The organism is Sphingomonas sp. LR60 (assembly GCF_036855935.1).
Taxonomy (GTDB): Bacteria; Pseudomonadota; Alphaproteobacteria; order Sphingomonadales; family Sphingomonadaceae; genus Sphingomonas.
The window spans coordinates 1,211,280-1,326,622 of sequence record NZ_JASPFK010000001.1; the positions used below are offsets into that span (position 1 = coordinate 1,211,280).

A 115,343-nucleotide genomic window follows, 5' to 3' on the forward strand; every position below is an offset into this window, starting at 1 on the left:
CCAACATCCGTTTCAACGGCGTAAAACTGTCCGCGCAGGGCACCCACATCAAGGACTCGCCCGCATTCAACGTCCAGGCGATGTTCGGGATCGGCGACGACCGGTTCCACAGCGTGACTTCCGCCGAATATCGCTATCAGGACAATCTGCAGAACGCCGAGCGCGCGATCACCAACTTCTTCAACCCGTCGTCCGGCGCGGGCGCCAATCCAGGCAGTTACATCCTCTACTCCCGCCCGCGCACCGCGAACGGCGGCGACGTCGTCATCGGCGGCAACAATTATTCGCAGCTTTACGACCGGTTCCGCAACACCGCCGGCACTGTCAGCGTGGTGGATCCCGATTGCGGTTCGGCGGCGTCGCAGAGCCGCTACGTCCCCGCGGCGAACAGTCCGGGGTTTGGGCTTGGTGCGTGCCAGTTCAGCTTTCAGGCGCAAAATCCCATCCGCCCGGAGGCCAAGAGCTACCTGATCCACAACGATACGACCTATGAACTGGCCCCCGGTCACACGTTGTTCGCGGAAATCGGAATCTATCATCAGGACTCGAACCGCTTCAGCGTGCCGTCCTATGCGCAGAACCGCATCGGCGCGCGGCCGCCGATCGTGCCCGCCGCCAATCCCTATAATCCATTCGGCGTCGACGTCGCCTTCGTCGGCCGCGCGATCGGCTCGGCCGGCTTCCCCGATTATCAATATCGGCTGATTCAGGACAAGGTCGACCAGCGCCAGTTCGTGCTGGGCGCGCGGGGCCGGATCGGCGGCGGCTGGCGCTACACCGCCAATGCCACCTATTCGCGCGCCGACGTGCAATCGACCGACCGCGACACCGACCTGACGCTGTTCCAGGCGGCGCTGAACGGCTTTGGCGGACCCAATTGCAATTACCGCTACAGCGGGCCGGGAGCGGGCGCGGTCGCGGGGCAGGGCAATTGCCTGTACTATTCGCCGTTCGCGAAGGACACCGCGGGCCTCGATCCGTCGCTGATCTTCAACCTTCAGAGCAACGTCGTGAGCAACGCCAAGATCGAATATGCGATCGGCGAGGCGGTGGTGAACGGACCGCTGGCAACGATCAACGGTCGCTCGATCGATGTCGCGGTGGGCGTGCAATATCGCAAGGAAAAGCTGTCGAACAGCTATTCGGACCTGCTGACGAGCGGCTTTGCCGGCTTCCTGGGCCCCAACCGCAACACCGCGTTCCAGCGTGACGTGAAGAGCGTGTTCGCCGAAGCCAATTACGAGGTGATCGACGGGCTGAACATCAACGCCGCCGCGCGTTATGAGGATTACGGCAACTTCAATACCGTCGCGCCGAAGATCGCGGCGAACTGGCGCATCATTCCGCAGATCGCGATCCGCGTCTCGGCGAGCAAGGCATTCCAGGCGCCCTCGATCCAGAATTCGGCGGCGGTGCTGATCAACACCAACGTCGTCAACATCATCGATCCGCTCGACCGGTCGACGACGTTCCGGTCGGTCCAGACGTATGGCAATCCCGACCTGCAACCGCAAAAGGCCGACGTCTTCAACATCGGCACCACATTGCTGCCGTTCGAGGGGCTGCGGATTTCGGTCGATTACTGGAAGTACAAGTACAAGAACCAGATCCAGCTTCAGAACGGGCAGGCGGTGATCAACGCCGCGCCGAACGGACCCAATGTGCTGCGCGACCAGACCACCGGAGCGGCGCAGACGATCATCGTCCAGTCCTACAACGCGCCGAGCGGTACCGGCACCTCGGGCATCGACGTCGCGGGATCATACAGCTTCGATATCGGCGCGGCGCGCCTGTCGATCCGCGACAACCTAAGCTATCTGGCGACCTATGACGTCGATACTGGGACGGTCGTCTATGACGGCGTCGGCTATCGCAACAACTTCCAGACCTCGCCGCTCACCTCGGCAGCCGCGCCCGCTGGCGCAATCTGGCGAGCCTCGATGCGTCGATCGAACAGATCTTCGTCTCTGGCACCTGGCGCTACGTTTCGGGAGTGCGCGACGATTATCAGGCGGTGGTCGGCGCGAACGTCACCGATCGGATCGGCGCATGGTCGGTGTTCGATTTCCAGGCCGGGCTGCAATTCGGCGCCGATCGGCAATTCGAGCTGACCGCCGGAATGATCAACGCCTTCAACAAGACGCCGCCGGCCGCGAAATACACCGGCTATCTCTCGACGCTCGGCGATCCATACGGACGTCAAACCTATGTCCGGGTCGGCGCGAAGTTCTGACCCGAGACGGCGGCCGCTGGCTGGTCAGCGCGCCGCCGCGTGCGCAAGGAAGTGTCGGCGGAACGCCTCCGCCGCAGGAGGGAGAGTGCGACCGAGAGGATAGGCCAGCCCGATCGTCCGCTCTACGCTGGGATTGGTCAGCGGGCGTTCGGCGATCGTGCCCCGGTGCAACATGCCCAGCGTCGAGCGCGGCAGCGCGGTGATGCCGAGCCCCGCCTCGATCAGTGCACCGACGGTGGCCAGTTGCGTGCAGTCGTACAGCCCGCGCACCGCGACATCGGCCTTGATCATCGCCGCGTCGGTGAGTTCGCGGACGCTGCTGCGCGGCGCCATCGCGATGAACGGATGCTCGGCGAAGATCGACCAGCGTGCCGGCTTGCCGGTGTCGAGCGGGCTTCCGGCCGCGACGACCAGCACCATCGCGTCCTGCATCAAAGCGTCGAAGTGAAACTCGCCTTCGTCGGGCGGGGTGGTGACGGCAAGGTCGATCTGCCGCTCCTGCATCTGCTGGTACAAGGCGCCGGACAGATAATCGCGCAGCACGACGTCGACCTGCGGATGGCTGACACGGAACGACGCGATCGCCGCCGGAAGCGATCCCGCCGCGACCGACGGCAGTGCGCCGATCACCACCCGGCCGCGCTCGCCGGTCAGGCTCTGCGCAAGTTCCGAGAAGGCGTGATCGAAGTCGGCGGTCAGGCGCTCGACGATCGGCAGCAACGCCTCTCCGGCTGCCGTCAGGCGCACGTTGCGGCTGTCGCGATCGAACAGGCGCGCGCCGAGTTGCTCTTCCAGCATCCGGATCGTGCGGCTGAGCGCCGGTTGCGAGACGTTGGCGACACGGCCGGTTTCGCTGAAGCTGCGATGATAGGCGACCATCATGAACAACCGCAGGCTCGTCATGCTGGGATTGCGTCGCATGCAACGGGACATGCGTGGCGGCTGGCGTCACGTCAACGAGAGATCAACGGCGGCGCACCTGCTGAAGCCCAACTCCGTGCGGCAGCTCGCGTCGATGTCGTTCCCCTGCCAGCGTCCAGGCATCGGCAGGCTGCGCCGGTTTCAGATACGGCCTTTTCAGTGTTCGGCCTTGGTCCCTTCAGTCAGGTTCCAGCGGCTGAGCAGCAGCGGCATCGTCAATCCGTGCGCAGAGATCGAGAATGCCACCACACCGAAGGTGATCACGGTGATCTCGCCGCGTTCGGTGACACCTTAGCCAGAGGTCGTAGTCTCCGGCAGGTAATTCAGCCGCGACACAATGCATTAACGTTTAACGGACAGTCAACCAGCCACGTTGTGAGATCAAGTGGGTGAGCTAATGAAAGCGGTTCATTGTGCCGAGCATCGGCGAATGCGTGAGCTCGCTTCTACCATCCTTGCCGTTGCATCAGGGCGAAGGCCATCCGAGTCTGGCGAGCTGGCTCAGCTCCGCCTGAGCTTCGCTCGGTTGGTGAATGCGCATTGCAACGAAGAAGGCAGGACGATCCGAGAGGCCATCCGTGCCGGGCTTGTGTGTGCGACTACGGCCGCGACCTTTCAACGTGAGCTGCAACGTTGGCGCGCCGCGCTGGCGTCTTTGAACAGCGATTGGCCAGGCTCGCGCGCAGACCGCGACCCACGCGGCTTCGCATCAGCCTTCAAAAGCCTGGCTGACGACCTTGGTCGCTACATCGAATTGGAGGAAAGCCAGATCCTGGACAAGATCCCGGACGTTAGCTGAACGTCTTCGTCTGCACTTCCGAACAAGAACTGCAAGGGCGGCCTCGAACCGAAACAGCTATACCAACACCGCCAGCGGTGCTCCGCCGCGTCATCGATCGGATGGCAACGTTGACAGAGGGCAGTGCGATTGGAGCGCGCCCCGTTCAAGCGTCGATCGGCCGCGGGTTATGCGGGCGGGCGTCGAGCACGGCATCGACATGAACGAGCGGTGGAAATGGGGAGCAACCAGGATGCTCTGAACGACCGATTGTGGGTCTCGGGAGGCGCAGTGCCGACGGTCGTTCCGGCTAGCCTACCGTCACGCCCTTCCAAAATGCTATGCGACCGCGGATCTCTTCGGCCGCTGCTTTGGGCTCGGGATAGTACCACGCAGCGTCAGGGTTCTCGGCACCGCCCACGTGCAGGTTGTAATAGTGGGCCGTCCCCTTCCAAGGGCAGATGGTTGTCGTGCTGCTTGGCTGGAGGACTGCCGCGTCAACGCTGTCGGCGGGAAAGTAGTGGTTGCCTTCCACGATCACGGTATCGTCGCTCCGTGCGATCACTGACTCGTTCCATCGAGCTTCGACCACGTCCATTCTCCTAACATTGATGCGATAGGTCGGACTGCGCCTGTCTTTCGTCAAGCGGCAACAACCCTTTGATTGAACGTCGGGTTCTAGGAAGCGCGCTGGTTGCCGCAAACGGTCGCTTGTGGGCCATCTTGGCTTGGCCGCATCCAATCCGTCCGGTGGTTCGGAAAATCGAGACCAGGCGTCAGCTCATAACAAGCCCCGTGATCGGTCGGTCGCGCGTTGCCTGCGCGAATAGCTTCTGCCCGACGCGCGTCGGATCCAACGCCAGCCCCTCGGCAGCGGCACCCGCGATCAGCGCATCGAGCGCGGTTGTCGGGCGGAGGTCGCGGGCCTCGTAAAGCTTGGAGGCGGCAAGGCCGGGCCAATCCGTGATGATACGCCCACCCTGGACTGCGCCGCCGAGCAGCATAGCGACTGATCCGGTACCGTGATCGGTCCCACCGGTGCCGTTGACCGCGGCGGTGCGCCCGAACTCGGTCGCGACCAGTACGGTCGTCGTCGCCCAGGCTGGTCCAAGCCCGTCGCGCAACGCCGCGAGCATCGCGTCGAGGTTTCTGAGTTGGTTGGCCAGCCGCCCGCTCTGCGCATTGTGCGTGTCCCAACCCAAGGTTTCGAGCATCGCGATCCGTGGACCGGCGGGCTTGGTCAGGAAACCCGCGGTGAGCCGGCCGAGGCTCGCGGGGTCCTGCTTGGCGCCGACGCCTGTCGCGAGCCCCTTCGTCTCGAGCGCCGCCGCCCAGATGGGATCGAGCTGCGGGTCGGCGTCGTAGAGCGCGGTGACGCGCGTCATCAGGTCGTCCGCAGCATTCGGCAACGCGGAAGGGGCATAGGAGGCGACCGGGACCGGTCCGCGCAACGCCGCGGGCACCGTAGGCGCGATCGCGATCGCCTCGTCCTGCGTGTGCGGCTGCATCGCAACCAGCCGGTTGAGCCAGCCATCGCGCACCACATAGGGCTGTGTGCCACCGGTCTCGAGCACGTTCTGGCCATCGAAATGGGATCGGTCACGATAGGGCGAGGCGACCGCGTGCACGAACAGCGCCTGGTGCGCGGCGTACATCCTGGCGACCTCGACCAGCGCAGGATGCAGGCTGAACATCGCATCAAGCTTCGTCCCGGGAGCTTCGCCGATCAGCCCGCTGCGGAGCGCTGCGAAGGCGGGGTCACCCAGCGGGCGAAGGATGTCCAGACCATCGGCGGCGCCACGCTGGATGATGAAGACGAAGCGGCGCTCGGTCGCGACGGTCGCAAGCGCCAGGCCGGGGGCGACGAACAGCGCGCCGGAGCCGAGCGCGGCGGCGCAGAGGAACTGACGGCGGGCGATCATCGGATTATCTCCTGAGGAAATCGGGCGCGACGAGCATCAGCGCGAGCGCGCCGGCGGGGCTCTCCGCGCGGGCGATCTGTTCGGCGGTCGCGGTGTCGAGTGATGCCGGCATCAGTTTGGGCGCCAGGGTCCGCGCATCCACGCGCCCGGCGAACGGGGCCGCCAGCCGCTGAGCGGCCTCAACACGGCGCAGCAGTGCGTCCGGGCCTGCCCAACTGACGGCGATATCGTCCCACCCGGCTGGTGCGCCGGGCTTCCACACGCTTTGGCCGAGTTGGGTCTGGAGCGCGGCGATCTGTAGCTGGCCCGCCTCGGGATAACCCAGTCCACGGAGCGCCGAAACCGTCCATTCCCACGGTGTCTTGAACTTGGTTGGCGCTGTGATCCAGCATTCGGGCGAGGCGACCAATGTGGCATAGACGGTCGGCAGGTCACCGTCGCTCCGCGTGAAGCTGTCGGCAAGCCGGGCGACCAGCGCCGGCGGCGGTGTGTCACCGGCAAAGTGTCGGGCCAGCTTGGTCGCGATATGCGTTGCGGTCGCGGCGGCGAAGTCGAGCAGTGCCGCGCGACCCTGCGCCTCGCCGTCCTGTGCATAGGTCTTGCCGAGAATAGTCCGCGTGCCGGGCTCGTGCTGGCGGGGACGGAATGCGAACGTGTTGGGATCGCCCTGCGATCGCCCCGCCCCAAGCCCGTCGACGCTCCAGCCGGTCAGGGCGCGCGCAAATTCGGTGACGTCGGCTTGGGTATAGCCCGATCGCACGCCAAGGGTATGCAATTCCATGATCTCGCGCGCGAGGTTCTCGTTCAGCCCGCGCTTGCGATCGGGATTGCGTACCGCAGCGGGGCTGTCGGGTCCGATCGACTGGACCTGGTTGAGATAGAACAGCATCGCCGGGTGCCGCTCCGCCGCCAGCGCCATGTCGGCGAACCGACCGAGCACATGCGGGCGGATCGCGTCGCGTTCGAATGCCGCCGCGAAGGCGGTCACCGGCGGGTTGTCGGCCGAGATGCAGAAATGGTTTGACCAGAAGTGGACAAGCCGCTCGACGAACGGGGCGGGCGTGGTGAGCGCGCTGTCGATGCGTGCCTGGACACCGGCGCGGTACAGCGCCTGCACGTCCTCGCGGAAATCCTTGCGGGCGGCTTTCAGATCGGGCGAGGCCGGCGTCGCTGCGGAGGCCTCCGTGGTCGCGGGTGCCGGGATGGTCTGGCGCGCCATTTGACGGATGGCCTGCTGGCCTTCGCGATAGCGCTGAACCACTTCGCCTGCGTCGGCGAGCGCGGCGAAGTTTGGGGGACGCACCTCGAAGCGCGCGAACTGGTCGGTCAGCCAGCGGCCGGGCACCGCCGGCACGGGATCGTCGGCGCGCGCACCGAGGCCGAAGCGGTTGAGCGCGATCGCGGCGGCGGAAAGAACGGGGGATTGCGCCACAAATCTGTGCCTCGATCGGTGTTCACTGCTCCCTTCAACGCGGGCGGGCGCGCTTTCCGTCGGCGCGGCTCTCCATCGCGTCGGCCAGCCTCGCGCGGTCGGCGGCGGACAATGTCACGGCAAAGGCGACCGCGCGGCGCTCGACCGCGGTACGAACCGCCATATCCGCTGCACGCGCGCGATCGAGCGCGGCGTCGACCGCAGGGCCATCGACCGTGGGTGCGCGCAACAGCCGCGCCGCGTCGACCTTTGCGACGCGCGCTGCGACGATCGTGGGACGCATCGCGCGTCGCGTCTGGCGTAGCGCGGCGCGGAACGGCTGGCGGACCGATACCGGAAGCTCGGCGCCTGCGATGCGGATCACACCCGCATTGATCATCCGGCTGCCGCCACGCAGCGACACCAGACCGGCGATCAGCGCGCCGGCGAGAAACAGATTGAGGACGATCGAGGCGGCTAACGCAAGACGGAGCTTTCCCATTCCTCAACCCTCCTGCGCGGTAAGATCGCCGAACGAGGTCGCGGCGTCGGCGCCCCGGTCGATCGGGGCGAACAGGCTTACCGCCGTGGTGCCCGCCGTCGCGCCCGCAAGCGCCGCGGCGATCCCGACCCCGACCACCAGAACCGTGCGCGCCGGGTGGCGGGCATTGGCGCGACCACCGCCAAGGACGTACGCAGGCGATCGGATGGGGCTGGTACGCGCCAAGCGTCGAGCACCTCGTCGAGGGCCGATGCCTGCGACAGAATGGCGACGGCGGATGGCGTATTCGCCATCGCGGCCGCGGCGTCGCGTTCGTTGACGGGCCAGCGCTTGACCACGCCGCCATAGGCTTGCGCAAGCTTTGCAAAGCGTTCGGGCGTCATCGGCTCCGTCATCTCTCACCTTCCTGCGACAACAGCCGGGCGCGCAAGTTGCGCCTGCCTCTGGCCAACAACGATTCGAGCGCCTCGACGCTGATGCCGAGCGCTTCGGCAGCGGCGGCGCCCGACAGATCTTGGTAATGGACCAGCAGGACCGCCTCGCGCTGGCGCTCGGGCAACGCAGCGATCGCGTCCGCGACGGCCTTGCCGCGCTGCGTGTCGATCAACATGGCTTCGGCATCGGGCGAGGGATCGGCAAGGTCGGGCAAGGTTTCGCCCCGCGCTGCGCGGCGGTGGCGCAGCCGGTCGCGGCACAGATTGAGGACGACGGTGTGGAGCCAAGTGTCGAAGCGTGCACGACCTGGCCGCCACGCCGCGGCGTGGCGCCAGGTTCGCGCGAAGGCCTCCTGCGCCACGTCCTCCGCCTCGGGCGTGTCGCGCAGCATGCGGGTGGCGAGGCTCAAGATACGGGGCAGCTTCGCTGCGACGAGCGCGCGCATCGCCGCTGGCTCGCCACGCCCGACCCGCTCGATCAATCGCGTATCGGGATCGTCTGCGCTCAATCGCGTCGGTTCCTGCGGTCATCGGTCGTGCCCTTCAGGGCGATGTAGGGGCGCTGGTATAGGGCGCCCCGTCATTGTTGGCTCAGCGATAGCGCCAACCGCCGTGCCAGCGATAGCGGTGTGCCCAATAACGATGACCGTCCCAATAGCCGCGGCCGGGATGATAGACCCCGATCCGCGAGGGGCGAACGACAACGGCTCGTCCGCGATTGGGTCGGCAATAGCCGTTCGGCGCGCGATGGGCTCCGACGCCGCATCCCTGCCGCGCTTCGGCGGGTATGGCGACAGTGAGCGCGGCGCCGGTGGCGATGGCGGCAAGCAGCAGCATACGCATGATACTCTCCTCGTTCTTCACTCTCCGAAGGCACTTCCGCACCTGCCGAATACCGCTTTAACGAAGGTGGTTCGCATTTCCGTCGCTCAGCCGCTTCACTTTGGCGGTCGCGCGAGCAGATTGGCAAACTCGGCTTCAGTTGAGCAACGAGACGAACAGCTGTCCGACCTCGGCTGACTGGCTGTCCTCGTTAGATGACCGTATCTGGGTCAACACGCCCCGAAGTCGTCGCCCGAGATCAGCCTTTGCGCGCATCCAGCAGCACCCGCAGCCGCTCGGCATCGTCAGGTGTGGCGGGGTTGTAGATGATCATCCCGAGTTCCGGTCTCCCTTCGACGGCAAACGAGGAGAACTCCATCGCCAGCAGCCCCGCGTCGGGGTGATGAATTCGCTTCAGCCCCTCGCCATGAGCGACCACGTCGTTATCTTTCCACAGCGCCTCAAACTCGGGACTGAGCCGGGACAGCTCCATGACGAGCTTCGTCACTTCGATGCTGGTGCTGGCCCCGGCGCGTGCCACGTCAGCACGAAATGCGCCGACGACGAAGCGGGCGATGCTGTCGAAATCCGCATTGCGGGAGCGGACATGGTCGCTCCCGAACATCAAGCGCAGGATGTTGCGCCCTTCTCGCGGCAGCTTGCCATAATCGGTCAGCAGCACCGCCGCTGCGCGGTTCCAGCCGACGACGTCCCACATCGCCGTCTTGATGATCGTTGGGCTCAGCACCAATCCGTCGATTACTCGTTGCAGGCGGGGCGTGATGCCGTCGACCGATTGATACCGCGCCTCCGGCAGCCGCCCGAGTCCCAGCATGTAGATGTGCTCGCGCTCCGGCTCGGTCAGCATCAGGCCCTTGGCGATGCGGTCAAGGACATCCGCAGACGGCGCGCCGCCGCGGCCCTGCTCGATCCAGGTGTACCAGGTCGGGCTTATGTTCGCGCGGCTCGCCACCTCCTCGCGGCGCAGGCCGGGCGTGCGCCGTCGTTCGCTTGTAAATCCGAAGGCCGCCGGGTCCAGGCGTGTGCGACGATCGCGCAGGTACGTACCGAGAGGATTGGGAGCATCACCGGCCATGATCAATCCTGTTGCAGGTTATACCACGATAAGGTCACTGCTTTAACAGGTTCAGCCGTGCGCGGATACGCCTCCGGTCAAGGAGGAGATTTCCCATGCGCGTGTTCCTGACCGGTGCGACCGGCTTTATCGGCTCCCATGTCCTTCCCGAGCTGCTCCACCGCGGCCATGAGGTGCTCGGGCTCACCCGCTCCGACGCGGGCGCACAACAGCTCGAGGCGGCCGGCGCCGCGGTTCATCGCGGCGACTTGGAACGGCCCGAGACGCTTGCCAGCGGTGTCGCGATCGCCGACGCGGTCATTCACTGCGCGTTCGACCACGACTTCCGGAACTTTGTCGAAAATACCCGGAAGGACGAACGCAACATCGCCGCGATGGGAGACGCGCTGGAAGGGACGAACAAGCCGATCCTGATAACGTCCGGCATCGGTATCGGTACGCCGCGGGGCGGCGGTCTCGCAACCGAGGATGTCCTGAACCCGCTCCATGCAAATCCGCGCATACGAACGGAACTGGCAGCCGCAGCGTTGATCGCTCACCGCATCGATGTGCGAACTATTCGCCTGCCGCAAGTGCATGATACGATCAGGGCCGGTCTGATCACGCCGCTGATTGCCGAGGCGCGCCGTGCCGGCGCGATCGCGTATGTTGGTGAGGGCAGGACGCGCTGGGCAGCGGCACATATCAGCGATGTCGCCAGGCTCTACGTGCTGGCGCTCGAGCGTGGCGAACCCGGCGCGCGATACCATGCATCGATCGAAGAGGGCGTCGACGCGCGCACGATCGCAGAGGCCATCGGGGAGGGAACTGGATTGCCCGTACGTTCGATCGCAGCCGAAGACATCGAGCGTTACTTCGGCTGGATGGCTCCCTTTGCCGCTCTCGATATGACCGCTTCGAGCGCCTGGACGCAGGCGCGCCTGGATTGGAAACCCACAGGCCCCGATCTTCTCAGCGACCTCGCCGCGATGGATCATTCTGAATTGCTTATCGGGTGACAGACTGCCTTCGCACGCCGGCTTCAACAGGTACAAGCCGGCGTGCAGCGGCCTGACCTTGCCCTCTACGGTCTCAGCATGGCTTTGGTCGGTTACGCGAACGATCGGCCGACTTTGGCATATCGCTTTAGAGTCTGATTCATCCGACGAGAATCGCGGGGGAATTCCCAGTCATGCTTCAATACGATTCAATCTGCTGGCCGGGAGGAGGTCGGCAGATGTGGGTCGAGGCTATTCGAATGATTTGCGTGAGCGTGTCGCGCCCTCGGTTGCGGGAGGGCGGCCGTGCCGGGCGACGGTGGCGCTGTTCGGGGTAAGCGTTGGAGGCCCAAGCATCCCAACCTGCTCTTTGAGCCGCTGCGCCGCGCTGTCCGCGACTCCAGGCAAACTGATTGGCGCGCAGAGCTTCAAAGGGCTCTGATCTCGGCACTTGATCGCGGTCGAAATGATGTGCCGAGCATCATCGGCTTCGACATCGCAATCGTTTGTCGAAAGCACCATACCAGCGGCATAAGTTAAGGCTGACACTCGTCACTGATTTGTCAGGCCAGTGCAAGCGCATCAAGCTTGACCGTGCCTGCATCCTGTCATACAAACCAGTTGATAGCGCTAACGGCGCGGTAAGCCTGTCGGTATGAAGCAGGCATCAACATGTTGGAGGAGAGGCATCGTGCTCGTAAGCCGTCGTCACATCGTTCGTCTTTCTTTGCGCGCTGCTGTTGCAGCGACCGCTCTCATTGCCGCTGACGCGCAGGCGCAGAATGCCGCTTCTGGACCGGGAGGCCAGCAGCCTTCTCCGGCGACGCAGGTCGACACCGCCGCCAATCCAGACGCGCAGGTGCCGCAGGGTTCGGTGCAGAGCGTCGAGCAGGCAACCGGTACCGGCCAGCCAAGCGACGACATCGTTGTCACCGGCATCCGCGCCTCATTGCAAAGCGCAACCAACGCGAAACGAAATTCGGTCGGCTTCGGCGACTCGATCTTCGCTGAGGACATCGGCAAGCTGCCGGCCACCAACCTCGCCGAGACGCTGAATCGCATTCCCGGCGTACGGCTGAACCGCGACATCAGCGGCGAGGGCACGCAGGTGTCGATCCGCGGGCTAGGACCCAGCTTCTCCAAGGTGTTGCTCAACGGCACGCAATTCGCGGTCGCATCTGACGGTGGCACCAACGGCGGGCAGGGCGACAACCGTCAGGTCGATCTCGACTTCTTCCCCTCCGAACTGTTCACGCGGCTTGATGTCGCCAAGTCCGCGACCGCCTCGACGCTGGAGGGCGGGATTGCCGGTACCGTCAATCTGCGCAACGCGCGACCGTTCGACAAGCCGGGTACGCACGTGACGGTCGTCGCGCAGGGCGCCTATACCGACAGCAACGACAAGGTCGGGCCGCGCGGCGCGCTGGTCGCCAGTCACACGTTCGGCGACACGTTTGGTATCCTCGTCGGGGTGGCGGGCGTGCGGCAGAAGACGCGCATCGATGGCTATGACACCGTCGGCTTTACCGACGCCAACCTGGCGTGCGGCACCGGATGCAACGTCTCGCCGCCGGAGAGCAACGGCTTCAGCTTCGCCAGTACGACCCCGGCCAATGTCGGACGCGGGCTGGTGACCGGCGCGCCGGTCGACCTCGCTGCCACCTCGGGGCTGACGCTGTCGCAGCTGTCCAAGGCGATCCTGCCGCGGCTCGGCCGTCCGACGCTGACCGAGGGAACGCGCTCGCGGATTTCGGCGATCGCGTCGATGGAATGGCGCCCGTCCGACGCGTTCCACTTCGCGCTCGACGGCATCTACGCCAAGTCTAAGCGCGATTACGTGCGGTCGAACATGAACTGGCAGGTTCGCAATTCCGGTCCGGGAACGTCGCCGCAATCCACCGGCGGCATGGTGCCGTTCGACGTCACCGTCGATCAGAACAACGTCGTCACCTCGGGTGTCTTCGCCAATTCGTCGTTCTTCTCCGAGAATAGCCTGTTCAACCAGCGCACCGAATTTTGGAACGTCACGCCCAGCGCATCATGGCGCCCGACCGAGCGCGTCAAGATCGACCTGTCGGCCAATTGGGGCAAGAGCAACTTCTTCCGCGAGCAGCCGACGTTTGCGTTCCAGACCGCACCGAACTCCGGTGTGGAGGTCACCTACGACAACACGACCGGCAGCCCGCAGCCGATCATTTCCGCCAATCGCGACCTCGGCGATCCCAACCTCGGCTGGCAATGGTATCGCGTCAACGTCCAGAACATCCGCCGCGAGACCGAGACCAAGGGCGCGCACTTGGACGTATACGTCGGCGACGACCAGCTGAACTTCAAGGCGGGCGCCGCCTATGACGAGGCGCAGCGCAGCATCCGCGCCTTCGACAACACCAACGCCTATCAATTGTCGGTGTGCGGCAGCCCGTGCACCGGCAACACCGGGACCGTGCCGACCAGCGCGCTGTCCCAATATCTGATGCGCACGCCGGTCACGAATTTCGGCCATCTGTCGAACGGCAAGTTCGGCGTCACCAGTTTCATCATGCCCGACTTCGACGCGTTGAAGAGCGTCACCAACTATGCGTCGTTCCGTGACAATGCGCCCGAGGCGCGCGGTTCGGTGACCGGCGGCGCGACCGGCGACATCTACGAGACCGTGTGGGGCGGCTATGCCGAGATGAACGGCGTATCCGAGATCTTCGGGCGCGAACTCCACGCCAACGCCGGCGTGCGCTACACCTACACCCGCCAGAAGGTGGTCGGGCCCAGCCAGATCGGCACCGCGATCGTCGACATCACCGCGCGCTCCAACTACGTGCAGGTGCTGCCTTCGGCCAACTTCGCCTACGATGTCTTCGACAACCTCAAGCTGCGCTTCGCTGTGTCGAAGTCGATGACGCGCCCTGACGCCAATCTCGTGCTGCCCGGTGTAACCTTCTCGGACCCGAGCGCGCAGATCGCAAGCGCGGGCAACCCGGCGCTCGAACCATACACCTCGGACAACATCGACGTCGGCGGCGAATTCTACACCGGCGGTGCTGGCTATGTGGGCGTCTCGTTCTTCCGCAAGAACATCAAGGGCTTCACCGCGACGATCCAGCAGCAGAGCCCGTTCGGCGACCTCAACATCCCGCTAGACGCGCTGCAATCGACGCAGCGGCAGGCGCTGCTCGACCGCGCCGCGGCGGCCGGTGTTGCCCCCGCGCAGGTCGCGATTACCGTCAACCGCCCGGTCAACCTCAACAATCTCATCATTCAGGGCGTCGAGGGGACGTGGAACCAGCCGCTCGACTTCCTGTTCAAGGGCCTGGGCTTCCAGGCGAATGGCACCCATATCACGCAGGATTCGGACAGCGGGCTGGTCGCACCCGGGGTGCCCAAGTGGGGCTATAACGTTCAGGGCTATTACGAGAATTACGGCCTGTCGCTCAGCCTGAACTACGTATGGCAGGGCGCCGTGATCGCCGCCAACCCGCCGCAGAACAATCTGCCGCTCGGCCTGCTGGCCGATGCGCGCGGGCAACTCGACCTGTCAGCCGGCTATCAATTGCCGTTCCTGAACAAGGCGATGCGGCTGACGCTGGACGTGCTGAACATCACCAACGCGCCGATCCGCACCACCTTCGGCTACGATAATGCGGCGTACAGCGTCTATTATCCGGGACGGCAGGTGCTCTTCGGCCTGCGCGCCAGCTTCTGATCGGATGCGGCACGTCGGCCTCCCGACCGAGGCCGACGCTTTTCCGAAAACGCGACTTGCTTGGGGAGCTGCGATGTTCAGCCTGTTGTCTGCCTTCCGAACGATCCTCTCCGGGCTCGCCTTGCTCGCAGGCACGGCGGCACACGCGCAGTCGGCGGGCACGCCGCACCTCGAGCGGCGCGGGAAGGCGACGCAGCTGATCGTCGACGGTAAGCCCTTCCTCGTGCTGGGCGGCGAACTGCACAATTCGAGCAGCAGCGATCTCGCTTACATGGCGCCGATCTGGCCGCGCATGAAGGCGATGAACCTCAATACCGTGCTTGCGCCCGTCGCCTGGGAGACGATCGAGCCACGGGAAGGCCAGTTCGATTTCAGCAATGTCGATGGCTTGCTGAAGGGGGCACGTGCCCAGAATCTGCGCCTCGTGCTTCTGTGGTTCGGGGCGTGGAAGAACACCTACTCAAGCTACGTGCCGGGATGGGTGAAGCGCGATCAGGCGCGTTTCGCCCGCGCGCAAACCAGTGACGGCCGCGGTACCGAGCGACTGTCACCCTTCTCGATCAACACACGCGACGCCGATGCGCGAGCTTTTGCCAAACTGATGCGCCACCTGCGCGATGTCGACGGGGCGCAGCACACCGTGTTGATGGTGCAGGTCGAGAATGAGGTCGGCGTGATCCCGGAATCCCGCGACCATTCGGCTGCGGCCGAGGCTGCACTCGCCGCGCCTGTACCGGAATCGATCGTGCGCTACCTCGCCGCGCATCGCACCACTTTGCACCCATCGCTGCGCACCGCGTGGGAGAACGCCGGAGCCCGCACTGCAGGAACGTGGCGCGAAGTGTTTGGCGAGGCGGGCATGACGGACTCGCTGTTCATGTCCTGGGCGTACGCCACCTTCATCGAAAAGGTGACGGCGGCGGGAAAAGCGGAATATCAGCTGCCGATGTTCACCAATGCCGCGTTGATCCGGCCCAATTACGAACCCGGCCAGTATAATTCGGGCGGTCCGCTGCCGTTTGCGATCGACATCTACAAGGCTGGTGCGCCGTCGCTCGACTTTCTGGCGCCGGACATTTATTTCGAGGATTACGGCAATTGGGCGTCGCAATATGCCCGTGGCGACAATCCGTTGTTCGTGCCGGAGGCGCGCGGCGGGGCCGTCGGCGCTGCAAACGCCCTCTATAGTTTCGGTTCGCTTGCTGCGATCGGCTTTTCGCCCTTCGGGATCGATGGCGAGGGAGTCGTGCTGCAGGGCGACGCGAGTATCGGTCTGAGCGCCGCGGGCGAAGGCGATCCGGCGATGACGGCGCTCTACGGGCAGCTCGCTTCGATCGCGCCGCTCATCCTTGAAAAGCAGGCGCAGGGGGCAGTGACGACCGTGCTGATGGAAGGCGGAGCGCAGCGGGCGGGGCGCGGGCGGATCGGCGACTATATCGTCAATATGGTGCGCGCCAGCGGCGCCAAGGGCGATGTGGATCAAAGCAGCCGCATCGCTGCGATGTTCCTGCAGAACGGTGCCGACGAGTTTCTTGTGATCGGCAGCGGCGACGCACAACTCAGCTTTACTACCGATCGGCCCGGTGCTCCGATCGTCGGCGTGGAAAGCATCGACGAGCAGTTCTTCCGCAACAATCAGGCGGTTACCGGGCGGCGATTGAACGGTGACGAGACCGGGCAGGGGCAATCGCTGCGCTTGTTCTCGAAGGATGCCGCTGACAACAAGGCGTATCGGGTTCGACTTTATCGCTATCGCTAGTCTTCGCTGATCGCATGAGCCATCGGGCACCGCTCGATTGAGGAGCATGCGGGCCGGCGATACGATCACTTGAATGCGTTCTAACGTGATGGAAGCGCTCGCTTACCTTCACGATCGATCCAAGTGGGCGCTCTTCCGGACAGGTATCAACGAGGTTGCCAGCGTCGCGCTTCACTTACCCGGCGGGTTCGGACACGCCGGCACGCCGCGCGAAAACATGGCGGCGTTCGTCCATCTTCAGCCGCGTGCGCTCCCGAGCGTCGTGCTCGGTCGCCAGATAGAGGCTTTCTGTGACACGCTTCAGGTGATTTTGCATCGCTTGGCGGGCACCGGCGCTGTCCCGCGCACGTAAGGCATCGAGAATACGTCGATGATCCTCCACTGGGGGCTGAATTCCGAGCTGTCGCGCGAGCGAGAAGAGGTAGCTGCACAGCGGAGAACTATATCGTTTGTCCCAAAGCGTCCGAACGACGCTCACGATGGCTTCGTTGCGCGTCGAGGCAGCCAGGGTTAGATGAAAAGCGCGGTCTGCACGTTCCCGGATGGTTTGATCCAAGTCGCTGGCTGCCATTTGCGATAGCAGGCTTTCCAGTTCGGCCAATTCTTTCTGGTCAATCGTGGCGGCCGCCAAAGCCGCAGCTTCACCTTCAAACAGGCGACGTGCCTCGGTAACTTCAAAAGGGCCGACGTTATCGGTCAAGTACGAGGCCTCGGCTTCGGCCTCTGTGGCGATCACGCGGGCTCCCGCTTTATGCCGCATTTCAACAAGACCGCGCAGCTCGAGTACGATCGTTGCCTCACGAACTGTCGGCCGGCTGACTCCAAAAATCTCTGCGATTTCACGCTCGGACGGTAATCGGCTGTTTACGGGGTAGTGCCCCAATTTGATCGATTGTTGAAGACGCCTTGCGACATGCATGTACAGCCGCTCAGGCTCGTCCTTGGACTGATCAAGCATCAGCGTCGTATCATCCTGCCTAGTCGGGAGCAGCTGCCTGACAATCAGAACGCCCCTCGCATGATTATTGCCCCCGCTTGCCTTACCATGTCTACCAACATTCTCACAGGTGATCGTTCGCGCGCCGCAGCTGCATCGGCGAACCAAGCGTGGTGCATGAGCGGTGGCTGACCGCGGAATACAGCGAGCGTTCACGGCGTTGTCGCTATCTAGCGGATGAAAGGTGAGGATATGCCCAACGTGAACCCACCAGCCTCGACATCCTCGGCGGCCCGTTCGTCCGATATGGCCAGCGAGGTGGCAGACGACATGGCCGCCATTTTTGGCGAGGGCCAGCGTGCGGGCGACGAAGCCTTGCGCCGGGCGGACCCTCACGCCGGGGCGCTGCAGGGGAAGCGACTGCGTTCGCGCCCGTTGATCGTCACGCTACTTAGTGTCGCCGGGTTTGCGGCGATGATCGGGACCGGTGTGGTGGTCGGAAACTCGGTAGGCGCCGCCAATGTCGATCCTTCAGCACGTCTGACTACGGTCGCTGCCCGGCCTGCGCCCACACCCGCATCGCGCTCCGAGAGCAGGACGGCAACACCGATGGCGTTGCCGCCCGAGGTCATGCCGGAAGCCATGGTGGCGTCGGCTGCGCCCGTGGACGTGCCCGCGAGTGCAACAGTGGTCGCCAAGCTGCCGAAGCAGGCGATGACCGCGTCTGTCCCGCCGCGTCTCGCGTTCCGGGAAACGCCCGGCGATGGCGAGCGGCCTGACGTGTCGTTCCGTCGCAGCCCGCGCGTGATCCAGGACCAACCGACAAACCCGCCCGTTGCCATCGCCGCTGGGCCGCGAACGGATTGCTACGGCGATGCCGACTGCACGAACGTCCGGCTCTATGCCGCCGACGGCGACGTGGCACGCGCCTATGCAGACGCGACATCGTCGGGGGTGCGGGTGCGTGATCTCCGCGGCTATCGCAGCGAGTGGATCCGCGCCCGGAATGTCGCAGCGGATCGTCCGCGCGAGGCACTGCGGATCTACGCCATGGTCGCGGCGGACCTGCGCATGCTGGCCGACGATGCTGCCGCCGATGATCGGACGCCGTGGCAATGATCACGTTTCGGCGCGAGACCCATGGTCCGCGGCGCGGCGCGCGCAGCGGGGGCGCCCGCTCTACGCGGTGGGTGACGTCCACGGTTGCTATGACCTGTTGCGCGCGCTGCTGGCCGAGATCGGCCGCGACGCCGCAGAGCGCTATCTCGGCGTAACGCCGATGCTGGTGATGTGCGGCGACTATGTCGATCGTGGCCCAGATTCGGCCAAGGTGCTGACGGCGCTGAACTGGCTGTCGCGTTCCCGTGCGGTGGACGTGACACTGCTGGAGGGCAATCACGAGGCGATGCTGCGCATGTTCATCGATCAACCGGCCGCGCATTCGCGCTGGCTGTCGGTCGGCGGCGCGGAAACGCTGGCGTCCTACGGCTTGAACGTGCCCGATGGCGATTTGGACAAGGCAACCTTGACGATGCTGCGGGATCGCCTGCTGGATGCGATGCCGACCTCGCACTATCGTTTGCTTGATCGCTTGGAGCCGATGGTAATCGCCGGTGACTATGCCTTCGTCCATGCCGGCGTAAAACCGGGCGTGGCGTTGGAAGGGCAGCACCGCGAGGACTTGCTGTGGATACGCGGCGAGTTCCTCGACCATCTCGATCCGTCAGCCGCGGTGATCGTGCACGGGCATACTTGGGAAGACGATCGCGCGACGGTGCTGCCTCACCGGATCGGAATCGACACGGGAGCATATGAGACCGGAGTGCTTACCGCCCTACGGATCGAAGACGAAGCGATCGACGTGATCCAGGCGGTCGACGAAAGCATAAGGTAGTGACGTCAGTACCTTGACCGGCGGATGAGCCACTCGCCTTGGCGTATCGGTTGCATCGCAAGGGGCGAAGACGGGCGGGTGGCCGAATGCCGGCTGGTCGCGTTTGACGAAGGCTGCCGTTGGGCATTTCGCATGACGTGTTGCAAGGTGATTAGACCGGCATGACGTGGAGCCGACCCACGTTCGTCATTGCTCCGCTACGCTCGCAATGACGGCTCGGGTTCGACGTTGTGTCATCGCACTCTAGTTATTCGATGAAGCGGCGGTGGCTGGACGAGTTGTCTGCGAGTACGGGCGGCTCGAGACCGACCGACCCCAGCGGGTGTCGGGCTTGTCCGTCATGGTGAACGTCAACGCGCCGCCAGCCCGGATTTCAGAATCTCTGAGGTAAGTGCGGTTGAGCGGCCGGCCGTTCAGCGTGAGCGAACCGATGTACCGATTGGCGTCGGAAAGATTGCGGACTGTTACGGCGAAGGTGCGACCATTCGCCAAGTGCAGCTTCGCTCCGGCAACGAACGGCCGTCCAATCACATATTCGTTGCTTCCGGGCGCAACCGGATAGAAGCCGAGGGCGGTGAAGACGAGCCAGGCCGACATCTGCCCCAGATCGTCGTTGCCGCTGAGCCCTTCCGGCGTCGCCTTGTACTGGCTGGCCACGATCTGCGCGAGCCGCTCCTGCGTCCGCCACGGCGCGCCGGCATAATTGTAGAGATAGGCGACGTGGTGGCTGGGTTCGTTGCCATGAATATACTGGCCGATCAGCCCGGCAATATCCTCGGCATGGCTATAGTCGAGTTTGGAATTGTCGTAATCGAACATCGCGTCGAGCTTCTTGATCGCGCGCGCGTCGCCGCCGAGCAGTCGGAAAAGTCCTGCCTGATCCTGCGGCATGAACCAGCTATATTGCCAGGCATTGCCCTCGGTATAATCAGAGCCGTAGTTGATCGCAGTCGGATCGAACGGCGTGCGGAACGCGCCGTCGCTGCGGCGCGCACGTAGCCAGCCGGTCTTCACGTCGAAGCTGTTACGCCAGAAGGTCGCCCGGCGGTCGAACCGTGCCGCCACGTCGGTGCGCCCCAGCGCCCGCGCCATCTGCGCGATCGTCCAGTCGTCATAGGCATATTCGACGGTCTTCGATGCCGCTTCCGGCTCGCGGTCGATCGGAACATAACCGCGGGTCATGTACTCGCCGAGGCCGCCGTAAGGAGCATAGCTGGCGCTGGCGACCATCGCGTCGAGCGCGGCATGGGCGTCGAAGCCGCGGATGCCTTTCATGTACGCGTCGGCGATCACCGGGACGGCATGATAGCCGATCATCGTCCAGGTCTCGCGTCCGGCAAACTGCCACACGGGCAAGATGCCGTGCGGGCTGAAGCGCTGGCTCGCGAGCAGCGAGTTGACAATATCGCTGGTCGTGCGCTCCGGCTGCACCAACGTCAGCAGCGGGTGTTCGGCACGGAACGTGTCCCACAGCGAAAACGTCGATCGCTGCGTGTAGCCTTCGGCGCGATGAACCTGATCGTCGGGCCCGCGCCAGCGACCATCGGCATCGCTCCACACGCTGGGCGCGATCAGGCTGTGATAAAGCGCGGTGGCGACGATCGTCTTCATCGGCGACGGCGCATCGATCTCGATCGCGCCAAGTGCGTCGCGCCACGCTGCTTGCGTTCGTGTGCGGACGGCGTCGAAGTCGCCCGGTTCGGCGTCCAGATTGGCGACCGCACCGGCCTCGTCTACCCCCGACAAAGCGACCTTCACCTCGAGCGGGCGATCGAGCGCGCCGAAATCGAGCCGTGCTTCCAGTGCCCGGCCGAGCTTCTCGGCGAGCTGGTCGGTGCCCAGTCCCGGCGGCGCAAACCCCTTGTACGTGACATCCTTTTCGCGATCGAGCAGCGCGTGGCCAGTTAACGGCGCGGAGAAGCGCATCGCGAAGAACAACTTGCGCCCCGGTGCCCAGCCGCGCGTCTCGCGAAAGCCGGTCAGCGTGCCGTCGGCGCGCAGGTGCAGCCCCGACCACAGGATCTTGCCGGGATAGTTATAGAGGGAGCTGCGCAGGTCGACGATCAGATGCGCGGCCTGTCCGGCAGGGAATGCATAGCGGTGGACCCCGACGCGCGTGCCCGCGGTCAGCTCGGCGCGCACCTTCGGACTGTCCAGCGTCACCGCATAATAGCCAGGCGTCGCCTGTTCGCTGGCATGCGAGAAGCGTGATCGATAGCCCGGCGCCGCGACGGTGCCCGGATCCATCGCGACCGTCTCGCCGGACGCCGGCATCACCAGAATGTCGCCGAGGTCGGAGTGGCCGGCGCCCGAGAAGTGCGTGTGGCTGAAGCCTTCGATCGTCGGATCATCGTGCCGATAACCCGCTGCATGCGCATAGCATTCACGGATGACGCAGCGGGTGTCGGTGTCGGGCGACAGCTGCACCATGCCGAAGGGGGCGACCGCGCCGGGGAAGGTGTGTCCTTCGCCGCCTGTCCCGATAAGGGGGTCGACTGCGGCGATGGTGTCGGCCACCTGCGCGGCGACTGGCGCCGCGGTGATCACGGCCAACGCCATCGCCGCGGCGCAGGAGGCGAGCGCAATGGCCGTGCTGCGTCGTTGGTCGTTGCCCACATGTCTCTCCCGGCCCGGCACTTGCTCACCTGTCCGTTGCAGGTACCTCAAATACAAGCGGCAATAGCGGTCCTCCACCCCGAAGTCTTTGACGAGCGACGGCGTCGCACCGCCGCCATGCGGCAGCGCAATCGTTAGTCAAACCTGTGTTAAGTGGATCATTTCAAAATGTTTCTCGCGAATTCTATTTGACAAACCATTTTCTTTATTGCGAAACGAGGCGCGTCGCAGGGACGAGACAGGCACGGCTATTCAGTCGTGAACCGACGCCAGCTCACGAGCGTGCAGGTGCCCTCGACAGCACAGGGAGCCGGTTGCGGGCAGATGCCCAGCCGGGACAAGGGAGCGGTCGAATGTCTGATCATCGTGATCGGCCGGGAATGCCCGGGCGGCGTTTGATGGCGTTGCTGTTGGCAAGTGCCGGCTGCAGTATCGCCGCCGCAGCCCATGCGCAGGATACCACGCCGGCTACCGCACCCGCCGTCGCGCCGGACGCTGCCACGCAGGACAGCTCGGTCCCGGACAGCAATGTTGGCACCGCGCAGGATACTGGAGCTGCGCCGGCCGGAGACACAGCGGCAGGCGACATCGTCGTGACGGGCTATCGCCGGTCGATCGAGGAAAGCCTTAGCCGCAAGCGCGAGGCGAATGCCTTCGTCGATGTCATCACTGCCGAGGACATCGGCAAATTCCCCGACAAGAACGTGGCGGATTCGCTCCAGCGCGTGCCGGGTATCATTATCGACCGCGATGGCGGCGAGGGCTCGCGCGTCAGTATTCGCGGTCTGCAATCCGACCTTACGCTGACGCAGCTCAACGGCAATTTCATCGCCTCGGCGGACGACAACGAACCATCGCGCTCGTTCAACTATCTGCTGCTGCCGTCGAACATGATCGGCAGCGTCGACGTGTTCAAATCGCCCGAGGCGCGGCTGGACGAAGGCGGAGTCGGCGGTACGATCATCCTCCACACGCGCCGCCCGCTCGATTTGAAGTCACTCAGCGGCTTCGTTTCGGTCGAGGGTACCTACGCCGACGTGACCGAGAAGGTGCAGCCGCAGATCGGCGGGCAATTGTCGTGGAAGAACCAGGACGAAACGCTCGGCTTCCTCGTCGGTGCGACCTATCAGGAGCGGACGGTACGCGATCACCGCGCCGCGGCGTCGAGCTGGAATTGGTGGACCTACGACCGCGCGAACGAGCCGGCGACCGACGTCAACGGCAATCCCTATGCCAATGACGATGCGATCTCCTATTGGCCGGAGGACAGCGGCGCGACCACGCAGTCGGGGCAGCGTTTCTCGGGCTATTGGGCGCCGCAACAGGTCAGCCAGACCGTCACCGAGCAGAACCGCAAGCGGCTGGGTATCCAGGCAACCGCGCAGATGAAGCCGTTCGACGACTTCACCGTCACGGCCAATTACTTCCGCTTCCAGGTCGACGACAACTATATCAGCAACGGCATCCAGATCCCGGAATGGGGTTATGGCAATTTCTTCTCCGGGGCGACGCTCGACAAGAGCGGCACGATCTTCCAGTCCGCGCAATTCCAGGTGCCCCCCGACGGTACCGGGTGCCGCGTGCAGATCGGCAATCAGCCGCCCTGCACGATGGAAACGCCGCAGATCTACGGCACCTACAGCCGTGAGAAGGCGGTCTCGAACACCTTCGACGTCGAGGGCGCGTTCAAGCGCGATCGCTTCGAGGCGGTGTTCAAGCTCGGCAAGACGCGCGCGACCGGCGGTCCTTCGGCGCGGTTCAGCGTGGCGGCCAAGCCGCGCGTCGTGAACGGCATCGTTGGGATCAACGGCAATCAGTACAGCGCCTGGAATTTCACCGACCAGTCGGCGAACTTCGAATTTTCGCCTGAGCTACAGAACAACATCAACAACGGCCTGACGCAGATCGATCTGGGTTCGACCAATTCATCGTTCAATCGAAGCTCGATCGCGCAACGCTATGCGCAGCTCGATCTCACGCGGCAGTTCGAAACGTTCCTCGACTCAGTGCAGGTCGGCGCGAAGTGGCGCGACGGGCAGGTCAATCGCGCCACCGGTCGGAACGAATGGTATGCCGATCCGGCCACTCAGTTGCGCTACCAGGATACGCCCGGTGCCGCGACCACCCGGCCAGGCTTCTTCTTCGACAAGCCGCTCGGCAATATTGCCGGCGGGTTCAGCGGCAATGCCTTTCCGGCGATCGATTTCCGCAACTACCTGAACTACCTGACCGACACCTATGGCGAGGCGGTGCGCGTCGACGAAACCGGCTTCGTCTATGGCATTGGCGAGCGGATCTGGGCCGGCTACGTCCAGGCCAATTTCAAGGCCGAGCGGTTTCGCGGCAACCTGGGCCTGCGATACGTCAACACGCGGCAGACCGGCGTCACGTCAGACCGGTTGCAGATCCTGAACGATTATTGCGTTAACGCAGAGGGCGGCCCGTTCGTGACGCCGCCGGTCGGCGCCGACGGCAATTGCATCACGCTGCCGCTCGCGCAGCGGGAGACGATCGTGAACACGCAACTCGATCAGACGCGAACGTACAGCGACTGGCTGCCGAGCCTGAACGCATCGTACGACATCACCGACAACCTGCTGCTGCGTGGTGCGGTGGCGCGGGTGATCGCACGGCCGGCGTTCACCAACCTGGGGTCGCAGCGCAACCTGACCTATCGCTCGCCGGAATATGCGTTCGATCGGCGGCAGTTCGGCGAGCGCGAGGGCTGGTCGGGATCGGGTGGCAATGGCGCGCTCAATCCCTTCAAGGCGTGGCAATATGACATCGGCATCGAATGGTATTTCAAGCGCGGGTCGGTGCTGGGCGCGACCGCGTTCCGCAAGGACGTGTCGGACTTCATCGTGCCGCTGGTGCTCGACGTCACGCAGACCGTGAACGGCCAGCCGGAGTTGATCCAGCCGTACAGCACGGTGGCCAACGGTTCGAACGCGCGGTCGCAGGGTGTCGAGCTTTATGCGCAACATACGCTGCCGTTCGGGCTCGGTGCGCAGGTGAACTTCACCTATAACGACACGTCGGTGGCGCAGATCACGCTCGAGGGGCAGAACGTCGGCAGCTCGCCCCTGGTCGGCAGCGCGAAGACGCAGCTCAACGGATCGCTGTTCTACGAAAACGACCGCATGTTGCTGCGCGCCTCGTACAACCGGCGCGGCGAGGTGGTGCGCGGGCTGCAATCCGGGCTGAACGTCTATGACGATCCCTATGAGCAGATCGATCTGAACGCCTCGTACAATCTGTTCGAGAATTTCGTCCTGAGCGCCTCGGTGATCAACCTGACGAAGTCCGAACAGCGCCAGCATCTCGGCAACGACACCGATGCGCGGTTCATCTCGAACGTCTATTCCGGCCGGCGTGCCTATGTCGGCGTCTCGTACAAGTTCTGACACCGGTTATCCTTCCCCCTGGGTGGTCGCGGTGCGGCCACCCACTTTTTCGACAAGGGGCGCTTCATGAAAAGACGTGCGGTAAACCGCCTGGTGAAGGCGGCGTTGGTCACGGGAGCGACGCTGCTGTCGGCAGGTGCGCTTTGGGCCGCCAACCCGATCGTCCCCGGCTGGTATGCCGATCCGGAAATTCGCATCTTCGCCGGCAAATACTGGATCTACCCGACCTATTCGGATGACCCCGCCACCCCGGCCACGCCATCGCGCTTCTCCGCGCAGCAGCGCGAGGATCGCAAGCGCCGGATGGTGCGGCCATCCTATGCCAAGCAGACGTTCTTCGACGCGTTTTCGTCCCCCGATCTGGTGCACTGGACCAAGCACCGGCGCGTGTTCGATGTCGAGAATATCGCCTGGGCATCCTATGCGGTCTGGGCGCCGTCCGCGATCGAGGTGAACGGGCGCTACTATCTGTTCTTCAGCGCCAACGACATCCAGAGCGACAACGAGGCGGGCGGGATCGGCGTCGCGGTCAGCGACACGCCCGGCGGCCCGTTTCGCGATGCGCTCGGCAAGCCGTTGATCGGTGCGTTCCACAATGGTGCGCAGCCGATCGACCCGTTCGTGTTTCGCGACGACGATGGACAGGTCTATCTCTTTTACGGCGGCTGGAAGCATTGCAACGTCGTGCGGCTGTCCGCCGATCTGAAGTCGGTCGAAAGGCACGCCGATGGGACGACGTTCAAGGAGATCACGCCGCCGGGCTATGTCGAGGGATCGTTCGTCATCAAGCGCAAGGGCGTCTATTACCTGATGTGGTCGGAGGGCGGCTGGACCGGGCCGGATTACCGCGTCGCCTACGCGACCGGCGCCTCGCCGATCGGACCGTTCACGAAGCGCGGCACGATCGTCGCGCAGGACATGAAGGTCGCGCGCGGGGCAGGGCATCATTCGGTGGTCAGCGTACCGGGTAGCGATGACTGGTACATCGTCTATCACCGGCGTCCGCTAAACGACGAGAAGGGCGAGCATCGCCAGATCGCGATCGAGCCGATGCGCTTCGCCGCGGATGGATCGATCGTGCCGGTCAAGCTGACAAACTCCGGCGTCACCGCGCCGCGTCCGCTACGCTGAGAGGAAGACCGTTGAGCAGGAAGCTGATGCGCAAGGGGATCGCGGCGCTGTGCGCGGGAACGATGATCGCCACCCCGGCGATGACCTTCGCGCAGGACGTACCGGTGGCGGCGATCGATCTGGTCAATCCGCTGATGGGCACCGACTCCAGCTACGAGCTGTCGTATGGCAACACCTATCCGGCGATCGCGCTGCCGTTCGGGATGAACGCATGGACGCCGGTGACGGGCAAGATGGGCGATGGCTGGGGCTATACCTATAGCGCGCATCGCATGAACGGCATCAAGCAGACCCATCAGCCGAGCCCGTGGATGAACGATTATGCTGCCTTCGCGCTGCTGCCGATGACCGGCGCGCTGAAGGTGAAGGAAGCCGATCGCGCGTCATGGTTCAGCCACAAGGCGGAGGTCAGCACCGCCTATGGCTACAAGGTCTATCTCGCCGACTATGACGTGACTGCCGAAGTAGCCCCGACCGAGCGCGCCGCGCAGTTCCGCTTCACCTTCCCGAAGACCGATCAGGCGCACGTGCTGCTGGACGGATATGCGGGCGGGTCGATGGTGTCGATCGACCCGAAGCGTCGGCGGATCACCGGCTATGTCCGCAACAATCACGGCGGCGTGCCCACCAACTTCCGCAACTGGTTCGTCGCGGAATTCGATCGTGACTTCACGGTGACGCGGACCTTCGACGGCGCGGGCACAGTGACGAACGGCCGCAGCGCCGAGGGCGATCATGTCGGCGCGGTGGTCAGCTTCGCGACGCGCGCGGGCGAGCAGGTGGCGGTGCGCGTCGCATCGTCGTTCATCAGCGCGGAGCAGGCGCAGCGCAACCTCGACCGCGAGATCGGGCGCGACACGTTCGGTGCGACACAGGCCAAGGCGAAGGCGGCATGGACGCGCGAGCTGGACCGGATCCAGATCGACGATCCCGACATCGACAATCGCCGCACCTTCTATTCGGCCCTCTGGCGGATGTTGCAGTTCCCGCGACAATTCCACGAGATTGATGCGCGCGGGCAGCAGGTCCATTACAGCCCGTACGACGGGAAGGTGCACGCCGGGCCGCTCTATACCGACAACGGCTTCTGGGACACGTGGCGCGCGGTCTTCCCCTTCTTCGCGCTGATGTGTCCCGAGCGTGACGGCGAGATCATGCAGGGGCTGGTCAACACCTACAAGGAATCGGGTTGGCTGCCGGAATGGGCGAGCCCCGGGCATCGCAGCGTCATGATCGGATCGAACTCGGCCAATCTGATCGCCGACGCATATCTAAACGGTGTGCGCGGCTTCGACGTCAACAAGCTCTACGAAGCGATGGTCAAGAACGCGACCACGTCGCAGGGCCGCCCGCGCGATGCCAAGGGCAAGGTATTGACCGCGGTCGGGCGCGAGGGCGTCGAGCTGTACAACCAGCTCGGCTACGTTCCCTATGACGTCGGCATCAACGAAAATGCGGCGCGGACGCTCGAATATGCCACCGCCGATTTCTCACTGTCGCGGCTCGCCGCGGCGCTCGGCAAGAGTGATGACGCACGCAAATATGCCGCGCAGGCGCAGAATTACCGCAAGCTGTTCGACGCGCAGAGCGGCTGGATGCGCGGGCGCAACCGCGACGGATCGTGGTCGACGCCGTTCAACCCGTACAAATGGGGCGATGCGTTTACCGAGGGCAATTCGGTTCATTACAGCTGGTCGGTGATGCAGGATGTCGCGGGCCTGATCGACCTGATGGGCGGACGCGACGAGTTCGTCGCCCGGCTGGACTCGGTCTTTTCGACCCAGCCAATCTTCGACGACAGCTACTATGGACAGGTCATCCACGAGATCCGCGAGATGCAGATCGTCGACATGGGGCAATATGCGCACGGCAACCAGCCGATCCAGCACATGATCTATCTGTACGACTGGGCCGGTGCGCCGTGGAGGGCGCAATTCCACGCGCGCGAGGTGATGCGCAAGCTCTACTCCTCGGCGCCCGACGGCTATCCCGGCGACGAGGACAATGGCCAGACTTCGGCCTGGTACGTTTTCTCGGCCTTGGGCTTCTATCCGGTGACGCCGACCGTCGGGCAATATGCGATCGGTAGCCCGCTGTTCCGACGTGCGCGCGTGACGATGCCGGGCGGCAAATTGCTCACGATCGAGGCGCAGAACAACAATCGCGATAACGTCTATATTCAGTCGGTAACGCTGAACGGCTTGGCGCATGACCGGCCGTGGCTGTCGCGCGAGGCGTTGCAGGCCGGTGGCACGCTTCGCTTCGTCATGGGGCCGACCCCGAACAAGGCGTGGGGCGCGCAGCCCGACGCGGCCCCGTTTTCGATGAGTATAGCGAAGCGGGCTCAATGATTTACCATCCGCTGCCGGCCGCGACCGTCAATTCCCGAAAAGCCAGCCGCGGGTGCTCGTTGATTTAGATTAGCGATGAACCAATGTAGGACCCAACCAATAGGCCTGAACTGGCGCGACGCATAATCTCGTGGACGCGTCGCATTGTTGCTGCGTTGCGACTAAACCGTACCGCACGACATATTCACCGCAAAATGGTTGATTAATCCTATCAAAGCCGCTTCGCTTCCAAGCACAGGGAGAGTGGCGCAACGACGTCGCCAGAAATGGTCGACGCTTCTTTCCCGCGTGAGTCTGAGAAAACGCTCGGGAGAGAAATATGAGGTCGTGGTTGATGATGGCGGCGCTTGGCGCCGGATGCTCGCTGCCGACGATGGCGCTGGCACAGGCAGCGGGGTCGACGCCTTACGCGCAGACTCTACCAACGGATCAGGCGCCTGCCGCTGATACCACGTCACCGAGCGCCGAGCCCGCCGACGCGCCGCAAACGCCCTCAACAGTTGCCGGGGAACCCGCGGTGGGCGGCGACATCGTCGTCACCGGCATTCGCGCCAGCCTCAGTTCGTCCGCGCAAGTGAAGCGCGACGCCAACCAGATCGTGGATTCGATCACCGCGGTCGACGTCGGCAAATTCCCCGACGCGAACATCGCTGAGTCGCTTCAACGCATTACCGGCGTCGCGATCGATCGCTCGGGCGGCGAGGGGCAGTTCATCACCGTCCGTGGGCTGGGGCCGGAGTTCAACACCGTGCTGGTCAACGGCCGCGTCATGGCCACCGACAATGCCGGTCGCGAATTTTCCTTCGATGTCCTGTCGTCGAACATGATCCAGCGCACCGACGTCTTCAAGTCGCCGGTGCCCGAGTTGCAGGAAGGCGGGATCGGCGCGACGGTCAACATCGTCACCGCCCGTCCGCTGGAGGGCCGCACCGGCCTCCACGCCGCGGCGCAGATCGGCGGCATCTACGACCGCTCTCGCGAGAAGGTCACGCCCGACCTCGCGGGGACAGTGTCCTATGCCAACCCGGACAAGACGTTCGGCGTGCTGCTCGCCGGCTCCTATACCAAGCGCAAGAGCCAAACCGATCAGATCGCGATCGACGGCTGGATCAACGGCCGCCCCGACATCGTCCAGACGATCGGCGGCGTCCCGACGCTCATTACCGGCAGCGATTCCCGTTATCCGGTGACCGGCAACGCCAACCTGCCGCAAAGCGTCTACTACCAGCGCGCGCAAGAGGAGCGCGAGCGGATCAACGTGTCCGGCGCGCTGCAGTTCAGGCCGACCGACACGTTGGAGATCACCGTCGACGGCATCTACTCGCGCTTCAACATCTCGGGCGTGACGCGCCGGCTCGATAACTTCATGGCCGCGCCGTACTTTGAACCGACATTCGACGGCAACAACACCGCGACCAGCCTGACGATGCTGGGCCGCGACTTCATCGCCGCGAACCCCGGCTTCCTAGCCGCCAACCCCGGGCTGACCAACAACGGCGTCAACGCCAAGGTCGACCACGTCTACAACACGACCAACCGCAAGTCGGACAGCTATCAGGTCGGCGGCAACATCAAGTGGAACCCGACGGATAATGTCGAGCTGCGCTTCGATGCCTCGACGACCGGTGCCAACCGCAATTCGCCCAACGCGTATCTCGTCTATGGCGCGCTGCTGCCCTACAGCTACCAATTCTCGCTCGACGGCGGGAAGGGCGTTCCGGCGATCTCCTACGAGAACAACATCATCAACAACGCCGATCTGATGCGGCTGCACTATATGGGTATCGACGCGAATCGCACGCGCGACCGCGGCTCTGAATATCATTTCGACACCAAATGGACCGTCGACGACTCGATCCTGCGCAACGTCACCTTGGGTGGTTCGTATACGCAGCGGCGCAAGATCAATCGCCAGTTCAACAACAGCGATTCGAACTGCACCTATTGCGGCTATCAGGTGCCGATCGCGTCGGGGCTGCTCAAGCCATATGAATGGGGTGACCTGCTGGGCGGCGGGCAGAACATCCCGCCGTCGCTGTTCGAGGTCGATCCGCAAGCGTTCCTCGCCTATCTCAACGATCCCGCGACGCTTAGCATCCCGTCGAACGGACGGACGCCCGCGCAACAGGCGGCGTTCGCGGCGCAGGTACAGGCACTGCCCGGTGGTCCCTTCGGCGTCCGCGAGCAGTTGCGCGGTACCGTCAACGTGCAGGAGCGGCTGATCGCGGGCTATATCAGCATGCAGTTCGGGGGCGAACGCTGGACCGGTAACGCCGGCGTGCGCGTGATCCGTACGCAGGTGCTGTCGTCCGGGTTCGACACGCCGGTCACCGGCATCGCCAACACGCCGGGTGACGATACGCTGCAATATACCTATGGCCCCGCGACGGCGATCGCGGTGCGCAGCAGCTACGTCAACGCCTTGCCCTCGGCCAATTTGAAGTACAACCTGACCGAGAAGCTAATCGCGCGCGGCGCCTTCTCGCAGACGATCACGCGGCCGACGCTGACCGATCTGGGCGTGAACAACGATTATGGCGGACGCATCGCGGTGCCACTGTCGTCGGGCGGCAATCCGAGCCTGCTGCCGTTCCGCTCCACCAATTACGACCTGTCGCTGGAATGGTATCTGTCGCGTGTCAGCTACATCAGCGTCGGTGGCTTCTACAAGGATCTGTCGGACTTCCTCGAGCTGCAGACGCTGCCGGTCGAACGCTTCGGGCGGATCTATCAGGACACCCGCACGCGCAATGGGCAAAGCGGTAAAATCAAGGGCGTCGAGGTCGGTGGGCAATATTCGTTCGATGCGCTCGGCGGCTTCGTCGGTGGCTTCGGCGTGACCGGCAACTACACCTATGTCGCCAGCAGCGCCGAACGCGATCAGACGCTCCCCGATTTCCAATGCGGCTACAACGGCCTGTCGCCGCACTCGGCGAACGGCAGCGTCTTCTACGAACAATATGGCCTGTCGGCGCGTGTATCCTACAACTGGCGCTCGGATTATCTGCGCAACTGCCGCGACAGCCAGTCTCGCCCCCGCAACCGCTCGTCCTACGGGCAGCTCGACTTCAACGTCTCCTACGATTTCACCCCCAATTTCCAGGTCTATGTTCAGGGCGTGAATGTCACGAACCAGTTCATCGACGAATGGTCGGTGATCAAGGATCGTTATTTGTTGCAGCAGGAAACCGGGGCACGCTACAACTTTGGTGTTCGCGCCAAATTCTAGTGGGCCGACCCCAGCGGCTGGTGTCCACATTTGACGGGAGCGATGATCCGGTCAAGCTAGGCACACCAGACGATGGGCGTGGCGGCGCGGTTTTTCGCGGATCGCGCCGTCCACGAGCTTTTCGTTCAGGCCATCTTCGCGCACGTGATCGTTGAAGCCCTACAACCTCACCCGGCTGGTCGTCGCAGGGTGCCGATGCTCACTAGGCACTCACTTGCAGGATCATCGCAGGCACCCCAGTTATGCTGCAACGCACAATGATCGCGTGCGCGGCAGTCGCATCTCCGGTCTGTTGCTCGATACTGCCCGTAAGGAGCATCGCCATGCGCTCGATTTCCGACACCATCGCTCGGCTAAAGAAAATGTCACCGTCCATCCTGCATGCCGGTGAACCGAACAACAAACTCGCGCCGACGGAAGGTTGCGGCAGCAATCCGGGAGACTTGCGCGCGCTGTTGCACGTGCCACCCGGCCTTGCTGCCAATGCCCCGCTGGTCGTGGTGCTCCATGGGTGCACGCAGACCGCCGCGGCTTACGACCACGGTTCGGGCTGGTCCGAGCTTGCCGATCGGTTCGGCTTCGCCGTGCTGTTCCCCGAACAACAGCGGGCGAATAATCCCAATCTCTGCTTCAACTGGTTTTCGCCCGAGGACGTGCGGCGCGGTAGCGGCGAGGTAGAGTCGATCCGCGAGATGATCGTCGCCACGGTCGAGCGCCACGGGCTCGACCCGGCACGGGTTTTCGTGACCGGCCTATCAGCGGGCGGGGCGATGACTTCGGCGATGTTGGCCTGCTATCCCGAGCTGTTCGCCGGCGGTGCGATCATCGCCGGGCTGCCGTTCGGTGTCGCGCGCGGAGTGCCCGAGGCGCTGGAGCGAATGCGCGGCCGTGGCCATGATCGCGCAACCCTCGGTGAGCGGGTACGGGCCGCGTCGCCGCATCGGGGACCATGGCCCACCGTGTCGGTCTGGCACGGCAGCAGCGACGCCACGGTCGACGCGGTCAACGCCGCGATGATCGTCGACCAATGGCGCGGGCTCCACGGCGTCACCGATCCCGACACGACCGAGCGGGTCGCGGGGCACGTCCACCGAAGCTGGCGCGACGCTGCCGGCCGCGCGGTGATCGAGGAATATGTGGTCGCGGGGATGGGGCACGGCACACCGTTGGCGACCCGTGGCGACGAAGCCTGCGGATCGCCCGGGCCGCACATGCTCGACGCCGGCATATCTTCCACCTACCGCATCGCGGCCGCGTGGGGCATCGTTCCCGCGCTTGCGCCACTCCGAGCGGTAGAGACGCCCATCGCCCCGTTCCCGTCGTCCACGCGCTTCGATCCGGCGGCGACGATCAACGAGGCACTGCGCGGCGCCGGGCTGATCAGGCCCTGAGGCTGAGCATCCGGCATCGCGCCGTTTGCAGCATCAGTGCCGTCCGCCGCCCGAGCCTGGTCGATGATGCTGCCCGCGGTCTCGAAGAGCGACGACCGTTGACTTGACTTGACTTGGCGACGGGCGTGCGGGCCAAGCGGCGAAGGGGAAGGCGCGTAGCCGGCCTGGATGGTGGAACTGGCTTGCCATCCAGTGGGCTTGATCACGATCACCTCAGCACTTCAGTCAGTGCGTCGGCAAGTTCGCTGCTCCGGAATGGCTTCGTGATGCGGGGCACGGCCGGATCGATGCCTTCCGCTTCAGCATAACCCGAGACGATCAATGCCGGCAGATCAGGTCGAATTTCTTTCAGGGCCTTGATCAATTGGGCGCCGGTCATCCCCGGCATGAGGTGATCTGTGACAAGGAGTTCCGGGGCTAGGCCGTCGCGCACCATCTGCAGAGCCGTTTCCCCTAACGCTGCCTCGACCACGTCGTAGCCGAGGTCTGAGAGCATGTGCGCCGTGCTCATGCGCACGAGGTCTTCGTCATCGACCAGCAGGATCAACCCCTTCGCATCGGCGCCCCGTTCAGCGGCGTGGGCGGATCGCTGCTCGGCCTCGGGGAGATCATGACCGACGCGCAACCAGAGCGCGACCGTGGTTCCCACGCCGAGCGCGCTGTCGATCGTCAGCGCGCCTCCCAGTTGCGCCGCGAGCCCGTGGACCATCGACAGGCCTAGCCCCGTGCCCCTGCCGATCCCCTTGGTCGAGAAAAACGGCTCGATCGCGCGTGCGCGCGTCTGCTCGTCCATGCCGGTCCCGGTGTCTCTTACGCTGATCCGTACATAATGGCCACGCGACAGTCCGGGCCGCGCGTCCCTGACCGACTCGCGCGACACCTCGATCGTCAGGTTCCCACCATCGGGCATGGCGTCGCGCGCGTTCACCGCCAGGTTCAGGAGCGCCATCTCCAGCTGGTTGGCATCGGCCTTTGCCACCGGCAGTTCGGAAGCCGCCTGAAATCGTACCGCGATCGTCGGCCCCAGCGTCGACCCGATCAGGTCGAGCATCCCCTCAACGAGTTGCCGCACGTCGACGGCCATTGGCTGAAGCGGCTGGCGGCGGGCGAATGCCAGCAGACGTTGAACGAGCGTCCGGGCCCGCTCGGCCGACTGCAACGCGCCGTCGATCAGCCGTCGCTCCCGCTCCGAGCCGAGACCCTTGCGGTTCAGCAGATCGAGCGATCCGACGATCGGGGTCAGCAGATTGTTGAAATCATGCGCGACCCCGCCGGTCAGGCTGCCCATCGCCTCCATCTTCTGGCTCTGTCGCAAGGCTTCCTGCGCCGCCTGGAGTTCCGCTTCGCGCGTCTTGGCGAGGGTAAGGTCACGGCCGACCGCGATGAAATTGGCGCCATTGGCTTCCGGCGCGACCATCCATTCGATCCATTTCCAATCGCCGTCACGCGTGGCGATCCTGTTCTCGAACCGCGTCGGCTGTCCCGTTTGCGCCATGGCCTCGATTGCGGCGAGCGTGGGCGGCTTGTCGTCGGGGTGCATGAAGGTGGCATACCCGCGCGACAGCAGTTCGTCGCTGCGCCAACCCAGCACCCAGGTCCATGCCGGACTGACCGCCGACATCATCCCTGTGTAATCCGCGCGCGCCAGCATGTCCTGCGACAGGTTCCAAAGGCGGTCCCGCTCGGCCGAGCGGACGGCGACCTGCACCTCGAGCGTCTGGTTCAGTTCCTGAAGGCGCAATTCGGCATTCCGGCGCGCCGTGATGTCGTTGAACAGCACCGCTACACGATGGCTGGCGGGATCGCCGATGCGAAAGGCATGCACGTCCCACCACCGCTTCAACGTGGCAGAGCCTTCCTCCACCCGGCCGGGGACGCCCGTTTTGGCGATCTGCCCGTAGAAGTCGAACCAATGCTGTTCATGGTTGGGCACGATCTCGCGCACCCGGCGACCGGCCGGCTGGAATCCGGCCTGCTGTTCGAACGCGGGGTTCGCTTCGTTGAAGCGATAGTCGACCGGGTGACCCGCGTCGTCGAAGATCATGTCGATGATGCAGAAACCGACCTCGATATTTTCGAACAAGGTGCGGTAGCGCGCCTCGCTGTCCTGCAACGCCACCAGCCGCGCACGCGCGTCATATTGACGGCGTCGTGCCCGCACCGCGGAACGGACGATGCTGATCAGCGTCGTCGGATGGAAGGGGCGCTCGAGGAACGTGACGTTGCCCAATACCTCCAGATGGCGTGCCGCGGCGGGATTACGCTCCAGCCCGCCACCGCGGCTGGTGAGGAGGATGAACGGTAGATCGGACCATTCCTCCTGACCGCCTAGCCATGACGACAGCGCGGACAGGTCGGCAGTCGCGATCGCTTCCTCCGTCACGATGACAAGGGCGGCGCCCTTGTCGAGCTCGGCGACCAGATGAGCCAGGGAGGTGCAGGCAGCGGTCTCGAGATTTGCTTCGGCCAGCATCGCGCCTGCCAGGGACGCGTCGCGACCGCGCGGTGCGAGGACGAGGGCACGTTCCGAAACGGTAGATCGCTTCACGCCTCGTCACCGTCCAGAAGATCGTTCACGCCGTGCAGGGTAGGCACGCCACGCAAGACGCCCTGGAACTGCGTCAGCGGGTTGCCGAGCGTGATACCGTTGCTGCCGATCTGATACTCGCGGATGGTGTTCTCGTGAGGGCCGGTGCGCTTCTTCACGATCGAGATGGCGCGGCGAACCCGGCCCAGCGCTTCGAAATAGCGGAGCAGAATGACCGTGTCGGCCAGATAAGTCACGTCGACGGGGGTCTTCATATCGCCCACCAGCCCATGCTGAGCCACCGTCAGGAAGGTCGTCGCGCCCTGTCGATTGAGATATTGCAGCAGTTCGTGCAGGTGAAGGATCAGCGCCTGCTCGCCCGGCATCGCCGCCTGATAGCCGTTGAGGCTGTCGACGATCACGGTCTTGGCCCCATATTCCTCGACAGACTGACGCACGCGCGCCGAGAATTCGCCCGGCGACAGCTCGGCGGCATCGACCTGCTGCAGCAACAGCTTGCCGCCATCGACCATGGCCTGAAGATCGAAGCCGAGTCCCAATGCGCGTTGGATCAGCAGCCCGACTTCCTCGTCAAAGACGAACATCGCCGCACTTTCGCCGCGGTCGACCGCCGTCTGGATGAACGTCAGCGCGATCGAGCTTTTGCCCGTTCCTGCCGGACCCAGCATCAGAACGCTCGACCCGCGCTCGATCCCGCCGCCGAGCAACTGGTTGAGTTCGTCCGACTGCGTGGTCAGCACGTCGCGGGAAAAGCTGGTCCGGTGCTCGGACGATACGAGGCGTGGATAAATCCGGAGGCCGCCCGTCTCGATCGTCGCGTCGTGGTAGCCACCGCGAAAATGTCGACCCCGATATTTGATGACGCGCAGGCGTCGACGCTCCGATCCATATTCGGGGGCAAGTTCCTCCAGCCGGATGACCCCATGCGCCACCGAGTGCACCGTCTTGTCGTTGGCATCGGTGGTCAGATCATCGAGCATCAGCACCGTCGCCAGGCTCTTGGCGAAATAATGCTTCAGCGCGAGGATCTGTCGCCGATAACGTAGCGAACTCTGCGCGAGCAGGCGGATCTCGGACAGGCTGTCGATGACGACGCGCTGCGGCTTCACCCGCTCGAACGCCTCGAAGATGCGCTTCGTGGTCTCGCCAAGCTCCAAGTCGGAGGAATAGAGCAGGCTTTGCTGCTGGTCCTCATCAAGCAGGTTCTCCGGCGGGATCAGTTCATACAGCTCGACCCCGGCGAGATCCCAGCCGTGTGCCTGCGCAGAGGCACGCAGTTCATCCTCGGTTTCCGATAGCGTCACATACAGGCAGCGTTCCCCCGCCACTGCCCCGGTCATCAAGAACTGAAGCGCAATCGTCGTCTTGCCGGTTCCCGGGCTGCCTTCGAGAAGGAACGTACGTGCCCGTTCCAGCCCGCCTTTGAGAACATCGTCCAGGCCACGCGTGCCGGTCAGGGCATCGTCTGTCGCAAGAGAAGGCAACCGAATTCTCCCCACATGGCACCGCTTTGCAGGCCCTTGAAGATTGCGGGTTACACCCGCAATCGTCGCTTGTCCCTATCAGCGATCTAAGCGGGAGCCATGTTCCGGCAACAGAGCAATTGAGCAGCGGGTCAGCGGATCAGGCGCTTGCTATTCTCGGCGACCTTCCGCGGTAGTGCCGGGTCGTACCCTGCACGATCGTCAGCGGCCTTAGGCCGAGCGCACCCGCACCAGCCGGGTCTGGCGCTCGACCGCGGCACGGAGCTTCTCTCGGAAGGCGGCGCGCGACATGGGGGCGGCGCTCACGATGGTGCTGACGGTCGTTCTATGACAGCAACGCAGGCGGTAGAACGGCCAGGCAGCACATCGCCGTATAAACAAAGAAGTGTTTCCAGCCACAGGCAGGCCGGAGCAAAAGCTTGCGATACGATCTTCTCATCGTCGGGCCTGCAATCCTAAGCGGTTTCGTACGGGCGAGCATGATCGCACGCTGCCACTAGGTCAGGCGCGCCGCTGGACCGCACGGCCTCGCCGATCAGGAGCAACGTCGGGTCGTCGTCGCTGATCGTCCGAACCAAGAAGGCGAGCGCCGACAATTGCCCGCGAATGCATCGCTCGGTCGGGAGTGAGGCGTTGACGACGATCAGCACGGGGGTCGAAGGAGCCCGCCCCGCTGCCATCAGCCGCGTCGCGACCTCGCCCGCGGCGGCGCGGCCCATGTAGACGGCCAGCGTGCTCTCCGCGCGCGCCAGCGCCGGCCAGTTCAGATCGATCGGCTCGCCGTCGCGGGCATGGGCCGTGACGAAGGTCAATGATCGCGCGAGGCCGCGCAGCGTCAACGAAACGCCGCTCGACGCGGCAGCGGCGCTGGCGGCGGTAATTCCGGGACAGATGTGCACAGGGATGCCATGCGCCGAAAGGTGCGCGGCTTCTTCGGCGGAGCGGCCGAAGATCGACGGATCGCCGCCTTTCAGTCGCACCACGCGCCGTCCCGCTTGTGCGGCAGCGAGGATCAGGTCGTTGATCGTCTCCTGCACCTTGGAATGGCGTCCCGATCTCTTGCCGACTGACAGGCATTCGGTGGTCGGGGAGGCGAGTGCGAGCACGGCAGGGCCGACCAATGCATCGTAGAAGATGATGTCGGCGGCGCGGATCAGGCGTTCGGCTTTGCGGGTCAGCAACTCCGGGTCGCCGGGTCCAGCGCCGACCAGCCAGACCGTGCCGGGGGCGATCTCATTGGATGGCAGCATCGGCGATCTCCTGATGGTCGGTGACGAGGCGCGCGAGCGCCGGGCGGCACGAGCCGCAGTTGGTGCCAGCGCCGAGCGCCTTGCCGATCGCGGCGACATCGGTCAGCCGCTGTTCCGCGATGGCGGCGACGATGGTCTTCATGCCGACATCGAAGCAGGCGCAGACGATCGGGCCGCGATCGACGACCCCGCCGGGTGCGCGCCCGGCGAGCACGGCCGGTCCGGCTGCCGCGCCGAGTTGCTGGATGAGCCAGTCGCGCGGTGGCAGCGATCCGTCGCGTGCGAGGAACAGGCACGCCGCGAGGCGATCCTGTTCCAGCACGGCGACGCGCCATGTGCCGCGAGCCCGATCCTGCGCCTCGACCTGCTGGCCGGACGGCAGCAACGCCTGCAAGGCTGCGGGATCGCCGTTTCCGGCCAGTTCGATCATCCATCCCGCCGGCACCGCGACGCGCGTCGCCCAGACGACGTCGGGCAATGGCGGCGGTGCGCTGGTGCGCAGGATGGCGAAGGCGCGCCACTCCGTAGTGACGGCGGTGATCGAGGCAGGCGTGGCTTTGAAGCCGGGTTGGCCCGAATGCGGGTCGACGAGCGGTCGCGACAACAAACCGGTACGGCCGCCGTTCGCGACCTGGTCCGTCCAGTGGATCGGCACGAACAGCTCACCCACGCGCTGGCCCTCGCTGAGCGCGACGCGGTAGAGGCTGGTGCCTTGTGGGGTCGCAACGCGAGCGAGGCCGCCGTCGAGGAGGCCCAGCGCAGCGGCGTCGGACGGGTGGACCTCGACCAACGGCTCTTCGCGGTGGCGCGCCAGCTTGGGGCTCAGCCCGGTGCGGGTCATCGTGTGCCACTGGTCGCGATACCGGCCGGTGTTGAGCGTCATCGGCCATTGCTTCAGCGGGGCGGCAACCGAAGGCGACTGCGGGGCGACGAGGCGTGCGCGGCCCGATGGGGTGGGGAAGCGACCGTCGGCAAATGGCATTCCACCCCAGCGGAACGGTGCCATCGCGTCATAGGCGGCGTTGCTGATCCCGGCTTGACCCGGCAGCGCGAACAGCCGCTCGCCGCCATTCTGATAAAGCGACAGCCGGGCATGTTCGCGCCAGATGTCGGCGGGGCGATCGTAAGCGAAGTGCGACGCCCATCCCATCCGGCTCGCGACCTGACTGACGATCCACCAATCGGGTTTTGCGTCGCCGGGTAGCGGCAGCACCGCACGCTGGCGGCTGATCGTGCGGTCGGAGTTGGTGACGGTGCCGTCCTTCTCTCCCCAGCCGGCGGCGGGAAGACGGACATGTGCGTGCTCGCTGGTGTCGGTCCGCGCGACGACGTCGGAGACCACGACGAACGGGCACGCCGCCAGTGCCTCGCGGACGCGCGTCGCGTCGGGCATCGAGACGGCGGGGTTGGTTGCCATGATCCACAGCGCCTTGATCCGCCCTTCGTCGACCGCGCGAAAAAGGTCGACCGCCTTCAGCCCCGGCCTGGTCGCCATGTGCGGTGCGGCCCAGAAGCGGGCGATGCACGCGACATGATCGGGGGTGAAATCCATATGCGCGGCGAGCGTCGTCGCAAGGCCCCCGACTTCGCGGCCGCCCATCGCATTGGGCTGCCCGGTGATCGAGAACGGCGCGGCGCCCGGCTTGCCGATGCGCCCGGTCGCGAGATGGACGTTGATGATCGCGTTGACCTGATCGGTGCCGCGCACCGACTGGTTGATCCCCTGGCTGAACAACGTCACGGTGCGCGGCGTCGCAGCGAACAGCTCGAAAAAGCGGTTGAGATCGGCAGGAGGCACGTCGCAGGCGCGGGCCGTTGACCACAGATCGGCGTCGCGCGTGATCGTGTCCCAGAAGCCATCGGGCACGTCGAGTTGCGCATCGTCGGTCATGCCCGTGTGGCGGCAATGCGCGAGCAGGCCGTTCATCAGCGCCACGTCGCTGCCGGGTCGAATGGCGAGGTGGAGGTCGGCGCCCTCCGCCGTTTCGGTACGGCGCGGATCGATCACGACCAGCCGCGTGCCACGTGCCTCGCGCGCGGCCATGATCCGCTGATAGACGATCGGGTGGCACCAGGCGGTATTGGAGCCGACCAGCACGATCAAATCGGCTGCGTCGAGGTCGTCATAGCTGGCGGGGACGACGTCCTCACCGAAGGCGCGGACGTGTCCGGCGACCGCGCTCGACATGCACAGCCGCGAATTGGTGTCGATGTTGGCCGATCCGATGAAGCCCTTCATCAGCTTGTTGGCGACGTAATAGTCCTCGGTCAGCAATTGGCCCGAGACGTAAAAGGCGACGCTGTTCGGTCCGTAGCGCGCGATCGTCTCACGGAAGCGGCGCGCGACGAGGTCGAGCGCCTTGTCCCAGCTCGCCGCCTTGTCGCCGATCATCGGGGTCAGCAGCCGCCCTTCCAGCCCGACCGTTTCGCCCAGATGCGTGCCCTTGGAACAGAGCCGGCCGTGATTGGCGGGGTGATCGGGATCGCCTTGGATCGCGACCGATCGCTCGCCGGTCCGCGTCGCGAGGATGCCGCAGCCGACACCGCAATAGGCGCAGGTGGTGCGGACCGCCGCCGTCATCTCAGGCCGCGTCCGCAAGCGGGAGAGGGCGAGCGAGCAGGATGCGCTCGCCCTCCCGCCGCACCGCCAGCGTCGGGGTGCAGCCATGGTCGGCACCCTGCGCCTGGCCGCTTGCCAGCGCGATCCGCCAATTGTGGAGCGGGCAGGCCACCGCATGGCCGTGGACGATGCCCTGGCTGAGCGGGCCGCCCTTGTGCGGGCACCGGTCAACCAGCGCGAAGACGTGATCGTCCACGGTGCGGAAGATGGCGATCGGTGTGCCGTCCAGCGTCAGCGTGCGTGCGCCCTGCGTGGGAATATCGGCCAGCGTGCCGACGTCGAGCCAGTCCTGCATGATCGTCTCCGTCATTGTGCCGTGACCAGCAGCGGCTGATGCAGATGCGCATCCTCGCCCGTGACGCGCTTCTGCCACGGGTCGTCCTGCATGAAGCGCTGCGAGAAGCGGAAGCGTGCGGCGAGGGCGGGGATGGCCTCGGGATCGTCGAGCAGGCTGGACTTGATATGGTCCATCCCGACGCGCTCGATCCACGGCGCGGTGCGCTCCAGGTAGCGCGCTTCTTCGCGATATAGCTGGATGAAGGCGGCGCAGACTTCAATCGCTTCCGCTTCGGTCGCGACCTTGCAGAGCAGATCGGTGGCGCGGACCTTGATCCCACCGTTGCCACCGACGTGAAGCTCGTAACCAGAGTCGACGCAGACGATCCCGAAGTCCTTGATCGTCGCCTCTGCGCAATTGCGTGGGCAGCCGGACACCGCGATCTTGAATTTGTGGGGCATCCACGATCCCCACGTCATCTGCTCGATCTTGACGCCCAGACCGGTCGAATCCTGCGTGCCGAAGCGGCACCATTCCGATCCGACGCAAGTCTTCACCGTACGCAGCGACTTGCCATAGGCGTGGCCCGACACCATCCCCGCGGCGTTCAGGTCGGCCCAGACCGCGGGCAGATCCTCCTTCTTGATCCCGAAGATATCGAGCCGCTGGCCGCCGGTCACCTTCACCATCGGCGCGTCGAACTTCTCGACCACGTCGGCGATCGCGCGCAGCTCCCGCGGGTTGGTCAGGCCGCCCCACATGCGTGGCACGACCGAATAGGTGCCGTCCTTCTGAATATTGGCATGCATCCGCTCGTTGACGAAGCGGCTCTGCTGGTCGTCCTTATACTCGCCGGGTAGCGCGCAGAGCAGGTAGTAATTGAGCGCCGGGCGGCAGGAGGAACAGCCGTCGGGGGTCGACCAATGCAGCTTGTGCATCACCTCCGGGATCGAGCGCATGCCTTGCGCGACGATCTCGCGACGGACGTCGTCATGGCCGAAGCTGGTGCACTTGCACATCGTCTTCACGGTGCGCTCGCCGCCGTAATCCGCGCCGAGCGTGATCGACAGCAATTGTTCGACCAGCCCGGTGCAGGACCCGCAGGATGCCGAGGCTTTGCAGGTCGATCGTACCGCGTCGAGGCTGATCGCGCCGTCGACGATCGTCTGGCAGACCTTGCCCTTGGTCACGCCGCTGCAGCCGCAGATCTCGGCATCGTCCGAGAGCGCCGCAACGGCCGCCTTAGGGTCCGCATGCCCACCTCCGGAGGCGAAGGCTTGGCCGAAGATCAGCACGTCGCGGATGGCGGAGACGTCCTCGCCCCTCTTCAGCAGATCGAAATACCAGCTGCCGTCCGCGGTATCGCCGTACAGGACCGCGCCGACGATCCGGTCGCCGCGCACCACGACGCGCTTGTAGATGCCGCGGCTGGCATCGCGCAGCACGATGTCCTCTGCGCCATCGCCGCCGGCGAAATCACCCGCCGAGAAGACGTCGATCCCCGACACCTTCAGCTTGGTGGAGGTGACCGAGCCGCGATAGCCGCTGTGCCGGTCGACCAGGCCGTCGGCGAGGCTTCGGCACATGTCCCACAACGGCGCGACCAGTCCGTAGATCTGACCGTCATGTTCGACGCATTCGCCGACCGCGAGCACGTCGGGGTCGGACGTGACCATATGATCGTCGACCTTGATGCCGCGCCCCACCTCAAGTCCGGCGGTGCGGGCGAGTGCGGTGGCGGGGCGGATGCCAACCGCCATGACGACAAGGCTGGCGGGAACCAGCGTGCCATCGGCCAGCCGAACGCCCTCCACCTGCCCATCGCCGACGATCGCGGCGGTGTTCGCCTCGGTCAGGATCACCTGACCGCGCGCCTCAAGCGCGGTCTTGAGCAACCAGCCCGCCGCTTCGTCGAGTTGCCGCTCCATCAGCGTCTTGGCGAGGTGGATCACCGTCACCTTCATGCCGCGTAGCGACAGGCCGTGCGCAGCCTCCAGCCCGAGCAGCCCGCCGCCGATCACCACCGCATCGCCACCTCTATCGGCTGCGGCCAGCATGTGATCGACGTCGTTCATGTCGCGGAAGGTGATGACGCCGGGGAGGTCCTTGCCCGGCACCGGAATGATGAACGGATCGGACCCGGTGGCGAGGAGCAGCTTGTCGTAGCCCACGCTGCGCCCCGATCGCGCGGTCACCACTTTCGCCACGCGGTCGATCGTCTCGATCGGATCGCCCGCGATCAGCTCGATCCCGTGGTCGGCGTACCAGTCGTGGCCGTTGATGACGATGTCGTCGAAGGTCTTCTCACCCGCCAACACCGGGGAGAGCATGATGCGATTGTAGTTCACATGTGGTTCGGCGCCGAAGATCGTGACGCGGTAGCGTCCGGCATCGCGCGCGAGCAATTCCTCGATCGCGCGGCAGCCCGCCATGCCGTTGCCGACGACCACCAGATGCTGGCGATCGGGGCGGGAGGAGCGATCGTCGAGCGCGGAGGGCTCTAGCGCCTCCTCGAAATCGACCTTTGCAAAGCCTTCGAAGTCCATGGGTCAATGCTCCGGAAACGAAAAAGGCCGCCATGCGGACGCTGGTGAACCCAGCGCCTGCATGGCGGCCTTGCCATCATCGTGAGCGGTAGCGGACGAGCCGCTGACCGAGCGATGCGCCGTCCGCATCCAGCATTGGAGCGGCCAGCCTGTGATCGACGGGCATCGTCGCCCGATCGAAAGAGAAGATGCCGTGATTCGCCGCGACCTGCAAGAGCCTTCTCGCAGGCGCAGCATCGTCACAGCGTCCAGTCGGCCTGCAACCACAATTTCCGCGTGTCGGTGGCGAAGCGATCCGCCTGGTAATCGGCATAGCGGACCGATAGCGCGGTCCGCCCGACCTTGGCGGAGGCGAGCAGGTCGAGTTCGTCGCCGTAGTGGCGGACCAGCCGGTCGCTGTCGAACCGGTGGTAGCTGGCCTGCAGTGCGATCGTCCCCAGTCGTGATCCCGTCTTCAGGCCATAGCCGACATTGCTGTACAGGTCGCGGACGCCATCGGGCGGGGTGGTCAGGAATTTGTCCGCCCATCCCTGAAACTTGAAGGCGGTGGCGAGCGGCGTCTGGAACGAGGTCAACGCAGCGCCGCGATTGGCGCCTAGCACCTCAAATCCGCCGCCGACTTTCAGTGCGGACAGTGCGAGCGCGGCGTCGGCCAGATAGTAATAGGCCCGGTAGCGGTTGGGATTGCGGTGCCAATCCTGCTGACGCGCGTAGCTGAGCTGATAGCTGAGCTTCGCAGTCTGCGAGAGGGTGATGCCGCCGCCGAAACGCCCGCCATAGGTCTGGCTCGACAGGCGAAATGCCTGCACCGCGGCCTCGTCCTGATCGACGAGATAGGCAAAGGCGGTGAGCGTGCCGAGCCGGGTCTGGTAGCCGAGATTGACGAACACGTTGTCGCCGGACACCGACGGTTGCCGTGCCCCGCGTCCGTCGATCCCCCAGATCGTCCGCTGCGCCCAGGCGTAGGTGAGGTCTGCCTTCACATGCGGCGCGGGCGCGATCTCCGCGCGGACGGCGTCGAACGTTTGGCCGTTGTCGCGAAACGCGATCGCGCCGACGAACCGTTCGTCATCCAGCGCGATCCGCTGTCGCCCGGCGGTGAGCGCATATCCCTTTCCGGCGTAGCGGACTTGCGCCCGATATAGCGCGACATTCTGCGGATCGGCCACCAGCGGTCGGGTCTGCGCGCCGTGGAGTCCGTCGTAGTAACGGTCGACCACCGCCAGCGTGCCCTGTGCCTCGACCAACGCCGACAGGCCGCTTGCCTTCGCCTCGACGCCGGTGCGGAGCCGGAGGGTGAGTGCGTCGGCGTCGTCGGCGATGCCGTCCTGCGTGGCATATTCGTAGCGGGTGCGGGCGTCGACCAACGGTGTGAGCGTGACGGTCTGCGCGCACGCCGGCCCAGCGACGACCAGTGCGGCCGCCGTTGCGATCAGTTTCTCCATGGTTTCCCCCGAAGGAATGTCCGGGCGGCGTCGGTGCGCGCGGCCCGCCCCGATGCGATCAGATCCGCACGCCCGCGGCCGCGCCCCACGTCCGCCGCCAGGTCGCCTTGACCAGCGTCAGCCCGCCCAGCGCGACCAGCGCCAGTGCGGCGAAGATCAGAAAACCGGGCGCGAAGCTGCCGGTCCATTGCTTGGCGAGGCCGAGCGACGAGGCGAGATAGAAGCCGCCGATTCCGCCGGCCATGCCGACCAGTCCGGTCATCACGCCGATCTCCGCGGCGAACCGCTGCGGCACGAGCTGGAAGATCGATCCATTTCCAACGCCCAGCGCCAGCATGGCGACGACGAAGAACAACAGTGCGACCGTCAGCGTCGGCGCGATGCTGACCCCCGCCAGTGCCAGCGCCGCCACGATGAACACGCCGGTCAACGCCTTGACGCCACCGATCGCATCGGCAAGCGCGCCACCCATCGGGCGGACCAGCGATCCGGCGAAAACGCAGCCGGCGGTGCAATAGCCGGCGGTGACGGTCGTCAGGCCGAAGCGTTCGGTGAAATAGATCGGCAGGCTCGCCGCCAGCCCGACGAAGCCGCCGAACGTGACGGCGTAGAAGCCCATCAACCACCAGGAATCGGCCTGCCGCAGCGGCTGGAGATATTCGCCCACGCTCTTGGGCGCCGGCCGTCCCGGCGCGTCCTTCGCCATCGCGAGATACGCGATCAGGACGAGCACGAGCGGCACGCACGCCAGTCCGAGCACCGCATTCCAGCCGAACATCTTTGCGAGCGTCGGCGCGAACAATGCGGCGAGCACGGTGCCCGAATTGCCCATTCCGGCGAGACCCATGGCCTTGCCCTGATGCTCGGGCGGATACCAACGGCTGGCGAGCGGCAGCGCGATGGCGAAGCTGGCGCCGGCAAACCCCAGGATCACGCCGAGTGCTACCGTTCCGCCGAAGCTGTTCACTCCCAGCATCCAGGCGGAAAGTAGCCCGGCGATGACGATGATCTGGCTGATCGCACCGGCGCGCTTCGGCCCGATCTGGTCGACCAGCAAGCCGTTGACGACGCGCAGCACCGCGCCCGCGAGCGTCGGCGTGGCGACCATGAACCCCTTCTGCGCGGGAGTGAGCGCCAGCGTCTTGGCGATGTCAGGCGCCAGCGGCCCGAGCAGCACCCACACCATGAAGGCGAGATCGAAATACAGGAAGGCGGCGATCAGCGTCGGGGTGTGCCCGCTCGACCAGAAGCCGGTAGCGGACTTGGCGGGATCTTCCTCCCAATATGCGGTGGCCATCGGAAAACTCCGTCAAAAAGGGTTTGTCCTTGCACGGCAAACGCCACTGGCCGCCTCTCCCGATCGGGAAGGCGGTCAGCGGCTTTGCTGGCGAAATCGATGGGGCTGCCCACCCGCGCTGGCGCGGCATCCCGGCTGAACCCGCTGCGTCGCGGATCAGGACCGAAAGCTGACCGAAGTCGCGTTTCTTCGCAAGTGCAAAATATCAGATGTGGTCAGTGCCGATGCGATAGGTGCGCAAATAGCCGGCAACATCCGCGGGATCGAACACGGCGCCGTCGAAGAACCGATCCGGCCCCAGCGTCAGTGCGCCCCGATACGCACCCACGGGCATCGGCTGCGTCACCGCGCCTTCCAGCTTCAGGCTCGCGCCCGGCATCGGTTCACCCATGTCGACCAGCGCACGGCGATAGATGTCGGAGCGGAAAACCTCGGCCGCCTGCCGTTCGTTATCCGGGCTGGCGGTGATCATCCTCCATCGGACCAGCTGCGAATAGATCCACAGCGCTTGGCTGCGCCACGGGAACCCAGCGGCCTCGCGATGGAACAGCAACGCGTCGGGCACATCGACGGTGCTTTGATCGGCACTCAAGGTCAGCCGACCCGAAAGCGCAGGCAGCAACGCCGAAGCCGGTTGCCCGACATATTCGTCGCGGGCGAGCAGCTCAGCCAGCTCTTCACGGTTGGCGGGATCGTCGCACCAGGCGGCCGCCGCGGTGAGCGCCTGAAGCAGGCGGTCGACGACGTCGGCGTTCGCCTCCATCCAGTCGCGGCGCATCGCCAGCACTTTTTCGACGCCACGCTGCCAAATGCACGGACCGAGCGCCACGGCCTCCGCCAGACCTTCGCCGATCGCGATGCTGCCATAGGGCTCGCCCGCGATGAAGCCGTCGATCTCGCCGGTGCGTAGCGCTTCCGCCATCAGCGACGGGGGCAGGACGCGCAGCGTCACGTCGCGATCGGCGTCGATCCCGGCATAGCCGAGCCAATATCGCAGCATCAGCGCGTGGCTGGAGAAGCGGTGGACCACGCCGATGATCGGCTTGCGATGGTACAAGCCGATCGCGGCGGCGAAGTCGTGCGCGCTGCCGACCGGATCGGCGGTGCGCCGGATCACGTCGGGGTCGAGGGCGGCGGCGAAACCGCCCGCCATCACCAGCATGTTGCCGTTGATGTTGAGCTTAAACGGCGCGGCGATCGCCGCGGGATGCTGGCTGAGCCCCAGCGTTACCGCGATCGCGAGTGGCGCCAGCATGTGCGCGGCCTGAACCTGACCGAACACCAGGCGGTCGCGCACCGTCGCCCAAGATGTGGTGCGCACCAAGGTGAGATCGATGTCGCGCTCGGCGGCGAAGCCCTTTTCGCGCGCGCTGACCAGCACCGCGCTGTCGGTCAGCGGCAGGAAGGCGATCGCCAGCGGCGTCACGCGCCACCTCCCAGCAGCCCGGCCGCGGTGATCAGCGCCTCCGCGACGTCGACGATGCGCCGGTTCTGATTCATCGCGGTCGAGCGCAACAGCGCATAAGCGTCGGGTTCCGACAGGTTGCGGCTGGTCATCAGGATGCTCTTCGCCTTGTCGATCGTCTTGCGGTCCGCAAGCGCGGTGGTCGCCTCGTCGAGCGCCGCCTGCATACGGGCGAAGGCGTTGAAGCGGCGGATGGCGAGGTCGATGATCGGTTTGACGCGCTCCTTGCGCAGCCCGTCAACGACATAGGCCGATACGCCCGCATCGATCGCGGCGCCGATCATCGTATCGTCCGACCGGTCGACGAACATCGCGATCGGCCGGGCCAGCGCGCGGCTGACCACGAGCATCTCTTCCAGCGTATCGCGGCTGGGATCGCCAAGGTCCATCAGCACCACGTCGGGCGCCATCCGCTCCAGTCGCGCGACGAAGGCGCCACGCGGCGGCACGACATGGATGTCGTCATAGCCCGCCTCCCGCAATCCCTCTTCGAGAACGGTCGCGCGAAGGCCGGTATCGTCGATGATCACGATGCGCAGGATGTTCCCGAAGCCTCCTTGCGCCGTTCTGATTGCTGCGCCTGCGAACGTCAATTCGTGATTTCGACAGGGCTCGTTTCTGAGTGACCCGCATCGGAAACTTGCGCGACCGCGCTATTCCGATGGACGCAATGTGAGCAGCGTAATCTCGGACGGCACCCCAAGCCGAAGCGCGAAGCCCGGCCACAGGCCGGTGCCGTTGCTGACGTACAGCGTCATCCCGCCGACCGCGTATCGTCCCGACACATAGCCGGCATTGCCGCGCGCGACGAGCCGGTCGAGACCGACGATCATGCCGCCATGGGTATGCCCGGAGAGCTGAAGCGCTACGCCGCGCGCAGCCGCATTGCGTGCATCGCGAGGCTGATGGTCGAGCAGGATGATCGGGGCGCGGACGGGGGCTCCCTGGAGTGCAAGCGCGAGATCGGGCTTGGCCTCACCGACGCTTGGCGCCGACAGGTCCGTGACCCCGGCGACGATCAGCCGCTCACCCCCACGTTCGATCACGGCATGTTTGTTCGTCAACATGCGAAAATTCATGGACGACAGGTGCCGCATCCATGCGCCGTAATCGAAGAAATATTCGTGGTTGCCCGGGATCGCATAGACTCCGTCCGGTGCACGGAGCTGCTGCAATGGCGCTACGTCCTCGCGACGCATCTCGACCGAGCCGTCGATGAAATCGCCTGTCACGACGATCAGGTCAGCACCGGCTCCATTGGCACGATCCACCACTGCCTTCGTCCATCCGGGGGTAAAAAGCCGGCTGATATGAAGGTCGGTAAGCTGAACGATCCTGTAGCCGTCGAAGGATCGCGGCAGGTCACGGATCGCCACCGTCACGTTCTTTACCGGCGGAACACGGAGCGCGTTGGCCACTCCGACCCCGGCCAGTACCGCCGCCAGTCCCCCAACGGCGTAGCGTAGTGCGGCCGGTTCCCAGATCATCTCACGACGAACGAGCATCGTCAGCAGCGCCCCCAGGTCGAGCAGCAACTGGAACACGGCAAGGAGGACGAGGGCGCCAAACGCCCAGTTGAAAAGGATCACGATCAGCCGCGGGAACTCGGGCGCGAACACCGAGCCCGACGAGAAGCGGCTCCACAGGTGGAACTGCGACGCCGCCAGCATCAGGAGCCCCGCAGGTATCTTTGCCCAGAGCGGCAGCGGCAGGGGTGACAGCCAGCGTGCCAGGACGATCAGCGCTGGTATTGCGAAGACGACGTTGAAGATGGGACGCACTCCGGATTCTACATGCGATGCGACCCGTAAACGACGCGTACGCAGTGTGTGTCCGCCGATGCTACCGACGCGCGTTGTAATTCAGGATCTTGGCCGGCGATCAGTGCCGAGCCAGTCTCACGGAAGCTAGGCGGCGGGCGGAGTCAGGCGCTCGCAATGGCACGCATCCGGAGTCACGCCGTCGCTTACAAAGGGCCCGTCCGGCAGTCCGGAACGGGGGGCAATGAGGCAGGTCGCGCTTACTTGGCGATGGGCGTGGCCGTTGATGTTGCAACGGAAGGCTTGGGCTTGACGTAACGGTCGAGCCAGTCCGTCATCTGCCACAAGGTTTCCCCGGTTGATTCCAGCGCGCGATACCCATGCGGCTCATTGGGCAGGACGACGTAGCGGACGGTCGCGCCATTGCCCTTGAGCGCAGCGTACATGCGCTCGGACTGGATCGGGAAGGTGCCGCTGTTGTCGTCGGCCGCGCCATGGATGAGGAGGATCGGCGCCTTGATCCGGTCGGCATAGGTGAACGGACTCATTTCGGTGTAGGTCGGGGTCGCCTGCCAATAGGTTCGCTGCTCGGCCTGGAAGCCGAACGGGGTTAGCGTGCGGTTGTACGCGCCCGAGCGTGCAATGCCGGCGCGGAACAGGTCGGTGTGGGCGAGCAGATTGGCGGTCATGAAGGCACCGTAGCTGTGCCCACCGACCGCCATGCGTGTCCGGTCGCCGACGCCGAGTTTCACCACCGCATCGACCGCGGCCTGCGCGTCGTCGCGCAATTGCTTGACATAGGTGTCGTTGGCCTCGGCGTCGCCCTCGCCGATGATCGGCATCGCCGGATCGTCGAGGATCGCATAGCCCTGGGTCAGCAGGAACAGGTGGCTGATCCCGCGCGGACGCGTGAAGCGGTTGCCCTGATCGACCGTTTGCCCGGCGACCTTCGCGTCGGTAAATTCGGAAGGGTAGGCCCAGAGGAGCGTCGGCAGCGGACCGTCGCGCTTGGCGTCGTAACCGGCGGGCAGATAGAGCGTGCCCGACAAGGGAACGCCGTCTGCGCGCTTATAGGTGATCGTCCGCTGGGTGACGCCAGCGAATACCGGATTTGGGTCCGGGAACGAGGTGACGGCCTTTGCGCGATCGCCCTTAGTGTTGCGGATCATGTAGTTCGGGGCTTGCGTCGCACTTTCACGCCGCGTCAGGATGCGCCCGCGGTCATCCAGCATCGCCACCACCGGCTCATAATAGGGGGCTTGGCGTTCCAGATCCGGGTTTGCTTGCCGCCGGCAAGCGGCAGGGTGGCAAGGAACGGGAATGCCCCTTCCTTGGTGGCGCCCTCGCCGGTGACATAGATGGCGTCGTGCGCAGGCGTGAAGCGCATCACCGGCTTGCCGGCGCTGTTCTCGTCGATCAGCGGCTCGCCCGGATCACCGTACTGATCCTGATAATTGAACGTCAGCAGCGTGCGGCCTTGACCGGGGCGTGACGGAGCAACTGCCAGCCGGTGCTCGGTTCGCGTGCGCCAATCGCGCGCCACGATCATCGCAAAACCGTTGTCCCCCCACATCGTCTCGGCATAGCGCGAGGGCGTCTGCGCAAGCTCGACGGGCGCCGCGTCGAACGGCGCGGCCTGCATCACGATCTTGTCGTGGAAGGCGACCTTCGTGCGCGGATTGCCCCCGTCTAGCGCTTCCGCCCAGACCAGCGTCGCCGGCGCATCGGAACGCCACGTCGCTTCGCGTGGCCCTTTCACGGTGGCGTCGAAGTCGACGGGCAGGTCGTCGGCGAGCGGCCGGTCGACCAGCGTCCTGACCGGGTTTCCCTCGATCGTCGATACGGCGATCTCGGTCGCGAAGAAGCGGGCGGGCAGCAGATAGGAGTAAGGACGCTTCAGCTGCTCGGTCAGAAGGTAGCGACCATCGGGCGAAACGCTGAAATCGGTCACGAGCCCCGCTTTACCGATCGGCTTCGCAACGCCATCGAGCCCGATGCGGACGAGCTGCCCGGTAAAATAATGGTCGAACAGCGCCTCGTCATAGGTGTTGTGAAGCAAGTCCTCGTACGTGCGCGCAGCTGACGTGCGGCCGCTGCTTTCCTGCACGACGGGGCCGGTCGGGGTCGTCGCAGCGACAGGAGGGGCGCCCCGTCCAGCGGGTATCGTATAGGCAATCAGCGCGGTTCCGTCGGGCATCCAGACATAGGGAGAGCCGAAGGTGCCGTTCAAACCTTTGGCGATCGGACGAGCGCTGCCGTCGCGATCGGCGATCCATAGCGACAGGCCGTCGGGCTCCTGGGCATAGAAGGCCAGGCGACTGCCATTGGGAGACCAGCGCGGTGCAGCGAAGCGCAAGCCGGCCGGAAGTTTGACGTCGATGGTGCGGCCGCCGTCGATGTCCTTGAAGCTCAGGCGATTGAGCCATTGGACGCGCACCTCGGCCTGGCCGTTGGTGGCGGGATCGATGCGGTAGCCACCGAGCCGCAGGATGGGTTTGGAGAGATTGGCGATCGTCGGCAGGTTCTCCCGGCCGAGGATTGCGAGCGTGCGATGGTCGGGACTGATCGCAACCGCCGGTGTGGGCGGCATCTCGAGTGCTTTGGCGATCGGATCAGGCGCGCGATGGTAAGTGGTGCCAGGCGTCTGCGCGGTTGCAGCCGAGGCAAAGAGGATGGCGATCAGGCAGGCACGCGCGCGCATTCGTAACACCTTGTCGTTAAGGACCGTCGATGTGCCACGGCCGGGTCAGACCGGCCAGCGACTTTCGCGAGGGTCGGCGCACAAGGCGGTTGGTCTGCCGGGAGCAAGCGGATAGGGATACGGCTGCTTGGCGCCCGGCGCTGGTATGCAGATGATGGCACAACGTCGATCCTCCCGTAACGCGAAACGACGCAAGGCACAGCGAGACGCCGCTGCGGAGCGCTGGTTGCTGCTGCTGTTCGTCGTGGCCGCTGTGGCCATCGCGGCGGGACTTCTGGATTCCGGCTCCTTCAAGGCGAGACCAAAGCGTCCGCAGGCAATGACGATGGCGGAGGCTCGCACGTCGAACGCCGGTGTTCCGATCGTCGCGCGCGCGCGTGTCAGCGCAGCGCCGTATCGTTTTCGCGGCGGACCGGCCGAACGCGCGCAGGCGGTCGACTGCCTCGCCACGGCCGCGCTTTACGAAGTGGGTGACGATCCACGCGGGCAACGCGCCGTCATCCAGGTCATCCTCAACCGTTCGCGGACGGCCGGTTTTCCCCGCACGATCTGCGGCGTCGTCTATCAGGGTTTCGAGCGGACGACCGGTTGCCAATTCTCCTTCACCTGTGACGGCTCGATCAGACGGCGCACCCGGCATTACGGCTGGTCGGCGGCGCGGCGCGTGGCGAAGAGCGCGCTGGCAGGGCGGGTCTTTGCCGATGTGGGGCGCGCGACACATTATCATGCTGACTGGATGGTGCCGTACTGGCGCGACACGATGACCAAGGTGGCGAAGGTCGACACCCACCTCTTCTACGTGCGCCGGCGAGGGTTGCCGGAGAGCGCCCGAGGAACGCCGTATGTGCGGAACGTCGTGCAGCGTCGGTCGCTGTAACTATCCGGACGCTCAGGTCCGAGGAGATTTCCGATGGCAGACGCCGGAACTGCGACGCTCTACCGCATGGTTTTGCCCGAACACACTTGTCCGTTCGGCGTTCGCGCCAAGCAGATGCTCGAAGCGGCGGGGTATGACGTGGACGATCGCATCCTGCTGTCGCGCGAGGAAGTCGACGCGTTCAAGGCTGAACAGGGCGTCGCGACCACCCCGCAGATCTTCATCGACGGCGAGCGGATCGGCGGGAGCGATGAACTCGAGCGCTATCTCGCTCAGGGCTAACCGGATGGCGGGCAACGATCCACATCTCCCGCGCGGCCTGTCGCGCCTTGCGGCGTTTGCCGTGGTCGGCGCGGTGCTCGGCGCGAGCGCGATCGTCGGCAGACGCAACGCACCCGACCCGTCGCATCCAGGCATTCGCCGCTGGTATCGACGGCTCGAAAAACCCGGCTTCACACCGCCCGATGCGGCCTTCGGCGCGGTTTGGCCGGTGCTGGAAACCGGTCTCGCAGTCGGTGGCTATCGTTTGCTGCGGCACCCCGGCGGGCTCGAGCGCAACGCCGCTGTCGGCCTGTGGCTGGCCAATACCGCGATGGTTGGCGGCTGGACGCAGCTGTTCTTTCGCGAGCGGCAGCTTGGTGCCAGCGCAGCGGCGTCGGCGGCGATGGTCGTGACTGGCGCCGGCTATGTTCTTACCGCCGCAAAGGTGGATCGCCCCGCCTCAGCCTTGGGGGTGCCGTTCGTAGGATGGCTCGCTTTCGCCACGATCCTCTCAGGGCGCATCTGGCGCGACAATGCCGCGGTCGCGCGGTGAGGCGGGTTACGGTCTGGCATGATGGCGACTGCCCCCTTTGCCGGCGTGAGATTGCGACGATGCGCCGTCTCGATCGGCGTGGCGCGATCGACTTCGTCGACGTGACGGGGGCGGGGACGTGTCCGCTGGATCGGGCCGAAATGCTGGCACGCTTCCATGCGCGCGAGGAGGGTGGTCCGTTGTTGTCAGGCGCAGCCGCTTTCGCCGCGATGTGGCGTGCGATTCCGGTGTTGCGACCGTTGGGCGAAGTAGCGCGGAACCGCCTTGCTCTGGCGCTACTCGAGCGCCTCTACGGCCGCTTCCTTCGTGTACGACCGCGGCTGCAGCGATGGCTGGCGTCGCGCGAGGCGCGGGCATGAGGCTGTCGCTCCGGGGCGGGTAAGTGTTTGGTATCGGGGCGTACTAATCGCCTAGGCGCGGCGTGCTGTTGGCCGCAGCCCCATCAGTCGCAACGCGCGGAGCACCGTTCCGTGCGTGATCGGTCCTCCGCGCGGCGCAAGCAGTTGGAAGGCTTGGCAGGCCGCGACCAGCGTGCGCGTATCGGGAAAGCTGTCGAGCCGCCCGGTTTCGGCGCGATGCCGGCGGATCGTTGCCTCCAGGCAGCGGATGATCGGTTCGGCGCGGGCATAAGCGTCCGCGCGCCGCGCGCCGTGCCGAAGCTCCAGATCACCGATACCGTCCATCATCGCGGCGGCTCTTAGCAGCTTGATTAACAAGCACCATCCGACGAGCGCCGAGCTGATTGCAGATCGCGATCAGCGTGCGCAGTGGCGCCGTCAGCGCCTGCTCGACATGCCGGGCATCGGGTGATCGGGGACGAGCAGGGCCGCCAGTCCTAGAACTTCGCGCCGGCGCGGATGCCGATCGTTCGGGGGGCGATCGGAACGATATAAGGGCGCTGATCGCATGCGCCGCATTGCTGGAAGCGGGAAATCTGGCCGCGCTCGTCCCAGAGATTTCGTGCAAATATCTCAAAGGTATAGTTCGCGAGTTCGGCGCCGATCGACAGGTTTGCGCTGGTATAGGGTTGCAGCCGGCCAAGCGCCGCGGCCTTGGCGAGGCGCAGGTCCGAGGCGGCGGAGCTTTGGTGTGCGACGAGGCCCTGTATATAGGCGCGGGCCGTGCCGATCGGGACCGAGTAACGTGCTGTTCCGCTGACCTTAAAACGCGGCGTGATCGGCAGGCGGGTGCCGCTGGGCGCGAGGACTTTCGCGCCTTCCGCGCTGCAATCGACGGAATCGCACAGGTCCGTGCGCGTCCGGGCATTGGTGTACGAGCCGGCTGCGGTCAGCGAAAGTGCGCCCAGGGTGACGTTGGTATCCATTTCGATGCCGCGAATTCGCGCGTCGGGGCCGTTCTGGATTACGGTGAAGCTGTTTTCACCAAGGAACGAGAACTGAAATTGATCCCAATTCTGCTGATATACCGCCCCGTTAAAGCGGACGGTGCCGCCCGGTAGCGTGGTTTTCCAACCGATCTCGTAATTGGTCAAAAAGTCGGCGGCGTAATCGCCGACGTCGCCGCGGCGATTGATCCCGCCGGGACGGAAGCCGCGCGAGGCGGTCGCATAGAGGAGGACCTCGTCGGTCGGCTTCCACGTCGCGTTGAAGCGATAGGTGACGCCCTGTCCGTCGGCCCGCTTGGGCACCACGCGGTTGCCGTCGGGAACGCCGAGGTTGACGCACGGGATCGCGCCGACGTCGGGCGTGGTGAGGAAAGCGGTGGTGTCGCCGCCATTCAGATAGGCGTCGCGCAACGTGCCGCCGCCGGCCATGTAGCAACTCGCCACGCCGGTGCGCGAGCTGCCGGCGGCGTTGAACGGGCTGGCCGTGTAGGGGCGCCCATCCGCGGCATCGACGCCGGGATTGCGACCGAAGCCGAAGAAGCCGACCAGCGAATTGTCATAGATGAAGACACGTCCGCCCGCGGTGAGCGTCAGCTTCGAGGTCAGGTCGTAGCTTGCCTCGCCGAAGACCGCATAATCCTTGTCGACACGGTGCTGTCGGGTCAGCCACAACGTACCGGGGTAGCCGTTGACGGATACCTGCTGGCCGAGGTTCGGGATCTGATAGTCCTGGAAGATCAGGTTGCTCTGCCGCTGGTAGAAGGCACCCGCGACCAACCGGAACGGCTGGTCAACCGGTGAAGCGATGCGCAATTCCTGGCTGAGCTTCTTGAAGTGATCGCGGCCGATCACCCGCTGACGCGGGTCGATCGTGTTGCCGGCATTGTCCTGATAATAGAAATAGCCGGCAAGCCCGCCGACCGCCGAATAGAGCGAGTCATAGGCTTCGGAATAATCGGTATAGTCGCTCGACTGGACCGCGCGGCGATCGAGCAATGCACCGGCATAGGTGACGTCCCAATTGCCGAGCTGGCCCTCGATCGTCAGCGCCGCCTGCGCAAAGCGGTCGCGACGATATTCGGGGTAGAAGCGCTGCACCTCAAGGTCGCCGACCTTCGGATCGTAGCCATAGCTGCCGTGGCTGTTCTGTTCCTGATAGAGCAAGGTGGGCGTCGCGGTCCAATTGTCGTCGAGATCGATCTTGAGCGCGGCGCGGCCACCGTAGGTTTCGGTGTCGTTATAGTCCTTCTTGACGAAGGCGGCATTGTCGACGCTGATCCCGCCCGGCTGCGGCAGGAAGCGGCGCGTGCCGGGGACGTTGTCGATGAAGCCGGCGTCCTTCTGGTAGAAGCCGACCATGCGCAGCGCGACGCGCTCGCCGAACGGGATGTTGAGCATCCCTTCGCTGACGTAGCCGATGCCGCCGGAGCGCAGCATGTTCACCTCGCCATCGACACGTCCGTAGAAGCCGGCGGTGTCGGGCTTGTTGGTGATGATGCGGATCGTCCCCGCCTCGCTCGACGCGCCGTACAGCGTGCCCTGCGGGCCGGCGAGGCTTTCGATGCGGGCGATATCGTAGACATGGACGTCGAGCGTGCCGCCGATCGTCGTGACCGGTTGTTCGTCGAGATAGACGCCGACCGAGGGCAGGGAGCCCGAGTGATTGCCGTCACCGCCCGACGCGACGCCACGCATGTAGACGGTGGTGACACCCGGTTGCGACGACTGGAACGCGACCGACGGGAGCAATTGCGTGTAATCGTTGAAGTTGGAGACGTTGAGCTGGTCGAGGCGGCGCGTGCCGATCGCCTGGATGCTGATCGGGACGTTCTGAATGCTTTCGTCACGCTTCTGCGCGGTGACGATGATGTCGCCATCACTGGTGGTGGCGGTCGGTTGCTGAGACGGGGTGTCCGCGCTGGTGGTCTGGCCGGAGCCGGTTTGCGCTCCAGCGGGAGCGGCAAACGCCGCCGACACCAGCAACGGAACGAGCACGCGACGACGGAAGCTGACCACCACAACAATCCCCTTTGTTGCGACTATTTGATGACATGCTGCAGCGCGGCAGCAGTGCGGTCAATCCGGGAGAGAAACATTTTATCTTAAATGTCCGGCGTGACGAAATTGTCACGCCGACGGCGCTGTTCCCGGCGCAAGAGGATAACAGTCGATGACGTCGCCGAGCGCCTGCTCCAGCGGTTGGAGGTGCGCGGCAAATGGTCGCCATGCGCGGTCACCGCCGCGAAAGATCGGCTGTCGTACCTGCTCGGAAGAGGCCGTGCGCACCGCTCGCTCGGTGCGGTGCGATGACAGACAGGCGGGGTCGAAGGGGAGGCGGCACGCGTCGAGCAGCGCACGGATATGCGGTTCCGGCGCATCGACCAGTTGCTCGTGGATCACCCGATGGACATGGCTGGGCTGCACCGCGTCGATGTGCGCCATCATCCGCACGTAATCGCGGTAGTAATGCCCCATGTCGTCGAGCGCGTAGCTGAAGCCCTGACCGCGCGCGAAATGCTGCTTGAAGTTCGAGAAGCAACAGGCACGTGGGTCGCGCCGCGCGTCGATGATCGTGGCATTGGGCAGGATCAGCCGGATCAGGGCGACGTGCGCCCAGTTGTTCGGCAATTTGTCGACGAAGAAGGGGCGGTCGCTGCGGCGCTGGACCGCGGCGCGGCGGAGATATTCCTCGCCCAGCGTGCGGGCCTGCGCCGCAGTAATGGTCGCGAGCCCCGCGGGATAGTCGGCGATGCGGCGGGCGAGCGCGGGCAGGTCGGGCAATTCGGTCGTGCCCTCGACCAAGGGGTGACTGGCGAGGATCTGTTCGACCAGCGTCGATCCGGCGCGCGGCATTCCGAGAACGAAGATCGGGTCGTGTGCAGGGCAGCCCCAGCCGGCGCGTTCGGCAAAGAAGTCGGCGGTGGCGGTCGCGACGATCGTGTCGACGAACTGTGTCGTCTCGCTGGCGTCATAGGCGATCTGCGTCCGGCGCAGCGCATTGCCGGCGGCATAATGCGCAAAGGCGCGATCGGCGTCGCCGCGTTCCTCCCATGCCTTGCCGAGCGCGAAGTCGAGATGGAAGCGATCTTCGATCGTGATCGCCGGATCGGCAAGCGCGGTGGCCATCGCCGCGACATCCGCATCGTCGAACCGCACGGTCTTGAGGTTCGCGAGGCTCCACCATGCCTCGCCCAGCGCCGGGCGCAAGGCAATCGCGCCGCGATAGGCGGCGACGCCGTCCGCCTGTCGCCCGACCGTCTTGAGCATATGACCGTAGCTCATCCACACCTTCGGCTGCGAGGGGGCGGCGGCGAGCACGCGTTCGTAGAGCGTGATCGCTTCCTCGAACCCGCCAAGCCGGCCGAGTGCCGCGGCCTTGAGATTGGCGTGTCCGAGATGCTCTGGCTCGGCGGCGAGCAACGTGTCGAGTTCGGCGAGCGCGTCGACGGCGCGGTTCTGGCGGTAGAGTACGATCGCAAGATTGGCGCGCGCCGCGGTGAAGCCGGGTGCGAGTTCGAGCGCGCGGCGCAACAGTGTCTCGGCATCGCGATTGCGCCCGATCCGTCCGGCCAGTTCGGCGAGCATCCGGATCGCGCGGGCATCGAACGGGTCGCGCTTCAGGTAAGTGCGCAGCAACGGCTCGGCGACGTCGAGCTGATTGTCGTGGAGCGCCAGCGCGGCGTCGACTAGCAAGGCAGGGAAACGGGCAGGGTTGGGCATGGACGAACGAGCAGACCACGGCGAGGCGACCGGATCAAGCGCCAGGTCCATGGAAGGAAAAGGCGCGCTCGGCTTCTGGGGCGCGCTGGCGCTGGTGATGGGCAATCTGATCGGGTCGGGCATCTACCTGCTGCCCGCGACGCTGGCGCCGTTCGGGGCGAATGCGACCTTCGGCTGGGTGGTGACGATCGCCGGGGCGATGGCGCTGGCGTTCGTCTTCGCGCGGCTGGCGGCGGCGGTGCCGCAGGCGGGCGGACCGTATGCCTATGCCGATGCGGCGTTCGGGCCGGCGGTCGGCTTCGCGACGGCGTGGAGCTATTGGACATTGATCTGGGCGGGCAACGGTGCGGTGGCGGTCGCGGCGGTCAGCGCGCTGAGCGTCGCCATCCCGGCGCTCGCGCCCCATGCGGCGATCGCGGCGGTGGCAATGGTTTGGGTCTTCGTCGGCGTGAACGTCCGCGGCGTTGCGGCGGCGGCGCGGGTGCAGGTGGTGACGATGGTGCTCAAGCTGATGCCGCTCGCCGCGGTGGCGCTGCTCGCCGGCTGGCTGCTGCTGACCAAGGGCGGCGCGGCGGTGGTGCAGGATGCGCCGGTGCCGCTCGCCGCGGGCACGATCGCGGGCGCGGCGGCACTGACCTTCTGGGGCTTCCTGGGTGTCGAGTCCGCGACGGTGCCGGCCGACCGGATGCGGGACCCGGCACGTACCGTGCCGCGCGCGACGCTGATCGGGACTGCGGCGGTGGGCGTGATCTATCTGATCGTCTCGGGGGCGATCACCGCCTTGATGCCGCGTGCGGCGGTCACCGCGTCGCCGGCGCCAATCGCCGACTTTCTGGGAAGCGCGCTGGGTGGGGCGACCGCGCAGATCGTGGCGCTGTTCGCGACGGTGAGCGCGTTGGGCACGCTGAACGGCTTCGTCCTGCTGCAAGGCGAGGTGCCGCGGGCGATGGCGCGTGGCGGGGTGTTCCCGCGTTGGTTCGGGCATGAGAACGCGGCGGGGGTGCCGGTACGCGCGCACGTCCTGGCGGGCATGATGGTGACGGCGGTGACGCTGGCCAATTATACGCGCGGTATGGGCGACCTGTTCGCGTTCGTCGCTGCGGTGTCGCTGGCGGCGGGGATGCTCGCCTATTTCGTCAGTGCGCTGGCCGGTGTGGCGTTGCTGCGCGGCGATACGGTCGGGCGCATCGCGGGACTCGCGTCCGCGCTGTTCATCGCGTGGCTGTCCTATGGGCTCGGGCCGGAGGCGAACGCCTGGGCGTTGGTGCTGCTGCTTGCGGGCGTGCCCGTCTATTGGTGGGTCAGGCGCGTCGTCGCCAGCGGCCGATGAGGCTGCGGTCGGCAAGGATCGCCTGCGCCGCATTGTGGCCCGGCGCCCCGGTCACCCCGCCGCCCGGATGCGTGCCCGATCCGCACATGTAGAGGCCGTGGATCGGCGCGCGATAGTCGCCATGCCCGAGCACCGGCCGCGCCGACCATAATTGGTCGAGGCTCATGCGGCCGTGGAAGATGTCGCCGTCGATCAGCCCGAACTTGCGCTCCAGATCGAGTGGCGAGTGGATCTGGCGCGCGATCACCGATTTCTTGAAGTTGGGGGCGTGGCGGTCGACCGTGTCGATGATGAGGTCGGCGACTTCCTCGCGCGCGTCGTCCCAACTGCGGCCGTCCGGTAGCTGCGGCGCGAATTGCTGGCAGAACAGGCTGGCGATGTGCATTCCCGGCGGGGCGAGGCTGTCGTCGACGGTGGTGGGGAGCTTCATCTCGACGATCGGTTCTCGCGACCAGCCGTGGACCTTCGCATCGTCGAAGGCGCGGTCCATGTAGTCGAGGCCGGGGGCGATGATGATCCCGGCGGTGTGGTGCTCGGCGCGCTCCTTGCCGGGCAATACGGTGAAGTCGGGCAGTTCGCTGAGCGCGACGTTCATGCGGAACGTGCCCGAGCCGGTCTTGAACCCGGCGACGCGGCGGCGGAAATCCTCCGGCATGTCGCTGGCATCCACCATCTGTCGGTAGAGCATCGCCGGGCCGACGTTGGCGGCGACGATCGGCGCGGCGATCTCCTCGCCGCTTTCCAGCACCACGCCGGCCGCCTTGCCGCCGTCGACCAGCACGCGCGCGACCGGCGCGTCGAGGCTGATCTCGACCCCGGCATCGAGGCACGCCGCCTGCATCGCCTGCGTGATCGCGCCCATCCCGCCGACCGAATGGCCCCATGCGCCGAACTTGCCGTTCACCTCGCCGAAGACGTGGTGGAGCAGGACATAGGCCGAGCCAGGGGTCGACACGCCCGCGAAATTACCGACCACGGCGTCGAAGGCGAACGCCGATTTGACGTGGTCGTCCTCGAACCAGCCATCGAGGAAGTCGCGTGCCGATTTGGTGAAGACGTCGAGCAGGTCGCGCTGCGCGGCGATGTCGAGCTTGGCGAGCGGCCAGCCCTGTCGGGCGGCGGACACCACCTCCGCCAGACCGCCGCCGGCGTTGGGCGGGGCTTTAAGCGCGAGGTCGCGGAGCACCTGCGCGACGCGTTCCAGCGCGGCGTCATAGCGCGGATAGGCGTCGGCATCGCGACGGCTGAAGCGCGCGAACTGCTCCTGCGTGCGCTGCATTCCGCCGCCAAGCGTGAGGTAGGTGTCGGGAAAGGGGAAGAAGTTGCTGATCGTCCGCTCGATGATGCGGTAGCCGCGATCGTGCAGCTTCATGTCCGCGATCACCTTCGGTCGCAGCAGGCTGACCGTGTAGCTGGCGGTGGAGTTGCGGAAGCCGGGGTGGAATTCCTCGGTCACCGCCGCGCCGCCGACGACGTGACGGCGTTCGAGCACGCGGACCTTCAGCCCGGCACGCGCGAGATAGAAGGCGCAGACCAGCCCGTTGTGTCCGCCGCCGATGATGAGTGCGTCGTACTTTTCCGTCATCTTGCCCCCGTCGCCCCTGCGCAGGCAGGGGCCTATGTCTGTTCGTTCCGCCACGTCTTTTCGACGAGGAATGCCGTGCCTGTGTCTAACCTTGCCCAGTCACTCGACAGTCATGGGCCCCTGCCTGCGCAGGGGCGACGGGGAGTTATGTGACCAGCCCGGCGGCGGTGCGCGGTGGAGGCGGGCCTCCGGTATCCGCGCGCGGATCTTGGCGGCGAAGCTGCGCAGACACACCTCGCTCGCGCCGATCGGGCCGGCGGTGTAGCTGGACGAGGCCATGCCCTGTTGCACGAGCTCGATCAGCCAGGTGTCCTCGGCGTTGACGGTGCGGTTGATCCGCCAATTGGCGTAACGGGCGAGCTTCATCTCGCGACGCGCGTCGGGCAGCGCGAAGGTCATCTCGCGCAGCATGCACGTCGTCGGCGTCAGCGGCAGCCATTGCATGAAGTCGACCTGATCGGCGTAGATATCGAACGCCATGTTCGGCCAGAGCTTGTAATAGAGCCACAGGCGCTGGTTGGTTTCGGGCAGGTGATCGACGCGCGGCAGGTGCGTCTGATAGAAACGCTCCCACACGTTGTCGGAAGGTCGATCGACGAGCTGCCCCGACATCTTGTCGACCCAGCCCGCCGCCTCGATCGCGTAGCTCTTGCCGAACAGCCGGCTGAGCCCGTCATGGGCGACGGGGATGTGGAGGTTGTCGGAATAATTATCGCCGACATTCTTCCAGTTCACGGCCCGCGTGCGATGGCGCACGTCGCCGATCCGGCGCAGGTCGGCGAAGCGATAGGGCGCGATCTCGTGATCGTAGGGCGCCATCATTTCCGCGACGCGCGGTCCGCCGTCATCCTCGAGCCGCACGAACACGAACCCGCGCCAGCGGTCGATGTCGACCGGAACGAGCCCGCTATCCGCCATGTCGAGCGCGGGATAGTCGCGACGCATCGGCACGCCGCTCAATCGCCCGTCCAGCTCATAGGCCCAGGCATGATACGGGCACACCAATTTGCGCGCGCACCCGGCGTCACCCTCGACCAACCGCATCGCGCGGTGACGACAGACGTTGTGGAAGGCCCGGATTTCGCCGTTGCCGCCGCGCACGACCACAACATTTTCGTTCAGATACGACAGCGTTCGCCATGCGCCGGGCTGGTCGAGATCGCTCTCGTGGCACACGATCTGCCACGAGGGGCGGATGACGCGCGCGCATTCGAGCGCGAAAAACTCCGGATCGGTGTACAGCCAACCGGGCAGGCTCCAGTCGGCATCGGGATCACGATCATGCAGCTCGGCCGGACGGAGCATAGGAGGTTCTCGCGTGCTTGTTGCACGAACGTATAACAAGGTGCAGCGTTGAGCAAGCGCGCAAGTCCCGACGATCGTCGCCGCGACCTGATCGAGGCGACGGTGCGCGTGCTCGCGGAACGCGGCGCGGCGGGCGCGTCGGTGCGGACGATCGCCGCGGCGGCGAACGTGTCGCCGGGATTGGTGACGCATCATTTCGGCGGAGTCGATCGACTGGTGGCCGCCTCTTACGATCATGTCGCGGCGCAGGTCGCGACGGCGCTGGAGGCGGCGGTCGAGGCAGAGGAAGCGCGCCACGCGCGCGATTGGCGGCCTATGTCGCGGCCAACTTCGCTGCGCCGATCGCCGATCCGGCGCTGCTCGCGACGTGGCTGGCGCTATGGAGCCTGGCGCGGGGTGACGTGGCGATGCTGGCGCGGCATGAACATCATTATGCGGATTTTCGGGCGCGGTTGGAGGACTTGCTTGCCGAGTGTGGCGTGGCGCCCGCGCGGGTGCGGCTGGCGGCGATCGGGGTTACCGCATTGGTCGATGGCTTGTGGCTGGAGTTGTGCCTGTCGCCCGACAGCTTCTCCGCCGAAGAGGCGCGGCAGATCGCGGCGGCATATCTGGCGGGGTTGTGAAGTGAGATCATCAAGGACGTTGGTCAAACATCCTGATCGTCATTACGAGCGTAGCGACGTAAGCTAGGGCGTCCTGATCCGGCTCTGGATTGCTTCGCTACGCTCGCAATGACGAACCCGTCACTTCGACAGATCGGTGAACAGTGAGTCGTAATAAGCGATGCCGAGCGCGATATTGTCGATCGGGGTACGCTCGTTGAGGCCGTGGCTGAAATCGTCCGATTCCTTGATGAAGGTCGGGCTCGCGCCATAGCTGGGGACGTGGTGATAGCGGAACCACATGCTGTCGCTCGCGCCCGCCGACATGCTGGGAAATACCGGCACGCCCGGCCGGGTCTTGGCGATCGCCTTGGTCACTGCGGCAACGAAATCGGGGCGCATCGGCGAGGCGTCGTTGGGGACCGAGCCCTCGCTGACGTCGCGGATCGTGAGCTTCGGCTCGGCGGCGACCTGCTTGAGCGTCACCATCACGTCGGCCGGTTTCACGCCGGGGAAGATGCGGCAATTGATGTTCGCGGTCGCGCGCTGCGGCAGCGCGTTCAGCGCATGGCCGCCATTGATCATCGTCGCGACGCAGGTGGTGCCGATCTGGCCGACATAGGCGGGGTCGGCGGCGAGCGTGGCGATCGCTTTCTCGTCCTTCGGATTGGCAGCAAAGGCGCGCATCGCTGCGGCGAGCGCGCCGCTTTTCTGCTTCGCCGCTTCCTGGAAGAACTTCTTGGTAAGGTCGGACAGTTGTGGCGTGAAGCGGTAGTTGCCGATCCGCACCAGCGCCGCCGACAGTTGATTGATCGCGTTTTCGGGGCGCGGGGCCGAACTGTGTCCACCGGGGTTGGTGACGGTCAGTTCGAAATCGGCATAGGTCTTTTCCGCGCCGTTCCAGGTGAAGAACTGCGCGCGGCCATCTTCGCCAAGCCGTCCGCCGCCGCCATCGATGTTGATGACCAGCTCGGCGTTCTTCAACTGCTCCGCGATGAGCGCGCTGGTCTTCATGCGCGTTTCCTCATCGCCGGAGAATTCGAGCACGATGTCGCGACGCGGACGATAGCCGGCGCGCTTCATCTGCAACAAGGCCGCGATCGTCACCGCGGCGTCGAGCTTCATGTCGGTCGCGCCGCGGCCGTAGAGATAGCCGTTCTCGATCACCGGAGTGAACGGATCGCGCTGCCAGTCGGCGGGCTTCGCCTCGACGACGTCGATATGGCCGGAGATCACCAAAGGCTTGGCGGCGCGGTCGCTGCCCGGCCACCGTGCGATGAGGTAGGCGGTGTCGTCGACGGGGGTGACGGTGACGTCGGTGATTCCGCCCGCGACCAGCACCGACTTCAGATAGGCGGCGAGCTGCGGGGTCTGGTTGCCCGGGCCGGCGACGCTGCGGAAGGCGATCGCCCGCTTGGCGATGTCGAGCGCCTGGGTTTCCGCGGCCGATTTTGCATGGAGCGCGGAGGTGGGCGCGACACTGAGCAACGTGGCGCCAAACGCAAGACGAACCCAATTACGCTTCATAATGTTTTCCCCGCCATGCTTTCGCGGACGCTAGGCCGCTCAAGCGAAAAGGCAACCTGCTTGCCGCCGTTGTCTGCGTCACCCGCCGATCGGCATCCCCGGCGGGATTGCCGGGACCGACCGTTTGGTGGGCGCAAGGGCGCGCTCGAGGGCAGTCGTGTCGCCGAGCAGGCGCGCTACGCCTTGAGCCCATGGATCGCGCTTGTCGCGCCCGAACCGCTCGCGCAGCCCTTCGAGCGCTCCGTCGAGCCGCAGCGCCACGTCCGGCGTGGTGGCGGGCGCGCGCGCGGCGGAGGCGATCGCGAGTATGGTGCGCAGGGCGATCCGCTGTGTCACCGCATCGTCATGGCGCATGATGATGTCGCGGGTGAGGCGGTCGAGCAACGTGTTCACACCGGGCAGCGCTTCGTCGGCTGCGTGCTGGAGGTGGAGGCGGGTGAGGCGTGTCGGGGCGAGCAGGGTTTCCAGCGTCACCTGCGCCGCGACGTCGGTTGCCACGAGCGGATCGAACACCGCGCCACCGGCGGTGTCGAGCACCTCGCTGTCGTATTGCGGATCGGCGTTGCCGTTGACGCCGGACGATAATGTCAGGGCGAGCGCGGGCGGCACCGTCAGTGCTGCGGGTGACAGCGTCGCGAGCAGCGCGTCGAGCGCCTCGGCTTGTTCCGCTGCGCTTCCGCGGGTCGGCGCGGGGGCGCTGTCGCCGGCCGTCGCGTAGCTATAATGTACCCCGCCCAAGGTTTTGCCAATCGCGGCAACGGCGTAGCGGTGGAACAGCCACACCGGAACGAAGCTGCGGCGCAGGTCGGAAAGCGGCGCACCGGCGTGGAGCACGCCGGGGCCGAAGCGCGCGAGGGCAACGCGGCGCACTGCCATGACGTGCGCAAGGTCGGCCGGTCCGTCGTCGCCTTCGGTCCACATGCTGTCGCCGGGGACGGCGAGGCTTGCGTCGCGGCCATCGATATCAGTGAGATAGCGCATCCCGGCACGTTGCGCGGCGTCGGCCTTCGCCGCGGCGGCGGCGTCCGGATCGGTGCCGGCGGCGGGCTGGCCATAGAGCCAGTCGACCGTGAACTTGTCCCACTTGCCGATCCCGGTTGCGTAAGCATCGGAAAGGTCGATCAGAATCACCGTTCAGCGCGACCTTGGCGAAGGGATAGTCCATGACCGATGCGCGCCCTTGCGTGCTGGCCGCGAAGTTGTGGGAGAAGCCTAGCGCGTGTCCGACCTCGTGCGCACCCAGCTGACGAATCCGGGCCAAGGCGACGCGGACCGGGTCGTTGGCGGTGCCCTTGTTTTCCTCCGCGGTGCCTACCAATGCCTCGAAAATAACGATGTCCTGGCGAAGACGGAGGCCCTCCAGGACGACATTGCCCTTGATGATCTCGCCCGTGCGCGGATCGGTGACACCGCCGCCGTACGACCAGCTTCGCGTCTGGCGCTCGTTCCAGTTGACGACATTGTAGCGCACGTCCTGCGGGTCGGCGTCGGGCGGGAGCACGCGCGCCGCGAAGGCGTCGATATAGCCGGCGGCGTCGAACGCCTGGTTCCACCACGCGACGCCCTCGATCAGTGCGGTGCGGATCGGCTCGGGCGCCTTGTTGTCGATGTAGAAGACGATCGGCTTGCGCACGCGCGAGCGCGCCGCGCCGGGATCAAGCTTCTCGATGCGGAAGTGGTTGGCATATTGCTGCAAGACGGGGGCGCCGAGCGGCGTGTTAAATTCGTAGACCGGGGTGGCGAAGGTGCCCGACCGAATATCGAAGCGGCGCGGGACGAAGCCGGGGGCGGGCAATCGGATCAGCGAGTGGTGGACGGTGAAGCTCACCTGACGCCCGTCGGGCGCGATCGTGTCGACCTCCTTGCCGGGCGTCTCCGACGCGTAGGTCTGCACCGCCTCCATTTCGATGTTGTCAGGGAACGCCTTGACCGAGCCAGGGTCGACCGCGCTGAGCGCGTCGATCAACTTGAACCCCTTCGCCTCGGCCTTGAGGCGGTCGGCGAGCCGCATCGTGTCGCGGAGCAGGAACGGCGCAAGATCGACCGTCACCGTGCCGTCGGGGGCGGATGACGCGACATCGAGCATCGCGATCGTGCTGAACGGGAAATCGGCGCTGGCGCCGCGCCGTTCGAGCGCGTCACCTGAGGACCGGTAGCGCGGGTTCTCGAACACGACGGCGACCTTTTTGCCGAGCCGCCGGAAGGCCAGCAACTGCGTGTCGCCGACCATGCCGTGATCGATGCGGATCGGCGCGGAGCCGAGCCCGGTCTTGAGCGCGGTGGCGTAGAGGAAGCGGCCCGACATGCCGTCGGCGTCAGGGCGGGGGAGCGTGACCAGCACCTTGCCGCTATCCCGCTCGACCGTCACCGGCAGCAGCGTGGGTGTGGCCGCGACGGTGGCGCGCTGCTGCGCGGTGGCCTGCACGGCTGCCGCGCTGGCAGCGATGAGGAGCGACACGCGCAGCGCGCGGCGGAGACGGTCAAAATGAGTCATGCGGCCCCTTTGTTTTGCAGTCGCGAAGAACGCTAACACAGATGTCATTGCGCATCCCGCCTCTTTCGATCACTCTGCCGGCGCAAATTGATGCTTTCGAACAATCCAAAGGGGGTTTGGCGATGGATTTCATCTCGACTGACCTGGATCAGACCGACTGCCGGCTGCTTGGCGAACTCTCGATCGACGGACGGATGTCCGATGTCGCGCTCGGCGAGCGCGTGAATCTGTCGAGCACCGCGACGGCGCGGCGGCGCAAGATCCTGGAAGAGCGTGGATTGATCGCAGGCTATACCGCCAGCCTCGATCTCGATCGGCTCGGCTATGGGATCATGGTGCTGGTGTCGATCGAGCTGAACTCGCAGGCGGAGCAGGCGCTGATCGAATTCGAAGAGGCGGTGATGCAATGCCCGTCGATGAGCTTTTGCAGCTTCGTTTCCGGCGACACCGATTTCGTGATGATGGTGCATGTGCGTTCGTTCAACGATTACGATCGCGTCTATCGCAGCGAACTGTCGCGGCTGCCGTATGTCGCCAAGATCCGCAGCAGTTTCATCATGCGGCAGGTCGCCCGGCGTGGCGTGCCGCCAGTGGTGTTCGAGCGGTAGTGGCTCAGTAGTCTGGATCGCTAAGGGTTTAGCGAGCCCGTGGGGCTCGCGCGCTCGCGGTGCGAGCGCACACCCTCACCCTGCTCCGACTAAGTCTTCGCTGCGCGAAGCCCAAGTCTGCGCAACCCTCTCCCCTCGGGGAGGAGAGAGGGCAGGGAAGCACCATTAAACAGCACCGAAACGGACCCTTTGCTTGATTTGTAATTGATCGAGGCTGTTCGCGATGAAAATCATCACGTCTCAGCCAAAGTGGCGTGAATTTTCCGAGGATCGCCCACCCCCTTACGTGCAAGCTTATAACCATCGAAGCGGTTGCTGGCGCATTAATGTTGCGCAAGGCGCTGCCGAGGGACGGTTGCACTCGCTAAACGCGGGGCAGGTCCGGTCGCATGTATGGCGCCGTGAAGGCGCACCGGCCGTGACGATTGAGACCGGGGAGAGCGATGCCAGCGAGGCTGGTCGATTCTTCTCGGGGGTGTGCGGACATGCAGATATCATCAGCGACGGCGCAGCGACGGCGTTACACGATCCGGCTCGCCAGAATGCTGCTGCTCGGAACGACGGCGACGGCGTGGGGCGGCGTCGCGGCGGCGCAAGTGCCCGTATCTTACGCAGCGCCGCAGCCGGCCGACGTTGCAACCGACACCGCTCCGGCCGACCCGATGGCGGTGCAGGATACCGGGGCCGACCCCGCCCCCGACGACATCGTGATCACCGGCAGTCGCATCGTCCGCGACGGATATAGCGCGCCGACCCCCGTTACCGTGCTGGGCGCAGCCGAACTGGCCGCGCAGCGCCCCGCCAACGTCTCCGACTTCGTCAACCAACTGCCGTCGATCGCGCAGGGCAGCACCGCGGCGAACAGCTCGGGCTCGCTGTCGAACGGCCTTGCCGGGATCAACTCGGTCAACCTTCGCGGGCTTGGCGCGGGACGGACGCTGGTGCTGCTCAACGGGCAACGATCGGTCGCCTCCGCGGTCAACGGCGTGGTCGACGTGAACACCTTCCCGCAGGACCTGATCGAGCGCGTCGAGGTGGTGACCGGCGGCGCGTCGGCGCAATATGGCTCTGACGCGGTCGGCGGTGTCGTTAACTTCGTCCTCGACGAGAAGTATCGCGGGATAAAGGTCGCTGCCGACACCGGCATCACGGAGCGCGGCGACGGCCACAATTACCGGTTCTCCGCGACGGTCGGCAAGTCGCTGGCGGATGACAGGCTGCACTTGCTCGCCAGCGCCGAATATTATCATCAGGACGGCGTCGCCACGATCGCGCGCGACTGGAACGATCGCGGTTATTTCCAGATCAACAATCCGGCCTACACCTCCACCAACGGCCTGCCGCAGCGGCTGGTCGGCGAGGGCTTCGGCCCGGCGACCTATACCGCGGGCGGGCTCGTTACGTCGGGGCCGTTGCGCGGCACCTATTTCCTTACGCCCGGCACCACCGGGCAGCTCAATTACGGTATTACCAACGCGACGTCCTCCCCGTGGATGATCGGCGGCGACTGGCGCACCACGCTCGCCGGACACGTCGGCACCAATTCATTGTTGCCGAACGAGAAGCGCATCAGCCTCTTCTCGCGGGTCGGCTTCGACCTGGCCCCCGACGTGCAGATTTACGGCCAGGTATCGTTCAACCGATATGAAGGGCAGAGCTTCTACCAGCAGACGCCGAGCACCGGCGTCACGATCCGCGCCGACAACGCCTACCTGCTCACGCAATTTCCCGATGTCGCCGCGCGCATGGCGGCGGCGGGTGTCTCGACGCTGTCGATCGGCACCTCCAACGCCGGCTTTCCCGTACCCGGCAGCGACAATCGTCGCGACGTTTATCGCTATGTCGGCGGGGCGAAGGGCAAGTTGAGCGTGTTCGACCGCAGTTGGTCGTGGGACGTCTATTACCAGCACGGCCTCACCAAGTCGCACGAGGAACTGACCAACACCTGGAACAACGCGCGCATGGCGCTGGCGCAGGACGCGGTGCTGTCGGGTGGCCAGATCGTCTGCCGCTCGACGCTGACCAGTCCGGGCAATGGCTGCGTGCCGATCGACCGGCTGGGGATCGATGGCCCGTCCGCTGCGGCGCTTGGCTACATCTACGGGACGGCGCAGCCGCAGCGCGACCAGTCGATCCAGCAGGATGTGGCGTCGGCGAGCATGAGCGGCACGCTGTTCGACCTGCCCGGCGGCGCGGCGGCGATCGCGTTCGGCGGGGAATGGCGCAAGGAACAGATCGACGGCCGCGTCGATCCGCAATTCAGCTCGGGCTGGCTGTACGGCAATTACCTGGTCAACCGCGGCGACTATAACGTGAAGGAGGGCTTCGTCGAAGTCGACCTGCCGCTGTGGAAGGGGCTGACGGTCAACGCCGCCGGGCGCTACACCGATTATTCCACGTCGGGTTCGGTGTTCACCTGGAAGGCCGGCGCGACGTTCGAGCCGATCCCGGACATCAAGTTCCGCGGCACCTATAGCCGCGACATCCGCGCGCCAAATCTGCAGGAATTGTTCGCCGCGGGGACGGCGCGTACCAACACCGTGATCCTCCCGGCCAACGCGCCCGTCATGGGATCGCAGCAGTTCCTCGAGAATACGATCGGCAACCGCGCGCTCGATCCCGAGAAGGCGAAGAGCTGGACGGTCGGTGCGGTGACGACGCCGCGCTTCCTGCCCGGCTTCACCGCTTCGTTCGACTATTACGATATCCGCATCAGCGATGCCATCGGGACGATCACGGCGCAGAACACGGTCGATTTTTGTTATTCCGGCACGACGCGCTATTGCGACAACATCGTCTACACCGGCGGTGCGCTCAGTTCGATCATCATCCAGCCGTTCAACTTTGCCAGCCAGGTCGAGAAGGGCTTCGACATTGCGGTGAGCTATCGCCGCGACCTTGCCGAGATTTCCTCCTCGCTACCCGGCCGTCTGACGATCAATGGCGCGGTGACGCATTATATCGAGAACGTCATCGACAACGGGATCTTCCCGATCGATTACGCCGGGGTCAATGGCGGCAGCCTGTCGGGGACCTATTCGTCGCCGAGCTGGCGCTACCGCGTCAGCGCCTTCTACGAGGTCGATCCGTTTACGCTCAACCTCGTCGGTCGCGGGTTCGGCGCCGGCGTGTACGGCAACGATTATATCGAGTGCACCAGCGGCTGCCCGACGTCGACGACGCGATATCGCACGATCAACGACAACGATATCGGCGGCGCCTTCTACCTCGACGCCTCGCTGGGCGTGAAGCTGCGCGCGGGCGACCGCGAGGGATCGCTGACGTTCATCGTCACCAACCTGCTCGACAAGCAGCCGCTGCTCGTCGGCAATGGCCCCGACGGCAACAACACGCCCGCTTATCCGCAAACGTCGCGCAGCCTCTACGACGTGCTCGGGCGCAGCTTCCGCGTCGCCTTCACCATGAACTTCTGACCGCCGAAACCAACGGGAGATACGATATGACGAGGTTCCGCAACGCCGTGACCGCGCTGCTGCTCGGTACGCTGATCGCACCGCAGGCGGCGCTGGCGCAGGCCGGCAAGGCGCTGAAGCGCGAGGCCGAGGAGAAGGTCGATGCGCAGGCCAAGGACATCCAGGTGATGGTCGACCAGGTGTTCAGCTATGCCGAGCCCGGTTTCCAGGAGGTGCGCACGTCCGCCTATCTCGAAGATGTGCTGGAGAAGGCGGGCTTTACCGTGACGCGCGGCGTCGCGGGCATCCCGACCGCGTTCACCGCGACCTGGGGCGAGGGTGGGCCGCTGATCGCGTTGGGCAGCGATATCGACGGGCTGCTGGGCGTGTCGCAATATCCGGGTATGGCCGAGGCCAAGGCGATGGTCGAGGGCGGTCCCGGTCACGGCGAGGGTCACAATGCCGGGCTGCCGCTGGTGATCGCGGCGGCGATCGCGACCAAGTCGGTGATGGAGAAGCACCACATTCCCGGGCGGCTGATGATCTGGCCGGGCGTTGCCGAGGAGCTGCTCGCGACCAAGGCCTATTACGTTCGCGACGGGCTGTTCAAGGGCGTCGACGCCTGCATCTTCACGCACGTCAGCAGCGAGTTCGGCACCGCTTACGGCGACTTCGGGATGAACGGCATGGTGTCGGTCGAGTATCAGTTCAAAGGCAAGACCGCGCATTCGGCGGGGATGCCGTGGGAGGGGCGCTCGGCGCTCGACGCGGTCGAGTTGATGGACACCGCGTGGAACTTCCGGCGCGAGCATCTGCCCGTCACGCAGCGTTCGCACTATGTCATCACCGATGGCGGCGGGCAGCCGAACATCGTGCCGGCGACGGCGGCGGTCTGGTATTATTTCCGCGACCGCAGCTTCAGCGCGATTAAGTCGATGTTCGAGACGGGCAACGAGATTTCGGAGGCCGCCGCCAAGTCGACCGGTACCACCGTCACTCACCGCGTGCTCGGTTATGCTGCGCCCAATTTCGGCAACAAGCCGATGGCCGAGGCGGCCTATGCCAATATCGCCGCAGTCGGGATGCCGCGCTGGTCGGCCGACGACCAGATCTTCGCCAAGGCGGTGCAGCAGGCCAACCAGCGCAAGGTCGAACCGCTCAAGGCCAAGGTGAGCGACCTGTCGACCCCCGAAAACCGCCCGCAGTCGATCGGCGGCGGGTCGGACGACATCGGCGATATCATGTGGGCGGTGCCGACGATCACGATCCGCTTCCCCTCCAATGTGCCGAACATGATCGGCCACCATCTCACCTCGGCGATGGCGATGGCGACCCCGATCGCGCACAAGGGCGCGGTGGCCGGCGCGAAGGCGGTGGCGATGACGGTGCTCGACCTGATGACCTCGCCCAAGTTGCTGGTGCAGGCCAAGAGCTATTTCAACGACGTGCAGTTGAAGACCGACACTTACGCGCCGCTGATCACGGCGCAGGACAAGCCGGCGATCTGGCTGAACGAGAAGATCATGCGCGAGATGCGGCCGCAGCTCGAGAAATTCTATTACGATCCGGCGAAATATCCCAGCTATCTCCAGCAGCTCGGGATCACCTATCCGAATGTTGCAGCGCCGGTTGCGTCGGCGGCACAATAAAGGCGCACGGCACGCCACCCTCATTGCGCGGGCGTGGCGTGCCGACGTTCTTTTCCGGGATATCTCTGGCGCTTGCCGTCGTTACATCGTGTACTCTGCGCACGGCGGAGCGCGAGGTGCGGGAATGAGCGAGAAGATCACGAGGCGTGCGAGCCTGGCCGGGGCGGTTGCCCTTCCTTTCGCGCTATCCGGCAATGCCCCGGCAGCCGAGGTCGGGCTCGATGCGGTGGCGCGGGGACGGGGGATGCGGTTCGGATCGGCCTTGTCGGCGCGGGCGCAGGGGGCGTCGATGGACAACCCGGCCTATGCCGCGCTGCTGCGCGCCGATTGCGGGCTGCTCGTCGCCGAAAACGAGATGAAGTGGCAGCACCTCAGGCCGGCGCCGGGCAAGTTCGACTTCGCCGCGTTCGACCGCATCATGGCGTGGGGGACGGCGAACCACATGGCGGTGCGGGGCCACAACCTGCTGTGGCAGCGCCGTAAGTGGATGCCGGTCTGGCTGGAGAAATACGACTTCGGCGCGCGCCCGGCCCGCGCTGCAGCCGACATTCTCGTCGAACATATCACGACGGTGACAAAGCGGTACGGCAAGCGGATCGAGAGTTACGACGTGGTCAACGAAGCGGTGACACCGGAAACCGGCGCGCTGGAGGAAACTGCGCTGAGCCAGGCGATGGGCGGTACGGAGGCGACGCTCGACCTCGCTTTCCGTACCGCGCACGCGCAGGCGCCGCATGCCGAGCTGGTCTATAACGATTACATGAGCTGGGAGCCGGGCAATGCCGCGCACCGGGCCGGGGTGTTGCGGTTGCTGGAAGGGTTCCGGCGACGCGGGGTGCCGGTCCATGCGCTGGGCGTGCAGTCGCATATCGTGACCGCCGGTCCCGATACGAGCGGCAGTGCCCGCGGCTATGAGCGCAACTGGCGGCAGTTCCTGGATGCGGTGACGGGCATGGGATACCGGCTGCTGATTACCGAGCTGGACGTGCGCGACAACGGCTTGCCGGCAGATCCGGCGGTGCGCGACCGCGGGGTTGCGGATTACGCGCGACGCTATCTCGACGTCATGTTCTCCTATCCGCAGCTTCGCGACGTGGTCGCGTGGGGGCTGTGCGACCGGTTCAGCTGGATCGGTCCGTTCGAGCCGCGCCCGGACAAGGCGGCGCGGCGGCCGTGTCCCTATGATGCCGATTACCGCGCCAAGCCATTGCGCGCGGCGATTGCGGCCGCATTTGCGAGGGCGCCGGCGCGGGGGACGTGAAGGATGGGGGGCTGTCTCGGTGAGACACGACCCCACCGCCGGCCCCTCCCTGAAGGGGAGGGGGCTCATTATCCTGCTTTAGTAATTGGCGCGCAGGATGACCGAGAAGCGGCGGTCGTTCGTGAAGTACGAACGGGGCGCCAGATCGTCGGAGCCGCCCTTGTACGCCTGAAGCAGCTTCGTGGTCGTGTTGGTCAGGTTCACACCCTGCACGCCCAGCTTTACGTAGCGATTGATGTTGATGAAGGCGGAGGCGTCGAGCTGCCCGGTCGCGTCGTTGAAGATCGACGTGTACGGGAAGATCACGTCGGCGGCGGTCAACAGGAACCGCGAGCGCCAGTTATATGCGGCGCGCAGCGAGATCGGTCCCTTTTCGTAGAAGGCGGTCGCGTTGAAGTTATGCTTCGACAAGCCTTCCAGCGGCAGATTGCCCTTCGGGATCGTCGATCCCGACGACGGCGTACCACCGTTCAGGAACGAGTTGGGAAGCCCCGAACTGTCGATGAAGGTGTAGTTGCCGTTGAAGCCGAGCCCGTTGAGGAAGCCGGGCAGGAAGTCGAAGGTCTGCTGATAGGCGACTTCGAATCCCTTGATCTTGCCCTTGCCGGCATAATTGGCGGGACCACGCGCCTGAATGTTCTGCGTGATGCCGTTGTTGGTGACCGAACGATTGACGAGCGACTGGTAGAAGAAGCCGTCGACGCTTTTGTAGAAGGCATCGATCGACAACTGGCCGACGCGCGCGAAATACCATTCGAGCGTGGCGTCGAACTGCCAGGCGGTGGCCGGCTTCAGATACGGATTGCCGGCGTTGATCGTGACGGTGCCCGATCCCGGCTCCAGCGCGTAGGTCACGTACGGACGGATGTTCGCGAAGTCGGGGCGGGTGAGCACCTTCGATCCGGCGAGGCGCACGATCAGGTCGCGCGTCACGCCAAGCTTCAGGTTCGCGCTCGGCAGGAAATAGCCATAGCTGTTGCTGAAGAACGCCGGCTGCGAGGCATAGCCATCGGTCGCGAAGGTGCGCAGTCGGTTGTATTCGGTCGCGCCGAGATTGCAGACGCCGCCGGGCTGGGTGACCTGCACCGTTCCATCGGGCAACTGCCGCGACGTGGCGACGCAGCGGGTGGAGAACGGATCGGCGACGCCGAGTTCGCTGCGGTTTGGTACGGCGGTTTCGGTGCGCGAATTCACCGTCGTGCGGACATAGCGCACGCCGATGTTACCGGAGACGCGAACGTCACCGAACAACGGCTCGTTGTTGCCGAACTGCAGCATTGCATAAGCGGCGGAGTCCATCTGGCGAACGTTCGACACTTCGGACGGAAGGAAGGCCGTGCCCGGGATCGCGCCTGTCCGCTGCCCCGCCCCGACGAACCGGTTGGTCGCCGTGGCACCGTTGGTGTTGCGCCAGATATCGTTCTGGGTCTGGAAGAAGCTGACCGCAGAGTTGTAGTCGTTGATGAGGTCGCCGTTGTAGAAATAGGCGCTCGGCGGCGCAGAGGTTTGGCCACGGTAGAAGTTGTTGAACGAGTAGAGCGAAGACTTGCTGGCGTCGCCCTGGTTGAAGGTGACCGGCGCACCCGACCAGATCTCGCTGATCGCGCCCCAGTTATACGCGGTGTAGCGCACGTCCTGCGTACGCTCGGCATAACGCGCGCCGAACTTGACGCGCTGCAGGAAGTCGCCGTCGTCAAACTTGTAGGCGAAGTCGCCCTTGACCTGATATTCCTCACCGACGCTGTGTTCGATGTGATCCATCGCCGCGCGCCAGAACTGGAAATCGCGGCTCGCGAAATATTCGCTGTCCGTGGCTGCGGCCATCGCCGGATTGGGCGTCGCCCAATTGGCGGCGAGCGTCAGCGGCTTGTGCGGGATGACATTGGGTAGCTTGCCGGTCAGGTCAACCTCGCTGTCCGCGAAGGTTGAGCCGAAGACGCTGAGATCGGTGACGTCGTGCTTGGCATAGGTATAGTCGACGTCGAGCCCGATCGACCAATGGTCATCCGGATTGATCTTGAGATTGAACCCGGCGTCCTTGACGAGATTCTCGTCATAGACCTGCCGCCGTGACAGCGATTGCTGCGCGCCGCCCGATGGCACCGTCGTCGTGGGCGAACCGCTTGAGGCCGTGCGCCAGCCCGCGCCCGGCAGCGTGATGAACCCGCTCTGGAACAGGCCATTGCTGTCGTAGACGTAGTTCGGATAGGCGCCGCCGGCCGGATTGTAGCCGTTGCCGCGCTGATTGTTGCCGAACACAAACTGGCCGGAGCCGTTCAGCTGGCACTCGGCGCGCGTCGTGGCGTTGCCGGCGCCGTTGACCGGCCCATTGCTGTTCTGCTGACAGCCGGCGGGATAGGTGCTGTATTCCGAAAGGTCGGGCGCGGTTTCGAACGTGTGTTCACCCCAGGCATTGCTGGAATGCGTGCGCAGGAATTGCGCGGTGAAGGTCGTGCGCTCGTCGTTGCTCTGCCACTGTACCGCCAGCGCCTGGCCATCGCGCTTACGGTCATAATCCTGGCTGCGGAACTGGCCGCCGATCGGCGCATAGGCGATCGCGGTCGGATCGGCGAAGCCGTCCGCGCCGGGCGTGCCGGCATTGCCGCAGACGTTGGCGGGATTGGGGAAGTTCCCGCCGCCGACGCCCGTCACCGAGCCCGGAAGCAGCGTGTTCGAGTCGGTGATGCCGGGCAGCTGGTTGCGGCAGGTGACCGTGGTGTTGGTGCCGGTGCCGGTCGCCGCCTGGACGCCGTCGCGTGTCTGGAAGTTGGTGACCTGAATACCGTCGGCACGGCTCTTGAGCCGCGAGTAAGAGGCGTTGGCGAGGAAGCCGAAGCGACCGATCGGCGTCTCCCACGTATTCGATACGAGCAGCGAGCCGGTCGGCGCCCACTTCTTGGCGAAGTCGCCGTAGTTCGCCTCGACGCCGCCACCGATGTGGAAGCCCTTGTTGTCGAAGGGCTTGCGCGTGTTGAGGTTGACGGTACCGGCGAGGCCGCCCTCGACCAAGTCGGCGGTCGCGTTCTTGTAGACCTCGACCGAGCCGAGCAGCTCGGAGGGCACGTCGGCAAAGTTGATCGCCTGGCCACCGATGCCGGCCGAGAAGGTGTCGCGGCCGTTGAATTCCGAGCGCACGAAGTTGAGGCCGCGAACGTTGACGCCCGAGCCTTCGACCGAGAAGTGATCCGGGTCGTTGTTGCCGGCGAAGCGGTTGATCGACACGCCGGGGACGCGTTGCAGCGCCTCGGTCACCGAACGGTCGGGAAGCGCACCGATATCCTGTGCGGTGATCGCGTCGACGACGGTGTCGGAATTGCGCTTGATCGCCTGTGCGTTGGCAAGGCTCTGGCGGATGCCGGTAACGACGACGTCGTTATCGCCCGCCGCATCGCTGGCGGGGACGTTGCCGGTCGATTGTGCGGCGGGATCACCACCGGGGGCGTTGACCGAGGCCGCGGCGCCGGCGGTGTTCTGGCCGCTGGCGGCACCGGTCTGTGCGAAGGCTGGTGCGCTCAACGCGAACACGCACATCGCGGTCGCGGATACGCCAGCAAGGATCGCCTTGTTGCGAGTCCGGGTATGGGCCCCGCGCGCGAGCAAAATCCCGTCGACCATCGTCAAATCCCCACCTAATTTCACACCTGAACCGATGTCTCATCACCAACATGGTGCGGCATCTTAGGTCCTTGGGTACGACCGTCGTGGTACTAACGCAAGACAGTTTGTTTGCGCTAACAGCGATATTTCTTCGGCGGCGGAATGACGGTTCCGGCCGAGGGAAATCACGGTATGACGAGGGTCGCGGGAACACGTACGAGCGTGTCATTGTGGGATAGGATGGATGGAGCGGGCAGCGAAACAGCGGGTGGTGGTCGTCGGCGGGGGCACCTCCGGCTGGATGACCGCGGCGGCGCTGGCGAAGCTGCTGCCGACTCGCTGTTCGGTAGAGCTGGTCGAATCGGAGGCGATCGGGATCATCGGCGTCGGCGAGGCGACCTTGCCGCACATTCGCGCCTTCAACGAACGGCTTGGCATCGTCGAGGCGGAGTTCATGGCGGCGACGCGCGCCACCTTCAAGCTGGGGATCGAGTTTCGCGACTGGGGGCGGATCGGCGACAGCTACATCCATCCGTTCGGCACGTTCGGGCGCGGCAGCGGCGCGGTGCAATTCCACCATTATTATACGCGGCTGTTGCGCGCCGGGGTGGCGTTGCCGCCGATCGAGACATTCTCGATGGCCTGTTCGCTGGCGCGCGCGAAGCGCTTTGGTCAACCGTCGGGCGACGGGCAGCAGATCGCCTCGACGTTCGGCTACGCCTATCAATTCGATGCGGTCGCCTTCGCGCCTTACCTGCGCCGCTTCGCCGAGCAACTCGGCGCGCGGCGGACCGAGGGGCGGATCGTCGCGGCGGAGCGCGAGGCGGAAAGCGGCGACGTCACCGCGCTCGTGCTCGACGACGGGCGGCGGGTCGAGGGTGATCTGTTCGTCGATTGCTCGGGCTTTGCCGCGCTGCTGATCGGGAAGGAGCTGGGCGAACCGTTCGAGGATTGGTCGCGCTGGTTGCCCGCCGATCGCGCGGTGGCGATGCCGTGCCGCACCGAAACCTCGGTGACGCCCTATACCAGCGCGGTGGCGATGCCGTCGGGGTGGCGGTGGCGGATCCCGCTCCAGCATCGCACGGGCAATGGCTATGTCTTCGCGAGCGATTTCCTGTCGGAGACGGAAGCCGCCGATGCGCTGACCGCGGTGGTCGAGGGGGAGCCGCTGGTCGCGCCGCGCACCTTGCGGTTCAAGGCGGGGCGGCGGGCGCGGAGCTGGTCGGGCAATGTCGTGGCGATCGGGCTGGCTTCGGGGTTCCTCGAACCGCTGGAGTCGACGAGCCTCTATCTGGTGCAGCAGGCGATCACCGCATTGGTGGAGCTGTTTCCGGAACGCGCGATCTCGGCGGTCGATCGCGACGAGTTCAACCGGCTGATCAACATGGAATATGACCGGGTCCGCGACTTCCTGATCCTGCATTATCATGCGACGGAGCGCGATGACTCGCCGTTCTGGAACTATGTCCGGACGATGCCGATCCCCGACAGCCTCGCCGAGAAGATGGAGCTGTTCCGCCGGCGCGGGCGGGTGGTGAAATATCGGGAGGGTGCGTTCCTCGATGCCAGCTGGGTGTCGGTCTATCTCGGCCAGCGCGTCGTGCCGGTCGGCACCGATCCGCGCGCGGACGGGCCGTCGCTCGACAGTCTGGTCGCCGGGCTGGAGCGGATGCGCGGCGAGATCGCCGCGGCGGTCGGCGCGATGCCCGATCACGCCGCGTTCCTGGCGCACTATTGCCCGATGCCGGCGGCGGCGTGACGATGCTCGACGGGCCGATCCGGCACATCGCGGTCGTGGGGGGCGGCATCGTCGGCTGGTCGGCGGCGGCGGCGCTGCGGCGGCGCGTGCCGGGGGTGGCGGTCACGATCGTCGCGACGTCGCCGGCGCCGGATGCGCTGGCGGACCTGATGCCCCAGACCTTGCCGTCGGCGATCGGCTTCCACGACGACCTCGGGCTGCGCGAGGACGATGCGGTGCTCCGCCCGGGCGGCGGGTGGCGGCTGGGGACGTTGTTCGAAGGGTGGGCGGACGATCTGCCGTCCTATGTGCATGCATACGGTCCGTACGGGCAGCCGTTCGGGACCGCATCGTTCCACCATCACTGGGCGCGGGCGGCGCGCGCCGGAACCGCCGCGCCGTTCGACGACCATGCGCCGGTGGCAGTGCTGGCGCGCGCCGGACGGATGGCGTTGCCGTCGGCGGCGCTCTTCGCCGGGATCCAGCCGGCGTTGGTGCTCGACGTCGTGCGCTATCGTGCGATGCTGGAGGCGTTCGCGCGACATCTGGGGGTCGAGGTCGTTGCCGGGGCGGCCGCGGCGGTCGAGCGGCGCAGCGAGGATGGGTTCGTCGAGCGACTGAGGCTGACCGATGGCGGCACGGTGAGCGCCGACCTGTTCGTCGATGCCAGCGGTCCGCGCGCGACGGTGCGGGGCGCGATCGACGAGGAGTGGGAAGACTGGGCGCGGTGGCTGCGGTGCGACCGGCTGATCATGGCGGAGGGCGCGGCCGAACCCTTGTCGCCGCTCGACCGGGTCACCGCCTTGCCCGCCGGATGGCGCTGTCGGAGCGCGGCACCGGGGCGGGTGCTGCAAGGTGTGTGCTACGCGAGTGCGCTGTCGTCGGACGAGGCGGCGCGGGCAGAGCTGTCGGTGGCGGCAGGTCCAGCGATCGCGTTCCGGCAAGGGACGCGGCCGACGCCATGGGCGCGCAACTGCGTCGCGATCGGCGATGCGGCGACGGTGATCGAACCGCTCGACTTCACCAACCTGCATCTGGCGCATAGCGCGATCGACCGGATCGTGGCGATGCTGCCCGGACGCGCCTGCCATCCGCTCGAGATCGCGGATTACAACCGCCAGGCGCAGGCCGAAGTCGTCCGCGTGCGGGATTTCGTGCTCTGTCACTATGCGACGGCGCGGCGCGGGGAGCCGTTCTGGCAGCCGCCGCGCGACCTTCCCGACAGTCTCGCGCGGACGCTGGCGCTGTTCACGGAGCGGGGGAGATTGCCGTTCTTCGAGGAAGAGACGTTCGCGCGCGACGACTGGCTGGCGGTGCTGCTGGGGCAGGGTGCGCTGCCGCGGCGGATCGATCCGCTGATCGATACCACCCCGGCCGCCGAGAGCGAGCGGGCGATGGCGGCGTATCGGGCAGCGATCCAGCAGGCGGCGCTGCGCTGTCCGACGGCGGACGCTTATTACAACATGCAGCGGGAAATGCTGGTCCAATGAACGAACATACCATTCGCAGCATCGTCATCCTCGGCGGCGGGACCGCGGGCTGGATGGCGGCGGCGGCGCTTTCCCGCTTTATGAACAATGGCGTGACGCGCGTAACGCTGATCGAGTCCGAGGAGATCGGCACCGTGGGGGTCGGCGAGGCGACGATCCCGCCGCTGCGCACGTTCAACCAGATGCTGGGGATCGACGAGCACGACTTCATTCGCGAGACCGGCGGGACGTACAAGCTGGGGATCGAATTCGTCGGCTGGGGCGACGTCGGCGAGCGCTATTTCCACCCGTTCGGCGCGCATGGGCACGACCTGGGCGGTGTCCACTTCCACCAATTGTATCTTCGCGAGCGGCAGCGGCGCGTGCTGCCCGACATTTCGGCCTGGTCGATGAGCGCGGTGGCGGCGCAGGCGGGCAAGTTCGCGCCGCCCGCCGCGCAGGCGCAATCGGCGGTGAAGGACCTGTTCTACGCCTATCACTTCGATGCCGCGCGTTATGCGGGCTTCCTCCGCCGCTACGCCGAGCGGAACGGGGTGCAGCGGGTGGAAGGCAAGGTGACCGCGATCGCCCAACGGCCCGAGGACGGGCATGTCACGGCGCTGAAGCTGGAAGACGGGCGCGTGATCGGCGGCGACCTGTTCATCGACTGCTCGGGCTTTCGCGGCGTGTTGATCGAGGAAACGCTCGAAACCGGCTATGACGATTGGCGGCATTGGCTGCCGTGCGACCGCGCGGTTGCGGTGCCCAGCGCCAACAGCGGCGACCCGGCGCCGTTCACGCGCGCCACCGCGCGCGGTGCAGGCTGGCAATGGCGCATTCCCTTGCAGGAGCGGACCGGCAACGGGCTGGTCTATTGCAGCGACTTTCAAACACAGGAAGCGGCGGAGCGCGAGTTGCTCGCCAATCTGGAGGGCGCGCCGCTCGCCGATCCGCGCCATTTGTCGTTCACCACCGGGCGGCGGAAGCTGGCGTGGAACCGCAACGTCGTCGCGCTTGGGCTGGCGTCGGGGTTCATCGAACCGCTGGAGTCGACCTCGATCCACCTGGTCCAATCGGGGATCGCGCGGCTGATCGCGCTGTTCCCGGATCGCCGCTTCGACCCCGTCGAGCGCGACGAATATAATGCGCAGATGCACGAGCTTTATGCCGACGTGCGCGACTTCGTGATCCTCCACTACAAGGCGACGCGCCGCCGCGACACGCCGTTCTGGGAACGGTGTCGCACGATGGACATCCCCGACAGCCTCGCGCGCAAGATCGACCTGTTCCGCGGCAAGGGTCGCGTGTTCCGCGAAGGGCGCGAGCTGTTTGCGACGACCAGCTGGGTCAGCGTCTGCTTGGGGCAGCATATCGTCCCGGAGAATTACGAGCCGGCGGTCGATGCGCTCGACGAGCAGCGCGTCGCGGCGGCGCTGGACCAGATGCGGCACGACTATCTGGAGGTCGCGGCACGGCTGCCCACCCATGGCGACTTCCTGCGGCATCTCACGGAGATCGCAGCCGTCGCGCCACCTGCGCCGCCGCCGGAGGCCGCACCGACCTTTTCCTTCGCGTCGGAAAAGCCGTTCGATTTCTCGGCGGACCCGTTGTGAGGACGGACGCGATCCGCCGTGTCGTGATCGTCGGCGGCGGCACCGCGGGATGGATGGCGGCGGCGGCGATCGCGCGCGTGCTGGGCGAGATGCCGGGGCTGGCGATCGAACTGGTCGAGTCCGAGGCGATCGGCACGGTCGGGGTCGGCGAAGCGACGATCCCGCAGATCGTGCTGTTCAACAAGATGCTCGGCATCGACGAGGCCGACTTCATGCGCGAGACCCGCGCGACGTACAAATTGGGGATCGAGTTCGTCGACTGGCTTCGGCCCGGGCATCGCTATGTCCATCCGTTCGGCTCGTACGGGCTGGATATGAAGGGCATCGAGTTTCACCATTTCTGGCTGAAGGGGCAGGCGCTGGGCGACGACACCCCGCTCGACGCCTATTCGCTGGCGATCGTCGCCGGGCTGCAACGACGCTTCGCGCACCCGCGTCCGGATCAGCCGGGATCGCCGCTGTCGAAGCTGGGCTATGCCTTTCAGTTCGATGCGGGGCTGTACGCGCGCTTCCTGCGGCGGCTGGCGGAAGCCAATGGCGTGCGCCGCACCGAGGGGCGGATCGTGTCGGTCGAGCGCGATGCGGAGAGTGGCCATGTCGCCGCGGTGGTGCTCGAATCCGGTGCGCGCGTCGAAGGTGACCTGTTCATCGATTGCTCCGGATTCCGCGGGCTGCTGATCGAGGGCGAGATGCAGGCTGGCTTTGAGGATTGGAGCGACTGGTTGCCGTGCGACCGCGCGGTGGCAGTCCCGTGCGCGAACGGCGGCGACCGGCAGCCGCTGACGCGTTCCACCGCGCGCTCTGCGGGCTGGCAATGGCGCATTCCGCTCCAGCACCGCATCGGGAACGGTTATGTCTATGCCTCGGCGCATCTGTCGGACGATGAGGCGGCGGCGACGTTGCTCGGCAATCTCGACGGGGCGCCGCTCGGCAAGCCGCGCTTCCTGCGCTTCACGGCCGGGCATCGACGGCGGGCGTGGGTGGGGAATGTCGTGGCGCTGGGGCTGGCGGGCGGGTTTCTGGAGCCGCTGGAATCGACGAGCATCCATCTCGTCCAGTCGGCGATCGCGCGGTTGCTTACCTATTGGCCGACCCGCAGTTTCGACCAGCGCGAGATCGATCGCTTCAACACCGCGCATGTCGCCGACTATGTCGACATCCGCGACTTCCTGGTGCTGCATTATAAGGCGACCGAGCGGCGGGACAGCGCCTTCTGGGATTATTGCCGCGAGCTGGCGCCACCTGCGGGGCTTGCCGAGAAGCTGGCGATCTTCGCCGCGAACGGACGCGTTTTCCGTGAGGGCGAGGAATTGTTCACCGAGACGAGCTGGCTGTCGGTGATGGTCGGGCAGGGCGTGACGGCGGGGGGTATCACCCGGCCGCCGACCTGCTGTCCGACGCCGAGACGCTGACGCGGCTCGCGCACATCCGCCATGTGGTGGCCGAGACCGCCGCGCTGCTGCCCGAGCAGGACGAATTGCTGCGGCGGATGGGATGCGACGTGATGGGCGTTGCCGCATGACGCCCGCACCGCTTCCCGAGTTGGAGGGCATCGACCGGCGTACCTTCGAAGCGGAGATCCGTCCCGCCGCGCGCCCGGTGGTGCTGCGCGGCATCGCCCGCGACTGGCCGGCGGTGACGGCGGCGCGGGCGTCGGCGGAGGCGGGCGTCGGCTATCTCAAGCGGTTCAGCCGGCCCGATCCGGTGTCGGCGATCCTTGGTGAACCGTCGATCGAGGGGCGCTTTTTCTACACGCCCGATCTGGGCGCGATGAACTTCGTGCGCGGGCAGACACCGCTCGACCCGTTCCTCGATCGGCTGCTTCGCGACCGCGATCATGCGCAGCCCTATGCGATGGCGATCCAGTCGGTCCCGCTGCCGGAGCTGTTGCCGGGATTCACGGAAGAGAATGCCACCACGCTGGTCGCGAGCGAGGTCGTGCCGCGGATGTGGCTGGGCAATGCGATCCGTGTCGCGACGCATTACGACCTGATGGAGAATATCGGCGTCGTGGTGATGGGGCGGCGGCGGTTCACGTTGTTCCCGCCCGAGCAGGTGGCGAACCTCTATATGGGGCCGCTGGAGCTGACGCCCGCGGGGACGCCGGTCAGCCTCGTCGATCCGGACGATCCCGATTATCCGCGCTTTCCGCGCTTTGCCGAGGCGGCGCGCGTCGCGCAGGTGGCGACGCTGGAGCCGGGCGACGGCATCTATATTCCGTTCCACTGGTGGCACGCGGTGCGGTCGCTCGACGCGGTCAATGCGTTCGTCAATTACTGGTGGAACCCGGCACCCGCGGGGCTCGGTAATCCGTATGATGCGCTGCTGCACGCGCTGGTGGCGATCGCGCCGCTGCCGGCGGATCAGCGCGCCGCTTACCGCGCGGTATTCGAGCAACTGGTGTTTCGCGGCAACGGCGATCCGGCAGCGCACCTCCCCGACACGGCGAAGGGCGTGCTGGGACCGATCGATGCCGCGACCGCCGCGCGGATCCGGGCGACGCTGCGGGAAAGTCTCGCGCGGTCTTAAGCCGTCGTTCGCCTAGACGCGGCCGCCGAGCAGACGGATCAGGAAACCGCGGAGCCGTTCGGTGCGCGCCGGGCTTCCCGCCGACAGGATACCGCGTGCCGCCTCGGGCAGATGCGCGCCGGCGTTCGCGGCGTCGTCGTCGAAGACATAATGGTCGAACCATGTGCGCCATGCCGCGCGCGGTGCCGGCGGCAGGTCGCGGATCGCCATCAGCGCGTGGACCAGCGCGCCGAACGGCGATGCGGTTTCCTCATGCGTCCACCAGTAATTCACGAGCACGTTGAGCCGGTCGAGCGCGGCGACGTGATGCCACCAGATCGCCGGGATGAAGATCGCGTCGCCCGGCTCCAGCTCCGCGACCTGCGCGTGCGCGAGCGCGGCGGAAAAGCGCGGATAGCGCGCGAGATCGGGCGCATCGGGATCGACCATGCTCGATGGCGGACCGGCCAGCGTGTTGTCGAGCGGGCCGATGTAGAGGTTGGCGAGCTGATCGGGCGGGAAGAGCGTGAAGCGCCGCCGGCCATGAACGACGCAGGCGATGTTGTTCGACTGGTCGTAATGCGTCGCGACGCGGGTCGCGTTGCCGATCCATAAGCGTGCCGGGGCGTTGCCGGTCGGCAGGTCCAGCGCATTGTCGGCTTCCCAGCCGGGCAGATGATCGGGCGCGGTCGCCGCGTTGGCGTAGAGCGCGTGCGGCGCCGCGACATCGTCGGTGGCGTAGCTGAGCAGCTGGCCGAGCAATTGTCCCAGCGCGACCTTCTGCCGGTGGAAGTTGAAGCCGGTGAGGTCGTGGTTGTAGAAGAAGCGGCCGCCGATCTCCGGCGCGCCGATCATCACGTCGAGCGGTTGCCCGCCGCCGAAGCCGGCCAGATAGGCGGCGATCGCGCGGTCGCCGCCGGCGCCGGCGCGCACCGCCGCCCAGTGGCGAACCTGTCCCCGCAGCACGACCGGCGCGTAGCCGCTCGCGACCTCGTTCGCGAAGGTGGCGGCGTCGACCGCGTCGCGCTCGGTGACATGTTGGCCTGGCATATATCAGCGTCGTTCGGGGATCAGCGCGGCGCGGATCGGCTCGACCCACCGGTCGCGATCGATGTCGTAGACGATGAAGTCGCTGTCGAACTGCCAATAGGCCCAGGGGAAACCGTGCGCCTCCGCCTCGCGCCGTACCGTGGCGGTGTAGCGCGCGCGCGCGGCGATCGGGGTGCCGCTTTTCTCATAAGCGCCGAACTCGCCCATCAGCACCGGGCGATCGTTCGCCTTCGACCAGGCGGCGACCTTGTCATAGTCGGCGCGGATGCGCGCTTCGTCGGCGGTGGTGAAGGGGATGTTCTTGAGCTTGGCGGTGTCGCCCGCCCAGGACGCGCCCTGATGCGTGAAGCGGAACGGCTCGTAGGAGTGGAAGGTGACGAGGATGTTGCGGTCTTCCTTGGGGAGTTGCAGCGTCGGCAGCTCCTCGAGGTTGTTCCAGCGCGTCGGGCCGACCACCAGCGTGCGCCGCGGGTTGCTGGATCGTACGAGCGGGATCAGCTTGGCGAGCATCGCGTTCCAGCGCGCGGCGTCGAGCGGGGCGTGGGGCTCGTTGAGCAGCTCGAACAACACGGTGTCGGGGGCGTTGCGGTAGCGGTCGCCGACCTGCTGCCAGAAGGCGAGCAGCTTCGGCTCGCACGCGTCGGGGTCCTTCGAGCAGACGTCGAAATCATGTTCGTCGAGGATGACGCCGAGCCCGGCCGCCGACGCCTCGCTGACGACCCAGTCGAGTGTTTCCAGCCACTTCGGGTCGAGGCGGTTCTGCGCATCCATGTGGCGAAACGATTGCAGCACGACGCGCACGAAATCGAAGCCGCCCTTTTTGATGATCTGGAAGTGGCGCGCCTTGAAGCGTGCTTTGGATCGGTCCTGCCAGAGCGGATCGTAGCCGATGATGTTGACGCCGCGCTTGAGCCGGGTGGCGCTGGTCCAGGCGGGGCCGATCCCGGCGGGGGCGGCCGAGGCGGTGGGAGCGGTGAGGGATGCGGCGGCGCTCAGCAGAAGAAAACTCAGGGGCATCAAGCCGATCCTTCGCGATCAGAGACGATGGTGGGCACGATAGTTCAGGTGTTTGGGGATGTCTTTCGACAAAAGCCCGTTCGCGATGCCGGGTATGCGTTCCTGGTCCAGAACCTTCTGGCAGGCTCGGGTGAGGCTTGAGCCGGCGTTCCGCTTCTCGCGAGGTCGGTGAGAGGCGGGATCCCGGAACAGTCGATTGGCCTTAGATCGGCGGATTGATCTGTCATACCAAATTTGTCATCCTTTTGGCGGAATGTTCGGTATAAGCAGATGAAAAGCTGCGTTTCGTCGGGTAACGACGACGAGTTGCTTGGAAAATAGAATATCCGTGATAGACCGCGATATGCCCGGACGATAAAACTGGTCAGGCCGATTTGGCTGAACTAGGATGGGGCAAGGGAGAGGGATATGAGGGTTCGGCTCGGATCGATCGCGCTTGCCATGCTGCTGGCTGCGCCCGCCTTCGCGCAGGCCGACCGGCAGGTCGTGCCGCTGGCGCAAGGCTGGGAATTCAGCCGCGGCGGCGCGTTGCCCGACGAGGTCACCTTTGCCGCGGATCGGCGATGGGAAAAGGTCTCGGTTCCCCACACCTGGAATCGCGTTGGCTATTACGTTCCGAATCCGCAGGATCACGTCAATCGTGCCGACACAATCGACAAATATCAGGGGATCGGCTGGTATCGGCTGACCTTCACGCCCCCGGCCGATTTCGACAAGCGACGTGCGTGGTTACAGTTCGATGCGGCCAGCCGTACCGCCGAAGTCTGGCTCAACGGGCAGCGGTTGGGCGAGCATCGCGGCGGCTTCTCGCGGTTCCGTCTCGACGCGAGCAGCGCCCTGCGTGTCGGTCAGGCCAATGTGCTGCTGGTCAAGGTCGACAGTACGCAACCCGAGGCGGACAGTTCGACCGCCGACGTGCTGCCGCTCGCCGGCGATTTCTTCGTCCACGGTGGTCTGTATCGTCCCGCCAGCCTGATCGGCACCGACGCGGTGCATATCGACATGCTCGATGCGGGCGGCAGCGGCATCCTCGCGACGACGCGCTCGATCGAGGGGGAGCGGCAAAGATCGACGTGCGGGTGAGGGCGCGCAACGACGGCAAGCGCGCGCAAGCCAGCCAGATCATCGTGCGGCTGGTCGATGCGGGCGGCAAGACGGTCGCGACGGATGCGCGCCGCGTGACGCTGAAAAGCGGCGGGGCGGCGGAGACGACGCAGGTGCTGACGGTCGCGAACCCGCATCTGTGGAACGGTGTCGCCAATCCTTATCTTCACCGCTTGGTCGTGGAGGTCGCCTCTCCGTCGGGGACGGTGTTCGACCGGGTCGAGCAGCCGTTCGGCATCCGCACGATGCGCGCCGATCCGGTGCGTGGCTTCCTGCTCAACGGCCGGCCGCTGCGCCTGCACGGCGTCGGCTATCATCAGGATCGCGAGGGTAAGGGCTGGGCGACCACGTCCGCCGACATCGAACAGGATGTCGCGATGATGCGCGACATGGGCGTCAATTCGATCCGGCTGACGCATTACCAGCATGGGCAGACGATCCACGATCTCGCCGACCGCTATGGCTTCGTCCTGTGGGACGAGATCCCGCTCGTATCCAAGTGGACGCACGGCGAGGCGATGACGGCGACCCCGGCGCTGCGGGCAAATGCGCGACAGCAATTGCGCGAGCTGATCCGGCAGAATGGCAACCACCCGTCGGTGGTGAGCTGGGGGATCGCCAACGAGGTCGATTTCGGCAAGTCGATCCCGGCGTTCATCACCGCCAAGAGCGGCGAGGCGCCCGATCCGCTGCCGCTGCTGCGTGAGCTGGATGCCTTTGCCAAGGCGGAAGATCCTTCGCGGCCGACCGCGCTCGCCACCTGTTGCGAGCGCGACATCGGCCCGACGTCGGCGGTGCCGATCACCGCGGTCGCCGCCGATCTCGGCGGGGCGAACCGCTATTTCGGCTGGTATTTCGGCACGCCCGCCGATCTCGGGCCGCATCTGGACGAACTTCATGCCAAGCGTCCGGGCCAGCCGCTGTCCGTAACCGAATATGGCGCGGGCGGCGCGACGACGATCCACACCGACAATCCCTTGGGCGGGCGCGTCGATCAGCGCGGGCGCAACCAGCCCGAGGAATACGAAAGCTATATCCATGAACGCGCGTGGGAGACGCTGTCCGCCAAGCCGTACCTGTGGGGGACGTGGCTGTGGAATTCGTTCGACTTCGCGACGACGGTGCGTCGCGAGGGCGACGGGATCGACATCAACACCAAGGGGCTGGTCACCTATGACCGCAAGATCCGCAAGGACGCCTTCTATTTCTACAAGGCGAACTGGAACACGGCGCCGACCGTCCATGTCAACGGCAGCCGCTATGTCGATCGCGCCTATCCGGCGACCGATGTGCGGGTCTATTCGAACGCGCCGCGCACCGAATTGCGCGTCAACGACCGCCTCGTCGGCACGCTTTCGGCCTGTCCGCAAATGACCTGCGTCTGGCCGAAGGTCGCGCTGACCGCCGGCGCCAACCGCGTCGTCGCGCGCGGGCTATTCCCCGACGGCGCGCAGGAGGATGCGGCCGTCTGGCAGCTGGCACCCGAGGCGCTACGCACGATCCGCATCGACAGCGGCGCGCTGGTCGCCGCCGACGTCGCGGGCAAGCGGTACGGCTCCGACGACTTCTTCGATGGCGGCAAGGCGGGGCAGGTCAACGCCTGGTCCGGCTATGGCCCGCGCCCCGCGCCGAAGGTGGTCGAGGGGACCAGCGAAGGCGCGGTGGTCGAGACCTATCGCGAAGGACGCTTCTCGTATGACGTGCCGGTCGCCAACGGCCGCTACACGGTTGCGCTGACCTTCGTCGAACCGTCGTCGACGGCGGGGGCGCGCCGCTTCGACGTAGTGGCCAACGGCAAGCGCGTGTTGCCGGCGTTCGATGTCGCTCAGGCGGCGGGCGGAACGATGAAGGCGATCACCCGTCGCATTCCGGTGCAGGTCTCCGACGGCAAGTTGCGACTGGCGTTCGTGCCCGTGCAGGGCGACGCGATCGTGTCGGGCATCGAGATTACGCGATGACGCCGTCGTTCAGACGTACAATGCAGGAAGGTCGATGACGTGTTGATGACGCAGACGATGCGCTGGTTCGGGCCCAAGGACCCGGTCCGGCTGCATCATATCCGGCAGGCGGGCGCGACGGGGATCGTCACCGCGCTCCACGAGGTGCCGAACGGCGCGGTGTGGACGCGCGAGGCGATTGCCGCGCGGATGGCCGAGATCGCGGCGGCGGGGCTTGAGTGGCGGGTGGTGGAGAGCCTGCCCGTCGACGAGCGGATCAAGACCCGATCGGGCGATTGGGACCGGTTGATCGATCATTACCGCCAGTCGCTGATCAACCTCGCGGCGTGCGGGATCGAGGTCGTGACGTATAATTTCATGCCGTTGCTCGATTGGACGCGCACCGACCTCGCGTGGGAACTGCCCGATGGCGCGCGGGCGCTGCGCTTCGAGGCGGTTGCGGTCGCGGCCTATGACATGTTCATCCTGCGGCGGCCGGGCGCGGCGGACAGCTATGACGCGGCGACGCAAACGGCGGCCGAAGCGCGCTACGCGGCGATGGACGCGGCGGCGCGCGCCACGCTGGAGCGCACGATCATCGCCGGGCTGCCGGGGAGCGAGGAGGGCTTTACCTCGGCGCAATTCCTCGCGGCGATCGGCACCTATGCCGGGATCGACGCGGGTGGGCTGCGCGACCATCATGTCGCTTTCCTCGAGGCGGTGTGCCCGCTGGCCGACGAACTCGGCCTGCGCCTCGTCGTGCATCCCGACGATCCGCCGTTCCCGATCTTCGGGCTGCCGCGCGTCGTCAGCACCGAAGCCGATGTCGCCGACCTGTTCGCCCGTGTTCCCAATCGCTCGAACGGCCTGTGCATGTGCACCGGATCGTTCGGGGGCGCGCTGACAACGATCTGCCGGGGATGGTCGATCGGCTGGGCAGCCGGATCGGTTTTCTCCACCTGCGCTCGGTCCAGCGCGAGCCGAACGGCGCCTTCCATGAGGCGGAGCATCTGCGCGGCGACGCCGATATGGCCGCGGTGGTCGCGGCGGTGCATCGTCTGTCGGCGCGCGAAGGGCGGAGCATACCGATGCGCCCCGACCACGGGCATCAAATGCTCGACGATCTGCACCGGGAAACCAACCCGGGCTATTCGCTGCTCGGGCGGATGCGAGGGCTGGCCGAGTTGCGCGGCCTCGAACGCGGTATCGCCTTTGGCGCGGGCGAGGCGAAGACGTCGGTCGCGCGCTGACGTTACTGCGCATGGTGAATGCGGGTGGCTAGGTCGCGCCACCCACATTCACGAGCGCCGATCTTCAAGCCAGCGCGGCGACGATCATCAGCGCGGCTTCCATGCGGTGATATAGTCTACCTCCAGCGACTGCGGATAGGTGATCTCACCGGTCTTCGGCGTCTTGGTCGCCAGATTGACCAGATAATAGAAGGGCGAGGTGAAGTAATCGGCGTCCGCCACCAGACGATCGACTTCCTTGCCGTCCATGTAGATCACGATCGCGGGCTTGCCGTCGATCTTGGCATTGCCGCGCAGATCGATGCCATAGGTGTGCCAGTCGCCGTCGCCGATCGCATCCGACAGGCTGTAGCCGCTGTAATTGCCGCTCGACTTGCCCCCGGCCCAGCGGTGGACGGCATGGTGATGGCCGCGCTTGTTGCCGAGGCCGTAATATTCGATGCCGTCGACCTCCAGGTGGCCGCGGTTCTTGGGATCGTCGGGGCTGAGCAGCCAGAACGCCGCCCAGGTGCCCCAGGCGGTCGGCATCTTCATGCGCGCTTCCCAATAGCAGCCAGCGCAGGTGTAGCCGGCCTGGTTGGGCTGGATCATCGCGGCCTGATAGGCCTGCGTCGAGCTGACCGACTGGACGAGCCCGCTGCGCGCGCCCGACGCATCCTTATAGGCATTGAGGATCAGCTTGCCGTTGGCGAACGAATATCCGGCGCTGCCGGCGGCGTCGAACTTGGTCATGCCGAAGTCGGAGTGGCCGCGCGCGAAGAGCATCGGGCCGGTGAGGCTGACCGTCCCGTCGAACCTCTCGCAATGATCGATCTTGACGTTGAGCAGGCTCAGCGGGCGACCGACATAGCGTTCGTCCCAGCCGTTGACGCCGCCGCTCTTGGTGGTGATCTCGGGCAGCGACGAGGTGTCGGTCTGCGCGTAATTGCCGCTGCAGGGCGAGACCGCACCGATCTCCGCCGGGCTGGGGAGCGCGAGGCTGCCGGAGGATTGGGTCGGTGCTTCGGCGGGCGACGAGGCCGGCACGGCGGTCGGCTCGGGCGTGGGTGTAGGGGTCGGAGCCGGGGTGATCGTCGCTGTCGGCGACGGTGTCGCGACGACCGTTACCGGCGCGACGGTGCCGGTCGGGGAACCGGACGACTGGCCACCGCCGCAAGCGGCGAGGCTGGAGAGCAGCAGGGAGGAGAGCGCAGCGCGATGGTAAGTCATGCCGATACTTGTCGCATCGCGCGCTTAGTTTCTGGCTAATGAACAGGGTTTATCGAAGGTAACCTTTTAGAATCTGAAGGGATATTCAAGATGAACGAGTGACGTGTCGCATCGTTACGGATGTGGAAGGTGTAGGTAGGATCTGTGCCAAATACACTAGCCGCCCGGACCCGATGGCGTGTCGCGGCCGGGCGGCTCTTGATATTTAAGGATTGCGGTAAGGTTTGACGTCGCTATTTGGTAAGCGTCCGATGTGCTGCTTTAGCCGAGGAAACCGACATTGCGCGTCGACGCGTCGTAATTTCCGATATTCGGCAGCACCGTTGCCATGTCGCCGGCCGACACTCCGAACCAGTTCGCCAGCGTGGCCGCATATTGATCGACCGCCATCGTCGGGAGCAGGCGTCCTTGGCCGACGTCGCTGGCGGTGCCGTTGCCGATTTCGGGCGGCGTGCCGTAGAAGCGGCGTCCGCTCACCGCGCCGCCGACCGCGAAATGCATCGAGCCCCAGCCGTGATCGGAGCCGTCGTCGTTCGACACCAACGTGCGCCCGAAGTCCGACGCGGTGAAGGTCGTCACCTTTTCCGATACGCCGAGCGCCTCGGTGGTGTCGTGGAACGCGCGGATCGCCTCGCTCACGCGCTGCATCAGCACCGGATGATCGGTCGCGAGATTGTCGTGCAGGTCGAAGCCGCCCATCGACACCATGAACACCTGTCGCCGCATCCCCAGTCCGGCGGAGACCGAGATCATCCGGGCGACCATCTTGAGCTGGTCGGCCAAGGAATTGGACGCCGGAAACAATGGAAAGGCGGAGGCGGGGGCCTGGTTCAGCGCGCCGGTCACCTGATCGTAAGTGTCCAAGGCGCGGCGCGAAATGGTCGCATGTTCGGCGGCCAGCATGCTCGGCGACTGCGCCGTCATCATCGCCTTCAGCGCCTGCTGCGCAGCGGACGAGGTGTAGAGCGTCGAGGCGCGGCCGAGCAGGGCGACCGGGCCGCCGGTGCCGACCGAATAGGACAAGGCGCTGCGGCCGCTAAGGAATACCGCGTTGCCGGTGGCGTTCATGCAGGTGAGCGTCGCGGTGCCGTTGCCGTTCTGGAACACGTCGCCGATCCGGCCGCCCCATCCCGAAGGCGCACCTTCGGGGTTCGACGCCATGAAGAAGCTCTGCTGATCGTTATGGCTGAACAAGCGCGGCGGCAGCCGTACGGACTTGGCGGCGAATTGCGCCTTGGTCGTCGGCTGCATCAGGGTGCCGACGTTGAGCATGACGGCCATGCGCCCGGCATCGAACAGCGGCTTGAGCGCCGTCATGCTGGGGGCCAATGCATATTGCCGGCCACCGCCGAGATCGGCCGACGGCGTCAGCGCGGTATTGGCGAGCGCCTCACGTTCGAGCGCGATGTTACGACGCGCCGCATAATACAGGCCGTGACCCGCCGTGTCGTACGGCACGACCGTATTGGCATAGTCCATCCCGCCATAGAGGAAGACGCAGACCAGCGCCTTATAGTCGTTGGCGGTCGCAGCCGCCGCCTCGCCGATCGCGCCGAGGCTGGTCAGGAATGGCGCGGCGACGCCGGCCATGCCGAGCGCGCAGGAACGCTTGAGAAAGGCGCGGCGCGACTGATCGTGGACAAATCGGCTCATGTTACTTCACCACCAGGAATTCGGGAGCGGCCAACGTCAGCAGGATCGCGATGCCGACGCGGTTGATGGGGCCATTGCTTGCCGTCGCGGAGACGCTGTCGACCGCGGTCTTGATCATGCTCGTGCTCGCCGGGGAGAGCTGGCCGGCGGCGAGCAGCAGATTGACCTCGGTGACCAGGGCCGAGCTGTCGGCGGCGATCGCCAGCATGTCGGCATAGTCGGCGGTGACGTCGCCCATGCCCTTGCCGACCACCTTCTGCATGTAATTGACGTAGCCGATCACGGATTGTTCGTTGGTCAGCTGGAATTCGGGTGCGACCAGTCCCGCCTGCGCGACGGAGGTCGCCGGTGGCGTGTAGCCGGGGCGGTAGAAGTTGAAGACGCTGGGGCTGCGGCCGGGCGACTGGCCCAGCGCGTTGGTCACCGACGACGTGTCGCCGAAGCCCCAGGCATCGGACGGCGAGCCGGCCTTGAAGGCGCGCGCCCAGGCGGTCAGCCGCAGGATCGGCGCCCGCAACCTTCCGGTGGTCGTGCTGGCGAGCGAAGCGGCCGAACGCGCATCGGCATCGAGCAGGATCGCGGTGATCACCGCCTTCATGTCGCCGCGCACTCCGGCACCGTTGTCGGTAAACACCGCCGAGACGCGGGCGACATAGGCGGGCGAGGGGTTCGACGTCACCAGCTTCTGGATCAACTGCCGCGACACGAACGGGGGAAGGTTCGGATGTGCGAAGATGGTGTCGAGCGCGGCCTTAATGGCGGCCATGCCTTCGCCGGAAACGGTCGTCCCAAGGAAGCTGGACGCGCCGGTTTCATGCAAAGCGGCGTTCATCTGGAGCGGCAGGCGGGTGCGCTCCGTGGTCGCCGAGACGTTCGATGCCCAGTTAAGGCCAGTGAACACGCGCGCCAGGCCGGACACGTCGGCGACGGTGAACGTCTCCGACGCCGCGAGATTGGTCGATTTGGGCGTACCGTCCGGTGCCAGCAATTGCGTGCCGAGCGTGAAGAGCTGCAATAATTCGCGCGCGTAGTTTTCGTCGGGCTGCGCGCCGGTGGTCGGGTTCGCCTTACGATTGCCCATGTACGTCAGAAACATCGCCATCGCCGGGCTGAAGGTGGCGGCGTTCAGGATGTCGCGATAATTGCCGAAGGCGTTGTCGAGCAGCGCATCGACATAGGCCGCCATCGTGAACTGCTTGAAGCTGCTGACCAGTCCGCCGATGCCGACGACCAGGATGTCGAGCAGCGCCATGCCAACGCGCTGGCGAAGCTGACCGGGATCGGAGACCAATTGCCGCCACATCGTGGCGTCGAAGCCGGCTTGATTGCCCTCATTCGCCGGAACGCCATAGCCGCTGGCGGTGAGCCAATCCCAGTGCGAGGTCGCACGAGGCATCGCGAACTGTTCCTTGAGCCACGCCGAATAGCCCGACGCCATCAGCGCGTCGATCGATGCGCGCGTCCCCCCATCGTGGCCTGTTGCAGGAAGCGGCTCGCCTCCATTGCGGTCGGCTTCGCCTCGACGACCACGACCGGGGTCGTCGGGCCGGCGACCGACGGCGTCGATGCCACCGGTGCCGGGGACGCCTCGCTTCCACCGCCGCCACATGCTTCGAGCAACAGCATCGCCGCCAGCGCTGGCGCCGTTTTGGTTGCGCCGGTGGTGCCGCCCAGCTGGACGCACGGCTGCTCTGCCTCGCTGCACGGGGGCAGCGACGCTCCGTCGTTTTCGAACAACGCCTTATTCCTGTAGATGGCGGCGCGGGCCGCTCGCTTCTGTCCCGCTGCCTCTAAACAGGCTTACTTAAAAAGCTGTTGAGGGGGTGCGACGGTGCGGTCTTTTTGATGCGGCGGGCATGGCCGCGCATTTTGCTGATCGAAGCAGCGGAGCGAGCCACCTGATCTGGTGCGGCCGGGTGAGTGCAAGCGGCGAGGTGTGCGAGGTAAGCGCTCGCCAAGCGAGCCGTTGGCTCGCTCGACCCCTCACCCAAGCTGCGCTAGCCAGCACGCTGGCAAGCTTCGCTATCCCTCTCCCCTGTCCAGGGGAGAGGGCACAAGGATTCTTAGGCGGCTGAATTGCCTCGACGGCTCGCAAGCCGGGCCTTGATCTTGTGCGGGAGGCGGTGGCGGAAATAGCGATCCGCCCCCTTGTAGAGGAAGTAGCTGAGGCCCGGATGCCGTGCGAAGCGCGCCACCGCCGCGGTCAGCCGGCCGCCTTTGACGTCCGACTTGAACTGAACGCTCTGATCAGAGGCGATGGTCGCACGCATCGCGGTGCGCAATGCGGCGCTTTCCGCGGCGTTCAGCTTCGCGCCGTACAGGTCGCCGAAAAACGTATAGATCGGGAAGTGCTCGTCGAAGCGATAGCGCGAGGTCGATGCCGCGGAGGCCTGACCGGAGATTTCGCCGCGGGCGGTGGTGTAGATGTACATCGGCTGGGCAATGACGCGCCCCTTCGCGCCGTGCGCGAGCAGCTCCATGTAGAAGAGCGAATCCTCGCCCATATGGTATTCCGGACGGTAGCGTACGCCGGTCTGCGTCAGGAACGCGCGACGGATCAACGGCTTGAGCAGGCCCCATTTGAAGCTTCGCCCGACGCGTTCCTCGACGAGGTGGGTGGCGAGCGTCCATTCGCGGTCGGGGGCATCGGGCCGCGACGAGGCGCGCGAAATCTGCTGCGCGGTGGCATCGTAGAACAATTGATTGTCGGCCACGATGTCGAGCGCGTGTCGCTCGGCATAGGCGACCAGAGTAGCGAGCCGCTCGGGCGTGAAGGCGTCGTCGGCGTCGAGCACCGCCACCCAATCGCCGCGGGCATCCTCGATCCCGCGGTTGCGCGCGACGCTCTGCCGGCTGTTGCGTTCGAGCGGGATGACCCGCACCCGCTTGTCACGCGCCGCCAGCGACCGCGCCATCTCCAGCGTATCGTCCGGCGAGGCATCCTCGACGATGATCGCTTCCCAGTCGGTCAGCGTTTGCGCGACAAGGCTGTCGATCACGCGTGGGAGAGTCGCGGCGGCCTTATAGGCGGCGATGACCACGCTGACCTTGACTGTCGATTCCGTCACCAAGCCCCCAATTGACTAATCCGAAGCGCAACCGACCTGCGTTTAGGGCGGTTCCCGCCGAACGGGCAAGCGCTTCGCGGATCGCCTTCACGCATCATAGGTACGATTGTCGGGCGTGCGCCTCAGGCGGTGAGCATGATCCCGCCGACCACCGACAGCCCGGCGTCGTCGCAGCTGTCCAGCATCCGCGATGCGCGCCGCGCGCGCGTGACCCCGTCGCGCGTCACCAGCAACGCGCCGCCCCCGGCGAGCGCGGCGACCTGGTAATCGTTCGACGTCGCGGCCGCGCCCGTGTCGATGAAGATCGCACCGAATTCCGCGCGCCGACGTTCGATCAGCGATTGAAGCGGGCTGTGGATCAGCGGAGCCTGCTCCACCTTCAGCAGATCCGCCGCGGGGACCACGGTCAGATGATCCAGCCCGCGGATACGCTGCCCGCCGATCGGCGACGGCTGCGACGTCATCGAGCCGAATTTGTGATGCAGGCTGGGGTTCTGCATGTCGGCGTCGATCAGCAGGGTAGGGACCCCGCCGGTCGCAAAGAGGCAGGCGAGATTGGCGGCGACGGTCGAGCGCCCCTCGTAGCGATCGGGGCTGATGACCGCGAGTGCGCGATGGCCGTTGTCGCCGCCGAACCAGCGGAGTGCGAGCGTCTGGGCGAGCCGGCGCAGGTCGGCGGCGCGCGACGAATGCGGATTGCGCAGCACGACGATGTCGTCGCTCACCTCGGCGACGTGGGTCCCGGGGTTCGGGCTGAAGGCTATATTCGTGTCCACTGCTCACCTCGACTTGAGTGCGGCGGTCCCGCTCGAGCGACCTGTCGTTCGTCAGGTCTTCGGGGCCATGTGTTCGTTGCGTCACTCCGGCTGCCCGCGACCGATCGTAGCGGGCAGCCGGCCTTGGCTAGTGCTTCGCCGACGGCAACAGACCCGCGACGAACCGCGGCAGCTGCGTCTGACGATGCCCCTGCGGGCGGATGCTGCCCAGATCGGGAATGCCGAGCAGCGTTTCGAGCTGCGAACTCAAGCGGATGCGGCGATCGAGGAACTCGAGTGCCAGCACGATCGCGACCCCGAGGCCCAGGCCCAGGATCAATCCCGCGAGCACGCTGCGCAGGCGACGCGGTGCGACCGGGGTCGTATCCACCGTAGCCTTCGACAGCAGCGAGATGTTGTTCTCGGCATTGTTGCCGAGCACCAGCAACTGCGCACGACGCTGCGCGACCTGATCGTAGGACGTGCGGAGGTTGGCGAGATCCTGCTCCATCACCGACACTTCGTTCTGGTCGGCGCGCGCGCGGATGACCTGGTCACGCTGCCGATTGACCGCCGAGTTCAGGCCGCCTTCGGCCGCGCGGGCCTGTGCGGCGGCAGCGGCGGCGCTCTGGCGGATCAGCCGCTGTTGCGCCGCCAACTGTCCGCGCAGCCCCGCCAGCTGCGAGACGAGCTGCTTATAGTCGGGGTGGTTGGCGCCCAGCGTCGTCTGGAGCAGCTGGCGCTGCCCCTCGACCCGCGCGATCTCGGTCTGCAACGACTGCACGACCGGGCTCGACAGCGCGTCGGGCAGCGCGGCGCCGCCGGCGCGTGAGGCCGCCGCAGCGGATTGCGCCTGCGCGGTCGCCAGGCCCGACGACAATGCGGCGAGTTGCGCGGAGTCGGGATCGCTCTCGCCCTTCGACGAGACGATGCCGAGCTGCCGCTCCTTCGCGGCGAGCGCCTTCTGGCGCTCGGTCATCTGCTTGGCGATCGCGTCGAGTTGCTTGGTGTAGGCGGCGACGGTGCGGCGCGCCGGCTCGCCCTGCAGGTCGACGTTCACATCGATGAAGGCCGTGGCGAAGGCATTCGCCATTTGCGCGGAGAAGACGGGATCACTGCTGGCGTAGCTGATGTCGATCACGCGCGAATTGACGGCGCTGGACGCGACGTTGAGCCCGCCGCTGATCTGGCGTGCGATCACTTCGTCGAGCGGGCCGTTGCTCGGATCCCATCCGAAGCGTTCGGCGGCGCCGGGTGCCTTGGCGAGCCCGGTGCGCGCGACGACCTGACGCGCCACCCGCTCGCTCTTCAGAATGTCTTCCTGCGTCAGCAGATAGTCCGACGAAAGCTGCTCGGCGATCGTCCGGGAGCCGAGCGTTTCGGGTGACTGCACGACCGCGACGACGGAGGCGGTCGCCTCATAGGTCGATGGCCAGAGCAGGGCGTACAAGACCGCCAGCGTCAGACCGAGCGCACCGCACAGCGCGATGACCAGCCAGCGGAGCCGCAGGACCTTCAAGATATGCGCAATCACGGCAATGATCCTATTCAGAAGATGCGCGAACCGACGACGATCAGATCCCGCGGCTTGACCGGCTCACCAGTCTTCGCCTTGAACGTCCGATCGGCGGCATTTTCATTCCGCGTGACCTTGACCCGCCCGGACGACCCGCGCGGGGTGAGGCCCCCGGCAATCGCGATCGCGCGGCCGACGGTCAGATTGGGCTCGATCGGATAGGAGCCGCCCTTCTGGACCTCGCCGGAAATGTAGAAGGTCGCCGCGTCGTTGACGATCAGCGTGTCGCTGGGTTGCAGCACCACGTTGCTTCGGCCGAGCAGGACGTCCTGGGCGGGAATGGTGCGCTTTTCCGCGCCGTTCCGAGATCAGCTCGATCGTTCCGCCACCGGCGCCCAGCACCGCACCGGCGCGCGCGAGCACGTCGCTGATCCCGATCTGGCCGCGTTCGAGCGGATATTCGCCCGGCTTGGTGACGTTGCCGAGCACCGAAACCGTGCGGCTGCGATAGGTCTGCACCAGCACGTTGACGACCGGCGCCTTGAAGATGTCCGCCGCGCGAAGACGCCGTGCGATTTCGGCACCGGCCTCCGGCGCGGTCATGCCGGCGACGCGGACGTTGCCCACCGAGCCGAGCGGGATCGTGCCGTCGGCACCTACCTCGACGACCGAAGTATAGTCGGGCGCGCGATAGACCATGACCGACAGGATGTCGCCCGGGCCGATCTGATACGACCGGTTCTCCGTCGCGGGAGCCTGTCCCGCGAGCGCGGGCGTGAAGGTCGACGTCACGGCGACCGCACCCAGTGCCAACGCGCATGCGATTTTCGGCAGTAACATCGCGGAATGATCTCCTTGCCAGCGGCGTTGGGTCACGAGGGGAATATTGTCAGCTTTGTGCAAGATAGCATGAGCTTTCCACTACCTGCGGGTGTAACTCTTTACAATCGACGCGGCGTCCGCCTGCCGTGCGGCCGTCGAGCTGCCGCCGCCTCGATTCCGATCCTATGCTTTCCCCCGACCGGCCGTTGATCGGCCGACTATCCGTGCAGACTTCGCCTGCTTCATTTTCCCGGCGTGTAAGGGTTTATCGAAGTTCCGCAAAGGCCAATCGGCCCCGACGCTTTTCGAAGGCGTTCATTCTGAGACACGGGGTCCTCGCTTCTTGGTGCCGCCTGGCGAGTCTGCACCTAATCTCCTCGATACTCTAAGCGAAAGGTGATGTCCCGATGACAGCCGCCGCTTGCGCGGTGCAGCATAATCTGGGTAAATCATTCACATGCACGCCATCCCTCGCCTCAGGGCGCTCGATCGGAGGGCGCGAATCGTTTGTGCGGGACATGTTGCCGTGTGCGGCAGCGGTCGCCGCTCTTCGTTACTGGCGGGCGGGATCGCTCGATATGGTCGGGACGCCACCCCGGTGAGCCGGAGCGTAGGCGCGACGTCCGCGTCCGACAGCAGGTTTGCCTTGCCGCGCGTGGATCGGCGACCGGGCGAAGGTATTTGCTGACGCCTCGGGATCAACTGTTTGGCAGCAACGAGCGTGCCTGCCGGTGGCGGATCGCGCGGATCATGGCTCGGCCAAAGGGGACGACGATGCGGAATGTTTCAAGCGCGGTGAATGCGCTCGGCGGAGGGCAGGAGTGAGCGCAAAAGCGTCGCCAACGGAAATCGGCATCGACGAGGCGCGGCGGCGTTCCCGCAAGGGGCCGCTTCTTCTGTTGATGCGGCGCGCGCTGATGCTGCTGATCACGCTTCTGTCGACGGTAACGGTGGCGCGCCTCGTGGCGCCCCGGGAATATGGTCTTGCCAATATGGCAACGGTCATCCTCGCGTTCGGGCAGGTGTTCCGCGACTTCGGCATGACCAATGCGGTCATGCGCAAGGAGCAGATCGACCGCGACGAGCTGTCGTTCATCTTCTGGTTCAACGTCGCCGCGACGTTGCTGATCTCCGCCATCATCGTCGTCTCAGCCCCGGCGATCAGCGATTTCTATAAAGAGCCGGCGGTGCTGTGGGTCATCGAATTCTCGGTGATCGGCTTCGTCGCTTCAGGGGTGGCGCTACAGCACGTCGCGCTGCTCAACCGCGAATTTCGCTTCGGCGTCGTCGCCGCGGTCGACATCTTCGCGCTGCTGATCGGTTTCATCACGACGCTGACGCTGGCGTTCATCCGGCACGACGTCTGGGCGATCGTGACCGGCACCGTCGTCCAGAGTGTCGTCGGATCGAGCCTGTTCCTCTTCATCTCGAAGTGGCGCCCCGACAGGCCGAAGCGTCCCGAGAACCTTGGTGACCTGCTGAAGTTCGGCGCCAACACCTCGATCTTCTCGATCTCGGTGTTCCTGTCGGGCAACGTATCGGTGGTGGCCATCGGCCATTATCTTGGGTCGGCGCTGCTCGGGCAGTTCAATCGTGCGCAAACTTTGTTTGCGTTGCCGAGCACCAACCTCGTCCAGCCGATCTCGCAGGCGACGATCCCGCTGCTGCGGCGGTTGCGGTCGCAGCCCGAAGAATATCGCGCGACCTACGTCGGCCTCGTGCGAAATCTGTGCGCGATCCTGACCCCGGCGGCAGTGATCCTCGCCTTTGGCGGACCGAGCATCGCCATCTGGCTGCTCGGACCCAAGTGGGTGATCGCGGGCAAGATCCTGGCGGCGCTTGCACCGGCGCTTGCCGGCGTTGGGCTCGGCTATGCGATCGCCGACCTTTTCATCACGCAGGATCGCTCGGCAGAGATGCGGACGCTCGGGCTGTTCGAAATGGTGATCCGCGTCGGGGCGGTGCTGTTCGGCGTGCAATTCGGCGTGATCGGCGTCGCGATCGCCTTCTCGACCGCGACGCTGGCCGTGGTGCTGCTGCGGCTGTTTGTGGCAGGGCGTCGCGGACCGGTGACGGCAGCGGATCAGCTTCGCGCCGTGATCCCCAGCATACCTTTGTTCGTGGGCGCGTTGGTCGGCTGCGTCGCGGTCATGCTGCTCACTCGCGACAAGAACCTTTCGGCGACGATCCTGTCGCTCATCTACATCGCGGCCGGCAGCGCCGGCACCGTGGCGGTCGGTTGTTGTTTTGCAGGGTCGCGCCAGTCGCTGCTCGATCTGGCGCGCGTGTTCGGGCTGGCGCGAGCGGCTGGCGCGCTGACGAAGCGATTTCGGCCGAAGTCGGCCGCGTAGTGGATTCTATGACAAATACTTTCCCCGAAGATCGATCCGGCGCGGCGACGCGTGCGGGCGCTTCCTTCTTATTAAAGGCTGCACATGCGTACCCTCTATTACCGCGACAGCACCGGAAACTTCGGTGACGATCTAAACGAGTGGTTGTGGGACAAAGCGTGGCCCGAAAAGCCGCGCGAGGAGACGAACGACAATCTGGTGCTCGTCGGCATCGGAACGATCTTCGGGCTCCATCCGCCGCCCGCCGATGCCGAGAAGATCGTGATCGGCACCGGGGTCGGCTATGATCCGATCCCGCCGCTCGACGACAAATGGCATATCCTTGCGGTGCGCGGCCCACTGAGCGCGCGTGCGCTGGGTATCGATCCGGCACTGGCGCAGACCGACGGCGCCGCGCTACTGCGCGCGTTGCCGCAATATGGCAAGCCGGCCGGGGAGCGGACCGGTGGGATCGTCTTCATGCCGCATCTCTCCGCCCGGCTGGGCAAGTGGGAAGCGGTGTGCAAGCGCGCGGGCATCGAATTCCTGAACCCGCAGTGGGATAGCCACTTGTTGCTGAGCCGCATCGAGCAGGCCGACCTGGTTCTGGCCGACGCGATGCACGCCGCGATCTGCGCCGATGCGCTGCGGGTGCCGTGGGTGCCGTGTGTGACCTCCGCCGAGATCAGCAGCTTCAAGTGGACCGACTGGAGTTCCAGCGTCGGGCTGCCGTATCGGCCCAACTTCCTGCCGTTCAGCAGCGTGCTGGAATATGCGCGCGATCGGATCGTCCGTCGGTTTGGGAAGCCACACTGCCTAGACGAGCAGTTGCTGGCCGAGATCGGCGACGATCGCGAGCGAATGCAGCAGGTGTTGCTCGACAATTTCGCGAAGAACTTCTCGCCCGAACATCTGCAAACCGCGCACCAGAAGCGTCGGTACAAGCGCGCGATGAACGTCATCAAGTTCATGCGCAAGTCGCGGCTCGAGCTGCTGTGGAGCCCGATCGACGCGATCATGGTCGCACGCGCGGCCAAGGCGCTCAAGGCGCTGACGAACCGCCCAAGCTATCTGAGCGAGGACAAGGACCTCGACCGCGCGGTCGCCGGTCTCAAGGACGCGCTGCGCCGCGCATCCGACCTGGCGCGGCGGCTGACGCACGGCTGACGTGGTCGCGCTTCGGCTCCTGCCTCGTGCCGTCCGGTCAGGCGGTTCGGGGCAGATAACCGAATCTTCACCGCGCTGGTCCTAGTCCCGGCGGCGGTGGAGGTGTCGATGTGGCATGAATGGCAGCTTGTACCGCGACCGGGCAGCACGCGGGCATTGGTGATCGTCGATCATCAAGCGCGCCGGCCAACTATCGCCGGCCGGCATTCGCAAGGTGGGATCACGGTGGCCGCGATGTCGAGCAACGGCAATCGGCGGCTGTAAGGAAGCCATCGATGAACGGGTCTTCAGTAGCTCAACTTCCGCGAAAGCGACAGCGTCACAGCATCTGAAGCAAAGCGAAACTGGCTGAGCGTCGCCGACCGGCCGATGTGATCATAGGCGACTTGGACGACGAAGCGCGAGCCGGTGACCAGCGAGACGTTCGCATTGAACCGGGTGGTATTTTCCACACGGGCGAAGTTGAGCGGATCGTTGGCTTGCAGATCGTAGCGGAAGTTGCGGCGCACGCGATTGAGGCGACTGCCGACGTTCAACCGACCGAGCACGACCGCGGTGGCCGACACGCCATAGCTCGTGACCTCCACGCCGTTGGAAAACAGCCCATTTTCGGTCGAGAACGCACGGCGGAAGGCGGGCGTGACGAAGACGGTCGGCAACGGCGACCATTCGATCGCCGCGTCGGCCGTGACGCCTTTGAAGTCCGCGTTCAACACTGATCGATCGTTGTGCCACGTATAACCGACGCTGCTGGTGATCTTCGTCAGCGCGGTCGGCGCATAGAGCAGATGCGAGACGATCGAGTTCTCGACGAACTCGGGTCTGTAGCGCAAGAAGCCGTCGCCGAGCCGAACCTGACTGTCGGTGAAGGTCGTTGTTTGAAGTCGCGCGACCTCCAGCGTGATGCTGTTGCCGGTTGGAGAGAAATAGCCCAGTCCGCCGCCGTAGCCGAGACGAGCGTTGTCGTTTCGTTGCAGCGTGTCGTCTGCGGCGCGGCTGCGCGTGTAGTTCAACCGACCGACCGCGCGAATGTCGCCAAGTACGTTACGCGACGCATCGGTGGTCAGGCGAGTAAAGGATTGCAGGACGTTGCGCACCGCGCGACTGTCTTCGAAGGCGACCGGTCGCAGGCGATGCTCCGCGTACAACGTCACACCAGTTCGCGGGGCGGCGTAATCGACCTGCGACGATCCCCCATATTGGAAGCGATTGAGCGTCGAATTGTAGGCATATAGCGACTGGCCTAGGCTGCCCGTCAACTCGGCAGACAGATCGCCGCGTTTGTCGCTGCCACTTGCTTCGATGCCGATGAAGTTGAACAAATCAGCACCCTCGTGGGGGTAGGTCTTGGCGACCGAATCCGGCACGCGGTAGATATTCGTGTCGGCGCGGCTGGAAGCGTCGACCGTCACCTCATATTGCTGCGCCCGCGCGATGCCGGGCACCAGCAGCGAAAGGACGGCGGCGGTCGTGCCGATCGCCAGCGGGGTGCGACGTGCTGTCGCTGCGGCGTTATTTGGCATGGGCGGCCTCGGGAAAGGTTTCGGCGAAGCAGCGCTTCCAGGTGAAGGTCGACGCCCGCTCACGCACCAGCGCGCCCTGGGTCGAACTCAATGCGGCGTCTGAACCATAGGAGGCGACCTGTGCCGCGAAACGGTCGACGTCGTCGGCGGGCACGACGGCGCCGGTATCGCCCAGCACCTCGGGAATACCGCCGACCGCCGTCGTGATCGACGGGCAACCCTGCGCACCCGCTTCGATCAGCACCAGCCCGAAGCCTTCGATCTTGCCGGGCAGTTCGCGCGCGAACAACAGATGCGCGGCGGCGCGCTGGTAGAGCAATTTGATGTCGGAGATCGACAGCCGGCCGGGAAGCAGCGTTCGTACCCGACGCTCAGCGGCTTCCGCTACGATCGCGCGCTCATAAGCCTCGTCTTCGGTGCGTCCGACGACGACATAGACCGGATCGGCGAGACCATATTGATCGCGCGCGCGCGCCAGAGCCTGGATCGTCTCGACCTGACCCTTGCGCGCCTCGAGCCGGCCGACGCTGCAGAACACCGGCGCGTCGGCGGGCAGATCGGCGAGTTCGGGATGCTCGAACGCGTCCCGTTCCGCGGGATCGAACCATTGCCGGTCGACCCCCAGATAGGTGATCGCTTCGTGCTTCGGCGTGCCGAGTTGAGCGCGGAAGATGTCGCCGGTCGCGCGCGAATTGTACGCGACGAGGTCGGCGCCGAGATACGCCTTCTGGATCAGCTTGAAGAGGATCGATCCCGGCTTGAACTTGGCCGCCTCGCTGCCGTGCACCATCACCCGATAGGCGCGGCGATGCAGCGGCTGGAGGAGCTTGAGCAGCAGGACGGTGCGAACGTCCGCGGCCAGCAGCAACGTGTCGGCGGGCGCGCCACGCACCAAACGCAGCACCTGCAGGATCGCGGCGGGCGGGATCTTGTGGTGACGCAGGACGAGGTGATGCCGGACACCCGCCGGCAGCTCACCGGGGATGCCTTCGTAGCGCGGCGCGATGACGCTGACCGCCGCGCCGGCATCGACACCGGCGCGCGCCATCTCACCCGCATAAGTGCCGATGCCACCGGGGAACGGCGGATATTCGCAGGTCACGATCATGACCGGCGGCGATGCGGCACCGTGGCGCGTCAACTTGCGACTCCCATAGCCATCTGGCGTTCCCGTCCTCGCGATCCCAACATCTTCATAGCGAGCTTGGGGAAAAACCGTACCGCGATCAACGACGTCCATGCCCGTCGATTGAGCGGATGCGTACGTACCGCAAACGACAGCAGCCCCAGCGCACCGTCCACGTCGTTCATCAGGAAACGATGGTTGCCGAGCTTGCGCGCGCGTTCGCTCAGGCGTTTCGGAACGAGGGTGAGCAGAGCGGGCGTGTCCGCCGCCGCCTTGAGCGCGACGAAGGCATGATGTGCCATCAGGTCCTTGCGACCACCGGTGATGCTGGTGTTGCGGTTGCGCTTGTAGAGCAGCGGCGCATCGACCAGCGCGAAGCGAGTGACGCGCGCGATCCGAAGGTAGAAATCGGTATCCTCGAAAATCCGCACCGCGGCATCGAACCCGCCGCACGCGTCATAGGCGCTGCGGCGGATCACCGTCGTGGACGGGATGATCGGCGGATCGTTGAGGAAATATTGCCGGATCAGGTCCGGCGCGCCGGTGATGTCGATGACGCCCGCCCGGCGTGCGCTGTCGATCGCGCCATCGGCAAACGTGAAATAGTCCGAATAGACCATTCCGATCGCCGGATCGGCGAAGACGGGCATCTCGCGCTCGAGCTTGTCCGCGCTCCACAAATCGTCACCGTCGAGGATTGCGAGGAACGGCGCGTCGGTCCGGCCGATCGCCAGCCGGCGCTGCCCCGGCAGGCCGACGCCGCCGGTGCCATAGATGATCGTGATGCGATCGTCCCATGCCTCGATGTCGCGCAGCACGGCGACCGTCTCCGGTGCAGAGCCGTCATCGGCGATGACGATCTGGTCGATCAGGTCGGCGCGCGATTGGTCGAGGACACTGCGCACGGCGTCGCCGATGTACGGCCCCTCGTTATAGCAGGTCATAATGACCGCCACGTGCGGCAGGGGTTCGTTGCTCGCCGTCATATCAGTCGTTCCATGAGTCAGGAGAGGCGAGATCGCAGCAGGGACGCACGATCACCGTCTAGCGCCATACACGTACGTAGTCGGCGAGCAGCGTCTGCGGGAGCGTCACGGACTTTTCCTTACCGTTGATGGTAAGGCTCACCAGGTAATAGAAGGGATCTTCGAAGAAGTTGGCGGGGAGGGTGGCCCGCGCGACTTCCTGCCGATCGACGTAGATCACCGCCACCTGCGGTTGCCCAGGAGGACCGCGACGACGGAGGTCGACACCGTAATCGTGCCATTGCCCGTCGGAGAGCGCAGGCACCTTGCTATAGCCGCCGACCCCGCGTTGATCGGGCCGGCGCGGCCAAAGGTGGGTCGCGTGGTGATGGCCGTTCTTGTCGCGGATGCCGTAATATTCGAGGACATCCAGCTCGCTGTGCCCGCGCTTGAGCGGATCGTCACGCGTGAGCAGCCAGAACGCCGCCCATGTGCCCTCCGCGACGGGCAGGCGCAAACGCGCCTCCCAATAGCAGCCGGCGCAGGTGAAACCGTTGCGACCCGGATCGACCGGAGCGCCGCGTGCCGCCTGATCGATGCTCAGAGACTGGACGTTGCCGCCGCGTATGTCGTCGCCGGATTGATAAGCGGTCAATGCGAGATAGCCGTCGCGGAACGCATACGACTGGCCACCGGCCGGATCGAACTTGGCGCGACCGTAATTGGCATGTTGCTTGGCCCATAGCGTCGGACCGTCGAGGCTCAGCGGGCGATTGAAGTCTTCGGCATAGACGAGCCGGCTTCGCCCGAGATCGAGCGGAGTGCCGCGGTTGCTTTCGCTCCAACGCTGCGGCTTGCCCGGCGGTGACGGGGGAGGCGGCATGGGGCCACGGGCTTGCGCGTCGGCAGGCAGCGTCGATTGCGCCACCGCCCCGCCGGCCGTGCACAGCAGGCCGAGGACGGCGAGCGCCCGCGTCACACCTCGCAATGCACGTCCAGCCACAGTGTCTCCGCTCATTACGCCCACGGTTTCAATGCACCTACTCTCGACCCCGGCCAAAATCTAGGCTGAGGCCCGGTCCGATCCGGGACGCGACGCGCACCGGATCGGGCAACGACCTAAGCGGCCAGCGAGCTTTTGTCGGTCTGCCGCGCTTCGCCCTTCACGCGCATCCGTGCGCGCACTTCGGGACGTGCGAACGTTTCGGCGTAGGCGGTGTCGAGTTGCTCGAACATCGACTTGAACGACCATTCGCTGACCGACATCCTGCCCGCGGCGGCGGTGAAGTCCGACAGTCGCTGCTGGTCGCGGACGAGCGCGACGCATTCCCTGGCGACGGCGGCGGCGCTCGGGTCGCGGACGATGACGCCGTTTACCTGGTCGGTGACGATCTCGTCGATGCCGGGCACGAAGCTGACGACGGCGGGGCGGCCGCCGCCCATGCTCTGCACGATGACGCGCGGCAATCCCTCACGCAGCGATGCCAGTGTGCAGACGTCGGCGAGCGCGATGAGCTTCTCGGGATCGCTGCGGTGGCCGAGCAATCGCACGCGATCCGCGACGTTAAGGCTTTCGACCAGCGCGGCGACATTCGCAGCCTCCGGACCATTGCCGGCGAGCAGCAAGCGGATGTTCTCGCCCGGCTTCACCATCTCCACAAAGGCGCGGATGAATTCGTCGTGCCGCTTGCGCGCTTCCAGCGCCGCGAGCATCAGGATGACCTTCGGCTTCTCGCCGCCTTCAGGCACGCCGACGATTTCGCGCCAATCGTCCGGCCAGCTCGCGCCGGGGAAGCGATCGATTTCCATCCCGGAGCGAACGACCGAATGCGCGCGGCGCATTCCGACGCGCGCATCGCGATAGGCCTGATGCGTGCCATGGCTGACGTGGATGAAATGATCCGTGATCGGGGCGACCGCATGTTCGGCGAGCAGGTAGGTGACCTTCTCGGCCACGCCGACGTTGCTGAAGGGGAGGATGTGGACGCCGTGCACGATCGCGGGCACGCCGGCGCGGCGCGCGGCGAGGCGCCCGAGGATCCCGGCCTTGCTGGTGTGGGTGTGGACGATGTCCGCGCTCAGCTCCACGAACATCTTCGTCAGCTTCTTGTACGCCGCCATGTCGTCCTTGATCGAGACGTGGCGAACAAGCTCTGGCAGCAGATGGACCTGAACGGCGGTGTTTTTCGCGCGATAGAAGTCGACGTCCGAATCGCGACCGCAGATGAGGTGAACGACGTGGCCGGATCTCAGCTGATGGAGGCACGAGCCCCAGGTATTCTCTTCCGCTCCGCCGGTCAGCATGCGCGTTTGCACGTGCACGATGACCAAGGACTTGCCCGCGGGGCGTTGTTCGAGATCTGACATAAAGGTCCCCTGAGGCTTGCTATAGTGGAAGCATCGATAGAGCCGACGCGTGTAATGCGCGTTGCGCAGCCGGAAGGTTCATTCTTGAACTCTTCGGACGATTCGATGTCACGCTATCAAAGCGCGTGGGCCCGCTGTAGCGCCAATGATCGCATCGGCGCAAAATTCCGGCGTTCGGCCTCGGTGGTGACGGAGTTACACGATCGTGCAGGTCGTGGTGCCGAGCCGATCCCGCTCTATGCCGGCCTACGCCGATCTTATGTTCTTGTCGGCCACTCATGAAAGTTCGCCCCAGTTTTCGACCTCGGAAGACCGAGGGCCGAAAACTGAAGCGAACATTTCGTAACGTGCACGAAAGGCAGTATCAATTCAGGCAAAGCGCCTGAATGATTATGCGATCGCCTTCTTCGACGTCGTGCGGCGCGAGCGCATCGTCAGGCCGATGACGCCGAAGCCACCGAGCATCATCATCCAGGTGCCCGGCTCAGGAACCGCAGCGGTGGTCTGGAAGCGGAAGCCCGACGGATTGATGTTCGCGTTCTGACCCGGGAAGTTGTTCGAGATCAGGAAGGTCAGGGTGTTCAGGCCGTTGCTGAGGCCGCTGACGCTGCCGGCGGTGAACGACTGATAGCCGCCGCCCGACACGCCGTTGACGGTGTTGCCGTTCAGCAGAACGCGGGTGACCTTGTCGTCGACCGCGAAGTTGAAGCTCAGCATGTCAGCTGCGCTGGCAGTGAACGTGTTGCTGTATACGTAGTAGCCCGGCTGGCTCGAAGCGCGGGCCGAGGTCGACACCCACTTCGAAACCGAATCGCTGGCGATCCAGTTGTTCACCATCGTGGTGACGACGGTCGCGGTGGTCAGGCCGCCGGTCGCGCTCGCCTGTGCGTTCGTCGGCGTGGTGGCCGTGTCGCCCAGGAAAGCGACCTTCCAGTTGGTGTCGATGCCGGTGTTACCGATCGTCGGAGCGGCAACCGCCGGAACGGCCGCAACCGCAGCGAGGGCGGCAACCGCAGTGTAAAGTACGCGCATCTCAGTTCCCCTAAGTCATTGGCCATTATGCGTAACCACAACGGCGACGCCGTTCACTCGGAATTAATTCCAATTCACCGTCGAGTAACCACGTTTCGTCCCAAATTGGCCCATTTTTCAAATGATGGCAAATCTTTTCGGGCGTTCAATCGGTTGCTCGCGAAGGTGCCGTTCTCGGCGTGTAAAAATGTGCTTTCGCGCTCGTGACGGGGAGGGAATGCCGATTCGAAGGCAGGGCGCCGCGCGCGCTAAGGTGCTGAGAAATGGCGTTCTATATGCGCGCTATATGCGATTGCCGGGAATCGATCTCGAATTGCTACGCGCCACGGGCCTAATCGCGCTTCCCTGAAGGCGCCGCCATGAAGCGGCCGCTACGCCTTGGGGGCGCGAATGTATTTCTATCGTTTTGTGATCGCGGCAGCTTTTTGCGCAGTGCCGGCGACGGTCGAGGCGCAGGCGGCGCCGGAGGATCAGCCGGCGGTGGCGGTGAGCGGGTCGGCGACGATCGCATCCGACTATCGCTTTCGCGGGGTATCGCAGTCCGACCGGAACATGGCGGTGCAGGGCGGGATCACGATCGCGCACGAAAGCGGCGTCTATGTCGGCACCTGGGCATCGAACCTGGCCGGCTGGGGCACGTTCGGCGGCGCGAATATGGAGCTGGACCTGATCGCGGGGTACAAGGCGAAGCTCAACGACGCCGCAACGCTCGACGTCGGGCTCACCTGGTACATGTATCCGGGCGGTGCCGCGAAGACCGACTTCGCCGAACCCTATGTCAAGCTGAGCGGTACGACCGGTCCGGCGACGTTGACCGCCGGCGCGGCCTATGCGCCCAAGCAGCAGGCGATCGGCAAATGGTATGCGACCGGCGCCGATGCCACAGCGGGCACCTACACCAGCCCCGGCAGCAAGGACGACAATCTGTACCTGTGGGGCGACGGTGCGGTCGCGGTCGCGGGGACGCCGGTTACCGCCAAGGCGCATATCGGACATAGCTGGGGACAGGACGGGCTGGGGCCGAACGCCACCGCGGTGTCGCCGACCGGCGCCTATTGGGACTGGTCGGTGGGTGCGGACGTCACCTTCGACAAGCTGACCCTGAACGTCAGCTACGTCGACACCGACATCACGCGCCGCGCCTCCCGCTACCTGCAACCCAGCTTCAGCGAGGGGCAGGACGGGACCGGATCGATCGCGGGCGGCACCGTCGTCGCCTCGCTGACCGCTGCCTTCTGAACCGGGAGCCGACACCATGCAGGACCTGCTGTGGATCGCGATCATGATCGGGCTGGTGGCGGCGACGCTCGCCTTCGTCCGGCTGTGCGACAACGCCTGAGGAGCCACGCGATGACCCTCGATCTCTGGCTCGCCGCGCTGACCGCGGCCGGGCTGCTCATCTATCTGGTGGCGGTGCTGATCCGCCCCGAACGCTTCTAGAAGGAGGCGATCCCATGACCATTCAGGGCTGGTTCCTGATCCTCGCCTTCGTCGGCATCTTGCTGGCGCTCGCCAAGCCGGTCGGGCTGTGGCTGTTCGCGCTGTACGAAGGGCGGCGCACGCCGCTGCACATCGTCCTCGGCCCGGTCGAGCGCGGCTTCTACAAGCTGTCGGGCATCGATCCCGCCGAAGAGCAGGGCTGGCGCCGCTATGCGGTGCACATGCTGCTGTTCAACGCGGCGCTGATGCTGTTCACCTATGCCGTGCTGCGCTTGCAGGCAGTGCTGCCGGGCAATCCGCAGGCGCTGGCCGCGCCGAGCGAGCATCTGTCGTTCAATACCGCGATCAGCTTCACCGCCAACACCAACTGGCAGAGCTATGGCGGCGAGAGCACGATGTCGAACCTCAGCCAGATGCTGGGGTTGACGATCCACAACTTCCTGTCGGCGGCGACCGGGATCGCGCTGGCATTCGCGCTGTTCCGCGGGTTCGCGCGGCGCGAGGCCAAGTCGGTCGGCAATTTCTGGGCGGACGTGACGCGAGATCACGCTCTACCTGCTGTTGCCGCTCTGCATCGCCCTGACGCTCTTCTATATCGCCAGCGGCGTGCCGCAGGCGCTGGCGGGGGTGGTCGACGTGCAGACGCTGGAAGGCGCGCGCCAGTCGATCCTGCTCGGCCCGGTCGCCAGCCAGGAAGCGATCAAGATGCTCGGCACCAACGGTGGCGGGTTCTTCAACGCCAATTCGGCGCATCCGTTCGAGAACCCGACCGCGCTGACCAACCTGGTCCAGATGCTGTCGATCTTCATGATCGGCGTCGGGCTGACGTGGACGTTCGGCAAGGCGGTCGGCAACACGCGGCAGGGCTGGGCGATCCTCGCGGCGATGATGATCCTGTTCCTCGCCGGCACGACCGTCACCTATTGGGCGGAGGCGGCGGGCAATCCGGTGCTCCACCAGCTCGGCGTCGCGGGCGGCAATATGGAGGGCAAGGAGGTGCGGTTCGGCATCGCCGCCTCCGCGCTGTTCTCGGTCGTCACCACCGCGGCCTCGTGCGGCGCGGTCAATGCGATGCACGACAGCTTCACCGCGCTGGGCGGGCTGGTTCCGCTGTTCAACATGCAATTGGGCGAGGTCGTGATCGGCGGCGTCGGCGCAGGCATCTACGGCTTCCTGCTGTTCGCGATCCTGGCGGTGTTCGTCGCCGGGTTGATGGTCGGCCGCACGCCGGAATATGTCGGCAAGAAGATCGAGGCGCGTGAAGTGAAGCTGGCGGTGCTGGCGATCGCGGTGCTGCCGTTGATGATCCTGGGGCTGACCGCACTTTCGTCGGTCCTGCAACAGGGGCTGGCGGGGCCGCTCAACAAGGGGCCGCACGGGTTCAGCGAGATCCTGTACGCCTTCACCAGCGCAGTGGCGAACAACGGTTCCGCCTTCGCCGGACTGACGGCCAATACGCCTTATTACAACGGGCTGTTGGGCGTCGCGATGTGGGTCGGGCGGTTCTTCATCATCGTGCCGATGCTGGCGATCGCGGGCAGCCTGGCCGCGAAGAAATACACGCCGGAAAGCGCGGGGTCGTTCCCGACCACCGGCGGGCTCTGGGTGGGGCTGCTGGTCGGCATCATCCTGATCCTCGGCGGTCTCACCTTCCTGCCG

At 65.6% G+C, this 115,343-nt stretch carries 84 protein-coding genes and 4 pseudogenes (2 of these 88 cut by a window edge); 38 read left to right on the forward strand and 50 right to left on the reverse strand.

What is annotated here, in order from left to right:
* Together QP166_RS05570 and QP166_RS05575 are read left to right on the forward strand one after the other, a co-directional pair.
* A protein-coding gene (locus tag QP166_RS05570) for a TonB-dependent receptor plug domain-containing protein (protein WP_333915011.1) crosses the window boundary here: on the forward strand, positions 1 to 2,111 show its 3' portion. Its footprint begins 598 nt before the window's first position; the window shows 2,111 of its 2,709 coding nt (coding positions 599–2,709); its start codon lies beyond the left edge, outside the window; it ends in the stop codon at positions 2,109 to 2,111.
* Complete coding sequence (locus QP166_RS05575; RefSeq protein WP_333915012.1) at positions 2,057 to 2,233, forward strand: hypothetical protein; 177 nt, start codon at positions 2,057 to 2,059, stop codon at positions 2,231 to 2,233. The genes QP166_RS05570 and QP166_RS05575 overlap by 55 nt, the downstream gene beginning before the upstream one ends.
* Before the next feature lie 24 nt (positions 2,234 to 2,257).
* Here QP166_RS05575 and QP166_RS05580 read toward each other — a convergent pair whose 3' ends face one another.
* Positions 2,258 to 3,136 (reverse strand): LysR family transcriptional regulator, encoded by an 879-nt coding sequence (locus tag QP166_RS05580; RefSeq protein WP_333915013.1) that lies wholly within the window; start codon positions 3,134 to 3,136, stop codon positions 2,258 to 2,260.
* On the opposite strand from QP166_RS05580, the gene QP166_RS05585 reads away from it, so the two are divergent.
* On the forward strand, positions 3,114 to 3,449 hold the full coding sequence (locus QP166_RS05585) for a hypothetical protein (protein ID WP_333915014.1): 336 nt from the start codon (positions 3,114 to 3,116) through the stop codon (positions 3,447 to 3,449). The two genes, QP166_RS05580 and QP166_RS05585, sit on opposite strands and share 23 nt — an antisense overlap.
* A gap of 102 nt (positions 3,450 to 3,551) precedes the next feature.
* Positions 3,552 to 3,953 (forward strand): hemerythrin domain-containing protein, encoded by a 402-nt coding sequence (locus tag QP166_RS05590; RefSeq protein WP_333915015.1) that lies wholly within the window; start codon positions 3,552 to 3,554, stop codon positions 3,951 to 3,953.
* A 289-nt stretch (positions 3,954 to 4,242) separates the two neighbouring features.
* Here QP166_RS05590 and QP166_RS05595 read toward each other — a convergent pair whose 3' ends face one another.
* The 8 genes from QP166_RS05595 to QP166_RS05630 form a co-directional block, all read right to left on the reverse strand.
* Positions 4,243 to 4,524 carry a DUF427 domain-containing protein gene (locus QP166_RS05595; RefSeq protein WP_333917264.1) on the reverse strand — a complete coding sequence of 94 codons (282 nt, stop codon included), beginning with the start codon at positions 4,522 to 4,524 and terminating at the stop codon, positions 4,243 to 4,245.
* 184 nt (positions 4,525 to 4,708) lie between these two features.
* Entirely contained in the window at positions 4,709 to 5,854 is a 1,146-nt protein-coding gene (locus QP166_RS05600; RefSeq protein ID WP_333915016.1) for a DUF1501 domain-containing protein, read from the reverse strand.
* Between the two features lie 4 nt (positions 5,855 to 5,858).
* A complete protein-coding gene (locus tag QP166_RS05605; RefSeq protein ID WP_333915017.1) occupies positions 5,859 to 7,286 on the reverse strand; it encodes a DUF1800 domain-containing protein in 1,428 nt (475 codons plus the stop codon).
* A 34-nt stretch (positions 7,287 to 7,320) separates the two neighbouring features.
* Positions 7,321 to 7,767: a periplasmic heavy metal sensor gene (locus QP166_RS05610; protein WP_333915018.1), complete on the reverse strand. Its 447-nt coding sequence runs from the start codon at positions 7,765 to 7,767 to the stop codon at positions 7,321 to 7,323.
* A 3-nt stretch (positions 7,768 to 7,770) separates the two neighbouring features.
* Positions 7,771 to 7,992, reverse strand: a complete 222-nt coding sequence (locus tag QP166_RS05615) for a hypothetical protein (protein ID WP_333915019.1) — start codon at positions 7,990 to 7,992, stop codon at positions 7,771 to 7,773.
* Positions 7,993 to 8,158: 166 nt separating this feature from the next.
* Positions 8,159 to 8,710: an RNA polymerase sigma factor gene (locus QP166_RS05620; protein ID WP_333915020.1), complete on the reverse strand. Its 552-nt coding sequence runs from the start codon at positions 8,708 to 8,710 to the stop codon at positions 8,159 to 8,161.
* A gap of 82 nt (positions 8,711 to 8,792) precedes the next feature.
* Positions 8,793 to 9,044 carry a GCG_CRPN prefix-to-repeats domain-containing protein gene (locus QP166_RS05625; RefSeq protein ID WP_333915021.1) on the reverse strand — a complete coding sequence of 84 codons (252 nt, stop codon included), beginning with the start codon at positions 9,042 to 9,044 and terminating at the stop codon, positions 8,793 to 8,795.
* A 238-nt stretch (positions 9,045 to 9,282) separates the two neighbouring features.
* On the reverse strand, positions 9,283 to 10,119 hold the full coding sequence (locus QP166_RS05630) for a helix-turn-helix transcriptional regulator (RefSeq protein ID WP_333915023.1): 837 nt from the start codon (positions 10,117 to 10,119) through the stop codon (positions 9,283 to 9,285).
* A 95-nt stretch (positions 10,120 to 10,214) separates the two neighbouring features.
* Between QP166_RS05630 and QP166_RS05635 the strand changes: the two genes are divergently transcribed.
* The 3 genes from QP166_RS05635 (at position 10,215) to QP166_RS05645 (ending at position 16,552) form a co-directional block, all read left to right on the forward strand.
* A complete protein-coding gene (locus QP166_RS05635; protein WP_333915024.1) occupies positions 10,215 to 11,117 on the forward strand; it encodes an SDR family oxidoreductase in 903 nt (300 codons plus the stop codon).
* 670 nt (positions 11,118 to 11,787) lie between these two features.
* Positions 11,788 to 14,793, forward strand: a complete 3,006-nt coding sequence (locus tag QP166_RS05640) for a TonB-dependent receptor (RefSeq protein ID WP_333915025.1) — start codon at positions 11,788 to 11,790, stop codon at positions 14,791 to 14,793.
* 73 nt (positions 14,794 to 14,866) lie between these two features.
* Positions 14,867 to 16,552 carry a GH35 family beta-galactosidase gene (locus QP166_RS05645; protein ID WP_333915026.1) on the forward strand — a complete coding sequence of 562 codons (1,686 nt, stop codon included), beginning with the start codon at positions 14,867 to 14,869 and terminating at the stop codon, positions 16,550 to 16,552.
* A gap of 175 nt (positions 16,553 to 16,727) precedes the next feature.
* Here QP166_RS05645 and QP166_RS05650 read toward each other — a convergent pair whose 3' ends face one another.
* Positions 16,728 to 17,510 (reverse strand): FadR/GntR family transcriptional regulator, encoded by a 783-nt coding sequence (locus tag QP166_RS05650; protein WP_333915027.1) that lies wholly within the window; start codon positions 17,508 to 17,510, stop codon positions 16,728 to 16,730.
* A 231-nt stretch (positions 17,511 to 17,741) separates the two neighbouring features.
* On the opposite strand from QP166_RS05650, the gene QP166_RS05655 reads away from it, so the two are divergent.
* Both QP166_RS05655 and QP166_RS05660 read left to right on the forward strand, forming a co-directional pair.
* Entirely contained in the window at positions 17,742 to 18,608 is an 867-nt protein-coding gene (locus tag QP166_RS05655; protein WP_333915028.1) for a hypothetical protein, read from the forward strand.
* Positions 18,586 to 19,383, forward strand: coding sequence for a metallophosphoesterase family protein (locus tag QP166_RS05660; protein ID WP_333915029.1), 798 nt, complete (start codon positions 18,586 to 18,588; stop codon positions 19,381 to 19,383). The genes QP166_RS05655 and QP166_RS05660 overlap by 23 nt, the downstream gene beginning before the upstream one ends.
* Before the next feature lie 243 nt (positions 19,384 to 19,626).
* Here the strand turns inward: QP166_RS05660 and QP166_RS05665 are convergent, their stop codons facing one another.
* Positions 19,627 to 21,969 (reverse strand): GH92 family glycosyl hydrolase, encoded by a 2,343-nt coding sequence (locus QP166_RS05665; protein WP_333917265.1) that lies wholly within the window; start codon positions 21,967 to 21,969, stop codon positions 19,627 to 19,629.
* 383 nt (positions 21,970 to 22,352) lie between these two features.
* On the opposite strand from QP166_RS05665, the gene QP166_RS05670 reads away from it, so the two are divergent.
* The 5 genes from QP166_RS05670 to QP166_RS05690 all read left to right on the forward strand — a co-directional run bounded on the left by QP166_RS05670 (position 22,353) and on the right by QP166_RS05690 (position 33,505).
* On the forward strand, positions 22,353 to 25,403 hold the full coding sequence (locus QP166_RS05670) for a TonB-dependent receptor (protein ID WP_333915030.1): 3,051 nt from the start codon (positions 22,353 to 22,355) through the stop codon (positions 25,401 to 25,403).
* Between the two features lie 66 nt (positions 25,404 to 25,469).
* Positions 25,470 to 26,534 (forward strand): glycoside hydrolase family 43 protein, encoded by a 1,065-nt coding sequence (locus tag QP166_RS05675; RefSeq protein ID WP_333915031.1) that lies wholly within the window; start codon positions 25,470 to 25,472, stop codon positions 26,532 to 26,534.
* 62 nt (positions 26,535 to 26,596) lie between these two features.
* Positions 26,597 to 28,885, forward strand: a complete 2,289-nt coding sequence (locus QP166_RS05680) for a GH92 family glycosyl hydrolase (protein ID WP_333917266.1) — start codon at positions 26,597 to 26,599, stop codon at positions 28,883 to 28,885.
* A 319-nt stretch (positions 28,886 to 29,204) separates the two neighbouring features.
* Positions 29,205 to 32,114 carry a TonB-dependent receptor gene (locus tag QP166_RS05685; protein WP_333915032.1) on the forward strand — a complete coding sequence of 970 codons (2,910 nt, stop codon included), beginning with the start codon at positions 29,205 to 29,207 and terminating at the stop codon, positions 32,112 to 32,114.
* Positions 32,115 to 32,476: 362 nt separating this feature from the next.
* Entirely contained in the window at positions 32,477 to 33,505 is a 1,029-nt protein-coding gene (locus tag QP166_RS05690) for an extracellular catalytic domain type 1 short-chain-length polyhydroxyalkanoate depolymerase (RefSeq protein WP_333915033.1), read from the forward strand.
* Between the two features lie 208 nt (positions 33,506 to 33,713).
* On the opposite strand, the gene QP166_RS05695 is transcribed toward QP166_RS05690, so the two are convergent.
* The 13 genes from QP166_RS05695 to QP166_RS05755 all read right to left on the reverse strand — a co-directional run bounded on the left by QP166_RS05695 (position 33,714) and on the right by QP166_RS05755 (position 52,898).
* Positions 33,714 to 35,978, reverse strand: coding sequence for a PAS domain S-box protein (locus QP166_RS05695; RefSeq protein WP_443027190.1), 2,265 nt, complete (start codon positions 35,976 to 35,978; stop codon positions 33,714 to 33,716).
* A 71-nt stretch (positions 35,979 to 36,049) separates the two neighbouring features.
* Positions 36,050 to 37,537, reverse strand: coding sequence for an ATPase domain-containing protein (locus QP166_RS05700; protein ID WP_333915035.1), 1,488 nt, complete (start codon positions 37,535 to 37,537; stop codon positions 36,050 to 36,052).
* Positions 37,538 to 37,992: 455 nt separating this feature from the next.
* Positions 37,993 to 38,787 (reverse strand): uroporphyrinogen-III C-methyltransferase, encoded by a 795-nt coding sequence (gene cobA / locus QP166_RS05705; RefSeq protein WP_333915036.1) that lies wholly within the window; start codon positions 38,785 to 38,787, stop codon positions 37,993 to 37,995.
* Entirely contained in the window at positions 38,771 to 41,368 is a 2,598-nt protein-coding gene (locus tag QP166_RS05710; protein ID WP_333915037.1) for a molybdopterin-dependent oxidoreductase, read from the reverse strand. Before QP166_RS05710 ends, cobA begins: the two co-directional genes overlap by 17 nt.
* A gap of 1 nt (position 41,369) precedes the next feature.
* Positions 41,370 to 41,702 (reverse strand): nitrite reductase small subunit NirD, encoded by a 333-nt coding sequence (nirD, locus tag QP166_RS05715; RefSeq protein WP_333915038.1) that lies wholly within the window; start codon positions 41,700 to 41,702, stop codon positions 41,370 to 41,372.
* A gap of 11 nt (positions 41,703 to 41,713) precedes the next feature.
* Positions 41,714 to 44,230, reverse strand: coding sequence for a nitrite reductase large subunit NirB (gene nirB, locus QP166_RS05720; protein WP_333915039.1), 2,517 nt, complete (start codon positions 44,228 to 44,230; stop codon positions 41,714 to 41,716).
* A gap of 239 nt (positions 44,231 to 44,469) precedes the next feature.
* A complete protein-coding gene (locus QP166_RS05725) occupies positions 44,470 to 45,675 on the reverse strand; it encodes an alginate export family protein (protein WP_333915040.1) in 1,206 nt (401 codons plus the stop codon).
* 58 nt (positions 45,676 to 45,733) lie between these two features.
* Positions 45,734 to 46,972 carry a nitrate/nitrite transporter gene (locus QP166_RS05730; protein ID WP_333915041.1) on the reverse strand — a complete coding sequence of 413 codons (1,239 nt, stop codon included), beginning with the start codon at positions 46,970 to 46,972 and terminating at the stop codon, positions 45,734 to 45,736.
* A gap of 205 nt (positions 46,973 to 47,177) precedes the next feature.
* A complete protein-coding gene (locus QP166_RS05735) occupies positions 47,178 to 48,398 on the reverse strand; it encodes a CmpA/NrtA family ABC transporter substrate-binding protein (RefSeq protein ID WP_333915042.1) in 1,221 nt (406 codons plus the stop codon).
* Positions 48,395 to 48,976, reverse strand: coding sequence for an ANTAR domain-containing response regulator (locus tag QP166_RS05740; protein ID WP_333917267.1), 582 nt, complete (start codon positions 48,974 to 48,976; stop codon positions 48,395 to 48,397). The genes QP166_RS05735 and QP166_RS05740 overlap by 4 nt, the downstream gene beginning before the upstream one ends.
* Positions 48,977 to 49,090: 114 nt before the next feature.
* Entirely contained in the window at positions 49,091 to 50,218 is a 1,128-nt protein-coding gene (locus tag QP166_RS05745) for a metallophosphoesterase (RefSeq protein WP_333915043.1), read from the reverse strand.
* 239 nt (positions 50,219 to 50,457) lie between these two features.
* A complete protein-coding gene (locus QP166_RS05750) occupies positions 50,458 to 51,429 on the reverse strand; it encodes an alpha/beta hydrolase family protein (RefSeq protein WP_333917268.1) in 972 nt (323 codons plus the stop codon).
* Positions 51,402 to 52,898 (reverse strand): TolB family protein, encoded by a 1,497-nt coding sequence (locus QP166_RS05755; RefSeq protein ID WP_333915044.1) that lies wholly within the window; start codon positions 52,896 to 52,898, stop codon positions 51,402 to 51,404. Before QP166_RS05755 ends, QP166_RS05750 begins: the two co-directional genes overlap by 28 nt.
* 226 nt (positions 52,899 to 53,124) lie before the next feature.
* Between QP166_RS05755 and QP166_RS05760 the strand changes: the two genes are divergently transcribed.
* From QP166_RS05760 to QP166_RS05775, 4 genes are read left to right on the forward strand one after another with little or no spacing between them, the layout of a single operon-like run.
* Positions 53,125 to 53,775, forward strand: a complete 651-nt coding sequence (locus tag QP166_RS05760; RefSeq protein WP_333915045.1) for a cell wall hydrolase — start codon at positions 53,125 to 53,127, stop codon at positions 53,773 to 53,775.
* A gap of 33 nt (positions 53,776 to 53,808) precedes the next feature.
* The gene (locus QP166_RS05765; protein ID WP_333915046.1) at positions 53,809 to 54,057 is read left to right on the forward strand and encodes a glutaredoxin domain-containing protein; all 249 of its coding nucleotides are present in this window, start codon (positions 53,809 to 53,811) and stop codon (positions 54,055 to 54,057) included.
* A gap of 4 nt (positions 54,058 to 54,061) precedes the next feature.
* A complete protein-coding gene (locus QP166_RS05770; RefSeq protein ID WP_333915047.1) occupies positions 54,062 to 54,589 on the forward strand; it encodes a TspO/MBR family protein in 528 nt (175 codons plus the stop codon).
* Entirely contained in the window at positions 54,586 to 54,948 is a 363-nt protein-coding gene (locus QP166_RS05775) for a DCC1-like thiol-disulfide oxidoreductase family protein (protein ID WP_333915048.1), read from the forward strand. The genes QP166_RS05770 and QP166_RS05775 overlap by 4 nt, the downstream gene beginning before the upstream one ends.
* Positions 54,949 to 54,999: 51 nt before the next feature.
* On the opposite strand, the gene QP166_RS05780 is transcribed toward QP166_RS05775, so the two are convergent.
* From QP166_RS05780 to QP166_RS05790, 3 genes are all read right to left on the reverse strand, one after another.
* Entirely contained in the window at positions 55,000 to 55,275 is a 276-nt protein-coding gene (locus QP166_RS05780; protein ID WP_333915049.1) for a hypothetical protein, read from the reverse strand.
* A gap of 149 nt (positions 55,276 to 55,424) precedes the next feature.
* Positions 55,425 to 57,953 (reverse strand): TonB-dependent receptor, encoded by a 2,529-nt coding sequence (locus QP166_RS05785; RefSeq protein WP_333915050.1) that lies wholly within the window; start codon positions 57,951 to 57,953, stop codon positions 55,425 to 55,427.
* 108 nt (positions 57,954 to 58,061) lie between these two features.
* On the reverse strand, positions 58,062 to 59,654 hold the full coding sequence (locus QP166_RS05790) for a tetratricopeptide repeat-containing sulfotransferase family protein (RefSeq protein WP_333917269.1): 1,593 nt from the start codon (positions 59,652 to 59,654) through the stop codon (positions 58,062 to 58,064).
* A gap of 49 nt (positions 59,655 to 59,703) precedes the next feature.
* Between QP166_RS05790 and QP166_RS05795 the strand changes: the two genes are divergently transcribed.
* Positions 59,704 to 60,984, forward strand: a complete 1,281-nt coding sequence (locus tag QP166_RS05795) for an amino acid permease (protein WP_333915051.1) — start codon at positions 59,704 to 59,706, stop codon at positions 60,982 to 60,984.
* Here QP166_RS05795 and QP166_RS05800 read toward each other — a convergent pair.
* Both QP166_RS05800 and QP166_RS05805 read right to left on the reverse strand, forming a co-directional pair.
* Positions 60,956 to 62,569, reverse strand: coding sequence for a phytoene desaturase family protein (locus QP166_RS05800; protein ID WP_333915052.1), 1,614 nt, complete (start codon positions 62,567 to 62,569; stop codon positions 60,956 to 60,958). The genes QP166_RS05795 and QP166_RS05800 overlap by 29 nt on opposite strands.
* Positions 62,570 to 62,668: 99 nt before the next feature.
* Complete coding sequence (locus QP166_RS05805; RefSeq protein ID WP_333915053.1) at positions 62,669 to 63,874, reverse strand: aromatic ring-hydroxylating oxygenase subunit alpha; 1,206 nt, start codon at positions 63,872 to 63,874, stop codon at positions 62,669 to 62,671.
* Positions 63,875 to 64,179: 305 nt separating this feature from the next.
* Here QP166_RS05805 and QP166_RS05810 point away from each other — a divergent pair, with 305 nt between their 5' ends.
* Complete coding sequence (locus QP166_RS05810) at positions 64,180 to 64,497, forward strand: TetR family transcriptional regulator C-terminal domain-containing protein (protein ID WP_333915054.1); 318 nt, start codon at positions 64,180 to 64,182, stop codon at positions 64,495 to 64,497.
* A gap of 120 nt (positions 64,498 to 64,617) precedes the next feature.
* Here QP166_RS05810 and QP166_RS05815 read toward each other — a convergent pair whose 3' ends face one another.
* The 3 genes and pseudogenes from QP166_RS05815 to QP166_RS05825 form a co-directional block, all read right to left on the reverse strand.
* Positions 64,618 to 66,003: a M20/M25/M40 family metallo-hydrolase gene (locus QP166_RS05815; protein WP_333915055.1), complete on the reverse strand. Its 1,386-nt coding sequence runs from the start codon at positions 66,001 to 66,003 to the stop codon at positions 64,618 to 64,620.
* 78 nt (positions 66,004 to 66,081) lie between these two features.
* Positions 66,082 to 67,134: a zinc-dependent metalloprotease gene (locus QP166_RS05820; protein WP_333915056.1), complete on the reverse strand. Its 1,053-nt coding sequence runs from the start codon at positions 67,132 to 67,134 to the stop codon at positions 66,082 to 66,084.
* 55 nt (positions 67,135 to 67,189) lie between these two features.
* Positions 67,190 to 68,545 (reverse strand): annotated as a pseudogene (locus QP166_RS05825) (DUF5117 domain-containing protein); the annotation flags it as partial.
* Positions 68,546 to 68,619: 74 nt separating this feature from the next.
* Here QP166_RS05825 and QP166_RS05830 point away from each other — a divergent pair.
* The 4 genes from QP166_RS05830 (at position 68,620) to QP166_RS05845 (ending at position 75,428) form a co-directional block, all read left to right on the forward strand.
* Positions 68,620 to 69,105 (forward strand): Lrp/AsnC family transcriptional regulator, encoded by a 486-nt coding sequence (locus QP166_RS05830; RefSeq protein ID WP_333915057.1) that lies wholly within the window; start codon positions 68,620 to 68,622, stop codon positions 69,103 to 69,105.
* 485 nt (positions 69,106 to 69,590) lie between these two features.
* Positions 69,591 to 72,539 (forward strand): TonB-dependent receptor plug domain-containing protein, encoded by a 2,949-nt coding sequence (locus QP166_RS05835; RefSeq protein WP_333915058.1) that lies wholly within the window; start codon positions 69,591 to 69,593, stop codon positions 72,537 to 72,539.
* 26 nt (positions 72,540 to 72,565) lie between these two features.
* Positions 72,566 to 74,167 (forward strand): amidohydrolase, encoded by a 1,602-nt coding sequence (locus tag QP166_RS05840; RefSeq protein ID WP_333915059.1) that lies wholly within the window; start codon positions 72,566 to 72,568, stop codon positions 74,165 to 74,167.
* Between the two features lie 124 nt (positions 74,168 to 74,291).
* Positions 74,292 to 75,428 carry an endo-1,4-beta-xylanase gene (locus tag QP166_RS05845; RefSeq protein ID WP_333915060.1) on the forward strand — a complete coding sequence of 379 codons (1,137 nt, stop codon included), beginning with the start codon at positions 74,292 to 74,294 and terminating at the stop codon, positions 75,426 to 75,428.
* 78 nt (positions 75,429 to 75,506) lie between these two features.
* Here QP166_RS05845 and QP166_RS05850 read toward each other — a convergent pair whose 3' ends face one another.
* Positions 75,507 to 79,043 carry a TonB-dependent receptor gene (locus tag QP166_RS05850; RefSeq protein ID WP_333915061.1) on the reverse strand — a complete coding sequence of 1,179 codons (3,537 nt, stop codon included), beginning with the start codon at positions 79,041 to 79,043 and terminating at the stop codon, positions 75,507 to 75,509.
* 226 nt (positions 79,044 to 79,269) lie between these two features.
* Between QP166_RS05850 and QP166_RS05855 the strand changes: the two genes are divergently transcribed.
* From QP166_RS05855 to QP166_RS05875, 5 genes are all read left to right on the forward strand, one after another.
* A complete protein-coding gene (locus tag QP166_RS05855; RefSeq protein WP_333915062.1) occupies positions 79,270 to 80,784 on the forward strand; it encodes a tryptophan halogenase family protein in 1,515 nt (504 codons plus the stop codon).
* Entirely contained in the window at positions 80,760 to 82,253 is a 1,494-nt protein-coding gene (locus QP166_RS05860) for a tryptophan 7-halogenase (protein ID WP_333915063.1), read from the forward strand. Before QP166_RS05855 ends, QP166_RS05860 begins: the two co-directional genes overlap by 25 nt.
* Positions 82,250 to 83,845: a tryptophan halogenase family protein gene (locus tag QP166_RS05865; protein ID WP_333915064.1), complete on the forward strand. Its 1,596-nt coding sequence runs from the start codon at positions 82,250 to 82,252 to the stop codon at positions 83,843 to 83,845. Before QP166_RS05860 ends, QP166_RS05865 begins: the two co-directional genes overlap by 4 nt.
* Positions 83,842 to 85,257 carry a tryptophan halogenase family protein gene (locus QP166_RS05870; RefSeq protein WP_333915065.1) on the forward strand — a complete coding sequence of 472 codons (1,416 nt, stop codon included), beginning with the start codon at positions 83,842 to 83,844 and terminating at the stop codon, positions 85,255 to 85,257. Before QP166_RS05865 ends, QP166_RS05870 begins: the two co-directional genes overlap by 4 nt.
* A gap of 106 nt (positions 85,258 to 85,363) precedes the next feature.
* On the forward strand, positions 85,364 to 86,374 hold the full coding sequence (locus QP166_RS05875) for a cupin-like domain-containing protein (RefSeq protein WP_333915066.1): 1,011 nt from the start codon (positions 85,364 to 85,366) through the stop codon (positions 86,372 to 86,374).
* Positions 86,375 to 86,386: 12 nt separating this feature from the next.
* Here QP166_RS05875 and QP166_RS05880 read toward each other — a convergent pair whose 3' ends face one another.
* Together QP166_RS05880 and QP166_RS05885 are read right to left on the reverse strand one after the other, a co-directional pair.
* On the reverse strand, positions 86,387 to 87,403 hold the full coding sequence (locus QP166_RS05880; protein WP_333915067.1) for a cupin-like domain-containing protein: 1,017 nt from the start codon (positions 87,401 to 87,403) through the stop codon (positions 86,387 to 86,389).
* 3 nt (positions 87,404 to 87,406) lie between these two features.
* A complete protein-coding gene (locus tag QP166_RS05885; protein ID WP_333915068.1) occupies positions 87,407 to 88,420 on the reverse strand; it encodes a glycoside hydrolase family 5 protein in 1,014 nt (337 codons plus the stop codon).
* Between the two features lie 408 nt (positions 88,421 to 88,828).
* Here QP166_RS05885 and QP166_RS05890 point away from each other — a divergent pair, with 408 nt between their 5' ends.
* The 4 genes and pseudogenes from QP166_RS05890 (at position 88,829) to QP166_RS18960 (ending at position 92,711) form a co-directional block, all read left to right on the forward strand.
* Positions 88,829 to 89,503: a sugar-binding domain-containing protein gene (locus QP166_RS05890; protein WP_333915069.1), complete on the forward strand. Its 675-nt coding sequence runs from the start codon at positions 88,829 to 88,831 to the stop codon at positions 89,501 to 89,503.
* A complete protein-coding gene (locus tag QP166_RS05895) occupies positions 89,500 to 91,482 on the forward strand; it encodes a glycoside hydrolase family 2 TIM barrel-domain containing protein (protein WP_333915070.1) in 1,983 nt (660 codons plus the stop codon). The genes QP166_RS05890 and QP166_RS05895 overlap by 4 nt, the downstream gene beginning before the upstream one ends.
* A gap of 57 nt (positions 91,483 to 91,539) precedes the next feature.
* Positions 91,540 to 92,298 (forward strand): annotated as a pseudogene (gene uxuA, locus QP166_RS18955) (mannonate dehydratase); the annotation flags it as partial.
* An 83-nt stretch (positions 92,299 to 92,381) separates the two neighbouring features.
* The gene (locus QP166_RS18960) at positions 92,382 to 92,711 is read left to right on the forward strand and encodes a mannonate dehydratase (RefSeq protein ID WP_443027242.1); all 330 of its coding nucleotides are present in this window, start codon (positions 92,382 to 92,384) and stop codon (positions 92,709 to 92,711) included.
* A gap of 87 nt (positions 92,712 to 92,798) precedes the next feature.
* Here QP166_RS18960 and QP166_RS05905 read toward each other — a convergent pair whose 3' ends face one another.
* The 9 genes and pseudogenes from QP166_RS05905 to QP166_RS18965 all read right to left on the reverse strand — a co-directional run.
* On the reverse strand, positions 92,799 to 93,920 hold the full coding sequence (locus QP166_RS05905) for a family 16 glycosylhydrolase (protein ID WP_333915072.1): 1,122 nt from the start codon (positions 93,918 to 93,920) through the stop codon (positions 92,799 to 92,801).
* 261 nt (positions 93,921 to 94,181) lie between these two features.
* Positions 94,182 to 95,573 (reverse strand): DUF1501 domain-containing protein, encoded by a 1,392-nt coding sequence (locus QP166_RS05910; protein WP_333915073.1) that lies wholly within the window; start codon positions 95,571 to 95,573, stop codon positions 94,182 to 94,184.
* A gap of 1 nt (position 95,574) precedes the next feature.
* Positions 95,575 to 97,011, reverse strand: coding sequence for a DUF1800 domain-containing protein (locus QP166_RS05915; protein WP_333915074.1), 1,437 nt, complete (start codon positions 97,009 to 97,011; stop codon positions 95,575 to 95,577).
* Positions 97,011 to 97,310: a hypothetical protein gene (locus tag QP166_RS05920; RefSeq protein ID WP_333915075.1), complete on the reverse strand. Its 300-nt coding sequence runs from the start codon at positions 97,308 to 97,310 to the stop codon at positions 97,011 to 97,013. The genes QP166_RS05915 and QP166_RS05920 overlap by 1 nt, the downstream gene beginning before the upstream one ends.
* A 326-nt stretch (positions 97,311 to 97,636) precedes the next feature.
* Entirely contained in the window at positions 97,637 to 98,641 is a 1,005-nt protein-coding gene (locus QP166_RS05925) for a glycosyltransferase family 2 protein (protein WP_333915076.1), read from the reverse strand.
* 122 nt (positions 98,642 to 98,763) lie between these two features.
* Entirely contained in the window at positions 98,764 to 99,417 is a 654-nt protein-coding gene (locus tag QP166_RS05930; protein ID WP_333915077.1) for a tyrosine-protein kinase family protein, read from the reverse strand.
* 127 nt (positions 99,418 to 99,544) lie between these two features.
* A complete protein-coding gene (locus tag QP166_RS05935) occupies positions 99,545 to 100,930 on the reverse strand; it encodes a Wzz/FepE/Etk N-terminal domain-containing protein (RefSeq protein WP_333915078.1) in 1,386 nt (461 codons plus the stop codon).
* A 14-nt stretch (positions 100,931 to 100,944) separates the two neighbouring features.
* On the reverse strand, positions 100,945 to 101,214 hold the full coding sequence (locus QP166_RS05940) for an SLBB domain-containing protein (protein ID WP_333915079.1): 270 nt from the start codon (positions 101,212 to 101,214) through the stop codon (positions 100,945 to 100,947).
* Positions 101,215 to 101,488: 274 nt separating this feature from the next.
* Positions 101,489 to 101,752 (reverse strand): annotated as a pseudogene (locus QP166_RS18965) (polysaccharide biosynthesis/export family protein); the annotation flags it as partial.
* Between the two features lie 884 nt (positions 101,753 to 102,636).
* On the opposite strand from QP166_RS18965, the gene QP166_RS05950 reads away from it, so the two are divergent.
* Positions 102,637 to 104,085 (forward strand): lipopolysaccharide biosynthesis protein, encoded by a 1,449-nt coding sequence (locus QP166_RS05950; protein ID WP_333917270.1) that lies wholly within the window; start codon positions 102,637 to 102,639, stop codon positions 104,083 to 104,085.
* 84 nt (positions 104,086 to 104,169) lie between these two features.
* On the forward strand, positions 104,170 to 105,231 hold the full coding sequence (locus tag QP166_RS05955) for a hypothetical protein (protein WP_333915081.1): 1,062 nt from the start codon (positions 104,170 to 104,172) through the stop codon (positions 105,229 to 105,231).
* Positions 105,232 to 105,518: 287 nt separating this feature from the next.
* On the opposite strand, the gene QP166_RS05960 is transcribed toward QP166_RS05955, so the two are convergent.
* The 6 genes from QP166_RS05960 to QP166_RS05985 all read right to left on the reverse strand — a co-directional run bounded on the left by QP166_RS05960 (position 105,519) and on the right by QP166_RS05985 (position 112,244).
* A complete protein-coding gene (locus QP166_RS05960) occupies positions 105,519 to 106,754 on the reverse strand; it encodes a hypothetical protein (RefSeq protein WP_333915082.1) in 1,236 nt (411 codons plus the stop codon).
* A complete protein-coding gene (locus QP166_RS05965; RefSeq protein WP_333915083.1) occupies positions 106,744 to 107,895 on the reverse strand; it encodes a glycosyltransferase family 4 protein in 1,152 nt (383 codons plus the stop codon). Before QP166_RS05965 ends, QP166_RS05960 begins: the two co-directional genes overlap by 11 nt.
* Complete coding sequence (locus QP166_RS05970; RefSeq protein WP_333915084.1) at positions 107,892 to 108,866, reverse strand: glycosyltransferase family 2 protein; 975 nt, start codon at positions 108,864 to 108,866, stop codon at positions 107,892 to 107,894. Before QP166_RS05970 ends, QP166_RS05965 begins: the two co-directional genes overlap by 4 nt.
* Before the next feature lie 58 nt (positions 108,867 to 108,924).
* Positions 108,925 to 109,848: a glycoside hydrolase family 16 protein gene (locus tag QP166_RS05975; RefSeq protein WP_333915085.1), complete on the reverse strand. Its 924-nt coding sequence runs from the start codon at positions 109,846 to 109,848 to the stop codon at positions 108,925 to 108,927.
* 116 nt (positions 109,849 to 109,964) lie between these two features.
* Positions 109,965 to 111,212 (reverse strand): glycosyltransferase, encoded by a 1,248-nt coding sequence (locus QP166_RS05980; RefSeq protein WP_333915086.1) that lies wholly within the window; start codon positions 111,210 to 111,212, stop codon positions 109,965 to 109,967.
* 390 nt (positions 111,213 to 111,602) lie between these two features.
* Positions 111,603 to 112,244, reverse strand: a complete 642-nt coding sequence (locus QP166_RS05985) for a PEPxxWA-CTERM sorting domain-containing protein (RefSeq protein WP_333915087.1) — start codon at positions 112,242 to 112,244, stop codon at positions 111,603 to 111,605.
* Between the two features lie 390 nt (positions 112,245 to 112,634).
* On the opposite strand from QP166_RS05985, the gene QP166_RS05990 reads away from it, so the two are divergent.
* The 3 genes and pseudogenes from QP166_RS05990 to kdpA form a co-directional block, all read left to right on the forward strand.
* Positions 112,635 to 113,483 (forward strand): TorF family putative porin, encoded by an 849-nt coding sequence (locus QP166_RS05990; protein ID WP_333915088.1) that lies wholly within the window; start codon positions 112,635 to 112,637, stop codon positions 113,481 to 113,483.
* A 111-nt stretch (positions 113,484 to 113,594) separates the two neighbouring features.
* Positions 113,595 to 113,684 (forward strand): K(+)-transporting ATPase subunit F, encoded by a 90-nt coding sequence (kdpF, locus tag QP166_RS05995; RefSeq protein ID WP_037488267.1) that lies wholly within the window; start codon positions 113,595 to 113,597, stop codon positions 113,682 to 113,684.
* A 14-nt stretch (positions 113,685 to 113,698) separates the two neighbouring features.
* Positions 113,699 to 115,343: pseudogene (gene kdpA / locus QP166_RS06000) on the forward strand (potassium-transporting ATPase subunit KdpA) (it continues 60 nt past the right edge of the window).

Bases quoted from the DNA above. Each gene is read 5' to 3' on its own strand.
- QP166_RS05970 (WP_333915084.1), bottom strand. From the start codon at position 108,866: ATGACGGCGAGCAACGAACCCCTGCCGCACGTGGCGGTCATTATGACC.
- kdpF (WP_037488267.1), top strand. From the start codon at position 113,595: ATGACCCTCGATCTCTGGCTCGCCGCGCTGACCGCGGCCGGGCTGCTC.
- QP166_RS05805 (WP_333915053.1), bottom strand. From the start codon at position 63,874: ATGCTCCGTCCGGCCGAGCTGCATGATCGTGATCCCGATGCCGACTGG.
- QP166_RS05630 (WP_333915023.1), bottom strand. From the start codon at position 10,119: ATGGCCGGTGATGCTCCCAATCCTCTCGGTACGTACCTGCGCGATCGT.
- QP166_RS05960 (WP_333915082.1), bottom strand. From the start codon at position 106,754: ATGCCAAATAACGCCGCAGCGACAGCACGTCGCACCCCGCTGGCGATC.
- QP166_RS05680 (WP_333917266.1), top strand. From the start codon at position 26,597: ATGATCGCCACCCCGGCGATGACCTTCGCGCAGGACGTACCGGTGGCG.
- QP166_RS05580 (WP_333915013.1), bottom strand. From the start codon at position 3,136: ATGACGAGCCTGCGGTTGTTCATGATGGTCGCCTATCATCGCAGCTTC.
- QP166_RS05690 (WP_333915033.1), top strand. From the start codon at position 32,477: ATGTCACCGTCCATCCTGCATGCCGGTGAACCGAACAACAAACTCGCG.
- QP166_RS05915 (WP_333915074.1), bottom strand. From the start codon at position 97,011: ATGGCGTCGGGCTATTCGGCGTGGCTCAAGGAACAGTTCGCGATGCCT.
- QP166_RS05800 (WP_333915052.1), bottom strand. From the start codon at position 62,569: ATGACGGAAAAGTACGACGCACTCATCATCGGCGGCGGACACAACGGG.
- QP166_RS05750 (WP_333917268.1), bottom strand. From the start codon at position 51,429: ATGCTGGATGACCGCGGGCGCATCCTGACGCGGCGTGAAAGTGCGACG.
- QP166_RS05855 (WP_333915062.1), top strand. From the start codon at position 79,270: ATGGAGCGGGCAGCGAAACAGCGGGTGGTGGTCGTCGGCGGGGGCACC.
- QP166_RS05910 (WP_333915073.1), bottom strand. From the start codon at position 95,573: ATGAGCCGATTTGTCCACGATCAGTCGCGCCGCGCCTTTCTCAAGCGT.
- nirB (WP_333915039.1), bottom strand. From the start codon at position 44,230: ATGGACTTCGAAGGCTTTGCAAAGGTCGATTTCGAGGAGGCGCTAGAG.
- QP166_RS05980 (WP_333915086.1), bottom strand. From the start codon at position 111,212: ATGTCAGATCTCGAACAACGCCCCGCGGGCAAGTCCTTGGTCATCGTG.
- QP166_RS05985 (WP_333915087.1), bottom strand. From the start codon at position 112,244: ATGCGCGTACTTTACACTGCGGTTGCCGCCCTCGCTGCGGTTGCGGCC.
- QP166_RS05880 (WP_333915067.1), bottom strand. From the start codon at position 87,403: ATGCCAGGCCAACATGTCACCGAGCGCGACGCGGTCGACGCCGCCACC.
- QP166_RS05840 (WP_333915059.1), top strand. From the start codon at position 72,566: ATGACGAGGTTCCGCAACGCCGTGACCGCGCTGCTGCTCGGTACGCTG.
- QP166_RS05695 (WP_443027190.1), bottom strand. From the start codon at position 35,978: ATGCTGGCCGAAGCAAATCTCGAGACCGCTGCCTGCACCTCCCTGGCT.
- QP166_RS05830 (WP_333915057.1), top strand. From the start codon at position 68,620: ATGGATTTCATCTCGACTGACCTGGATCAGACCGACTGCCGGCTGCTT.
- QP166_RS05780 (WP_333915049.1), bottom strand. From the start codon at position 55,275: ATGATGGACGGTATCGGTGATCTGGAGCTTCGGCACGGCGCGCGGCGC.
- QP166_RS05590 (WP_333915015.1), top strand. From the start codon at position 3,552: ATGAAAGCGGTTCATTGTGCCGAGCATCGGCGAATGCGTGAGCTCGCT.
- QP166_RS05845 (WP_333915060.1), top strand. From the start codon at position 74,292: ATGAGCGAGAAGATCACGAGGCGTGCGAGCCTGGCCGGGGCGGTTGCC.
- QP166_RS18960 (WP_443027242.1), top strand. From the start codon at position 92,382: ATGGTCGATCGGCTGGGCAGCCGGATCGGTTTTCTCCACCTGCGCTCG.
- QP166_RS05950 (WP_333917270.1), top strand. From the start codon at position 102,637: ATGCGGCGCGCGCTGATGCTGCTGATCACGCTTCTGTCGACGGTAACG.
- QP166_RS05835 (WP_333915058.1), top strand. From the start codon at position 69,591: ATGCAGATATCATCAGCGACGGCGCAGCGACGGCGTTACACGATCCGG.
- QP166_RS05600 (WP_333915016.1), bottom strand. From the start codon at position 5,854: ATGATCGCCCGCCGTCAGTTCCTCTGCGCCGCCGCGCTCGGCTCCGGC.
- QP166_RS05610 (WP_333915018.1), bottom strand. From the start codon at position 7,767: ATGGGAAAGCTCCGTCTTGCGTTAGCCGCCTCGATCGTCCTCAATCTG.
- QP166_RS05635 (WP_333915024.1), top strand. From the start codon at position 10,215: ATGCGCGTGTTCCTGACCGGTGCGACCGGCTTTATCGGCTCCCATGTC.
- QP166_RS05685 (WP_333915032.1), top strand. From the start codon at position 29,205: ATGAGGTCGTGGTTGATGATGGCGGCGCTTGGCGCCGGATGCTCGCTG.
- QP166_RS05755 (WP_333915044.1), bottom strand. From the start codon at position 52,898: ATGCGCGCGCGTGCCTGCCTGATCGCCATCCTCTTTGCCTCGGCTGCA.
- QP166_RS05955 (WP_333915081.1), top strand. From the start codon at position 104,170: ATGCGTACCCTCTATTACCGCGACAGCACCGGAAACTTCGGTGACGAT.
- QP166_RS05765 (WP_333915046.1), top strand. From the start codon at position 53,809: ATGGCAGACGCCGGAACTGCGACGCTCTACCGCATGGTTTTGCCCGAA.
- QP166_RS05875 (WP_333915066.1), top strand. From the start codon at position 85,364: ATGACGCCCGCACCGCTTCCCGAGTTGGAGGGCATCGACCGGCGTACC.
- QP166_RS05725 (WP_333915040.1), bottom strand. From the start codon at position 45,675: ATGGAGAAACTGATCGCAACGGCGGCCGCACTGGTCGTCGCTGGGCCG.
- QP166_RS05730 (WP_333915041.1), bottom strand. From the start codon at position 46,972: ATGGCCACCGCATATTGGGAGGAAGATCCCGCCAAGTCCGCTACCGGC.
- QP166_RS05660 (WP_333915029.1), top strand. From the start codon at position 18,586: ATGATCGGACGCCGTGGCAATGATCACGTTTCGGCGCGAGACCCATGG.
- QP166_RS05770 (WP_333915047.1), top strand. From the start codon at position 54,062: ATGGCGGGCAACGATCCACATCTCCCGCGCGGCCTGTCGCGCCTTGCG.
- QP166_RS05675 (WP_333915031.1), top strand. From the start codon at position 25,470: ATGAAAAGACGTGCGGTAAACCGCCTGGTGAAGGCGGCGTTGGTCACG.
- QP166_RS05905 (WP_333915072.1), bottom strand. From the start codon at position 93,920: ATGACTTACCATCGCGCTGCGCTCTCCTCCCTGCTGCTCTCCAGCCTC.
- QP166_RS05795 (WP_333915051.1), top strand. From the start codon at position 59,704: ATGGAAGGAAAAGGCGCGCTCGGCTTCTGGGGCGCGCTGGCGCTGGTG.
- cobA (WP_333915036.1), bottom strand. From the start codon at position 38,787: ATGCTGCCATCCAATGAGATCGCCCCCGGCACGGTCTGGCTGGTCGGC.
- QP166_RS05585 (WP_333915014.1), top strand. From the start codon at position 3,114: ATGAACAACCGCAGGCTCGTCATGCTGGGATTGCGTCGCATGCAACGG.
- nirD (WP_333915038.1), bottom strand. From the start codon at position 41,702: ATGCAGGACTGGCTCGACGTCGGCACGCTGGCCGATATTCCCACGCAG.
- QP166_RS05670 (WP_333915030.1), top strand. From the start codon at position 22,353: ATGTCTGATCATCGTGATCGGCCGGGAATGCCCGGGCGGCGTTTGATG.
- QP166_RS05885 (WP_333915068.1), bottom strand. From the start codon at position 88,420: ATGCCCCTGAGTTTTCTTCTGCTGAGCGCCGCCGCATCCCTCACCGCT.
- QP166_RS05890 (WP_333915069.1), top strand. From the start codon at position 88,829: ATGAGGGTTCGGCTCGGATCGATCGCGCTTGCCATGCTGCTGGCTGCG.
- QP166_RS05625 (WP_333915021.1), bottom strand. From the start codon at position 9,044: ATGCGTATGCTGCTGCTTGCCGCCATCGCCACCGGCGCCGCGCTCACT.
- QP166_RS05850 (WP_333915061.1), bottom strand. From the start codon at position 79,043: ATGGTCGACGGGATTTTGCTCGCGCGCGGGGCCCATACCCGGACTCGC.
- QP166_RS05645 (WP_333915026.1), top strand. From the start codon at position 14,867: ATGTTCAGCCTGTTGTCTGCCTTCCGAACGATCCTCTCCGGGCTCGCC.
- QP166_RS05990 (WP_333915088.1), top strand. From the start codon at position 112,635: ATGTATTTCTATCGTTTTGTGATCGCGGCAGCTTTTTGCGCAGTGCCG.
- QP166_RS05710 (WP_333915037.1), bottom strand. From the start codon at position 41,368: ATGACGGCGGCGGTCCGCACCACCTGCGCCTATTGCGGTGTCGGCTGC.
- QP166_RS05790 (WP_333917269.1), bottom strand. From the start codon at position 59,654: ATGCCCAACCCTGCCCGTTTCCCTGCCTTGCTAGTCGACGCCGCGCTG.
- QP166_RS05655 (WP_333915028.1), top strand. From the start codon at position 17,742: ATGCCCAACGTGAACCCACCAGCCTCGACATCCTCGGCGGCCCGTTCG.
- QP166_RS05815 (WP_333915055.1), bottom strand. From the start codon at position 66,003: ATGAAGCGTAATTGGGTTCGTCTTGCGTTTGGCGCCACGTTGCTCAGT.
- QP166_RS05650 (WP_333915027.1), bottom strand. From the start codon at position 17,510: ATGCTTGATCAGTCCAAGGACGAGCCTGAGCGGCTGTACATGCATGTC.
- QP166_RS05865 (WP_333915064.1), top strand. From the start codon at position 82,250: ATGAACGAACATACCATTCGCAGCATCGTCATCCTCGGCGGCGGGACC.